The following is a 109749-nucleotide window of genomic DNA, read 5'->3' on the forward strand; positions in this document are numbered from 1 at the left end:
TCGAGGCGTGCCTGCAGGAATTGCCGGACGGCTCCGCTGTCACTGAGGCCGATTGCGGTGCGATATGCGTGGGAGGCGCTTTCCGCATCTCCCGCTTCGGTCAGCAGGTGGGCGCGCACGGCCCAGTAAGGCTGATAGTCGACGATTTCGCGCTCGGCTATCCGGTCAAGGAGAGCCAACCCGGTAGTTGGACCTTCCACTTTGCCCACGACGGCCGCGTGGCTGACGCGCGCGCCGGCCGTCGGCTTCATGATCACGAGCGCTTCATAGAGCTTGGCAAGAGCGGTCCAGTCAGTGATGCCGGAGCGTCGCCGGTCGGCATGCACGGATTGGATCGCAGCCTGGCACTGGAACGCGCCGAAACGCCCGAATGTGCCAGCCTTTCGCAACAGATTGTCGGCTTCCGCGATCATTTCATCGTCCCAAAGTGCCATGTCCTGCTCGTCGAGAGGGACATATCGTCCATTCGCGTCGCGCCGGGCCACCTGACGGGATTGGCTGTAGAGCATCAGCGACAACAAGCCTGCTGCCTCCGGCTCCTCGGGCAGGGTCGCAAGCAGCGTGCGGCCCAGCCAGATAGCCTCATCCGCTAGGGATCTTTGCTTGCCGATCTCTCCGTCGACACCGTCCCAACCGAGGCCATAGGCGGCATATATCGCCGAGAGCACGCTTTCCAATCGTTCCGGCAGTGCGGGCCGCTCCGGAACGATGAAGGGAATATGTGCGTCACGAATCTTGATTTTTGCCCGTACCAGCCGCTGGCTCATGGCTTGCGGAGAAACGAGGAAGGCCTTGGCTATGGTTGCGGCATCGACGGCCAGGACGGATTGTAGCATCAGCGGGGTATGAGCCGAGCGATCCAAAGCCGGATGGGCGCAGACGAAGAGGAGCTTCAGGCGCTCATCCGGAAAGGTGGAATTGTCGGCGTTCATGCGTTCCTCCGCTTCTTCGAAGGCCATCATGATCCTGTCGCGCGCACCGGCCCTGACGTTCTCGTGCCTGACCCGGCGCAGGAGGTTACGCTTGGCCGCAACCAGCAGCCAGGCTTCCGGATTGTCGGGAATGCCGCGTTCCGGCCAAGTACTCAGAGCTGCCGCGATCGCATCGGACAAAGCATCCTCGGCCGCCGGCACGTCGCGGAAGCGTGCGGCGAGAAAAGCAATCAGCTTGCCATAGGACTGACGCGCCGTTTGCTCGGCGGCGCGTCCGGCATCCAATGCCATGATGGCTACATCTGCAATCGGGGCCGTATCTCGACCGAACCCTGCTGGGAGATCGGGACGCGCAGCGCCCATTCCAACGCGGCATCGAGATCCGGCACATCGATCAGGTAGAAGCCGCCAAGCTGCTCCTTACCTTCAGGGAAGGGACCGTCCTTTACCTCATGGTCCTCGCCCTGGCGACGGACCACCGTTGCTGTCTCTGGCGCGGTTAGTCCCGCGCCTCCCGTCATGATGCCGGCCTGGACAAGCGCCTGCGTGTAGGCGATCCAACCGTTCTTATAGGTCGGATCGGCACGACGCCCAAAATCCTCGGCTGATTCACGAATGATCAAAGCATATTGCATGAGATAGATCTCCCATTTGCAGTTTGGCGATGGCCGGGCGGTGTAGCCTGCAAAGCTGAATGCCGGACTATACAACACCGCTGGCAAAACGGCGTCCTGCCGCTTCGATAGAATGAGCCGCTAGCCAGCGTGAATTCGACATTTGCGGAAAGATTTTTTGAAATTCGCCGCAGAAAAATCAAAACGACCGGCATGCCCGAAGGGCAGCCGGCCGTTAATGGTTTTGCAGCGAGTGCGTGACGCGAGAATTATGCGGTGGCGGTGGTCTGGTCGTCGATAACGGCGCCGCCGACGTGAGCCTTGATCGATTCGATGGCATGCAGGGCCGAGGCCTTCGCCTTATAGCCTTCCGAACCGAACATGGTTTCGCCGTTCGAGGCCTTGAAGCGGAAGCGAAATTCGCCGGCCTTGTCCTTGTAGACTTCAAATTTATACATGGTTCTCGTCTCCTAGAATCGCGTCAGCGCGGGATAACGCTGAAAATCTAGCTCAACTTTGAAACTATTTCCACAAGGTTGTATTTGAGACGACTTGCCCGCTATTTCGCGATCAGCATGTAATCCTCGATGCCGGCGTCAAACTGCAGGCGCGCAAGCTTGGCATAGATGCCACCGTGGCGGATCAGGCTCTGGTGCGTGCCTTCCTCGACGATACGGCCCTGATCCAGCACCAGAATGCGGTCGGCCTTCAAGACGGTCGCCAGGCGATGGGCGATGACAAGGGTGGTGCGTGCCTCCATCAATCCCTCCAGGGCCTTCTGAACGAGCGTCTCGCTCTCGGCATCGAGAGCGGAAGTCGCCTCATCGAGCAGCAGGATCGGCGCGTTCTTCAGAATGGCGCGGGCAATGGCGACGCGCTGACGCTGGCCGCCTGAAAGGGTGACACCGCGTTCACCGACCTGTGTCTCATAGCCCATTTCAAGACGCGAAATGAATTCGTCCGCCTGCGCGGCGATGGCGGCGGCGCGCACTTCGTCGCGCGAGGCGCCAGGGCGGCCGAAGGCGATGTTGTCATGAATGGAGGCTGCGAAGATGGTGGTGTCCTGAGGGACAATGGCGATGCGCTCACGCAGGGCATCCGGCAGAACGTCGCGCGCATCGATGCCATCTATGGACACACGACCCTTCTGCGGATCGTAAAAGCGCAGCAGCAGCGAAAAGATCGTGCTCTTGCCGGCACCCGACGCGCCGACGATCGCGACTGTCTCACCCGGCTTCACGGAGAAGGAGAGCCCATGCAGCGCCGATCTGTTCGGTCGTGACGGGTAGGAGAAGTGGACGTCGGAAAATTCCACGCGACCCTGCGGTGGTTGCGGCAAGGGCAGGGGATTGGCGGGGGCGGCGATGGGGGACACTTCGGCAAGCAGTTCGCCCAGGCGATCGGCAGCGCCTGCAGCTTGCGACAGCTCGCCCCAGACTTCCGACAGCGAGCCCAGGGAAGAGCCGGCGATGACGGAATAGAGGAGGAACTGGCCAAGCGTGCCGGCCGACATGGTGCCAGCAAGCACGTTCTGCGCACCGACCCAGAGAACCGCGACGATGCTGCCGAAGACCATGGCAATGGCAAAGCCCGTCAGCAGCGAGCGGGATTTGATCGCGGCGCGCGCCGCCTGATAAGCATCCTCGACGGCGCTGCCATAGCGCTGCGCCGCGGCGTCTTCACCATTATAGGCCTGAATGGTGCGGTTGGCCGCGATGGTCTCGTTGGCATAAGCGGATGCCTGCGCCAGCGTCTCCTGTGCGGCCCGCGAGCGCTTGCGCACGGAACGGCCGAAACTGACAAGCGGCAGGACGATGATCGGGATCGCGATCAGCACGATGCTCGAGAGCTTCGGACTGGTGACGATCATCATGATGACGGCGCCGAGACAGAGGATCAGGTTGCGCAGCGCAACGGAAGCTGTTGCACCGACCGCAGACTTGATCTGCGTCGTATCAGCCGTCAGCCGCGAGACGATCTCGCCGGATTGATTAACGTCGAAGAAGGAGGGCGACAGCCGCGTCACGTGGTCGAAGATCTCGCGGCGCATATCGGAGACGATGCGCTCGCCGATGGAGATGACGAAGTAATAACGCAGCGCGCTTGCAGCCGCGAGCAACAGGGCCATGATCATGATCGCTACGAAGTAGCTGTCGATCAGACCGCGATCGGCCTGATCGAAGCCGTGATCGATCATGCGGCGGACGGCGACCGGCAAGGCGAGCGAGGTAACGGCGGCGATGACGAGCGATATGATCGCGCCTGCCACCATGCCCCGATATCGCCTGAGGTATGGCGCCAGTCGTCCGAGAGGACGGATCGAACGGTTTTTCTTTTCCTCAGCCTGGCCAGTCTCTGACAAGTCGTCTCCAATCACCATATCAGCAAGGGACTCGACGTTTTCGCCCCTTGTTATCGCCGCTGCCTTCATGTATAGGCACGCCATCTTAATTGGAAGCCGTGGCCTTTAACGGACTGCGGCTTCATTTATTCAATCGGTTCGGTTGCCGCAATGCCTTGCGACAAATGGACCCTGGCATGACAGGAAGATTGTTATGAAGGCCAACATCCATCCCGACTACCACACCATCAAGGTGGTTATGACCGACGGCACCGAATATGAAACCCGCTCGACCTGGGGTTCTGAAGGCGCTGTCATGAACCTCGAAATCGACTCCAAGTCCCATCCGGCTTGGACCGGCGGCAACCAGCAGATGATGGACCGTGCCGGCCGCGTTTCGAAGTTCAACAAGCGCTTCGGCGGTCTCGGCATCTAATCGCATTGCGATTTGCCGCTTGAAAAGAGCCCGGTTTTGCCGGGCTTTTTTGCGTTGATGCAGTGCTCGCACCCTCATCGCACACGCCGCAGGTAATCGGCACGGTCGAACGGATTTGCCGCTGTGCGCTCCCGTACACGGTGCGAACCCGATAGGGGCACATAGTGGTCGAAGGCGTGCTCCAGGACGCCGGCTCCGCCCGACAATCCCGGCAATTGCCTTTGGATCATGTGGATCATTGATGATGCCACCGTCCCCTCCAGTCGTGCGATACCATCGTCGATCAGCGATCTTCTCATCGATGCGCCGGATTTCGCGAGCAGGCTGTGGACGCCAGCCAACGCCGTTGCCGGTATCTCGACGTGAAAATGCTCGATAGGCTCGCATAAGATCGTCTGTGCGGAGGAAAGCGCGGATGCGAGCACCAGCGGCGTCAGCTTGCGGAAGTCGACCGCCGTACTCGCCGGCGAACTTTGCCGTGCCGCCGTCATGGCGACGTGGCAGTCGACGATCTGCCAGCCGAAAAAACCTTCCTTCAACGTTTCGAACGTAGCTTCCTCGACCGCCCGATAGAAGCTTGCGGGCATCTGGCCGACATCCACCTCCAGGGCAAAGCTGTTTCCGCTGCCTTCCGGCCGTGGCTCGACGCACAATCCGACGGTTGCGAGAAACGGATTGGGCTCCTTGAATATGTGCTCAACCGCGCTTCCCGATCCAGCCAGCCCTTCGACACAGATGACGGTGCTTTCCTCGAAGGCGATGTCGAGGCCGAACTCGGTCGAAAGCGTTGCCTGAATGACCTCCTTCTGCACTTCGCCATAGAGCGAAATATATATGTCGCCGGTTTCCTCATTGGTACGCAGGTTGATGAGCGGATCCTGCTCAGCGAGTTGCCCCAGAGCCAGCCAGAGCGCTGCGGTTTCAGACGGGCGCATGGCGCGAATGCGGGTTTCCAAGGTCGGCGGCGCGAAGTGGTGAAGCGTGGCTGGCGGGCTTTCGGTGCCGATCCAATCGCCGATACGGGCGTTCGTAAGACCGCCGACCTTGGCGATCTGTCCGGCGCTGATCTGCGCGACTTTCTCCGCCTTGCCATCCCGGAAGAGCTGGAGGCTGCTGATCTTCGCCGGGCCGTTCGCGGTTTCGATATCGTCGCGAAGGCCGACCGTGCCAGACGCCAGATAGAGATAGGCGAGCTTCTCGCCACCCCATCCGCGTTCGAACTTGAAGATCGTCCCGGAAACCGGACCGTCATGGTTCGGCTGACGGCTGGGCAGCAAAGTCTGGACCGCCGAAATCAGGGTAGGGATGCCGAGGCCCCGCGTCGCCGCGCCGGCGAATGCCGGATGAATCAGAGACTTCGCCACTTGATCGACAAGGGCTTGCTCCAGCCTCCGTCGTGTCAGGCGCTCGGGAGCCAGAACATAATCTTCCAGCAAGAACTCGTCGTTGACCGAAAGGGCCTCGCAAAGGCGCGAGAAATGCGGATCGCTTCCGACGTCTGCGGTTTCCACCGTGGCCAGCCTGCTGCCGGCGTCATGGACGATCGACATGGCGATGGGGCGGACCGCCAGTTGGGTTGCGATATCCTCAAGTACCTCATCGTAGCGCGCGCCGAGGCGGTCGACCTTGTTGATGAAGAAGATGAAAGGGATGCCGAGGCGGCGCAATGCTCTGACGAGCACGCGGGTCTGCGATTGCACGCCCTCGACCGCCGATACGACGACCACGGCTGCATCAAGTAGCTGCAGCACCCGTTCGATCTCGGCAATGAAGTCCGGATGGCCTGGCGTATCGATGAGGTTCACCGCTACGTCGCCGATGGTAAACGAGACCACCGCGGCGGCAATGGTGATACCGCGTTGTCTTTCGAGTTCGAGACTATCGGTCTGCGTGTTGCCGGCATCGACGCTACCGAGCTTGTCGATTATGCCGGTGTCGAAAAGGAGGCGTTCCGTAAGGCTAGTCTTGCCCGCGTCTACATGGGCGAGGATGCCCAGATTCAATGTGCGCATGGTTCATCATCTTCTCAGAATTTCGGATTTGATTTTCGTGAGAAGTGAGTCGGCGCATTGGGTCCTCCACGCACATTCGATATCGGCTTGCCCCTCTCTTGAGAGAGACAGGCACCCTTCTTTACAGAGGTTTCGCGGAATCCGTCAAGTTTCGCCCGCTTGCTACTTAGGGCTTAGCTTTGCGCGCGGCTTTTTTATAAGATGGTTGGCTGCTCAAAACAAAACCGGCCGCGCTGCGCGCGACCGGTTCGAATTCATAGCCGATGATTGAGGGCTCAGTTGCCGCCAAATGCGGTCTGAAGCAGGGTCAGCTGTGCCTTGACGCTGTTCTGGTTGTCCGGAACGATGGCTGCTTCCGTCGGACGGTAGATTTCGCGATCGAGGATAGCGACGCGGTTCTGCAGGCGTAGCGAACGCTCCACGAGATCGCGGAAGGATTCCGGCAGGTCATTCCAGCCCGGAGCGGTGCGATCGACGTTGAAGCCGTCGAGGCGAACCTTATTCTTTTCGGCTAGCACCTGATCGCGCGACATTTCGCCATTGTTGACGGCGCGCTGGAGAAGCAGCCAGGAGGCCATCTGCATGAGACGGGTCGTCAGCCGCATGGATTCGGCGGCGTATAGTACGGAGGCCATGCGCGGCAGAACCTTGGAAGCGGCGCGGCCCTGGCCATCGAGATAGCCGGCGGTTTCTTCGACCAGCGACATGCCTTCAGAATACAGTGCCCTGAACTGTGCCGACGATGCGGCATGGCCAGCAAAGCTGATCGTGTTCAACCCAAGTTCCGACATTGAATAAATCCCTGCTTCACGCAACACTTTTGTTCAGGAAAAGCCGGTCAAGTCCCTAAGAGCTTTCGGCATCCGCTTTTATGACTTTAAGATGGTTGTTTTAACTGAAATTCGCAAGGCGATTCTTAAGAAAGGGTTAATCTCCACAGTTTCGGCGAGGTCCGTGATACAGGACAAAAAAGAAGAGCCGCAAAAGCGGCTCTCAAGGTAAAACAGGGAGAAAAATCAGACCAATTCGCCAAGTGGAGGAACTGTCTGAGTCCAGAGCGAATCTGGATGGTCATAGTAATATGTCGTAAAGCTTAATATTGAGTTGACCATGCCTTGATTCTGGACTCAGCCGTATAGATTTCGCACTGCGGCAAGCCACCTTAGGACGATGCCTCAGAAGCGGAAAAGACTATCCGCCGCCTTGCGGCCGGAGGCCTTTGTGGCGATCTCCTCTTCCAGCCGGGCTATCTCGCCCTGGAGCAATGCAATGCGGCTTTTCAGCTCGTCCACCGACAGCAACGACAGGTCGCTGCCGATCTCGTGGGCGGATGGCTGCTTTGGACGATCATCATCGAATAGGCTCATTTCGGCTCCTCCTTCCCTTCAAGAGGGATCAGGTGCCGTAATCTACAGTTATATCGTCCTTTTTTGAAGTCTCGCTGCGCGCCAGCGCCATGCTCTCCGGCGTGATCATCTGTGCGTTGGCCGATGGCATGGTCGTATAGGCGTCGCGATCGCCCGCCGGCTTTGCGGCGCGCATGCGGCTGCGGAAGATCGAATAGGAGGTAATCAGTACATGGGCGATGGCGGTGACGAAAAACAGCGAGTACGGGCCGATGGAGGACATGACCGGGCCGCTCAAGGTCGGGCCAATGATCGTGCCGATACCGTAGAGCAGCAGCAAGCCGCCCGAAACCTTGACGAAATCCTCGGGCGCGGCAAAGTCGTTGGCATGGGCGACGGCGATCGGATAGAGCGTATTGGCGACGGCGCCATAGATGACGACCATGCTGATGAGGAAAGCCGGGCTGCCGGGTCTCAACAGGAAAAGCAGCAGGCCGTCGAGGGCTGCGATCGCCGCCATGCCTGCGAGCACGTAGCGGCGGTCGATGCGATCGGAAAGGCGGCCCGCCGGCAGCTGCATCACGGCGCCGGCGAAAATGGTCGAGCTCATCATCAGCGCGATATCGCTTTGCGAAAGGCCGGCCTTGGCGCCGAAGACGGCGCCGAGCGTGCCGTATGCGCCATTGGCGATGCCGACGAGCAGGATACCGATCGAGGCGACCGGCGAATTGCGGTAGAGCGCCTTCAGATCGAGGCTGACGGCCTTCAGCGGCTGCGGCGAGGCGGCGGTCGACAGCGTAGTCGGCAGCATGGCGATACAGTAGCAGATGCCGCACACCATGAAGAGAATTGGCGTATGGACATCGGCGAAGGGCACCATCATCTGGCCGGCGACGGCGCCGATCAGCGTAATACCGATATAGAGCGAGAAGATTGCACCACGGCTTTCATTGGTGGCGCGTTCGTTGAGCCAGCTCTCGATGATCATCGAAGTGCCGGCTGTGCAGAAGCCGGTCACAGCGCGCAGCGCCACCCACCAGATGGGGTCGACGATGATGCCGGTCAGAAGCGCGATAATGGCGATGACGGAGATGAAGCCCGAAAAGGCACGCACATGGCCGATGCGTCTAACCAGTTTGGGCGCCGTCAGGCAGCCGAGCACAAAGCCCGTCGCCCACGTCGTGCCCAGCAGGCCGAGCGTCGTCGTCGCATAGCCTTCGGCCGTGCCGCGCACGGGCAGCAGCAGGCTGTGCAGGCCATTGCCCGTAAACAGGAACAGCGTACCGAACAGCAGAGCGAGTACCGGCAATATGTTTCTTTTCATGCTCCCCACCTTCATGCGGCTCGTTTTAGGAGCCGAAAGACAGGATCGCGCCCTGCCTGCATTCGCTATTGATTGTGTCCCGGATTGCCGCTATCGGCCTGTAGAAACAGTCTGTTGGCGCGGAAAAATGTCCGTCCTATGACGATTAGAGCATGATCGCGAAAGGCATGCAGCGGTTTTTGGTCGCGGCTGCCCTCACTCTTGCATAAATGGGGAAAAATAGCGTGACAAAAGCCATAGCGGTGCTGCTTCTGCTCGCCATGGCGGTGCATATAATCAAGCCTTTGGGGCTGCCAGGCCTGAGGCGCAGGGCTGATTTCTGGAAGATCGCCCTCTTCGCCTTTGCCATCTGGACGGTGGCGCTCGTTATCAACGAGGTGTTTTAGGGCATTCCGGACCGTTTTCGGGCTTCAGCCGCGGCGTGCGTCGCTTCCTAGACCCGGATCTCTCCGCGCATGACAAAGACGCTGCTGCCGGACAGCAAGACTTCATTTACCGTACCGCCAGATTTTTTGACATCGACGCCGATGATGCTGCGCCTTCCCATTTCCACGCCCTGCTTAATGGTGATTTTTACTTCCGCGTCCTGTGCCGGTAGCAGGGAAGTCAGATAGGCGCCTATCGCAGCGGAGGCGCTACCGGTTGCCGGGTCTTCCGTTACATTATCGAGCGGCGCAAACATGCGGGCGCGGATGGCCCACGGATTTTCGGCGGAGCGTACGTAGAGAAAGAGCGAAAAGCCCGTCTTGTCTTCCTTGTGCTGCGCAGCTGCCTCGGCAAAAACGGCGGCATTCGGCCATGCCTTGCCAAGCGTTTCGAGGCTATCCAGCTCCGCAAAGGCGAAAGGTAGGCCGACAGATGCAAAGGTGGGAGCATGGGTCGTATGGCGGATCGATTGCGGGTCAATCTGCACGCAGCGTGCAATCAGTTCGTCGGCGATCGTCTCGCCGACCGAAAGTTGGCCCGGCGCGCGAATGCTTGCGCCCGACACTCCATCATCGTTGCGTAACAAGGTAACTTCCACAAGGCCAGCGTCCTCTTCGAAGATCAGCCGGTCGTCTGCGGGTTTTCCGAAGATCGTCCGCTGCTGGCCGAGAACGAAGGCGGTGCCGACATTCGGGTGGCCGGCGAAGGGAATTTCAGCCGTCGGGGTGAAGATGCGGACGCGGGCTGTATGCCCCGGATTTTCCGGCGGCAACACGAAGGTCGTTTCCGAATAGCAGAACTCGGCTGCGATCTTCTGCATGGCGCCGCTGCTGAGGCCACGCGCATCAGGAATGACGGCCAGGGGATTGCCGACAAAGCGTTCGGATGTGAAGACATCGACGGTGACATAGGCGACGGTGTTCATGGCGGGCCCCACAGTTTTTATAGATCTGCGAGGATTTAGCCGCTGCTCGGCTGAGGCTGGAAGCGGGAACTTGTGCCGGTGACAACTTCACCAGCGGTCACCGTTGAAGGTCTGCCTTTGCGTATCAGTTTGAAAGCGGCCTCACACAATCACGATCGCTTCAATTGTTCTGAAACTGCTTGAGCACGCTGGACCAGAGCTCGACAAGCTCGGCAGTGCCCGTATCGCCTGGCTTTGCACGTACAGCCGTGTGAACGAGAACCAGATGTGTTGTCGGATCGACGAGGATGCGCTGGCCGGCTCGTCCGTCCAGAAAGAACGTTCTGCGCGGGCCGGGCATCAGCCAGGTCTGATAGCCATAGCCCCAGGGGTTCGTTTCGTGATTGACCGCCAGGAACGAGCCTTGCTTGACCGGCTCCGTGGCATCGAGAAGCCATTGGCGTGGTATGATCTGTCGTCCATTCAGGGCGCCGTCATGGGCGAGCAGCATGCCGAAGCGCGCATAGTCGCGAAGCGTCGCGCTGAAGCAGCAGTAGCCGACTTCCTGGCCTGTTTTGTCGACCTGCCAGTTCGCGCTGGCTTCTGCACCCATCGGTTGCCAGATGCGGGTCTGCAGATAGTCTGCCATGCTCATATGGGTGGCATGGGTCAGGACGAGGCTCAGTCCCTCCGTATCGAGATTGCTGTAGTGCCAGACCGTATCGGGAGGCGCGACCCGCTTGTTGAAGCGGGATATGGCTGTGATGGGGTCGAGCTTTTCCGGGCCAAGCAGTGAATTGCTGAGATGAATATTGTCGTCGGGGTTGCCGAAGTTTTCGGTGAAGGCAATGCCGGAGGCCATGTGCAGCAATGCGCGGATCGGCGTGACACCCATCTCCGTGCCTTTCATCTCCGGCACATAGGTCTCAACTGTATCGTCGATCGAATGGATTGCGCCCTCGGAAATCGCAATCCCGATCATCATGCCGGTCAATGTCTTCGCTAGGGATTGCGAGACGAAGCGATCGTGATCCGTGCGGCCGTATTGATAATGTTCAAACAGGATCGTGTCGTTGCGGGCAATCAGCAATCCCGTGGTGGGATTGGTGTCGAGATATTTCGACAGGGAGGCGGTTTCAGCGCCGAATGTGAATTTCACCGAAATCTCGGACGGGGCGCGTAACAGCTGTAACGGATGTTCGGCGGCGGCGATCGTGTGCGTTGGCGCAAGCTGATCGGCGTGGGTGAAGTTGCCGATCATGTTGCGTTGTTCGCTGAGCGGCATGCCGACGGGATAGCCGAGTTTCTCACCGTAAGCTTCTGCATCCGGTCCGGTCGGAGAAAAGACGGGAACGGCTGCGCGCACCTGTTGGGCGTGAGCAATATCTGTTTGAGCGACCAAGACGACAGCAAGAACGGCAATAAAACTGCGCCAGGCCAGCATATGGCAACCCCTCTATTCGGCCCTTCATTATAATTGGACCTAGTGCCGCTCTTTTGTAACATCCGTTTGACACGGTTTTCTTTCCGATATCACAGCAAAGCTGATCTAGCCATTGTGGCAGATGTAGCTTGCTCTGTTCTGAATGTTCGGGCTTTATTGCCATAAAGAAAAAAGCCTCGGCCGCATCACGGCCGAGGCTTTTCATTCACTTGAGGTGCTGGCCGATTTACTTGCCGGCCTGAAGAACGGCGACGCCGGGAAGAACCTTGCCTTCCATCCATTCGAGGAACGCACCGCCCGCCGTCGAGACATAGGTGAAGTCGTCGGCAACGCCGGCATGGTTCAGCGCCGAAACCGTATCGCCGCCGCCGGCGACGGAGGTCAGCTTGCCGGCCTTGGTGCATTCAGCGGCGTATTTGGCTGCGGCGACTGTTGCTGCATCGAAAGGCGTGATTTCGAAGGCGCCGAGCGGGCCGTTCCAGACGAGCGTGGTGGCGCGGCCGATCCAGTTCTTGACCGCTTCGACCGACTTCGGGCCGACGTCGAGGACCATGGCATCTGCGGGAATCGCTTCGATCGCGACGACTTCGTTTTCTGCGCCAGCCTTGAATTCGCGGGCGACGACACCGTCTTCCGGCAGCACGATCGCGCAGCCGGCCGTGGCGGCCTCGATCATGATCTGCTTTGCGGTATCGGCGAGATCATGCTCGCAGAGCGACTTGCCGACATTGGTGCCGCGCGCGGCGAGGAAGGTGTTGGCCATGCCGCCACCGATGACAAGCGCATCGACCTTTTTCACGAGGTTCATCAGAAGGTCGATCTTGGTGGAGACCTTGGCACCGCCGACAATGGCGACGACTGGACGTACCGGATTGCCGAGGCCCTTTTCCAGGGCTTCAAGCTCTGCCTGCATCGTTCTGCCTGCATAGGCCGGCAGCAGATGGGCGAGACCTTCCGTCGAAGAATGGGCGCGGTGCGCGGCCGAGAAGGCGTCGTTGACGTAGATATCGCCATTTGCGGCAAGCGCCTTGGTAAAGGCTGCGTCGTTCTTTTCCTCTTCCTTGTGGAAGCGGGTGTTTTCAAGCAGCAGGATGTCGCCATCGTTCATCTTCGAAACGGCGTCGGCGGCCGGCGCGCCGATGCAATCGGTGGCGAAGAGAACGGCATGATCCAGAACTTCCTCGACGGCTGGTACGATCAGGCCCAGGGAGAGGTCCGGGGAGGGGCCATCCTTCGGGCGACCGAAATGGGCAAGCAGGATGACCTTGGCGCCCTTTTCGGACAGTTCGAGAATCGTCGGAGCGACACGTTCGATGCGGGTTGCGTCGGTGACCTTGCCATCCTTGACCGGCACGTTGAGGTCGACGCGTACCAATACGCGCTTGCCGGAGATGTCGGTGAGATCGTCGAGAGTTTTGAAGGCTGCCATGGGAGGATCCGATATTGTTGGTGGCGAAAAGCGGGCCGACCATACTACGGATGATCGGAGACGCAAGGCGTTCAGACGTCGTTTTTGCCCGTCGACGAATCGCTTGAAACAGCTTCATGCGCGCGTTCGCGACGCTTCTGCAGGTAGGCGCGGATGCTCTTCAAAATATCATGGAGATTGATGAAGATCGGCATGATGACGGGCGGCTCCACCGCCTCGAGCGACATGCCGACGGACTGAATATGATCGTTCTCGTCGAGATCGCGAACGATGAGAATAATCTCGCCCAGACGAACGCGATCGGCATAGTCGGCCTTGCCTCCGAGGCGATGGCGCATGAGCTCCGCTATGGTGAGCCCCTTCTCCTGTTCGCTCAGCAGTCCCGGTCCATAGGCAGCGTCGAGATCGGCGGCGGGGCGCAGCGGCGATATCGAGAAGGCGCCGAAGAATTCGGCATCCTCGGGATCGACCGGCGCGCGGCTGGCGAAGATCCGGTCGAGAAGGCGCGAATAGTTGGGAGAGACGAAAAGATAGACGATGTCGTTTTCGCGCAACCGGCCGGCATATTGATAGCGCATGGATTTGCCATCGCGGACGATGAGCGATGGCGTCGCCCAGCGCGGAATGCGCTCACCGCGCAGAACCGGGCTGTCCTTCACGACACGATAGGAGAGGAGTTCGTGGTTGACGGTACCCGGCAGGTCGACCTCGACCTTGTCGATCGCGCCCATGCGTGGGGGAACGATGAGGCCAAGCCGGCGCGCCATGGGTTTGATGGTCCAGCCCTGCACGAGCAGCGAGACCAGCACGACGATGAAGGCGACGTTGAAATAGGTCTGACCCGCCTGCAGTCCGCCGAGGATCGGCATGATCGCCAGAAGAATGGAGACGGCGCCGCGCAGGCCGACCCAGGCGACGAAGCCGGTTTCCCGCTGCGTATAATCGAACGGCAGCACGCAGAGCCAGACGGCGATCGGGCGTGCGATGAAGATCAGGAACAGTGCCAGCGCGATGGCAGGGATGGCGATCGCCGGAAATTCCGATGGCGTGGCGAGCAGGCCGAGCACGAGAAACATGATGATCTGGGCCAGCCAGGTCATGCCGTCCTGGAAACGCTTGATCGAGGCGGATGCGGGCAGCTTGCGATTGCCGGCATAGATGCCCGCGACATAGACGGCCAGGAAGCCGCTGCCGCCGACCGCGCCGGTAAACGAAAAGACGAGGAGCGCCAGCGCCAGCACGAAGATAGGCGTCAGGCCGCGATCCGTCTCCAGGCGGCCGACGATAAGGACGATCATCATGCCGCCGAGCAGGCCGAGTATGACACCTAGCCCCATCTGCTGGACAAAGGTGGCGAGCATGGCGAGGTTGATGCCGGCATAGCCTTCGCCGCTTGCGAGCAGCTCGACCAAGGCGAGCGTCAGGAAGATCGCCATCGGATCGTTGGTGCCGGATTCGACTTCCAATGTCGAGCGCACCTTGTCACGGATATTGATGCCGCCGATGCGCAGAAGGAAGAAGACGGCCGCCGCATCCGTCGAGGCGACGATGGAGCCGAGCAGCAGGCCCTGCAACCAGGTAAAGCCGAGCAGCCAGCTGGCGGCAAGGCCGAACAGCGCCGCGGTTACGATGACGCCGACGGAGGCGATGGTCAGCGCGGGCGCCGCCGCAAGCTTGAAGGCCTGGATCGGCGTACCATAGCCGGAATCGAAGAGAATGATCGCAAGCGCCAGGGAGCCGAGGATATAAGCGAGATAATTGTTGGAGAATTCGATGCCGAGTCCATCGGTTCCGGCGGCAAGGCCGATCATCAGGAAGAGCAGCAGCAAAGGCGCGCCGAAACGAAAGGCGAGGAGGCTGGAGAAGGCTGCAATGAGTATGAGAACCGTGCTGATCAGCACGATAATGTAAAATGCCTCCACCTTTTTCCCCTTTCCGTGCGCCGCCACCGGACCAAAAGCCCGGAAATCCCGCCACCTCCCATCATGCCGTCGTATTAGCCGGATTGGCAAATACTGAGATCGCCCGGAGAAGAGCTCAAACTGGAGACCCTTCCGATGTCGGTAACGTCATAGTGTGATGCGCCCGCCAGAACGGCAAAGCGGTTTGGAGTGCCTGGGAGACTTCCTGCCTCAAATTTACTGGTAAATCTGGACGATAGCAGGGCAGGCAGTGAAAAAATCGAAATGTTTTTAAGAAGATGAGTAGGCCCGCTTTCGCGGGAAGTCAGACGGCGGCGCGCCTGAAATAGCGGGGATAGTCGATCACCAGCCCATCCTCGTCGACCGGAAGATCGACTGTGAAATTCCTGTCCTCGGCCGCATAGCGATAAAGTTTCTCCGGCACGATGCAGGTATAGTGCTGACCGTCGCGCACCGGTTCGAAGGTGTCGAACGGGATATAGAGCATCGAAAGCTCTGCCGTCCCGCTTTCGGGCGCCAACTCCAGCCGGCGGATCGGCAGGCTGTTGGTGAAGGGTGAGCCGTAGAGGTCGATATCGATGCAGCCGTCGAATCGCGGCAACGCCACGCCATGCTCGGTGCGCCAATGTCCCTTGCCGTCCGAGATCAGCGCCAGGCGGCGGCCATCGGTGGTTTCGACGGAAAAGGAAAGAACAGCCCAGCCGGCCGAGCAATCGATACGGTAGGAGACGCCATAGGGCGTGCCGCCACGAGCACCAATGATAATGCCGGCGGCACGGATGGCCGCGCCGCCGGCATTGTCGATAGGAGTAATCGTCAGGTGCTCCAGCCCATCTCCCTCCGTCGGACGCCAGCGGACTGTCGTCGGAAGGAGCGGGCGGAACGTCATGATCAGATCAGCTTTGCAAAGGCGACGGCCGTGTCCGACATGCGGCTCGAGAAGCCCCATTCGTTGTCGTACCACGACAGGACGCGCACGAAGTTGCCTTCCATGACCTTGGTCTGGTCGGTTGCGAAGATCGACGAGTGGCTGTCATGGTTGAAGTCGCGAGAAACCAGCGGCTCGTCGGTATAGCCGAGGATGCCCTTCAGCTTGCCGTTTGACGCAGCCTTGATGGCTTCGTTGATTTCGCCGACCGTCGTAGCCTTCTTGGCCACGAACTTGAAATCAACGACCGAGACGTTCGGCGTGGGAACGCGGATCGACGTGCCGTCGAGCTTGCCCTTGAGGTGCGGCAGAACGAGGCCGACAGCCTTTGCGGCGCCCGTCGACGTCGGGATCATGGACAGAGCTGCGGCGCGGGCGCGATACAGGTCCTTGTGCATGGTGTCGAGCGTCGGCTGGTCGCCGGTATAGGAATGGATCGTGGTCATGAAGCCGTGGTCGATGCCGACGGCGTCGTCGAGTACCTTGACCACCGGCACCAGGCAGTTCGTGGTGCATGATGCGTTGGAGATGACCAGGTGTTCTTTGGTGAGCTGGTCATGGTTGACGCCGAAAACGACGGTGAGGTCGGCGCCGTCTGCAGGAGCCGAAACGATGACGCGCTTGGCGCCGGCCGTCAGATGAGCGGCGGCCTTGTCGCGGGCGGTGAAGATGCCCGTGCATTCCATGGCGATGTCGACGCCGAGATCGCGGTGCGGCAGGGTTGCCGGATCCTTGATTGCCGTGACCTTGATCGGTTTGCCGCCGCCCACGATGATCGTGTCGCCTTCGACCTTCACTTCGGCGGGGAACTTGCCGTGGATGGAATCGTAACGCAGCAGGTGGGCGTTGGTCTCGACCGGGCCGAGATCGTTGATGGCAACGATTTCGATGTCGGTGCGGCCGGATTCGACGATTGCGCGCAGGACGTTACGGCCGATGCGGCCAAAGCCATTGATGGCTACTTTTACAGTCATGAATGTCACTCCCTTTCATTCAGGGTGTTTATTTATTGGATTTGAGAGCGCTTGTCAGCGCCCTCAGGAAAGCTTTGCCTCAGCGGCGGCGACAACGGCTTCCGTGGTGATGCCGAAATGCTTGTAGACGTCCTTGTAGGGAGCCGAAGCGCCGAAGCTCTTCATGCCGACGAAGGCGCCTTCCGGTCCGATGAAGGCATCCCAGCCTTCGCGAACGCCGGCTTCGACGGCAACCTTGACCGGCGAGTTGCCGATGACTTCCTTGCGGTAGGCGTCCGGCTGCTCGAAGAAGAGTTCGGTGCAGGGAACCGAAACGACGCGCGTGGAGACGCCCTTGCCTTCGAGAGCCGTACGGGCTGCTACAGCGAGTTCGACTTCGGAGCCCGAAGCGAAGATCGTCACCTTGGCGTCGGCATTGCCAGCCAGCGTATAGGCGCCGAGTTCGCAGAGGTTCTTCTCGCTATATTCCGTACGAGCGGCCAGCAGGTTCTGACGGGTCAGGGCAAGGCCGGACGGGCGGTTGGTCGTCTTGATGGCGATCTGCCAGCATTCGGCCGTTTCCGTTGCGTCCGCCGGGCGGAAGAGCTGGAAGTTCGGGATGGCGCGCAGGCTGGCGACCTGCTCGACCGGCTGGTGGGTCGGGCCGTCTTCGCCGACGCCGATGGAATCATGCGTCAGGACGTGGATGGCACGGATGCCCATCAGGGCAGCGAGGCGGAGCGGCGGGCGGCAATAATCCGAGAAGATCAGGAAGCCGCCGCTATAGGGGATGAGACCGCCGTGGAGCGCGATGCCGTTCATGGCAGCAGCCATGCCGTGTTCGCGAATACCCCAGTGCATGTAACGGCCGGAGAAGTCGGTCGGGGTGATCGACTTCATCTGGCTGGTCTTGGTGTTGTTCGACGGCGTCAAGTCGGCGGAGCCGCCGAGCGTTTCCGGAATGAAGCCGTTGATGACTTCGAGCGCATCTTCCGAAGCCTTACGGGTTGCGACTGTCGGCTTGGTTTCCGCAAGCTTCTTCTTGTAGTCGCTGATGGCGGCGTCGAAGCCGGCAGGCAGCTTGTGATCGAAGCGGCGGGTGAACTCGGCCTTCTTGGCCGGGTCGGCAGCAGCAAGGCGGCCTTCCCATGCTTCGCGGATACCGACGGAGCGTTCGCCAGCGGCGCGCCATTCACCGAGGATGTCGTTCGGAATGACGAAGGGTTCGTAGGGCCAGTTGAGGGCAACGCGGGTCGCGGCGATTTCCTCGGCGCCGAGCGGAGAGCCATGGACCTTATGGGTGCCCTGCTTGTTCGGCGCGCCGAAGCCGATGATCGTCTTGCAGGCGATCAGCGTCGGGCGGTCGGACTTCTGCGCGGCCTCGATAGCAGCGCTGATCGCGGCCTGGTCATGACCGTCGACCTCGATCGTGTTCCAATGAACGGCCTTGAAGCGAGCGACCTGGTCGGTCGAGTCCGAAAGCGAAACAGCGCCGTCGATGGTGATGGAATTGTTGTCCCAGAACAGGATCAGCTTGTTGAGCTTGAGGTGGCCGGCAAGCGCGATGGCTTCATGGCTGATGCCTTCCATCAGGCAGCCGTCGCCGCACATCACGTAGGTGTAGTGATCCTGAAGCTCGGAGCCGAATTCCTCGCGCAACTTACGCTCGGCGATCGCCATGCCGACGGCGTTGGCAATGCCCTGGCCCAGCGGGCCGGTGGTGGTTTCGATGCCAGTGGCGTGGCCATATTCCGGATGGCCGGCGGTCTTGGAGCCGAGCTGGCGGAAACGCGTGAGTTCATCGACCGTCATGTCCGGATAGCCGGTAAGGTAGAGAACCGAATAAAGCAGCATCGAGCCGTGACCGGCCGACAGGACGAAACGATCGCGATCCGGCCAAAGCGGGTTCTTCGGATCGAAGCGCAGATATTTGCTAAAGAGAACGGTGGCGACATCAGCCATCCCCATTGGCAAACCGGGGTGACCGGAATTGGCCTTCTCGACAGCATCCATGGCAAGGAAACGGATCGCATTTGCCATCCGGTCGTGTTGTTCGCGAGAGTTCATGGGTTTTTCCGCAATGTTCCGGGTTCGGGGGATGGCCGCACGCTTTGGAGGGAGGCCATCGGTTAAAGGCGGGGTGAAGGGACGCTCTTCCGAACGCCATTTCCAACGTCGCCTCAGGCGGTCGAGACATAGCAGTTAGGGCGAGCAAGTCAACAAATCGAGGGCTCAATCCGACCCACCTGCGGCAATTTTTTGACATTTGCCCGTTCACTTTTACAAAAGACGACAATCATGCGACAAGGCCCGCGCAGGCGGCAAAGGCAGCGTTCATCCACAGAATAGGAGTCCCGCCACAGGGCGGCCTTTATTGACGTGCTGTTGCCGAGTTGAATATTGTTGCGAAATCAGACAAGTGGCCGGATGTTTTGATTCGGGCCTTGCGCGGAGATGCGAAGGGTATGACACCTTCAGGCAAAACGGTGGACGCGGCGCTCGCCCAATTGCGCCAGGCGCTTTCGACTTTGGAGAGCGCCGTCGACGGACGGTTCGAGCGCGAACGGGCGCAGAGCGATATAGAAGGCGAGGTCCGCAGGGTTCACGCCGACCGGTCGCGTCTTGCCCAGGAATTGGATCAGGCCGAGTTCCGGGCGAACCGGCTCGAGGAAGTCAATCGTGAAGTGTCGCGCCGGCTCGTGACGGCGATGGAAACCATAAGAGCCGTGCTGGACCGCTGATCCCTCGGGAAGCAGCCGTCCAGAGCGGCAGTGATCGGAAAGTCGAATGGCACAAGTAACGGTAACGATCGACGGCAAAGCCTATCGGATGGCCTGCGAAGAGGGGCAGGAAGACCATCTGACGGATCTTGCCAATCGCTTCGACCGTTATGTCCTGCATTTGAAGAGCCAGTTCGGTGAAATCGGCGATCTCAGGCTGACCGTCATGGCCGGCATCATGATTATGGACGAGGTATCGGAATTGACGCGCCGGGTCTCCGCGCTAGAAGCCGAACTGGAGTCCCTGACCAGTAACCGTGATACGGCGCTCGCCGCCAATGCCCGCGCCGAGGAGACGCTCGCTAGTGTAATCGACGAGGTGACGACACGCATCCATGGCATTACCGAGAAGCTCCTGGAGCGGCCGGGGATCGAGCAGGTCTAAAGCGCATCGCGAGCTTTCAGCCTCCTTTCTCTCGCTTTAGATTCGATTTTGCGCATGTCGTATCGCAAAACCGCCGCTCACTTTTGCGCGACATGCTTTGAGTTATTTCTGCGGATGCCCGATGCGGCCCTCTGGTGCGGCGAGACAATCCGCTCTATATAGTTGAGGCGGTCTGCGCTTCCCGACAGGAACCACAATCCCTGGGGCCATACTCGATCCAAAGGGAGCTGTCCCTGACCAGGCTCGTGGGCCTGGACACACGGTGCCCACCTACGTTTGTAGGCACCCAGGATCGTAAACATCCATCGGTCGTCGTGGATCGCTCTTCAATTTTCCGGCAAATGGCCAAGGAAGGCGTCGCAAAGTTCTTCTGTCACGCCGACGTCACTCCTCCTCCCGCTTGACTGTTCGATCGCAGAATGCCGCCGGGCTCGATCTCGGCGCGGCTGACTGAGATTCTGAAGCATTTACCGGGCGTCAAAACAGCTGAGGACGCCATCGCGTCGCCAGCCGCGATGGCTTTTTCGCGATCGGAAGACGGCGCAGAGGCTCTGGAAATCATTGACCGAGGCGGACGCCGCCATCACAAATCAGCGTGTGGCCGCTGGTAAAGCCGTTGCCGATCAGGAAGACGATAGCTTCGGCTATTTCCCTGGGCTGGCCGACACGGCCGACGGGCGTACGTGCTGCAAAGCCGGCAAATGTCGGCTCTTTCTGATCTGCGCTCAGGAAGTCCCACCAGGGGGTATCGACGACACCCGGAGAAACGCAGTTCACCCGGATCGGCTTGAGCTCGACGGCGAGAATGGGTGCTAGCGCAGCAATGGCGGCATTGATGGCTCCAAGTCCGGCGGTTCCGGGCATGGCGGCCTGTGCCGATACGGCGGAGACGAAGGTGATGCTGCCCTGTTTCGACAGATAGGGCAGGCAGGCCTGGGCGCAGGCGAAATGCGCCATCGTCTTCTGCTCGAAACCTTTCCTGAGATCGGCAAGATCGACCGTGGCGAAAGGGCCGGCGCCATTACCGCCGCCCAATGCCAGGACGAGATGATCGATCGGGCCGATTGCCTGGAAGGCTGCTGCAAGGCCCGTAAAGTCGGCTGCATCCATGGCGATTGCCGTGAGATCGCCATTCAGACTTTGTGCGGCAGCCTGGAGTTTCGCCTTATCGCGGCCAGTGATCGTGACGCGATAACCTTTTTCGAGAAGATAGGCGGCGGTTGCAAGACCGATGCCGGAGGAGCCGCCGATAATAGCGACGTGTTGAGACGACATGGGTGTCTCCTTTCTAGAGGCTGGGGAGGGCAAGGAATAAGGTCTTAGGCCAGGCCGATAAGGCTTTGGCTGAGCGTTCGCAGGTCACGACGTGCAGTCGCGTCATAGGCCTGAGTATTGGCGCGCGAGGGACGCAGCCCGTCGAAATAGAGACCGGTGCGTGCGTCCAGGGCATCGCTGGTTGCCAGATTGAGAATGGCGTCGGCGCCTTGCTCGACCGTGCTAAGCGGCGCAACGCCAGCCTGACGCACCATCGTTGTATCCATATAGGTCGCCGGGTGCAGGCAGTTGGCGGTGATGCCGGAGCCGGCAAGCTCCTCGGCGAGATCGAAGGTGAACATGATCTGCGCCAGCTTGCTCTGGCAATAGGCGCGCACCCCGCTATAGCCGCGCGTCAGCAAGACATCGGAGAAGTCGATCGCCTGCTGGCCAGCAGAGGATACATTGACGATGCGGGCGGGAGTGCTTGCCTTCAATAGAGGCAGCAGCCGGCGCGTCAGCAGGAAGCCGGCGAGATAATTCACCGCGAAGCGCAGCTCGTATCCGTCTTGGCTTACCTGGCGCCCAGTGCTGGCGCTACCGGTGCCGATGCCGGCATTGTTGATCAGAACATCGAGGCGATCGTAGTCGCGCTCGATTGCGTCGGCCAGGGTGCGGACCTCTTTCAGCGAGGAAAGGTCGGCGAGATAATAGGCCGCTTTGCCGCCCTTGTCCCGGATGCGGGAGATCAGTTCTTCCGCGCGGGTCTTGTCACGGCCGTGAACGATCATCGTCGCACCTGCCGCTGCCAGTCGTTCCGCAACTCGGCGCCCGACACCATCCGTCGAGCCTGTAATCAGGACCGTTTTGCCGCTCATATCCATAGCAACCGCCTTCATGTTGTCCGCATGATGATAATTGGCAGCTTGTGGAAGCGGCAAACAGTTCTGACTTTATCCTAGTATTGATCCTGCTATGATAGGCAATGACCATCAATCCGAGCCAGACCATCCTAGAAGCCAGGCGTCGCGAGTTCGGCGCCTTCCTGCGCTCCCGCCGCGAAAAGCTGACGCCCGCCGGCGTCGGGCTTCCGGAAGGATTTCGACGCCGGACGCCTGGGCTCAGGCGCGAGGAAGTGGCGCTGCTCGCCGGGGTCGGAACGACCTGGTACACATGGCTTGAGCAGGGTAGGGACGTGCGCGCCTCCGCGGAGGTGTTGGCGGCGCTGGCGGATGCCCTACGGCTTGATCCGGCCGAGCGGCGCCACCTCTTTACCCTCAGCGATCGACCTTCCGCGGATCTGCCGTCGCGCGGACCGGAGGATGTGCCGGACGCGCTGGTGCGCATGCTTGCGAGCCTCGCCGGCCAGCCGGCCTATGTTCTCGGCCGGCGCTGGGATGTGCTGGCCTGGAATGCAGCGGCTGTCGCAATTTTCGGCGATTACAGCCTGTTGCAGGGCGATGCGCGCAACAGCATCCATCGTGTGTTTACCGATCTGGCTCATCGGCAGCTTCTCGTCGATTGGGAGAGCGTAGCGGCGAATTCGCTGGCGATGTTTCGCGCCGACAGTGCCCGTTACGCCGGCGATCCTGATTTCGAACGGCTGATCGCCACCTTGACGCAAGCGAGCCCCGAATTTCGCGCCTGGTGGCCGAGACAGGATGTGCTGCGACCGCTGACAGGTCACAAGCGCCTACGCCATCCGCAGGGCGGCCTGATGACATTCGAATATACCGCACTCGCGGTCATGGACCGTGCCGACATGAAGCTGGTGGTCTACACGCCGCTCGACGAGGACGGGACGAGCGGCAAGCTGAAGGAACTGCTGCGCCAGAACAGCATCGCCTAGCTTTCCGTTTCCACCTATTACGCCTCGCTCCACCATCTCGGGCGGTTCTGCTGCTCTTACCAGCGGGTGCCGGTTGGTGTGTGATGTAGATATCTATCTCACGTTGTAGTAGGCTCCCCGTAATCGGAAACAAGACTGCGCTTAGCGGTCGAAATACCTGCCGAGCTTGTCTGACGAATAGGGATTCACGCGGGCGGATCGGCGGCGAAGATGCGCTCGCAAGAAGAGGGAGTGCACAGATGACCGGATCGCGAATTCCTGATAGAGGCCGGGAGGGTGGGAATCACTTTCGTGTCTGGAGAGGCTCAGAAGCCGGATGAATGGCAAAATCCTTTGACTAACGGCAGATTCATCGCTGCCGGCACCGGCCTGCGCCAAAATTGCCTAATTTTAGAATAATGGGAGCACGCGTCATAACGGACCTGTGAAAGAAGTGTATACGGCCACACCAAACATATTGCCGGTGTTACCGGATACCCGAACAATCAGGACCGCAAGGTCAATATAAACAGGTAGAGCATGTCGAGCCCAATCGATCTGGAAAATGCCGACGAGGAATTGGAAGAGCGTGGCGGTATCGTCGGTCTGTTGAACCGCTACCGCGCGCTGATTGTCGCCGTTCTCACCGTCGCCGTCTTCTGCATCGCCGCCTATGCGATCTATGACCTGACCACCGAGGTCCGCTATGACGATGTCGTCCATGCCTTGACGACGACGAAGATCTCCTCGGTGCTGCTTGCGCTGCTTTTTACCGGCCTCAGCTTCGCTTCACTGATCTTCTATGACCAGAATGCGCTCGAATATATCGGCAAGCGGTTGCCGTTTCCGCATGTCGCGCTGACCTCCTTCAGCGCCTACGCGGTCGGCAACACGGCCGGCTTCGGCGCGCTCAGCGCCGGCGCAATCCGCTACCGCGCCTATACCCGGCTCGGCCTGTCGCCCGACGACATCACCCGTATCATCGCTTTCGTCACGCTCGCCTTCGGTCTTGGCCTTGCTGCCGTCGGTGCTATTGCGCTTCTGGTCATTGCCGATGAGATCGGCCCGTTGATCAGCGTCGATGGCTTGTGGCTGCGACTGATCGCCATCGCCATTCTCGCGGCGCTTGCTTTCGTGGTCTATGCCGGCCGCAACGGCCGCGAGGTGCGCATCGGGCCGGTCGAAGTTCGGCTGCCGGATTCGCGCACCTGGTCGCGGCAGTTCCTGGTCACCGCGTTCGATATCGCAGCCTCGGCCTCCGTACTCTACGTGCTGTTGCCGGAAACCTCTATCGGATGGCCGGGCTTCTTCGCAATTTACGCGATCGCCGTCGGGCTTGGCGTGCTCAGCCACGTCCCGGCCGGCTTCGGGGTATTCGAGACGATCATCATCGCCTGGCTCGGCAGTTCCGTGAATGAGGACGCTGTTCTGAGCTCCCTGGTTCTTTATCGCGTCATCTACAATGTCATTCCGCTCGTTATCGCGATTGCCGCAATTTCGGTTGCGGAGTTGCGCCGTTTTGTCGATCATCCGGTAGCTTCGAGCATGCGCCGCGTTGGCGCGCGCCTGATGCCGCAGCTATTGTCGGCCTTTGCGCTGCTGCTCGGCATGATGCTGGTCTTTTCGAGCGTGACGCCGACGCCGGATCATAATCTGATCGTGCTATCGGACTATCTGCCGCTGTCCCTTGTCGAAAGTGCGCATTTCCTGTCGAGCCTTCTCGGTCTGGCGATCATCGTTGCGGCGCGCGGCCTCAGCCAGCGTCTCGACGGTGCCTGGTGGGTTTCGACTTTCTCTGCTCTGTTTGCCCTGTTCTTCTCGCTATTGAAGGCCATCGCCATCGTCGAAGCCGGTCTGCTGGCCTTCTTTGTCTTCAGCCTCGTCGTCAGCCGTCGCCTGTTCAAGCGGCCGGCTTCGCTGCTTAATCAGACGCTGACCGCCGGCTGGCTCACCGCGATCGCTGTCGTGTGCATCGGTGCCATCGTCGTGCTGTTCTTCGTCTATCGCGATGTCGGATACAGCAACGAGCTTTGGTGGCAGTTCGAATTCGCAGATGAGGCGCCGCGCGGGCTTCGCGCAGCGCTCGGCATTTCCATCCTGTCCTCGGCGATCGCGATCTTCAGCCTCTTGCGCCCGGCGACGAAGCGGCCGGAGCCGGTCAACGAAGATGCGCTTGCGCGCGCCGTGGAGATCGTGCGCAAGCAAGGTATTGCCGACGCCAATCTGGTGCGCATGGGCGACAAGAGCATCATGTTCTCGGAAAAAGGCGATGCCTTCATCATGTACGGCAAGCAGGGCCGCTCGTGGATCGCCTTGTTCGATCCGGTCGGCCCGCGCCAGGCGGTGCCCGATCTGATTTGGCGCTTTGTCGAGACGGCGCGCGCTGCCGGCTGCCGCTCGGTCTTCTACCAGATCTCGCCGGCGCTTCTCTCCTACTGCGCCGATGCGGGCTTGCGGGCGTTCAAGCTCGGCGAACTTGCCGTGGTCAATCTTGCGAATTTTGAGCTTAAGGGCGGCAAATGGGCCAATCTCAGGCAGACGGCGAGCCGTGCGGTGCGCGATGGACTAGAATTTGCCGTTATCGAACCCCAAGATATACCCGATGTGCTGGATCAGCTCGCCCATGTCTCCGATACATGGCTTGCCGATCACAATGCCAAAGAAAAGAGCTTCTCGCTCGGCGCGTTCGATCCGGATTATGTGTGCTCGCAGCCGGTCGGCGTGTTGAAAAAGGATGGTAAGATCGTCGCTTTTGCGAATATTCTGATGACGGAGACCAAGGAGGAGGGATCCGTCGACCTGATGCGTTTTTCCCCTGATGCCCCCAAGGGTTCGATGGATTTTCTGTTCGTGCAGATTCTCGAATATCTCAAGGGTCAGGGGTTTCAGCGTTTCAACCTCGGCATGGCACCGCTGTCGGGCATGTCGAGACGGGAATCAGCGCCGGTTTGGGACAGGGTCGGGGGAACTGTGTTTGAACACGGCGAGCGCTTCTATAACTTCAAAGGGCTTCGTGCCTTCAAATCCAAGTTCCATCCCGAATGGCAGCCGCGCTACTTGGCTGTTTCGGGAGGGGTCAGTCCAATGATCGCGTTGATGGATGCCACATTCCTCATCGGGGGCGGACTTAAGGGGGTCGTGAGGAAATGATCTTGAAATACGCAATGTCATTGGCTTTCGCATGCGTGCTGTCGACGAGCCTGCTGATATCGGGCCAAGCACGGGCTGAGGCCGACGATACGAAATATGATTTGGGCATGATCCCGGCGCCGCACATCATGCGACCGCACGGCAAGGTTTCGAACGAAGTCGTGCTGATTTCCGATCTCGCCGGCTGGGGCGACAAGGAGAAGGCTGTTGCCGACAAGCTCGTCGCCAATGGCTCGCTCGTCATCGGCATCGACTATCCGTCCTTTCTGGCGTCGCTCAACAGCTATGACGTCAGCAAGAACGACGGCTGCATCTATATCGTCTCGGATCTGGAATCGCTCAGCCAGCAGGTGCAGCGCTCCTTTGCCGACAGTACCTATCAATTGCCCATCATTGCCGGTGTCGGCGCTGGTGGCGCCATGGCACTGACGATCGCGGCCCAGACGCCGGATGCGACCGTTGCCGGTACGCTGGCCGTCGACCCGACCGCCGGCATCGGCCTGAAGCAGGAACTCTGCACGCCGGCCGAAAAGAAGACCGATGGCGATATGGTGTCCTTCGGTCTGCAGGAAGGCGCGCTACCCAATCCTATTCTCGTGACTTTCACGGCGAATGCGCCGAAGGATGGCCGCGACCACGTTGCAGACATCCAGAAGGACCACCCGGAAGTTCAGACCACGGATTCGGACAATGCCGACACTTATGCGACGCTGGAGGCTTCGCTCGCCGATCTGATGAAGACGATCGACAGCTCGAAATCGCCGCTTGGATTGCCCCTTGATATCATGGAGACGACGCCGACCGAGGACACGCTCGCCGTTGTCTATTCGGGCGATGGTGGCTGGCGCGACATCGACAAGGAAGTCGGCAGCTATCTTCAGGACCAGGGCATCCCGGTCGTGGGCGTCGATACACTGCATTATTTCTGGACCGAGAAGGATCCACAGCAAACGGCCAACGACCTCGGCCGGATCATCGACTTCTACACCAAGCGCTTCAAGGTCAAGCATGTGGTCTTGGTCGGCTATTCCTTTGGCGCCGATGTGCTGCCGGCGAGCTACAATCGCTTGCCTCAGGCCGAAAAGGATAAGATCGTCCAGATGTCACTGCTGTCCTTGTCGCAGAAGGTCGACTATGTGATTTCGGTCATGGGCTGGCTCGGGGCTTCGAGTGCCGGCAAGGGCGGCGATCCCGTCAACGACCTCAAGTCGATCAATCCGAAGATGGTGCAATGCGTCTACGGCAAGGATGATGACGAGGATGTCGCCTGCCCGCTGCTGAAGGGCACCGGCGCGGAAGTCATCGCCATGGACGGCGGCCACCATTTTGATGACGATTACGAAGCTCTGGCGAACCATATCATCAATGGCCTGAAGAGCCGCCTCGGCGAATAATGCTCATGGCGCGCGGCATCTCCTGCTGCCGCGCGTCCTTTCTCGTTTTTCCCGATCATGGTCTCCAGCCGACTGACTTTTCCCAAGCGTCCGGCGCAGCATTCATTTGCTTCTTTCGAAGGCTGCGTTTAGTCGGGAAGGGCTCATATTATGAGCGCCGTGTTTGCTGCAGTCGCTCGCCGTCTCATCCAGAAAGGTCCGCCCTTGTCCGCCGCAACGAATTCCGCTTTCACCAAGACCTATTCCGGCTTCCTGTTCGACATGGACGGTACGATCATCAATTCGATTGCTGCTGCAGAACGTGTCTGGGGCAATTGGGCACGCGCCCAGGGTCTTGATGTTGAGAAGTTCATGCCGACCATGCATGGCAAGCGCGGTGTCGATACGATCGGCCAGCTGAATCTGGCTGGCGTCGATCCGATCGCGGAGGCGCTGAAGATCACCGAAGCCGAGATTGCCGATGTCGAGGGCGTCATCGCGCTGCCCGGCGCCGTCGATTTCCTTGCATCGCTGCCACCGGAGCGCTGGGCGATCGTTACCTCGTCGCCCTATCGGCTGGCGCTGGCGCGGCTGGACGCGGCCGGGATCCCGGTTCCGCGCTTCATGGTCACCGCCGAAGACGTGAAGGTCGGCAAGCCTGATCCGCAGGGCTATATACTCGGCGCACAACGCCTCGGCCTAAGCCCGTCGGAATGCCTGGTGTTTGAAGATGTCTTGGCCGGCGTCAAGGCGGGCGAGGCGGCTGGTGCGGATGTCGTGGTCATCACCGCCACGCATTCGCATCCGATCGAGACCAGTCATACGACACTGCAGAATTATGAAAACGTTCGCGCGCATGCGGATGGCGACGGGAAATTGTCGATCGTCCGCAAAGGCTGATGGAACCCACTCCTTTCCGCGGCCACGGCATGTCGTTTTCGCGCTTTGCAATGGGCCGCCGGCTCATTATGTTTTCGCGATATCATAGATATTTGCGAAGATCACATGAGCAAAGAGCTGAAAGCCCAATACCGCAAGGAGCGCCTGGCCGCGCGCGATGCCATTCCGGCAGAAGATCGTATTGAAAAGGGCCTGGCCATGGTGGTCCATGGCGGCGAGGCCATCGACATCAGGCCGGGAGATATCGTCTCCGGCTTCCTGCCGATCCGTTCGGAAGTGGATATACGGCCATTGATGGCGCGTCTGCGGGAGCGCGGGGCGCGGCTCTGTGTGCCCGTGATCCTCGACCGCAGCACGATCGTCTTTCGGGAACTCGTGGCCGGCGCACCGCTGGTTCCGGTTGGATTCGGGACCTCCGGTCCGGGGCCCGAGGCAGCAGTGCTGGACCCCGATGTCATGCTCGTGCCGCTTTCGGCTTTCGACAGAAGCGGCCATCGCATAGGCTATGGTGCGGGTCATTATGACCGCGCGATCGAGCGCTTGCATCAAAAAGGATTGAATCCGCGGCTGATCGGCATTGCATTCGATTGCCAAGAAGTGCCATCAGTACCCGCTGAGCCGCATGATGTCCGTCTTGACGCGATTTTGACCGAGAGCGGACTCAATTTCGTTTCGGAAGTGATTGGATAGCGAATGCGGCTGCTTTTTCTGGGTGATATGGTCGGCAAGACAGGACGGACCGCGGTATGGGACCGTCTGCCGGGCCTCGTATCCGACCTGACGCTCGATTTCGTCATCGTCAATGGCGAGAACGCCGCCGGCGGCTTCGGTATCACTGAGGATATTTTCCTCGAGACGATCAATGCCGGCGCCGATGTTGTGACGACGGGCAACCATGTCTGGGACCAGAAGGAAGCTGTCGTTTTCTGCGAGCGGCACGATCAATTCCTGCGCCCCGCCAACTATCCGGCCGGCACGCCCGGCCGAGGCTCCGGCCTCTATTATGCCCGCAACGGTGCGCGGGTGCTCGTTGCCAACATCATGGGTCGCGTCTTCATGCATCCGGAGCTAGACGATCCCTTCAAATCGGCAGAGGCCATACTGGATGCCTGCCCGCTGAAAGAGCAGGCGGATGCCATCGTCTTTGATTTTCATGCGGAAGCGACGAGCGAAAAGCAGTGCTTCGGCCATTTCGTCGATGGCCGCGCTAGTTTCGTCGTCGGCACGCACACACATGTGCCGACCGCGGACGCGCAGATCCTGAATGGCGGCACCGCCTATATATCGGATGCCGGCATGTGCGGTGATTACGATTCCTCGCTCGGCATGGAGAAGGAGGAGCCGCTGAACCGCTTCATCTCCAAGATGCCGAAGGGACGTTTCGAGGCGGCTTCGGGGCCAGCTACGATCTGCGGCGTCGGCGTCGAGATCTCCGATGCCACGGGATTGGCGGAAAAGATCGCACCACTCCGGCTTGGCCCAAGGCTTGCGGAGACCATTCCGGACTTCTGGCGCTGATCGCTGCACGATCATTCATTATCGTCCGATGATGACGCGATTGTGAGCAATCGTGCCTGAATGTTGCTGGACCCGTTTCGGGTCGTGCCGCATCCTTCGGCCACTATCTGGCTTGAGGGGATGGCATGTTAAAGCGATTTCCTGTCTTTGCCGTGTTTTTCCTGGCGATCATCCTCAACTGGAACGTCGCGGACGCCCAGCAGAATCCGGTTCGTCCGCAACCCAGTCAATGCCAGGCGATCGCACAATCCCTGCCCAAGGCGGCATTCGTCAGTTTTTCTCCTCCCGGTCCGACGCTCGCCAATGATCCGGTTAATGGTGATGTGAAGATCACCTTCCTCGGCCATGCCACGCTTTTCATCGAAACGCCGGGCGGCGTTTCCATCGCCACGGATTATAGCGGCGCCTATCCGCCGCCCTATACGCCTGAGGTCGTGACGATGAACAAGGCGCATCCGAGCCACTACACGCTGACGCCGGATCCCGCGATCAAATATGTGCTGCATGGATGGAGCGATGTGCCCGGCGAGCCGGCAAAGATCCGCATGACCGTCGGTGATACATTGATCCGCAATGTCGTTACCGATATTCGCTCCTGGGGTGGCGGCATCGAAGCCAATGGCAATTCGATCTTCATCTTCGAGGTGGCGGGCCTCTGTATCGGCCACCTCGGGCATCTGCATTTCGAACTCACCGACCAGCAATATGCCGAAATCGGTCGGCTCGATGTCGTGATGGTGCCGGTCGACGGCGGCTTGACCATGGGGGCCGACAGCATGAGCCGCGTGGTGAAACGGTTGCGGTCGTCGCTGATCCTGCCCATGCATCGCTGGGGTCCGCCGGTCGATCAGTTTCTCGCCCTGTTCGGTCCCGATTTCGACGTCGCCTATGCGCCGACCCCGAGCGTCACGGTGTCGGTCAAGACCTTGCCGCGCAAGCCGCTGATCTATGTGCTCAAGGGGCTCTGAGGATTTTCGTTGAGATAGGTATCCTACTCATCTATGCAACTTCCGCTGGCCGTGATTGATTGCGCCATGCCATTGGGGGAAGCGCATGAATCGGGTTCTTTTGACTACAATAATAGCTGCAGCGCTATCGGGCTGCGTCTCATCAAACCCGGTCAACACGACGCCCGATGGCTATCGCCTCCAAAAATTCAGTCAGGGAACGGTTTCTGTCGGCAAAAGCGCAAATCTGTTAGCCGCTGGCAGTTGGAGCGTGTCATGCCCAACCGATGCAATGACTGACAAACGCAATTGCAGCATTACGTCCCTGTCGGGGGCTTTGTTCATCGACTACGGAAGTTCACCAACACCGCAACGCGTCTGCCTCTTGTCGCATGATGCGCCTGGTATGACTGCCTTGATCAGAGTTGATAGCCATCCGGCGGTTGCTACGGATGCACAGGGCTGCGTTCCGGCAAGCCGGATCATTCACCAGATGAGAGGCGGCAGCACTTTCCTGGCGCGCGTTGCCGCCATCAATGACTGGTCGCCCGATCTACGACCCGTAATCAAGGACGAACGCGCGTCGCTCGAGGGATTGAACAACGCCATGGAAACCGTCGGCGATATTCGGGCAGGCAAGCTTGCGGTCAAGCCATAGGAATGTGGCGGAAGGCCTCGACCGCCGCCATTATCCGGCTTTTCACTTGAATGAAGGCCGCTTCGCTCTTATAAGGCGGCCATTCCCAACAAAAGACGTGAACAGGGGTGCCATGGCTGGCCATTCACAGTTTAAAAACATCATGCACCGCAAGGGCCGTCAGGACGCGGTGCGCTCGAAAATGTTCTCTAAGCTGGCGCGCGAAATTACGGTCGCTGCCAAGACGGGTCTGCCCGACCCGGCCATGAACGCGAGCCTGCGTCTGGCGATCCAGAACGCCAAGGCGCAGTCGATGCCGAAGGACAATATCGATCGTGCAATCAAGAAGGCTTCCGGTGCCGACACCGAGAATTACGATGCGATCCGTTACGAGGGCTATGGTCCGGGCGGCACGGCGATCATCGTCGAAGCGCTGACCGACAACCGCAACCGCACGGCGTCCAACGTCCGCTCGATCTTCACGAAGGCCGGCGGTGCGCTTGGCGAAACCGGTTCGGTGTCCTTCTCCTTCGATCACGTCGGCGAAATCACCTACAAGGCTTCCGCCGGCGATGCCGACAAGGTTATGGAAGCGGCGATCGAAGCCGGTGCCGATGACGTCGAAAGCGACGAAGAAGGCCATGTGATCATCTGTGCGTTCGAATCCCTCGGCGAAGTCGCCAAGGCGCTCGAAGCGACGCTCGGCGAAGCCGAAACCGTCAAGGCGATCTGGCGCGCGCAGAACAACGTGCCGGTCGACGAAGAAAAGGCCCAGTCGCTGATGAAGCTCATCGAAAATCTTGAAGACGATGACGACGTCCAGAACGTCTATTCGAACTTCGAAGTTTCGGACGAAGTGCTGGCCAAGCTTTCGGCTTGATCAACAACCATCAATTGCAAAGCCGGCTGCAGCAATGCAGCCGGCTTTTTGCGTTATGGAGCTGTCGCGCGGATAAAAGCGTCGCGGAAGGTGAAGAGATCCGGTGCGGCGACATCGGAGACGGCCCAGAAGACCAGGCCATCCGCATGCCATTCGACGAAATTATAGCCCTCCTTCTCAGCATTGGTTTTGGCTCCCGCAGCGCCCGGCCAGATGAAGAGATTGATGACATGGCCATGCCGGCGGTAGATCAGTGCCGCCACCACCCGGCCGCCGAGATAATCCACCCGACCGCCGACCAAGGGGAAGCCCTGTGCCGCCAGATCGACCACGGGCGGGGAGAAGTCGATCTTGCCGTTGAACCATGGTTTGACCGTGTGCTTGTCTGAGGTCAGCACGTCGGTGAGGTGATCGGCGAGCATCGAGCGGACGTGGCTTGCGAGAAGCTGATCCTCGATCGTCTGACTCTGCTGCACGTTCAGCACCAGCAAGAGGCTGGCGGCGAGAACGGCAAGCGAGGGCACGAAGCTCCATTGGCGCACGAGCCGCCACACACGCTGCCACTGGCTCTGCGTGTGGCTCGCAGCTGCTCGCCTCATCATGGATTGCTCTAGCGTGAGTGCCGCCTGCACGCGGGCATGGACGGTATCAGGCGCCTGCCATTTGACGCCCTCGCGTGCGGAAAGATGCTTGACCATCAGGGCATTCTCCATCTCGCCGGCGCAGTCCCGGCAAGTGGCCAGATGTGCCTCGAAGCGCGCGGCATTGGCTGCATCCAGTTCGCCGTCGATGAAGCCGTGCAGCAGGTCTTTCCATTCGCCGTGGTCATGGTGCTCTCCGCCGTTCATCGTGCCGCCTCTTTTCCTTCGAGGCTGCGCCAGACTTCGCCGAAATCGCGGCGGGCACGGGCGAGGCGCGACATGACGGTGCCGATCGGCGCATCGATGATCTCGGCGATTTCCTTGTAGGAGAGATCCTCGAGTTCGCGCAGGACCAGAACCTCGCGCATGGCATCAGGCAACCGGTTGATGACCTCGCGCACCCGCTGCGCTTCCGATTTACGCACGAAGGCCGCCTCCGGCGTATCCTCCTCGGAGGCAGGATCAGGGGAGGGCGAGCCTTCATCCGAATCTCGTTCGTCCGTCATCGGCTGCTCATAGCGGGTCTTGCGCCGACCCTCCTGCAGCCAGGCGTGATAGCAGTTGCGGACGATGGTGAAGGTCCAGGCGCGGGCATCGCCATCGCGAAAGCCACTGAAGCCGCGATAGGCGCGAAGATAGGCTTCCTGCACGATATCCTGCGCGGCATCGGCATCGCGGCTCAGGAACCGCGCGAAATTATAGGCGGCGTCCAGATGCGGGATGATCGTTTGCTGAAAGCGGCGCATGCTCTCGTCTGGTGGAGCGATCGCGCGCTTCAATGGCTCCGCGCCGGCAGCGGATTGAGCGACCGCCATCTGGACGGCGTGATTGCCGAGCTGTGCCGCCGCAATGAAACGACGCAGGCGAGCCAGAAATCGCGCAAACCTGCTGATCGCGGTGTTTTGCGGCGAGTGCCATGTCCATGGGTGGAGCTGGCCGCCGAGTGTCATCGAACTCACAAGTCGGGCGTCTGTCATCATGATCCCCGCAAAACGCCGATGCCGACTGTAAGCTTCGGATAAGGCGCTTGCAATGTTGCCTGAGAGGCTAGATCGCGCTTGCGCGGGTTTTATTCCCGGGCTGATGAAAAAATCAAAGGCGAGGGAGTGCGGAATGTCCGCCATTCCATCCGTCAATCTCCCGCCGCTAAAATAGTCCAATGAATTTCAATGGTTTGCAAGAAATCTTCGGTCGAGGGGGAATAAGCGCTCATCACCATCGATCTTCTTCCTCAGTGGATGGTTGCAATCGTTTGCGACTTCCGCCTGGCCCGAAAAGCCATAACCCTGAGGAGAATTGCGATGTTTGATATGACCCGCCGCGCCGTGCTCGGCACGGCTGCAGCTGCGGCAGCCTTCGGGCTGTCGTCGAAGCTCGAATTCATTCCGCAAGCTTTTGCCGCAGCCCCGCTCGAGCCGGCAGTCGGTTTCTACAAATACAAGGTCGGTTCGATCGAGGTCACGGCCATCTATGACGGCATCTGGCGCAAGCCGCACGATCCGGCTTTCATCAAGAACGCCTCCGTCGAAGACACCAAGGAAGCGCTTTCCAAGGCCGGTCTGACCACCGACTTCATGCCCATTCCGCTGACCGTCGTCGTCCTCGATATTGGCGGTCGCAAGATCATGATGGATGCCGGCTCCGGTGTCGGACAGTGGCAGACCAATGCCACGCATCTGCCGGCCAACATGGCCGCCGCCGGCATCGACTATAAGAAGATCGATACGATCATGATCTCGCATTTCCATCCGGATCACGTCTGGGGCCTGATGGAAAAGGGAACGAACGCGGCCGTCTTCCCGAATGCTGAGCTGATCGTCAACGCGGCCGAATACAACTGGTGGACCGATCCCGGCCGTGTTGACAAGCTGGCGGAGGGCCGCAAGGAAGCCGGCCGGCGCATCGCCTCCGTCTTTCCGACATGGAAGAACTGGAAGCTGGTCGACGACAATGCCGAAGTGGTGCCGGGCGTGCATATGCTGGCCGCTTACGGCCACACGCCAGGCCATTCGGTCTTCCTCATTGATGGCGGCAGCGAACAGCTGATGGTCTCGGCCGACATCATGTATGTGCCGGCGCTGCTTGCACCTCATCCGGAATGGGAAGGTGCCTACGACCAGGACGGCCCTATGGCCGTCGCCACCCGCCGCAGGCTGATCGACCGCGTCATTGCCGACAAGATCAGGATTTGCGGCTCGCATTTCCCATTCCCGGGCTCCGGCACCTTCGTCAAGGACGGCAATGCCTACGGATTTACCCCCACCATCCAGGCCTGAGTGGCCAGAAAGAGGAGCAACTACCATGTTCAGACATGCTATTTTCGGGATCGCCGGCTTGTGCGCTGTCGCCATACTTCCGGCCGCAACGGCAGGCGTTGCCTTTGCCGTCGATAATATGGAATCGACCGATGCGCCGGACCTGACCTCCGTGCGCGCCAAGATCGACGCGAAGGACTATGCCGGCGCACTCGCCGAGCTTCGCGATATCGCCGAAGAGCACCAGCAGGCTGATGTCTACAACCTGATGGGCTTTACCCTGCGCAAGACCGGCGACTTCAAGACGTCTCTGACCTACTACACCAAGGCTCTCGAGCTGCAGCCGGATCACAAGGGCGCGCATGAATATCTCGGCGAACTCTATGTCGAAACCGGCGACATGCCCAAGGCCCGCGAGCAACTTGCAACGCTGACCAAGCTTTGCCCAGCGGGATGCGAGGAGCTTGAGGATTTGACCAAGGCGATATCAGCCAAGGCCAGCAACTGAGGCCCGATCTCCATCGTTCCGGCGGCATCTCTCATTGACCCATGTCTTGAAGATACCGCCGGGCGTGATCGGAGCTTCAACGAACCTATGATGGGAAGGAGAAAGGCCATGGAATTCGAAGAGGAGAGTACGATTCTTGTGAATATGGCCGACATGGCATTGCTGTTCGGCCGCCTGCTGCTATCGCTGCTCTTCCTGGAAGAGGGCATCGAACTTGCCAGCAATTTGGACAATGCCTTAGATGCCATGGCCAGGCTTGGCGTCACGGCCCCGATCGCGGTTGCCACCATCGTGCTGCAGCTTGGCGCGGGTCTTGCCATTGCGTTCGGGCTGATGACCCGGTTGGCCGCGTTCGGCCTCGGCCTGTTCTGCCTGCTGACGGCGATGCTCTTTCACACGAACTTCGGCAGCCACAACGAGTTGCTGCATTTCGAAAAGGATCTGGCGATTGCAGGCGGCATGTTCGCGCTGATCGTCGCCGGCGCTGGCAAGCTGTCGCTCGATATGCTCATCCGGCGTCATTGGAAGACGAGGCTGGTGGCCTGAGCATCGAGCGCCCGGTGAGCCGCACAAGAGATGCGGCTCACCGGTTGAACTGTTTTCCCAGAGAATCAGGAGACTTTCTTGAAGCTCGGAAGCGTTGCGAAGAGTTCCACCGACTTCAGCCGCGAGTCGATGTCATGGATCGGCATCGAAATGATCACTTCATCAGCCTCCGTATCCTGAATGAACTGCGAAATCTTCTTTTCGGCGGTCTCAGGCGAACCGACGACGGCATAGCGTAGCGTATTTTCCACATTCAGCTTTTCCATCGGCGTCCAGAAATCGTCCATGTCACGGCGCGGGCGCGGGAAGGGGCCGCGCACATTCCGACGGAGATTGACGAATTGCTGCTGTGCGGAGGTGAAGTGATATTGCGCCTCTTCATCCGTCTCCGCCGCCGCTCCCATGACGCCAACCATCACATAGGGTTTGTCGAGCGTCGCCGATGGGGTGAAGCGTTCGCGGTAGATGGCGATGGCATCCATCAGGGCTTCTGGGGCGAAATGCGAGGCGAAGGCGTAGGGCAGGCCGAGCATGGCGGCGAGGTGGGCGCTGTAGAGGCTGGAGCCGAGCAGCCAGATAGGGATATTGGCACCATGGCCGGGAACGGCAAGGATGATCTGATTGTCGTCCGCAGGGCTGAAGAGGTGCTGCAGTTCGACGATATCCTGCGGAAAACTCTGCGCGCCGGCGTCGATATTGCGCCTCAGTGCCTGTGCAGTGCGCATGTCCGTGCCCGGTGCGCGCCCAAGGCCGAGATCGACGCGACCGGGGAACAATGCTTCCAGCGTGCCGAATTGCTCGGCGATGACCAGCGGCGAATGGTTCGGCAGCATGACGCCGCCCGAACCGACGCGAATGCGCGAGGTTGCCGCGCCGACATGGCCGATGACAACCGATGTAGCGGCGCTGGCGACGCCCGGCATACCGTGATGCTCGGCGAGCCAGAACCTGTTGTAGCCCAGCTCTTCCGCCTTCTGCGCCATGCGCTTCGAGCTTTCGAAGGACTGGCTGATGGTGCTGCCTTCGGCAACGGGCGAAAGATCGAGGATGGAAAAGGGGACCATGGCAAGAAACCTGCGTGGTGGAAAGGAGGGTTGCTTGCACATGTAGGAGCGCTGCGCACCTATTCCAAACCCGTCGCCGCAATTTCGTCACGATGTTTTCAGCGCGGCTCCGGCAACCCGATCCGGCCTTGTTTTTGTTTTGTTCACATTTTGCTGGCACATGTCGGGCCTGAAAGATAGGTTGGCTTATGCAGAATACGATTCGCATCATCGGCATCGATCCGGGCCTGCGCCGCACCGGCTGGGGTATCATCGATACGCTTGGCAATTCCCTGCGCTTCGTGGCGTCGGGAACCGTGATGTCGGATGGCGACATGGATCTCGCATCCCGCCTTTGCCAACTGCATGACGGGCTTGCAGATGTCGTCCACAGCTATAAACCGGACGAGGCCGCCGTCGAACAGACCTTCGTCAACAAGGATGCTGTAGCGACGCTGAAGCTTGGCCAGGCGCGTGGCGTCGTCATGCTGGTGCCGGCCCGCGCTGGCCTGCCGGTGTCGGAATATGCGCCGAATGCGGTCAAGAAGGCCGTCATTGGCGTCGGCCACGGCGAAAAGCAGCAGATCCACATGATGCTGAAGATCCTGATGCCTAAGGTCGAGTTCAAAGGCAATGACGCGGCCGATGCACTCGCGATTGCCGTCTGTCATGCCCATAATCGCGGTGCCAGCCGGCTGCGACAGGCGGCCTTGGCTGGATAGTTTGTTCTTGACTTGTTCCCGGTCGAGCGCTAGGTATTACTGAAGAGGTATTACTATGCGCGTGACGGAAAAAGGTCAGGTGACCATCCCGAAGGAAATTCGAGACAGGCTGGGCATCAACCCAGGTTCGGAGGTTGATTTCATCGCTTCCGGCAGCGGCGCGATGCTCGTCAAGATCGGAGAAGCGTCGGACCCAGCCATTCGCGATTTCGACGATTGGCTCGAGCGGGTCAGGGGCACGATTGACCTTGGCGGCATGACAACGGACGAATTTATGGAGTTTCTGAGAGGGCCGCGTGACGACATCGACCCTCATTGATACCAACATTTTCATCGATATCCTCGGCCCGGCTTCAGTCCAGCGACAATGGTCGGCCAAACTCTTGAAGCGATGTGTCGGCGAAGGCGATCTCGTCATCAGTCCGGTGGTGTGGTCGGAACTCGCTGCCTCGCCTTTGAGCGAAGAGGAGTTGACGATTGCCTTGTCCTGGCTCGATATGAAGCGCGAGGCCATACCTTTCGAAGCGGCGTTTCGAGCCGGAAAAGCGCATCGCCTCTATCGGCTTGCCGGAGGACAACGGGAAAGAACACTTCCGGATTTCCTGATCGGCGCACATGCCGAATGGCGAAGGCATAGGCTGCTGACGCGTGATGCCTCGCGCTATCGCTCCTACTTTCCCTCGCTCGACCTCATCTCTCCCGAAACCCATCCTTGACGGACCTCATTCATGATCGGCAAGCTGAAAGGCACAATCGAAGAGATCGGCGAAGACTATGTGCTCGTGGATGTGCACGGCGTCTGCTACGTCGCCTATTGCTCGGCCCGGACGCTGTCAAAGCTTGGCTCCGTCGGTAAGGCCTGCATTCTCTTCATCGAGACATATGTGCGCGAAGACCAAATCCGGCTTTTCGGCTTCATGACAGCGCTGGAGCGCGAATGGTTCAACATCGTGCAGACTGTTCAGGGTGTGGGCGCGAAGGTGGCGCTGGCGCTGCTGTCGACCCTGACACCGGCCGAGCTTGCCAATGCGATCGCCTTGCAGGATCGTGCCGCCGTCTCGCGGGCGCCGGGTGTCGGTCCGAAGGTTGCGATGCGTATCGTGACGGAACTGAAGAACAAGGCGCCCGCCTTTGCTGGCGATGCCGTCAATATCGGGCTCAAGCAGGAGCTTGGGGAGGGCGTTGCCGCAGCGCCCGTTGCCGACGCCGTTTCGGCGCTGACCAACCTCGGCTATTCCCGCGATCAGGCCGCCAACGCCATCGCCGCGGCAATGAAGGCAGCTGGCGAGGGTGCCGACAGCGCCAAGCTGATCCGGCTCGGGCTTAAGGAACTATCGCGGTGAGGCTTTGCACCTTCCGCAATCCTGACTATTGTCGCAAAGCTGAGAGATCGGGTTTTGGCACTCCTTCGTCAAAGAGTGTCTTTGATGCGGCGGATGTGATAACGCCTTCGGCGTGGGAGCCGCAAAACGCATACCGGGAATGGAACCTCTGACATGAGTGAAGCCGCACGTCTGATATCGCCGGAAAAGCGGGGCGAAGACATCGATGCGACGCTCAGGCCGCAATCGCTGGACGAGTTTACGGGCCAGGCGGAAGCGCGCGCCAATCTGAAGGTCTTCATCGAGGCGGCCAAGGGTCGCGGCGAGGCGCTGGACCACGTGCTGTTCGTCGGCCCGCCCGGCCTCGGCAAGACGACGCTGGCGCAGATCATGGCAAAGGAACTCGGCGTCAATTTCCGCTCGACATCCGGCCCCGTCATCGCCAAGGCGGGCGATCTGGCGGCACTCCTGACCAATCTCGAGGAGCGCGACGTGCTCTTCATCGACGAGATCCATCGCCTCAACCCGGCCGTCGAGGAAATTCTTTATCCGGCGATGGAGGATTTCCAGCTCGATCTGATTATCGGCGAGGGCCCGGCGGCGCGTTCGGTGAAGATCGATCTTGCCAAGTTCACGCTGGTTGCGGCCACGACCCGCCTCGGCCTCCTGACGACGCCGCTGCGCGACCGTTTCGGTATTCCGGTGCGTCTGAGTTTCTATACAGTCGAGGAACTGGAGCTGATCGTTCGGCGCGGTGCCAGGCTGATGGGTCTTGGCATGACCGACGAGGGTGCGCGCGAGATTGCAAGACGCGCTCGCGGCACGCCGCGCATTGCCGGCCGATTGCTGCGACGCGTGCGCGACTTCGCTGAGGTCGCCAAGGTCGAAGCGGTGACGCGCGAGATCGCCGATGAGGCGTTGACGCGGCTTCTCGTTGATAATGTCGGCTTCGACCAGCTCGACAAGCGCTACCTCAATATGATCGCGGTGAATTTCGGCGGCGGCCCTGTCGGCATCGAAACCATAGCCGCCGGGCTTTCCGAGCCGCGGGATGCGATCGAGGATATTATCGAGCCCTATATGATCCAGCAGGGCTTCATTCAGCGCACGCCGCGCGGCCGTGTCTTGACCGCGATTGCCTGGAAACATCTCGGCATGCAGCCGCCCAAGGACCTTGAGGCCGCGCAGTTCGGACTGTTCCGGGAGGAAGATTGAATGCTCGGCCGTCGTGCCTTCCTGAAGCTTTTCGGCGGCAGCATATTTGGTTTGATGGCACTCGGGGGATATGCCCTCGGATACGAGCCGGTCGTTCGTCTGAATGTCACCCGCTATGCGCTGACCCCGCCAGGATGGACGCCTGGGCTGAAGCTTAGGATCATCGCTCTTGCCGATTTCCATGCCTGTGAGCCGTGGATGAATGCCGAGCGCATCGCATCGATCTGTGCTCGCGCCAATGAGCTTGATGGCGACATCATCTTGCTCCTCGGCGATTACACATCGGGAACTGATCTCATTACCAACCGCGTCGATCATCGCATCTGGGCGGCGGAACTGGCGAGGCTGAAAGCGCCGCTTGGCGTCCACGCCATCGTCGGCAACCACGACTGGTGGCATGATTCTACGGCACAGAGAACCGGCCATGGGCCGACCTTCAGCCATCGGGCATTGGAAGCTGCCGGCATCGAAGTCTACTCCAATCGGGCAGCACGCGTTGAAAAGGGCGGGCAGGGGTTCTGGCTTGCCGGCGTTGAGGATCAGCTCGCCTTGCGCCGAAGCATGCGATGGAAGAGGCCGGTTACCAAGGGGCTCGACGATCTCGGCGGTACGCTGGCACAGGTCGGTGACGATGCACCGGTTATCCTTATGGCCCATGAGCCTGATATCTTTCCTGCAGTCCCCCAACGTGTCTCGCTTACTTTGTCGGGGCATACGCATGGCGGGCAGGTGAGGATTTTTGGCTGGTCGCCCTATTCGCCCTCGCGCTATGGCGACCGGTATGTCTATGGCCATATCGTCGAGGAAGAGCGCCATATCATCGTTTCCGGCGGCCTCGGCTGCTCCATCGCGCCGGTACGTTTCGGCGTTCCGCCGGAGATCCTCGTAATCGACCTGGGATAGAGGATCATGTCAAAGCGCAAACACATCAGATTGAATGCCGGCCGAACACGCTTCCAGATGCGCGTCGCAGGCCTTGGCTTTCGCGATGGCCATGTCCTGGTGCATCGAGCTGTGCATGAGCACTTCTGGACTTTTCCCGGCGGTCGGGCTGAGATCGGTGAAACCTCGGAAGAGACGTTGCGGCGGGAAATGATTGAGGAACTTGGCGTCAAGGTTACGGTCGGGCGCCTGCTCTGGTCGGTCGAGAATTTCTTCCATTACGAGGAGATGGACTGGCATGAGCTCGGCCTCTATTACCTTATGGATATTCCGGCCGGCTTTCCTTTCGATCCGAAGGAGATCGTGCATTGCATTCAGGATGGCGACAACGATCTGGAGTTCAAATGGGTGCGGGCGACGCGCGATGCGCTGGTTGCGCTCGATATCCCGCCCTATTTCATCGCCGAGGAAATCGAGGCCTTGCCGTTGACGTCTCGCCATCTCGTCTGGCGGGATGGTGATCTCGACAAGGCTTGAGGAGGAGGCTTATGTCCGCTTTCGATCCGGTTCGGAGCTTTCGCAAGCTTGCCTATAACAACGCATTGGCGAATGTCCGGCTGCATCGAGCTTGTGCGGCTCTGCTGCCGGGCGAGTTCGAAGCCAAACGCGTCAGCTTCTTTCCGTCGATCAAGGCGACCCTCAATCACATTCTGACGGTGGATTGGTTCTATGTCGATGCGCTGGAAGGCGGCACGCTCGGCCTCAAAGCCTTTGATATCGAGGAGCCGTATGACCAACTGGAGGAGTTGAGCCGGGAGCAGGCCGACGTTGATCGCAGGCTGGTCGCGTTCTGCGAGGCGCTGACGCCGGAGACCGCAATGCGGATCATCGATATCCAACGCGACGGCCGCGTTCAGCGGGAGAGAGCGGATGATGTGCTGAACCATCTGTTCCAGCATCAGACGCATCATCGCGGGCAGGTGCATGCCATGCTGGCCGGAACCAGTGTCGCGCCGCCGCAGCTCGACGAATTTATTGTTTCCGACGATGCGCGTTTCAGAGGCGAGGAATTGGCGGTACTCGGTTGGGACGAGGCGAAGCTGATGCGCTGAAACGGGCTTGGCGCGGCGCCGGTTTTGCCAGTGTCTGTATTGTTTGCTTGAGTAGAGCCTTTCCGCCGCCTTGCCATCCAAGCGCACGGATTTTCGCCGTATCCATTGTAGAGATCGCGCTGCGCTCCGCTGGCGCCGGCAGCGCGTGTGGACAGCCTGTCGCGCTCTGGAGGTGGCCGAGGATCTCGCGCGTGTCGGTCAGAATATCCGACAGATTGAAGGCTTCACCGTCTATGCGGCCGGTTTCCGTTTCCAGCAGAAGACGAACCGCGCGGCCGAGGTCGCGGCCGTGAACTTCGGTGCCTGCCCGGGAAGGAACTGGCTTGCCGCTCAGATAGTCGTCGAACAACGCGTCCCATTTGTTCGGTGGTAGGTCGCCATAGACGCCTGTCGCTCTTAGGCTCGTGGTCGCAAAGCCAGGCGTGGATAGGGAGAAGAGTGCGTGTTCGGCGTCGCGCTTCACCTCACCGTAGAGCGTATTTGGCATCGGCTTGGTCCCCTCGGTCAGCTCCTCTCCGGAAATCCCGTCTCCATAGACTGCGCGGGAGGAGAGAAAGATGCATCGACGAATGCCCGCCTTCCGCGCTGTCTCGAAAAGCCTGACCGAGGCATCGAGATTGAGCCGGCGAAAGCCTTCCGGATCGTCCCCTTCGCCACCGCGATATTTGCCGGCGACATGGCTGAAGGCGGCGTGCACGAAGAAATAGGCATCGTCGAAAGCGCCGCTCTGATTTCCCGTTGGATCAAGGCTCAACGGGACGAAAGAGACGGGCTGCGAAAAGAGGCCCGATGGAGGCGTATTGCGCCCGCCGATCGCAACCTTGTATCCGGCTGATAGCAGCTCTTCGGCGATATATCTGCCGACGAGGCCCGTTCCGCCTGAGAGGAGGACTTTCATGCTACAGCTCTCGGGTTTGCGAGCGCGGCGATATCGGGCATGTTCCGGCCGGAATGGAAGCTATGCCATAGCTCGATCAGCGGTTTCAGCTGTTCCGCCTTGGGATGGTTCTCCTCCCACGGCTTCTCATACTGGTAATGCAGGATCGAGATGCTGTTCCAATCCCAGAGCGCGGGCATGCTGAACCAGACATATTGCAGCATGTTCATGAAGACGGGCAGTCCGTGCCAATCCGGGAAGAAGGCCTCGAGAAAGGTCTGGTCGGTGCGCCGCCAGAAGACGTCGGGGAGATCGAGCCGTTCCAGCATGTGCCGAAAGGTGGCAAGCGACGGCTTGGCGACGAAGACGCCGGAATTCAGCCGATGGAAATCGGCAAGACTTTCATAGACATTCGGCGCGGCCGAAAATTCCGGATAGTCGAAGAGCCTATCGACATTTCGCAGCACCAGCGCGTCGGCGTCGATGAAGACGCAGGTATGATATTCGATCAACTGCCAAAGCCGCAGCTTGCAGAAATTATCCAGTGGCGTGTGGAAGGAGGGCTTGCGGCCCTTTGTGAATGGGGCGGCGGCGTGAAGGTTGCCGCGGGCATGCCGCTCATTGAAGGCATCCGATAAGGGAAGGTGCTCGACTTCGATCAGCCGGCAGTCGAGTGCTGCCAATGGGGAGAGGTGGTTTTCGCCGACCCCTTCCGTATGCAGCACGACGATATCGGCTTTCGTGCCGCTGTGGGCGATCGAGCGTGCCAGTGCGAGGGCGCCCATGGCGTAATCGGCATTCGTGACGAGGGTTACGAACGCCTGCCCGGCACGCGGCCGCGTTTGTGCACGCAGGCCCTGCAGAATTTCGCTTCCCGGCATCATGACACGGACTTCAGCCTCTTGCCCTCGGGATCATGGTTGATCGTCGCGGCGAGATCCTTGGTCCAGGCGGAGACGGCTGGAACGCGCGAACGGTCGACGCGATAGGCATATTTCCTGGCGACATCGACGATTTCGCCAAGAAGGCCGGTTTCGAGCGTAATCGGCGCAAGGCCGAGATCGAGGAACTTGTCGTTCTTGACGATCAGCTCATTCTCCGGAGCCTCCTTGCGCGGGTTCGGCAGGCGCACGACTTCCGCGCCGCTCATCTTGGCGATCATCTCGGCGAGATCGCGCACGCGATGCGTTTCCGTCATCTGGTTGAAGATTTCGACGCGGGCGCCGCGTGCCGGCGGGTTCTTCAACGCCAGCTCGATGCAGCGCACAGAATCCTGGATATGGATAAAGGCTCGGGTTTGGCCGCCGGTGCCGTGGACGGTCAGGGGATAGCCGATCGCCGCCTGGATGAGGAAGCGGTTGAGCACCGTGCCATAGTCGCCGTCATAGTCGAAGCGGTTGATCAATTGTTCGTGACGGCGCGTCTGTTCCGTGTGCGTGCCCCAGACGATGCCCTGATGCAGATCGGTGATCCTCAGCCCGTCGTTCTTGGCATAGAACTGAAAAAGCAGCTGATCGAGGCATTTCGTCATGTGATAGATCGAGCCGGGATTGGCAGGATAGAGGATCTCCTGGCTTGCTGTGCGGCCATCGGTCGTCTCGATGCCGACGGGCAGGTAGCCTTCGGGGATCGCAGCGCCGATCGTGGAATAGCCATAGACACCCATCGTGCCGAGATGCACGAGATGAGAGTCGAGGTTGAGCTCGACGAGTGCGTTCAGAAGATTGTGGGTGGCGTTGACGTTGTTGTTGACCGTGTAGTTCTTGTGCCGGTCGCTCTTCATCGAATAGGGGGCGGCGCGCTGCTCGGCGAAATGGACGATGGCATCAGGGCGATGCTCGGCCAGCCATTTCTTCAGGAGCTCATAGTCTTTGGCCAGATCGATCAGGTGGAAATGGATGCGGCGACCGGTTTCAGCGTGCCATATACGAGTGCGTTCCTGAATCGAATCCATAGGCGTCAGCGACTGAACACCCAGCTCGGTATCGATCCAGCGGCGAGAGAGATTGTCGAGAATGTGGATCTCATGACCGGCGTCGGAGAGGTGAAGCGAGGTTGGCCAACCGATGAATCCGTCACCGCCCATAACCGCAATTTTCATAGGATCTTCCTTCCATGCCGATCCGCTAGCCGGTGCGAATCCGGATAGTCGGAGTTTATGACAATTGTTCAAAGCTTGCTTGATGGCAGAACTTCGGCCAAAGAGATGCCGGACATTCAAGGAGATGCGGCAACGATGAACAGCCCCTTTCTGATAGCTGGGGAACTGGAAGCCGGAAGCCACCGGCTGATTCAGCGAGTCTACTATGAGGATACGGATTTTTCCGGCCTCGTCTATCACGCGCGCTACCTCCACTTCCTAGAACGGGGACGTACGGACTATCTGCGTTGTCTCGGCGTGGAACAGCGCGAACTCCTGAATGCCGATGAAGAGGGGCTGGTGTTCGTCGTCCATCGTATGGAGATCGATTTCAAGGGACCGGCTCGCATGGATGACGTGCTGACGATCCGCACGGTTACCGAAAAGGCCGGTGGTGCCAAGATGGTGCTGTCCCAGGAGATCCGGCGGGACGAGACGCTGCTGATTGCCGCGAAGGTCATCATTGCCGTGATCAATGCGAAGGGGCGTCCGCGCCGCCTGCCGGAGAAGCTCGCCGCACAGATGCTCACGGCGTCGGAAAGTGCCGGGTAATCAGTAACCTGGCATGCTCTTGGGATTAGGCGCCGCCCGCATAGGGATAGCATGGTCAACAAGAGGTAGCTTGCAATAACTTGAGTTTTATGTGAAGGAATTCACCGCGCAAGCTTTGTTTGCGTTGTCGCCGGTTTCGTCCGGTCAGTTCTTCCCTGGAGCACGAATAATCTTCGCCGCCGTCAAATCCTTCATGTTTCGACGCTAACATTCTTTTAACCATAATAGTGTCTTACTGGTTTCGTCGGAGTTTGTGCGGTGCACGCCTTCCTTTGACCAAATTTGACGGCAAGAAGGCAGTTATAAGCTTGGAAGGCTTAACCAGGGCGTTCAGCGGCGGCTGCCAAACAATTCTTGTGAGATCACTTTTAGCCGCCCGGTCTAGCGCCGGGCGTTTGGATTCGGGGATTTTGGATCAATGGAACAAGTAGCATTGGCAGCGGCCACCACACCGGACATCACCCTCTGGTCGCTCTTCATGCAGGCAGGCCTGGTGGTCAAGCTCGTTATGATCGGCCTGCTGGCAGCGTCCGTATGGACCTGGGCGATCGTCATCGACAAATATCTGAGCTACGCGCGGGCACGCCGGCAGTTTGACCATTTCGAGCAGGTCTTCTGGTCTGGCCAGTCGCTCGAAGAGCTGTATCGGACGCTTTCGGAACGCAACAATACAGGCCTCAGCGCCATCTTCGTCGCAGCGATGCGCGAATGGAAGAAATCCTTTGAGCGCGGCGCCCGTTCGCCGATCGGTCTGCAGATGCGTATCGACCGCGCGATGGACGTGACGCTGGCGCGTGAATCGGAACATCTGACGGCCCGTCTCGGCTCGCTCGCAACCATCGGCTCCGCCGGTCCGTTCATTGGTCTCTTCGGTACGGTCGTCGGTATCATGACCTCGTTCCAGGCGATTGCCGGTTCGAAGTCGACCAACCTTGCGGTTGTCGCGCCGGGTATTGCCGAGGCGCTGCTGGCAACGGCGATCGGCCTGGTCGCCGCTATCCCGGCCGTTATCGCCTACAACAAGTTCTCCGGCGATGCCGGCAAGCTTTCGGGCCGCATGGAAGGCTTCGCGGATGAATTCTCCGCTATCCTTTCGCGCCAGATCGATGAAAAGCTGCAGCCGCGCCAGGCTGCGCAGTAAGTCGCGGACAGAACCGGAGTATTCATATGGGAATGTCTGTTGGAGGTAGTGGTGGCGGCGGTGGCCGCCGTGGCGGTCGTCGTGGTGGAGGCCGTGGCGGCCCGATTTCCGAGATTAACGTGACGCCGCTGGTCGACGTCATGCTCGTGCTGCTGATCATCTTCATGGTAGCGGCGCCGATGATGACATCTGGCGTGCCGATCGACCTGCCGCAAACGCAGGCCGGCGCGCTGAACGCCCAGACCCAGCCCATCACCATTTCGATCAAGGCCGACGGTCAGGTCTTCCTGCAGGAGACGCAGATTAACGTGGCCGAGATCGCCGACAAGCTGAAGGCGATCGCGACGACTGGCTATAACGAGCGCATTTTCGTGCGTGGTGACGGCAAGGCGCCTTACGGCGTCATCGCCGATGTCATGTCGCGCATTCAGGAGGCCGGTTACAAGAATATCGGTCTGGTCACGCAGCAGATAACGGATCACTGACGAACCGACATGAAGCGCAGTCTTGCCACATCTGCTGTCATTCACATCCTGGTGCTGATCGGCGCCATGGTGACGCTGAGTGCGCCGGCGCCGTTGGAGACGCCGGAAAGCACGGCAATGGATGTCGATATCGTGCAGGCTGACCAGCTTCAGCAGGGCGAGAAGAAGGCACCGGTCACAGATCACGCTGCGCGCAAGCCGACGACCAAGCAGGATCAGGTCGCCAACGCCCAGAATACAGGCGAGAACAAGGTGGATATCAAGAACCCGGTCGTGCCGACGCAACGGCCGGAGAGCGAGACTGCGGCCTTGGCGCCGAAGAAGGTGGATACGCCTGTACCGCAGGACGATCCGAGGCCGAACGACGTCAAGACGATCGAGCAGAAGGAAACGGAGGCCGCCCCGAAGGAAGTGGCCGCCATTCCCCAGCAGAAGCCGGACGTGACGCCGACCCCGAAGCCGGATCCCACACCGCCGACCCCGAAGGCCGATGCAACGCCGACCCCGCCGACGCCGCAGCCGACGGAACAGGCCGAAATTCAACTGCCAAACAACGTCCCCGTGCCGGATGTGAAGCCGCAGCCGACGCCGCCGAAGGCTGCCGAGCAGAAGCCGGAGGTCAAGCCGACGCCGAAGCCGGATGTGAAGGTTGCCGACGCAAAGCCGACGGACAAGACGACGACGCAAAGCACGAGCAAGAATACCTCGGCCGATGACGGCAAGAAGGACGCTGACAAGAAGCGTCAGACCCCGAAGGCCTCCAGCAAGGGCCTTGACGATGGTCTCGCCGATCAGATCAACGACCTTCTAAACAACACTTCGTCGAAAGGTGGCGCGAAACGCTCGTCGCAGCAAGCCTCAGCCGGCGCCGATACCCAGGTCGCTTCGCTTGGCGGCAAGAAATCGCTTGGCGCCGGCAAGCTCAGCCAGAGCCAACAGGACGGTCTGCGTGATCTGATCCAGAAATACTGGAACCTCCCACCTGGTCTTGAAGGCGGTGGCGACGTGCGAATCAAGGTGCACTTCAAGCTCGACAAATCCGGGCAGATCGTCGGTCAGCCGGAAGCGACGACGAACGGTGGACCGGCTTCGACACAAAGTGCCATGCAGTCCGCCGCTGTACGAGCGGTCCTTCGCGCGCAATCGGAGTTCATGACGATTCTTCCGGCGGACAAATATGAGGACTGGCAGGAAGTCGTCGTCAATTTCAGTGCAGCGGATCTGGGGATGTGATGCGGGGAGCGCGGCTTTCGACAAATCACTGTCTCCGTCTCGGCATGAGCTTGCTTATGGCACTGGGGATGATGTTGGCTGGTTCCGTGTTGGTGCAGGCTGCAAGCGCTAAGCAGCAGCCTGGCAACTGGGCTGGGGACCACATCCGCGACGACGTCACGAAGAATTGGAATATCCCTCCCGGCTTGGAGGGAGCGAAACGTGTCCGCGTCCGGGTGCATCTCAAGCTCAGCCGAAGCGGAGAAATCGTGGGCGAGCCGAAGGTTACCGTGACCGGTGGCCCCAAGGCGACGCAGCAAGCCATGGCGGCAGCCGCAATGCGAGCTGTGCTTCGGGCTGCCCCATTCAAGAACCTGCCAATAGATCAATATGACACCTGGAAAGAAGTTAGCCTTAACTTCGCACCGGCTCTGTGACGAATTAATGCTGAAAGGCTTGGCACATATGATCAGAAAATCCTTCGTCCGCCTCCTGGTGGTGCTAGCAGGCCTGATGGCTGTGGCATCCACCCCGGCCTATGCCGTGGTCGAGCTCAATATCAACAAGGGCAACGTTCAGCCCATGCCGATCGCTATCACCGATCTTCTGTCGAATGATACGCTCGGCCCGCAGATCTCGAGCGTCATCGCCGCCGATCTACAGCGCTCCGGACTGTTCGCTCCGATCAACAAGCAGGCCTTCATCGAGAAGATCACCAATCCGGATTCGACCCCGCGCTTCCAGGACTGGACCTCGATCAACGCGCAGGCGCTGGTGACTGGCCGCGTGACGCAGGAAGGCGGCCGTCTTCGTGCCGAATTCCGCCTCTGGGATACGTTCGGCAACAGCCAGATGATCGGCCAGCAGTTCTTCGCCCAGCCGGATAACTGGCGCCGTGTCGCGCACATCATCGCCGATGCGATCTATCAGAAGATTACCGGCGAAAAGGGCTATTTCGATACGCGCGTCGTTTTCGTCGCCGAAAGCGGCCCGAAGACGGCCCGCAAGACGCAGCTCGGCATCATGGACCAGGACGGCGCCAATGTGCGCATGCTGACCGACGGCAGCGACCTGGTATTGACGCCACGTTTCTCGCCGAACCGGCAGGAAGTGACCTACATGTCCTTCGCCAACCAGCAGCCGCGCGTCTATCTGCTGCAGCTGCAGACGGGTCAGCGCGAACTGGTTGGCAACTTCCCGGGCATGACCTTCTCGCCGCGTTTCTCGCCGGACGGGCAGCGCGTCATCATGAGCCTGCAGCAGGAAGGCAATGCCAATATCTACACGATGGATCTGCGCTCGCGCACCACGACGCGTCTGACGTCTACTGCCGCGATCGATACCTCGCCATCCTATTCGCCCGATGGCACGCAGATCGCCTTCGAAAGCGACCGCGGTGGTAAACCGCAGATCTACGTAATGAATGCCGACGGTTCCAACCAGCGCCGTATTTCCTTTGGCGACGGCTCCTATTCGACGCCTGTCTGGTCGCCGCGCGGCGATCTCATTGCCTTCACCAAACAGTCCGGCGGCAGCTTCTCCATCGGCGTCATGAAGACGGATGGTTCCGGCGAGCGCCTGCTGACGACGGGCTTCCACAACGAAGGCCCGACCTGGGCCCCGAACGGCCGGGTCATCATGTTCTTCCGCCAGCCGGCAGGCTCCGGTGGCCCGCAGCTCTATTCGATCGACCTGACGGGCTATAACGAACAGAAGATCCCGACCCCGGGCTTTGCTTCCGACCCGGCATGGTCGCCGCTTCTCGAGTAGTGGAAGGACCTGCCACGTTATCGCCGCAAAGTCCTGTGAGTGGACCGTTTGGCGACAATTTTAGGACATCATTAACCATACTTGTTGAAATCCGATTAACCGAACCCGGTTACAGTCTGGCAACCCTGATAGAGACTTTAAGGAGAGACCGGCCATGAGCCGCACCGCAACCCAGGCCGTTGGCCATATGCAGAACCTCGCCCGCAACCCGATCATGATCGCGCTTTTCGTTGGCCTTTCTCTGGCCGGCTGCGCCTCCAAGAAGGGTCTGCCGAACGATGCCAACGGTCTTGGCCTGAACGGTGCCGGCAATGCAACTCCTGGCTCGCCGCAGGATTTCACGGTCAATGTCGGCGACCGCATCTTCTTCGACACCGACAGCACCTCCATCCGTACCGATGCTGCGCAGACGCTGGATCGTCAGGCCCAGTGGCTGGCTCGCTATCCGAACTATGCCATCACGGTGGAAGGCCATGCCGACGAGCGCGGCACGCGCGAATACAACCTGGCCCTCGGTGCCCGTCGTGCGGCTGCCACCCGTGACTATCTCGCTTCGCGCGGCGTTCCGGCCAAGCGCATGAAGACGATCTCTTACGGCAAGGAACGTCCGGTCGCGACCTGTGACGATATTTCCTGCTGGTCGCAGAACCGCCGTGCCGTCACCGTGCTGAACGGCGCCGGTTCCTGATAGGTCAAACGACCGGTCGAAACGTATAAAGGCGGCCCCACGGTCGCCTTTACTTTTTTGACCACACTTTGGCCGAACTCCGTTGCTTTTTGAGAGCAATTGTAAAAATCTCCTGTTCGAGCCTTCTGGCCCGAAGAATCAATGAGACAGGACGATCCATATGAGAAAACTTGTCGTGGCGAGCATGCTTTGTCTCGCTGCCTTTGCAGGTAGTGAGCGCGATGCTTCTGCCTTGTCGCTGTTTGGAATTCACCTTGGGAGCCGCGATGCCCCTACGCAGGTAGCTCCGGACAATGCGGATCAAAGACAAGCACAATACGGCCAGGCACCGATCGTGAGGGTTCAAAGCAGCAGCGCCGAGGTTCGCGTGCAGCAGCTCGAAGACCAGATGCGCCAACTGAACGGCCGTATCGAGGAAATGAGCTATCAGCTTCTTCAGATGCAGGAGCAGATCCGCAAAGCGCAGGAAGACAACGAATTCCGCTTCCAGCAGCTTGAAAAGCGCGGCGGTGGCGGCAGTGCGCCTGCATCGAGTGGCACCATGAAGAAGAGCGAGGCCGATGTGCCCGCGCAGGGCGGTGGTGGCCAGCAGGACGATATCGCCGGTGTTATCAGCAACTCGCAGAACGCCGGCGGCAAGCCGCCGAGCGAGCTTGGCTCGATTCAGTTCGACCAGAGTGGCGACCAGATCGGCTCCTCGATGTCGGGAGCCAATAATGGTTCGGGTGCGCCGCCAAGCGCAGGCTCCGGCTCGCAGACTGCATCGCTCGGCAGCGAGAACGATCAATACAAGGCGGCCTACGGCCATGTCCTGTCCGGCGACTACAGCGTCGCCGAACAGGAGTTCCGCCAGTATCTCGGCAGCTACCCGAGCAGTTCAAAGGCTGCGGATGCGAATTTCTGGCTCGGAGAGGCACTGTATTCGCAGGGCAAGTACAACGAAGCCGCAAAGACCTTCCTGAATGCGCATCAGAAATATAGTACCTCGGAAAAAGCGCCGGAAATGCTGCTGAAGCTTGGCATGTCTCTGGCTGCTCTCGACAACAAGGATACGGCCTGTGCCACGCTTCGGGAGGTGACCAAGCGTTATCCGAAGGCCTCCAAGGCTGTGACCAGTAAGGTCGCCAGCGAACAGAAGCGGCTTGCCTGCTGATCGCCATGCCCATTGACGCTGTGACCGGCGATGCCACAGCCATTACACCTGAAGCCGCAACCAGCGAATTTCTGCATTCTCTCTCGAAGCCTGCTCATATTCTCGTCGCCGTTTCGGGCGGCAGCGATTCCACCGGGCTTCTGATTGCCCTTGCCGAGCGGCTGAAATCCAATCCTCACAACGATATTACCCTTACCGCGGCAACGATCGACCATGGATTGCGTGCCGCATCAGCGGAGGAAGCGCGAGAAGTTGCGGCACTCTGCGCCTCGCGCGGGATTTCCCATTTTATCCGTCGCTGGGAAGGGGAAAAGCCTGGAACCGGCATCATGGCCGCAGCACGCGAAGCGCGTTACGTACTGCTTGCGGAGCTCGCCTCCGAGATTTCGGCCGACGTGATCGTAACGGCCCATACGCTTGACGATCAGCGCGAGACGATGGCCATGCGCGGCGCGCGGCGCGGGCAGGGCGGTTACGGCACGGGCATTGCCGATGCGGTTCTCTTCGATCGGCGTATCTGGATTGTCAGGCCGTTTCTCGCCTGCCGGCGGGCTGAAATCAGGACCGATCTCAAGACGCATGGCGTATCCTGGCTCGACGACCCAAGTAACGAGGATGACAGATACGAGCGCGTGCGCACCCGTATGGATCTTGCAAGGGAACCGGTGCAGATGCCGATTGATGGTGGCGCCGATCGTGCCGCGCTTTCCAGGCGGGCAGCAGCGTGGCTGGATGAGCATGTCGCAATCCATGCGAATGCGCTCTGCGTCGTTGATCGGTCCGGACTTTCCGCTGATGCAGCGGTCGTTACCTATGCCCTGTCCTATCTTGCTGCCGTCTTCGGTGGCAGTTCCTATCCGCCGGGGCGTGCGCAAATGGAGCGCGTTCTCGAATTTGTGAACGGTGCGAATTTCGGCCGGCGCACGGCGGGAGGGGTGATCTTCGACCTGCGTCGCGATGCGCTTTATCTTATGAGGGAAAGCCGCAATATCGCTCCGCTTTCGGTGCTGCCTGGCGAAAAAGTCAATTGGGATGGTCGTTTTGAGGTAGAGAATTTCGGCTCAACTGCAGTCCGCATCAGTGCTCCCGGAGCGGTAAATATGACGACTTTTCCGGCGAATTTGCCAGGAGGCGTGGTGAAACGCGCGGAGGCGACGATGCCGTCGATCGTGACGGAAGAAGGGGATGAGGCTCCGCGTGTGGCGCTCCTACCCCGTCTCGCGCCCTTCGACCGCTTTTTGACACGATTTGACCTCACATTCGCTGACCGTCTATCCGCTGCTTTCGGGCGTGAAGCCTATAGGCGGCTGCCGCTTTCCGCCCTATAGACGGAAAAAACATGCGGCGATGCGGTTTGCCTTGGCAAGGGCTTGGCGCAACCCTATGTTAGGGATCAAGTAATACCGCCGCTTAACGGCGGGAGTTTCAGTGCTGGGGAGTTCGATGAACCCTAATTTTCGTAATTTCGCTCTGTGGGCAATCATAGCCTTGCTGTTGATTGCCCTGTTCAGCATGTTTCAGAACGCGCCGGCACAAACAGGCTCCAGGGAAATACCGTATTCGCAGTTCCTCCGGGAAGTTGATTCCGGCCGCGTTCGTGACGTGACCGTCACCGGCAACCGCGTCGTCGGCAGCTATGTCGAAAACGGCACTCCCTTCCAGACCTATGCTCCGGTCGTGGATGACAGCCTGCTTGAACGCCTGCAGAGCAAGAACGTCAACATCGTCGGTCGTCCGGAATCGGATGGCTCCTCGAGCTTCCTGAGCTATCTCGGCACGCTGCTGCCGATGCTCCTGATCCTCGGCGTCTGGCTGTTCTTCATGCGACAGATGCAGGGCGGCTCGCGGGGCGCCATGGGCTTCGGCAAGTCGAAGGCCAAGCTTCTGACGGAAGCACATGGTCGCGTTACCTTCGATGACGTCGCCGGTGTCGATGAAGCCAAGCAGGATCTGGAAGAGATCGTCGAATTCCTGCGTGATCCACAGAAGTTCCAGCGCCTCGGCGGTCGTATCCCGCGCGGCGTGCTGCTTGTCGGCCCTCCCGGTACCGGTAAGACGCTTCTGGCGCGCGCCATTGCCGGCGAAGCCAACGTGCCGTTCTTCACCATTTCCGGTTCCGACTTCGTCGAAATGTTTGTCGGTGTCGGTGCCAGCCGTGTCCGCGACATGTTCGAGCAGGCGAAGAAGAATGCGCCATGCATTATCTTCATCGACGAAATCGACGCCGTCGGCCGCCATCGTGGTGCCGGTCTTGGCGGCGGTAACGACGAGCGCGAACAGACGCTCAACCAGCTGCTGGTCGAGATGGACGGTTTCGAGGCCAATGAAGGCATCATCCTGATCGCGGCGACCAATCGTCCCGACGTTCTCGATCCCGCGCTGTTGCGTCCGGGCCGTTTCGACCGTCAAGTCGTGGTTCCGAACCCGGATATCGTCGGGCGCGAGCGCATTCTCAAGGTTCATGCTCGCAACGTGCCGCTGGCTCCGAATGTCGATCTGAAGACGCTCGCTCGCGGTACGCCCGGCTTTTCCGGTGCCGATCTCATGAACCTCGTTAACGAAGCCGCCCTCATGGCTGCCCGCCGCAACAAGCGCCTGGTGACGATGCAGGAATTCGAAGACGCCAAGGACAAGATCATGATGGGCGCCGAGCGCCGCTCCTCGGCCATGACCGAAGCGGAAAAGAAGCTCACCGCCTATCACGAAGCCGGTCACGCCATTACGGCGCTCAACGTCGCCGTCGCCGATCCGCTGCATAAGGCGACCATCATTCCGCGCGGCCGTGCCCTTGGCATGGTCATGCAGCTCCCCGAGGGCGATCGCTACTCGATGAGCTACAAGTGGATGGTTTCGCGCCTCTGCATCATGATGGGCGGCCGTGTCGCGGAAGAGCTGACCTTCGGCAAGGAAAACATCACCTCCGGTGCATCCTCCGACATCGAGCAGGCAACCAAGCTTGCCCGTGCGATGGTCACCCAGTGGGGCTTCTCCGACGAGCTCGGTCAGGTCGCCTATGGCGAGAACCAGCAGGAAGTCTTCCTCGGCCATTCCGTATCGCAGTCCAAGAACGTCTCGGAAGCAACGGCTCAGAAGATCGACAATGAAGTTCGCCGTCTGATCGACGAAGCCTATCGTCAGGCCAAGCACATTCTCACCGAGAAGCACGACGAGTTCGTGGCGCTTGCGGAAGGTCTGCTCGAATACGAGACTCTGACGGGTGAGGAAATCAAGGCCCTGATCCGCGGCGAGAAGCCCGCGCGCGATCTCGGTGACGATACGCCGCCGAGCCGTGGCTCGGCCGTGCCGAAGACCGGCGCGAAGAAGGATGGTTCGCTCGGTGCCAAGGGTGATGAGCCCGAAGGTGGCTTCGAACCGCAGCCGCGCTGAGGCGCGATGGGCTCAATCTCGAGGTTGAGGGCCAGTCATCTGAAAAGGTGGCTGGCCTTTTGCTTTGAGAGCGAAGAGAGATGAGGCTTGGGAATGGCGGCTAGCCCTATGGCAAGCCCGACCCCAAGGGAAAGTAATGCCGACGCGGTAGGCTGTGAATTGGACTATGTCCATCACGATCTGATGCATTTTTAGTGCTTATTAATGGTAACGCGGTGTAATAGGCGTTCTCGGTAATTTAAGTGCCGAGTTTTATAATCTATGGCATGAGCCAGAAGCATCGATGTTTGCAGTGCCGCTGGTTTCTCAGTGGCGATATCGATGTCGCCGCATTTCTCGCGAGAATGCGGCAACGACAGGAGTGCATATGAAACGCCGTTATTTCGGAACTGACGGAATTCGCGGTCAATCCAATATCTATCCGATGACGCCGGATCTTGCCATGCGCGTGGGTATCGCTGCCGGCACTATCTTCCATCGAGGCAGCCATCGCCATCGGGTCGTTATCGGCAAGGACACGCGCCTTTCCGGCTATATGCTCGAAAATGCCATAGTGGCAGGCTTCACCGCGGCTGGTGTCGATGCCTTCGTTCTCGGTCCTATCCCGACGCCGGCAGTCGCGATGCTGACGCGCTCGTTGCGCGCTGATATCGGCGTCATGATCTCGGCCTCGCACAATCCGTATCAGGACAATGGCATCAAGCTTTTCGGCCCGGATGGATACAAGCTCTCCGACGATCTAGAAATGAAGATCGAAGACATGCTCGACAAGGACATGTCGGAGCATCTGGCCAAGTCGGAGAATATCGGCCGTGCCAAGCGTATCGACGGTGTCCATGACCGCTATATCGAACACGTCAAGCGTACGCTGCCGCGAGATGTAACGCTGCAGGGGCTGCGGATCGCGATCGATTGCGCCAATGGCGCTGCCTATAAGGTCGCCCCGGCCGCTCTTTGGGAGCTTGGCGCCGACGTGGTGACCATCGGTAACGAGCCGAACGGCACGAATATCAATCTGAATTGCGGCTCTACCAGCCCCGTTGCCCTGCAGAAGAAGGTGGACGAGGTGCGCGCCGACATCGGCATTGCGCTTGATGGTGATGCCGATCGCGTCATCATTGTCGATGAAACCGGCACGATTATCGATGGCGACCAGCTGATGGCCGTCATTGCCGAAAGCTGGGCCGAGAGCCAGACGTTGCGCGGCAATGGCATTGTCGCAACCGTCATGTCCAATCTCGGACTGGAGCGCTTCCTCGACGATCGCGGCATGTCGCTTGCGCGCACTGCCGTCGGCGACCGCTATGTCGTCGAGCATATGCGACAGCACCATTACAATGTGGGGGGCGAGCAGTCCGGTCATATTGTGCTCTCCGACTACGGCACGACAGGCGACGGCCTTGTGGCTGCGCTGCAGATCCTGGCTGCGGTGAAGCGCACGGGCAAGCCCGTCAGCGAAGTCTGCCGCCGGTTCGAGCCGGTGCCGCAGCTGCTTCGCAATGTCCGTATTTCCGGCGGCAAGCCGCTGGAGGATATTCATGTGCGCCAGGCAATCGCCGATGCGGAAAGCGAGCTGTCCCGCAGCGGTCGGCTGGTGATCCGCCCCTCCGGCACCGAGCCCTTGATCCGCGTCATGGCGGAAGGCGACGATCGCGGCCAGATCGAGCGTATCGTGGGCGGATTGATCGACGTGATCTCGAACGTGCGTTCGGCTGCCTGAGCAGGCAAAAGAAGTAATTACGGATAAGATACCGTGGCCGCCCTATGGGGCGGCCATTACGTTTCCAGTTTCAGGATAGCGGGCCGCTTACTGGAACATTTCTCCGGGATAAGCGCCCCAGAGCTTGTCTTGCCTGATATAACCTCTGGCGGAGTGCTCGCGGACGGAGACGCGACACCAGGTTCCGGTGCAGGATTGTAGTGACACCAACACACGCGGCTGCAGCTCGGCGATCGTCCTTGCGGCAGGATTCGGATCGGCGCGCAGCATGGCATTCTTCGCCAGCCAGGGGGCGATCAAAGCCGTACGTGTTCCGGAGAGCAGGGCGCTGTGCATCCAGCCGGTAACGCCGGTATCGTCACGGACCTGCCGCCAATGGCCGTATTCGTCGATGATCTCCAAGGGAAGACCCGGCTTCATATAGATCCATTTCGTGGCATAGATCGTCGACGGGCCGACGCGCATGCGCGCCTTTTGGGCGCGAAGCGAAACATAGCGCGGGATCGGCAGGCCGGTCTCACGCCCCTTGTTCCATGTGGTGGCTGTAACCGCTATCGGCTTTACCGGCATCGCGCCTGCCAGGGCGGCAGAGTTCAGAAAGATGAAAGCAAGGCCTAGGCCGGCCGATATTGCGCGATGGTAAGTCAATGACTCCCTCCTGAATTATCTCCCCGGCGGCAGCACTGTAATGGTTCGATTCTTGCCAAACGGTTTAGGAGCTGCCACCTCTGGTTCATCCACAGATCCGGTGTTTGAGTTGAAAGTGAGATGGCGCGACGTCTTATCTCGTTCACTTCATTAAAGTATCAATTTCTTCTAATATATAAAACAAAGTATAATCTCTGAATAAACACGGTAAATATTCGTAGTTAATCAGGTTTTAACTCCTTTTCATCATTATCCCCGTTAGGTCTTTTCAATTGGCAAGCATTTGCTGTGCCAAGGGCAAGAAATTTGGAGCCAAAGCCATGATGAAAACCCTGATTGGGGCACTTGCCACTTTGCTTGTCGGCACGTCGGCCTTTTCCGCTGATCTTTATACGCCCGAACCGGTACAGCCGGCGCCGGAAGTGACGGTCGCTCAATCCAGCGGCTGGTATCTGCGCGGTGATGTCGGCTATGCCTTCACGAACCTGCGCGGCGCGAACTACTTCCAGGGCTCCAATGCCAGCCTTGTCGATTTCGATCGCGCCAAGCTCGATGGCAATGTCACGCTTGGCGGCGGTGTCGGTTACCAGATCAACAACTACCTGCGCACGGACTTGACGCTTGACTATCTCTTCAAGTCCGATTTTAAGGGCTCCACGAAGGGCGATTGCGGTGCCTGCGGCCCGGGCTTTACTCCGACTGCGGCGACCTCGCGCGATCTTGCTTCCTTGACAGCCTATAGCTTGCTTGCCAATGCCTATGTCGATCTCGGCACCTACGGCATCTTCACTCCCTATGTCGGCGGCGGCCTCGGCGGCACCTACGTCAAGTGGAGCAATCTGAAGAACACGTCCTGCTCCGACGCCAATCCGGATTCCTGCGACGGAACTGTCTCGCATAATGGTCGCGGCAGCTGGCGCTTTACCTATGCGCTGATGGCCGGTACTTCCATCGATCTGAGCTGCAATCTCAAGGCGGATGTCGGCTATCGTTACCGCCACGTTCAGGGTGGCGACATGTTCGGCTACAATGAGAATGGCGGTCCTGGCTACGATAAGGGCCTGAACCTGCACGAAGCCCGGATCGGTGCCCGCTATACGTTCGGCGGCTGCCAGACAGCGAGCTACATGCCGCCGGCCGACATTCCGGTTCAGGCACCGGTCTATAAGTAAGCCGTATCCATCCAAGCTATTGAAAAGCCGTCCGGTTTCTTGCCGGGCGGCTTTTGTTTTTGCTCTCTCCCGTTAAGCAATTCGCCATCGCTTTAAAGCTTCATTAACCATGAATTCCTTATGGTTAATGAAATGAGAACGGCAGCCTTCCCGCTCAAGCCCAGACAGATGAGATATCAAGGGGAGGGAGGGCCAGCCGGTTCGACATGCGGGCGCGAGCCCGAGGATGGAAGGCGAGGGGTAATGATCCGTTTTGACGCTTTGGCGCTGGCCGCGGCGATGGCAGGCGCATCGGCGAGTATTGCCCTTGCTGCCGATGCAACACCGCCGGAAATCAAGATGTCGGAAGTGAGCGTCAAGGATGCCAAGGGATGGTATGTGCGCGGCGATTTCGGCTATGCCGCCAATGCCAGCCGCACCGACACGAAATTTCGCGCCTACGATCCTACCGGCGGCGATTACAGCTCGAGCAGCTTTGATTCGACCCGTTTCGGCGGCGATTTTTCCGGCGGCCTCGGTGTTGGCTATCAGTTCAACGATCTTTTCCGCGCCGACGTATCAGGCGATTTCTTCACCGGTGATTTCAATGGCCGCGTTTCGAGCGATTCACCGTGCTCTGGCGGTGGCGGCGGCACCGGATGCTCCACGAGAGCTCACTCTTCCTTCAGGGCCGGTAGCCTGATGGTCAATGGCTATGTCGATCTCGGGACGCTCGCCGGCTTCACACCCTATGTCGGTGCCGGCCTCGGTGCCACGCGGGTTTCCTGGAGCAGCGTCAACGCTATCGGCTCCTGTGTGGATGCCACGGCGGGTTGTGGTGGCGCTGCCTCAGTCAGCGCCCGCTATCCTGGTGATAGCGACTGGCGCTTGACCTATGCCTTGATGGCGGGTGTCGCTTATGAGGTTGCGCCGAATATCAAGGTCGATCTTGGTTACCGCTTCTCGCATATCGCCGGCGGCGACATGTTCGGCTATTCAGCCGCAGATTCGGCTGCAGGCGCCGGCGGCACGGCAGGCCGGGATGGTGCGTTGTCGCGCCATGAGATTCGCGTCGGTTTGCGAATCACCACCTGGTAGCGTCTGAGTCTTACGATGTCGTCAGCACGTAGGCGATGCGCCGAAAGAAATCCACGGTACGGAAGATGTGAGCCGGTATGCGCCGTAAGGCAGGCGCCTTGGCCGCGCGGTAGTCGCGACGCCAACCGATCATCGTCGTCCGCTGCAGCCGGCTGAAACCGGCGATGTTCGCGCGGGTGCTGACGATGGATACATTCATGTCCCAGCCCCGCTCCACGGCCACATCCCAGGGCAGCGACATGATGGCCAGCGATTTCACGATCTTTTCGGCGCCTTTGCGCGTGACGAGATAGCAGGCCGTCGAGCCCTGTGGACCAAAGAGGCAGCGTCCGACGATATCCCCCTTGCTGCTCCGGCCCATGGCACGAAAGCCGTTCCAGCGGTGATTGACGAGCTTGATCAGGTCGGCGTTGGGTGCAGCATTCTTTGCCGCCACAGCGCGTGCGAGGAAATCGATATCCAGCGCGACATCGTCCTCGATGATGACAGCCATCGCGTCGTCGCTCGCCAAAAACCGGTGCAGCGCCAGCAGATGGCTGCGATAGCAGCCGTATTCACCGGGCAGTATGGTGCGGCCGTGCCGCCGCTGGAAACGATCGTGATCTACGTCGACCCATTCGTCGCGTGGGACGAGGGCGCCGTCGACACCGTGGATACGTTCGAATCGAAAACCTAACTCGTCGCTCTGCCGCTGAATCTCCGCCAGTCGTTCGGCAGCCCGATCGATATTGATAAGATAGACCGGCATGGTTTGTGACGGTGTAAAAGAAGTTTCGGCGAGCGCAGTTACGGACATCGAGCACACTTGATTATTTCCATCGACGCAAACGGCCAGCGCCAAGCCATATATGATTGCGCATCAGCATAGAAACCAGCTTTGTGGCATTAAATTTGGCTTATTTCCATTGCGCGTGACTTGCGCACCATCAACATCTCACACGAAATCGTGACGGAGCGCCCTGAGCAATTTTTATTGTTGCGCTACCGGGCTGCTTCCAATATATCCGGCCGCGGGACACCCTTCCCCAACGAAGGGCTTTCTATCTGAGAGGATAGCATTATGACTAAGCTCGCCAAGCCGGACATCCGTCCGAATAATACCCATTTCTCTTCTGGTCCATGCTCGAAGCGCCCCGGTTGGACGCTTAACGCTCTATCCGACGCGGCTCTTGGCCGTTCGCACCGCGCGAAGGTCGGTAAGGCAAAGCTGAAGCAGGCCATCGATCTCACCCGCGAAATTCTTGAGGTGCCCACGGATTACCGCATCGGCATCGTTCCCGCTTCCGATACCGGCGCCGTCGAAATGGCGCTCTGGTCGCTGCTCGGCGAACGCGGTGTCGACATGCTCGCCTGGGAAAGCTTCGGCGCTGGCTGGGTGACCGATGTCGTCAAGCAGCTGAAGCTCAAGGACGTCCGCAAGCTCGAAGCCGGTTACGGCGAGCTGCCCGATCTTTCCGCTGTCGATTTCGACCGCGACGTGGTCTTCACCTGGAATGGTACCACCTCCGGTGTGCGCGTTCCGAACGCCGATTTCATCCCGGCCGACCGCAAGGGTCTGACGATCTGCGACGCCACTTCGGCGGCCTTCGCTCAGAACCTCGATTTTGCCAAGCTCGACGTCGTCACCTTCTCCTGGCAGAAGGCTTTGGGCGGCGAGGGCGCGCATGGCGTCATCATCCTGTCGCCGCGTGCCGTCGAGCGCCTGACGACTTATCAGCCGGCCTGGCCGCTGCCGAAGATCTTCCGCCTGACCAGCGGCGGCAAGCTCATCGAAGGCATCTTTGTTGGCGAAACGATCAATACGCCCTCGATGCTCTGCGTCGAAGACTATATCGACGCTCTGCTCTGGGCCAAGGATCTCGGCGGCCTGAAGGCGTTGATCGCTCGCGCCGATGCCAACGCCAAGGTCATCCACGACTTCGTTGCCGCTAACGACTGGATCGCCAATCTCGCCGTCAAGGCCGAGACGGCATCCAACACGTCAGTCTGCTTGAAGATCGTCGACAAGGATGTTGTCGCTCTCGATGCCGATGGTCAGGCGAATTTTGCCAAGGGCCTGGTTGCGCTCCTCGAAAAGGAAGGCGTTGCCTATGACGTCGGCCATTACCGCGACGCGCCCTCGGGCCTGCGCATCTGGGCCGGTGCAACGATCGAAGCTTCCGACATGCAGAAGCTGATGCCCTGGCTCGCCTGGGCTTTCGAAACGCAGAAGGCGACGCTCTCCCAGGCAGCTGCCTGAGGTTTGAAGCGTCTATGGCTCCGCCGGTAAAGCGGAGCCCAGCATTCCGAAATTCTCGTTGTTTTCATGCAATTCCGACCGGAAGGCCGTTTCGCATTTCGTGGAATTGCTCGTCTTAGCTGACCTTTTCAGGAGGCCTCCATGGCACCTCGCGTTCTCGTATCCGATGAATTGTCGGAAACCGCAGTCCAGATCTTCCGCGATCGCGGCGTCGAAGTCGATTTTCAGCCGCAGCTTGGCAAAGACAAGGACAAGCTGTTCGAAATCATCGGCAATTACGATGGTCTTGCCATCCGTTCCGCCACCAAGGTGACGGAGAAGATCATCGAAGCGGCCAAGAACCTCAAGGTCGTCGGCCGCGCAGGCATCGGCGTCGACAATGTCGATATTCCGGCCGCCTCGCGCCGCGGTATCATCGTCATGAACACGCCTTTCGGCAATTCGATCACGACCGCCGAACACGCGATTGCGCTGATGTTTGCCGTTGCCCGCCAGCTTCCGGCTGCAGATGCCTCGACGCAGGCCGGCAAGTGGGAAAAGTCGAAGTTCATGGGTGTCGAAATCACCGGCAAGACGCTCGGCATCATCGGCGCCGGCAATATCGGCTCCATTGTCATTGCCCGCGCCCTCGGCCTGAAGATGCATGTCCTTGCCTATGACCCGTTCCTGTCCAAGGAGCGCGCCGAGGAAATGGGCGTTACCAAAGTCGAGCTCGACGAGCTCTTCGCCGGCGCCGACTTCATCACGCTGCATGTGCCGCTGACCGACAAGACCCGCAACATCATCGACGCCTCCGCGATCGCCAAGATGAAGCAGGGTGTGCGCATCATCAACTGCGCCCGCGGCGGTCTCGTCGATGAGGCAGCCCTTGCCGCCGCGATCAAATCAGGTCATGTCGCCGGTGCCGCTTTCGACGTCTTCGAGGTCGAGCCGGCCAAGGAAAGCCCGCTCTTCGGCCTGCCGAATGTCGTCTGCACGCCGCATCTCGGCGCTTCCACGACCGAAGCGCAGGAAAACGTCGCTTTGCAGGTCGCCGAGCAGATGTCGGATTACCTGATGAAGGGTGCCGTCTCCAACGCCATTAACATGCCTTCGATCACGGCTGAAGAAGCACCGATCCTGAAGCCGTTCATCAAGCTTGCCGATGTTCTCGGTGCCTTCGTCGGTCAGGTTACGGACGATCCGATCAAGGAAATCGAAATCCTCTATGACGGCGTCACCGCCAACATGAACACTAAGGCTTTGACGAGCGCGCTACTCGCCGGCTTGATCCGCAATCAGGTTGCCGACGTGAACATGGTTTCGGCGCCGATCATGATCAAGGAAAAGGGTATCGTGCTGGCCGAAGTCAAGCGCGACAAGACCGGCGTCTATGACGGCTATATCAAGCTGACCGTCACGACAGACAGCATGACGCGTTCCGTCGCCGGTACTGTCTTCTCGGACGGCAAGCCGCGCTTCATTCAGATCAAGGGCATCAATCTCGACGCCGATGTCGGCAACCACATGGTCTATATCGCCAATACCGACGTTCCCGGCATGATCGGCTTCATCGGCACGACGCTCGGCTCCGCCGGTGTCAATATCGCCAACTTCCAGCTCGGCCGTGACAAGCAGGGCGGCGATGCCATCGCGCTTCTCTATGTCGACGGCCCGATCAGCGATGACGTTCTTGCCAAGCTGACGGCACATCAGGCGATCCGCCAGGCAAAGCCGCTGGTGTTCAACGTCGACTGAGCCTGTTCGCCCTGAAGAAGGGTGGCAGCTACAGAATTCGCTCCTCCCAAGAGCCAGTCCGAAAGCCCGGCGCGACACGAGTTGCGCCGGGCTTTCTTTATGGTTGTGAGGGTTGTGGATAAGCCCGGTGCGCGGACTATCGGGGGCGAGGAAACGCGCCTATCTCTATGTCATGGAGGCTTTGCGAAAGAACATTCTCGGGGAAGGAGCAGGCACGCCGATCGAGTGGCTGGCGAAGCCGACCTCGGTGGCGATCGTGCTCTTTGCGCGCGCCATCACCGCCGTCCGGGCGATCTGGCCTGAAAGCGGTACGCAAACCCGCCGCTGCGTCTATTTCGCCAATCACTCCAGCCATGGCGATTTCATCCTGATCTGGACTGTCCTGCCGCCACGATTGCGCCGGCGCGTGCGGCCGGTGGCCGGCGCGGATTATTGGTTGAAATCGCCGCTGAACAGGTTCATCGGCCGCGATGTTTTCAATGCCGTGCTGATCGAGCGGGATCGCGAGGCGCGCAAGGAAGATCCGGTCACGCAGATGACGCAGGCGCTCGATGCCGGTTCCTCGCTTATCCTCTTTCCGGAAGGCACCCGCAATCTGACTGATCAGCCGCTGCAGCCTTTCAAGAGCGGGCTTTTCCATCTTGCCCAGGCCCGTCCCGATATCGATCTGGTGCCCGTCTGGATCGACAACCTCAATCGCGTCATGCCCAAGGGCGAGTTCGTACCCATTCCGCTGATCTGCACCGTCAGCTTCGGCGAGGCGCTGCATATCGTCGAGACCGAGGAGAAGGCGGAGTTCCTGGCGCGAGCCGAAGCGGCGCTTCTGGCGTTGGCGCCCAAGCGGGCGGGAGAGTGAGCATGGGCGCGGCAAGTGCCGATCTGATCCACCTCGTCCTTGGCATTTTCGGCGTTCTGATCGTCGCCTCGGTCATTGGCTACGTGCTGGAACGGCGCCTCTCGCCCGACGGATCGAATGCGGCGATCGAAAACCTGAATGCGCGCATCAAGGCCTGGTGGGTGATGGTGGTGCTGATCGGCATTGCCTTCATTGCCGGGCGTGCCGGCGTCATCCTGCTTTTTGCCTTCTGCTCCTTTGCGGCACTGCGCGAATTCGTGACACTGATCAACACGAAGCGGGCGGATCATTGGGCGCTTGCCGCCGCCTTCTTCGTCGCTTTGCCGGTGCAATATTACCTGCTATGGGCCGAGCAATACGGCATCTATTCGATCTTCATTCCTGTCTACGCCTTCCTCTTCATGCCGATTATCGCGGTGCTGCGCGGAGATACCGAGCGGTTTCTGGTGCGCATCGCCGAAGTGCAATGGGCGCTGATGATCTGCGTCTTCTGCGCCTCGCATGTGCCGGCGCTGCTGACGCTGCATATTCCCGGCTACGAGGGCCGCAACGTGCTGCTGATCGCCTTCCTGGTGATCGTCGTTCAGCTCAGCGACGTCCTGCAATATGTCTGGGGCAAGTTGTTCGGGAAAACGAAGATCGCGCCACGGCTGTCGCCATCGAAGACGGTCGAGGGCTTCGTCGGCGGCGTTATCAGCGCTTCGCTGATCGGCGCGGCACTCTGGTGGGTGACGCCGTTCACCCCGCTACAGGCTGGACTTCTCGCCTTCGTCATCACAATCATGGGTTTCTTCGGCGGGCTTGTCATGTCCGCGATCAAGCGGGATCGCGGCGTTAAGGATTGGGGCCACCTCATCGAGGGGCATGGCGGGCTGATCGACCGGCTGGACTCGGTCGTCTTCTCCGCGCCGATCTTCTTCCATCTCGTGCGCTACTGGTGGTCGCTGACATGACAGGAAGGCTAAAAGCGCTTGCCGGCAGCAGCATCGTGCACGTGCTTTTCGCCTTTCTTGCCATGGGCGGCTGGGCGGTCTTTGCCAATCGCATGCACCCGATGCCGCGGCCACTGATTGCGGGCGTCGTGCAGGGCGTGCTTTCCGGCTGCCTGACGCTGTTCCTGAAGTCGGTCGTCGAGGCCTTATCGCGGCGATTCAGTGGCCTTCTGCGTCTTTGGGCGCCGCCGCTGATTGCCTGCCTGGGCTCGGCGACCATCCTGGTTGCCATCCATGCGCTGAGCGGCACGCCGGAGATCCTGAAGACCATCGCCGTGCCGCTGCTGGTCTCCTCCAGCTATGCGGCGATCTATAATTACTCGATCTCGGGCTGAAGGCTGCGAAGTCATGAAAGGTGAGGGGCGATGACGGGCGAGGGGATGGGCGACAGACGACCGCTGGCGAGCCGAAATACGCGGTGGGCTCAGATGCTGGCGCGGCGCATGACGGCGCTTTCGGTAACGCCCAACCAGATCTCGCAGGCGAGCATGCTCATGGCAATGCTGGCAGGGGCTTCGTTCTGGCTCTCCGGCGCCGCCGATAGTCTCGGTATGCGAGTGGTTCTGCTGATCCTAGCCGCGTTGTTCTGCCAGCTGCGTCTGCTCTGCAATCTACTCGATGGCATGGTGGCAGTCGAAGGCGGAAAGGGTGAAGCCGACGGGCCGTTTTGGAACGAATTTCCGGATCGGATCGCCGACATCCTCATCTTCACCGGTATCGGCTATGGCATTGCCATACCAGGCCTCGGTTGGGCCGCCGCCGCCTTTGCTGTGCTGACGGCCTATGTCCGCGAGCTTGGCCGCGCCACCGGCAATCCCAGCGATTTCAGCGGCCCGATGGCAAAACAGCATCGCATGGCGGTCATTACGGCTGCGGCTTTGCTTTCGATTATCGAGGCTCTGTGGACCGGCGGCAGCTGGGTTTTGACGATCGCGCTCTGGATCATTGCCATCGCTTCGGCGGTCACGGTATGGAGGCGCAGCCGCAATCTGATCCGGCATTTGAAGGCAAAGGGTTGATCCGCACTTTTGCCGCCCCCTTGCGCCGGATAGCGATCCTTTCTATATCCCTCCAGAATTAGGTGGGTTGCGAATGGTGCAGCCCATTGCCCGCATGAAAATTCGCCGCTTTTGCATGGCATCCGGCGGCAGGAAGCATGATCCCGAAAAGTGTGCAGCGGTTTTGGATCAGATCGTGCGAAATGAAATCGTGAGAGCGTGACGACGTTTCGAAGGAAGGTCATCCCGCTACGGACAGCATCGAAGATCGTTCAAGACTGGCGGCAACGACCGTGAATACACTGGATTTTGACAAGAGGCCGGAAGATACCCGCGTCGTCGTCGCCATGTCGGGCGGTGTCGACAGCTCCGTCGTTGCCGGCATTTTGAAGCGGCAGGGCTATGATGTGCTCGGCATCACGCTGCAGCTCTATGACCATGGCGCGGCGGTGCATCGCGCCGGCTCCTGTTGCGCCGGCCAGGATATCGACGATGCGCGCCGCGTTTGCGAAACGCTCGGCATCCCGCACTACGTGCTCGACTATGAAAAGCGCTTCCGCGAGACGGTGATCAATCCTTTCGCAGAAAGCTATGTCGCCGGCGAAACGCCGATCCCCTGCGTTGCCTGCAACCAGACCGTCAAGTTCGCCGATCTCTTGGCGACGGCCAAGGAACTCGGCGCCGATGCGCTGGCGACCGGCCATTACATCCGCTCGCGCCCGAACCCATCGCCGGAGCATCCGCATCGCCGCGCGCTCTATCGCCCGGCCGATGCCGATCGCGATCAGAGCTATTTCCTCTTTGCGACGACGCAGGAGCAGATCGATTATCTGCGCTTTCCGCTCGGCGGCATGCCGAAGGCCGAGACTCGTGCCCTTGCCGAAGAGATGGGCCTTGTCGTCGCGAAAAAGGCCGACAGCCAGGACATCTGTTTCGTACCGCAGGGCAAATATTCCGACGTCATCGCCAAGCTGAAGCCGAATGCGGCGCTTGCCGGCGAGATCGTGCATCTCGACGGCCGCGTGCTCGGCCAGCACGAAGGCATCCTGCATTACACGATCGGCCAGCGCCGCGGTATCGGTGTTGCCACGGGCGAGCCGCTCTACGTCGTCTATCTCGACGCCCGCTCGCGCCGCGTCATCGTCGGCCCGAAGGAGGCGCTCGAAACGCATCGCGTCTACCTGCGCGATGTCAACTGGCTGGGTGACGAACCGCTCTCGCAGGCCGCTTCCGGTGAAGGCTTTGCCTGTTTCGCCAAGGTCCGCTCCACCAGCGCGCCGTCCCCGGCTGTACTGCATGCCGATGCCAGCGGCATCTATGTCGATCTTACCGTCGGCGAGGCCGGCGTGGCTCCGGGTCAGGCCTGCGCTCTCTATTCGGCACCTGGTGATGACGCCCGCGTCTACGGCGGCGGCTTCATCGAACGCTCGGAACGCGAGCCGATGGCGGAGGCGTCGTTGAAGGCGCTGCTGACAGGTCCCGTCGCCGCCTGAGAGCAGGCGGCGTCGGCATCAAGAGAAAGCACTGATTTTTCCAAATCATCCGCTTGACACCAAGCCGAACCGCACCTTATAAGCCGCTCAACCGACGAGCTAGCGCTTTCGAGCGACGGTTCGTTTGACCTTTGTGCTTGGTGTTCGACATCAAGTGCAGCGTGGCGGAGTAGCTCAGTAGGTCAGAGCAGAGGAATCATAATCCTTGTGTCGGGGGTTCAAATCCCTCCTCCGCTACCAACTTTGTCACCGTGCAACGCTTGAGAATCTCGGTGTATCGCTAGCGCTTAACGAGCTGCAGAAGCGCTCGTTGCGATGCGCGCGAAAGCTCTTGGAATGGCCGCGTTCAGGAGCCGGCTGCTCCGATCCCCTTGGGGCCGTCAAGCCGGGCCATGTCGTCGTCCAAGGTTCGCACCGCTGCGGCCAAAGTCGCCAGTGCCGACATCATGAGGGCGTGGTCTTGGCCTTCTTGGGATTGAGATTGGGACAGAGCAAGAGCTCGATCGTGAAGCTGTTGGCCGATTGTATCAAGCCGGTCGATGGTGTCCTGGTTCATAGCCGTCTCCTTCACAGGCCAATTCGGCAAATTGCCATATGTTTGGGAATGCCTGTTGCGGCTTATTTGTTCCGGGCAAACCTGATCGGCGGGCGGTAACTGCAGCCAGGTATATCGCCCAGCTTGGACGGGTAGTTCTTTCAGATATCCAAGCGCTCCCCTTACGCGTCTTGGGCGAGAGTCCCCTTACACAAACTCGACCCCCATGCTGTTGATTTTGCGCCAGCGCACTGCGCACGCCAACAATCGCTCACCCGAAAGTTGTAGGTCGAAGGTATTGGGTGCTGCGAGAGGATTTTCGATCTGGATCATGGCGCCGGTATCGGACAGATTTCGCACGAGGCAATCGAAAACCGAGTGGCCGTCGTTAAATATGATTTTCGCGCCGAGAAGCGTTCGCTTTCGGGTGGCTACCCGGCCTTCGGGTGAGAATGCCGCCATGGGATTGGCTCCTTAATTTTTATTTTTACTAATATGGCATGTTCCAATATCCAAGATATTAATGAGAAGCCGCAAATTGAGCGCTCTCCAATTGTTGGGGTGGGGGAGAGGCTAATCTAAGTGTCGGATGAATGCCGGACAGACGGAGCTTGGCGCGGCCGGAATGCATCGGCGCCGCCCTGTCCCGGGAGGTCGTCCTCCGCCATGATTTCCGTCGAAATATCTCGGCAGAGCCTGATTGACGAAGGCGCCGGCGAACAAGCTGCCGTCGTTCGCGTTGTATTTTCAAATGGCCCATGAAAATCCACGCGACATATCTTGCAAGACGAAACCTGCTCTGGCACCGTGCTGCCATAGGGGATCGGGGTTTTCAATGAAACTGTTTTTGGCGGCGGCCACCATGCTGGTGGGCGCCAGTTCCGCAATGGCGGCAGACGATGCCGTGAACAATGCGTTCCGCGTCTGCAAGATGATCGACAATACCGGCTTGTTTACGGCGCCTTGCCAGGTATCCAGCCGAAGGAATGCCGTCATGGCGACGATAGACCTGCCGATTGCCGATGCCAGAAAGGCCTGTGCGCAGATTACCGGCGTGGTCTCGTCTAAGGGGTTCCACTTCCCCGGAGGAGAGTGGACCGTGCAGATCAAGTCACCGACAAGCGGCGACAAGTCCATCGCATTTTGCAGATTGCCGAAATAAAGCAATCCGAGGAAAGGTGCGCGTGGCGGCTTTCCGTTCGGAGTTGCGTAAAAGCAGAGGGGGACGTTTTCGCGATTCGAAGGAAGGCGAAAGGGTTCAACGCCTCAGGCCGAAGCGTTTAGTTCCTCTTCGGCAAAGGCGAGCTGCAGTTCCACCTGCACCGCATGCATGAAGAGGCCGGCTTGCCGCGAGATTTCGTCGTCTTCCATTCCTTGTCCACGCAGGGAGGCGGCAAAGCTTGCCATTTCCGAACGCCAGAAGCGGTTTGCCGCTTCGCCATGTAGCTGCTGAAGGGCTGCGGCACACCGCCTGACATCACTGGTACGCCTGTCGGCCGGGAATGGTAGAAGCGACATATTCTCTCCGTCATTGGCAGGGCGAATCGCCTGCCTCTGTTGGCAAGATCGCCGGCAGTCGTTCATAAAAAGTGAATAATGTCAGAGAGATCCAGCATGCTGCAGGAGAGACGGGGCGATTTCACTGCATGACGGATATGCCAGCTTCCTGAGCAGCCTTGATCAAGGCTTCCCTTACGGCTTCGGCGGAGACGGCACCCAGCATCGCTTCGAGGCAGATCCGCACTGCCGCGACATATTCCTCGCCATTGTCCACAGGCCAATATTCCAGCAGCAATTCCGCCGCCTGATGCACTGAATTGATACGACGTGTTTCGCCGCTCTCTCCCATGACAAGCGTGAGGGCTGGAAATGGGCGTAAAGTGTTTCGTTTCAAAACGTATTACCTCCGAAACATTCATGCTTCGGTAAGACTGCAAGAAGCGTACCGGGCCAAGGGTCTTGCCTGATACCCTCGCATATGGGGTGCTATCAAAGCCCGGCAGTGGATTCGATGTGGCGAGAACTCTAAAGCGTGTCGCGATCTTTCAGATTCGCGTCCCACGCTTTAGGTCTTTGATTTTGCGCATGTCGTTGGCGCAAAACCGCTGCACACTTTTGCGCGACATGCTCTAGTCCAATACGCTCGCTTCGACGCACGCCTCTATGAACACTTTCCTGGCTTTATCGCTCAACAGGGGATTGATATCGGCTTGAAGGCAGAGTCTTCGGGCAGCATTGTATTTTTCGCCTCTGATGGCCGGCCAGCGGAAAAGAAGATGATTATGGGCTTCCTTGGGGCTGCGGACTGCCTCAGGCATTCCATAGCCAATGCGCAGATAAACGGGTTCTTGCCAGCGACCATCGCCGGCACCCAAAATACTGTTCATTTCGATGATGCTCCGACATTGCCTCCCCAAACTCCTGCAAGGGCAAAAAGTTTCGCAATGTCCGGAAAATTGATCCCCATATTGCAAGCGGGAGATCGACCCCATCGCCGGTTCTCCCGATCGGCTGAATGAACTATTCGGCTACGACAGGCCACGTGTCCTTCCACGAATGGATGAGGAAGGGCGATAGCTTTATTGAACGACCGGCATCTCGAGAGGGACGCCAGCCTCGGAGGCGGCGGCGACAAAGCTGTTGCGGGCCTCCAGTGGCTGTCCCTGGCCTCTTTCGACATCGGCACAGACTTGCAGCGCCATCATGAATGCCTTGCCCTCCGCGACAGGCCATGCGTTCAACAGCATGTCCAGCGCTTCTTTCGTGTTCGCGACCGTATAAACTTTTCCGGTGCGCTTGCAGATGACCATGATGGGATTAATCCAGTCTTTGTTGTTCATGGCAGAAGGCTCCGATGCGACGCGGCCGAATTAACGCTACGGTGCGTGAAATCTCAAGTTAATTTCAAGACAATATCTGGAGCAGTCCGGAATTGTTTCAATCGCCGGGAAGGTCAATTCGCGTGCCGGTGTGATCAACTGTCGCAGCGTAACTTTCGACAGCGCGTCTTTCACGGAAAATCATCACACGGAGATTACATGCGCGAGGAATGAGGTCATAAAAGACTTGGTACGCGGCACGACCGGGAGAGAATGATGGGAAGCTTTGCGGAAATCAGGGAGCGCGCCGAGAAGCGCAAGGGTGGCGCGGAAGGATTGATGGCGCTGATGCCCAGAATGCCGAGCCACGACGTGCTGCGTACGCTGCCCGACGATCGGATATTGTCGGAAATGACGCGCTACATCTTCTATGCGGGCTTCGTCCGCAACGTCATCGATTCGAAATGGACGGGCTTCGAAGCTGCTTTTTCCGGCTTCGATCCGGCCTTCCTCAATCTCGCGCCGGATGATTATTGGCATGACCTGACCTCCGACACGCGAGTCATCCGCAACGGTGCCAAAATCATGTCGGTTAGGGCCAATGCGCAGTTCGTCCGCCGGCTTGCCGACGAGCATGGCAGCGCCGGCCGCTTCTTTGCCGATTGGCCGCTGGAAGATCAGATCGGACTGCTGGCTGTCCTGGACAAACAGGCCAACCGGCTCGGCGGCATGACTGGACAATATCTATTGCGCGCAATCGGCCGCGACAGCTTCGTCATGAGCCATGACGTTCTCGTCTGCCTCCGGCTTGCGGGCGTGCCCATTTCGGAAGGTAAGCCCACCAAAAAGGATCTGCGGCTGATCCAGGATCAGTTCAATGCCTGGCATGAGGAGACGGGTCTGCCCCTCACCTATCTCTCGCGCATCTGCGCCTTCTCCGTCGGAATGCCAGGGGAGGAGGACGAGATCTGATTGATCTCATCCATCGAATGATATTGGATCGTGTCACTAGACCGGAGGAGCAGAATGACGACCGACAGCAGGCCCTTGGCCATCAGCGCGCCGGAGCCGCGCTCGCTCGAGCTTATCTTCACCAGGGATGCACTGGCGCTCCTTCATTCGAAATACCGCATCGTAGAAGCGGATCCTGGCGATATTGCAGGACTAGGGAACGATGTGATCGGAGAGGCGCGCTATATCATCGGCCAGCCACCCTTGTCGAAGGAGACGCTTGACCGCATGCCGCAGCTGCGCTGCATCCTGAATGTCGAGAGCAATCTCATCAACAACATGCCCTATGAGGTGCTTTTCGAGCGCGGCATCCACGTCGTCACCACGGGTCTCGTCTTTGCCGAGCCGGTCGCCGAAATCGGCTTGGGGTTTGCGCTGAGCCTGGCGCGCGGAATCGTCGATGCTGATCTCGATTTCCGGGAGGGCAGGGAACTTTGGGGCGGCGATGGCAATGCCAGTGCCCGGCTGATTTCCGGCAGCGATATCGGTATCGTCGGCTTCGGCGATCTCGGCAAGGCGCTGAACCGGGTTCTCTCCGGCTTCCGCGCCAATATTAGGGTGTTCGATCCCTGGATGCCGCCTTCGATCCTGAGAGAACATGGTGTGCAGCCCGCCGGTCTGGACGAAGTGCTGTCCACCAGCGATTTCGTCTTCGTTGTTGCTTCCGTCACCAGCGAGAACAAGGGTTTTCTCGGCGCTGAGGCTTTTGCGAGGATGCGCAAGGGCGCGGCCTTCATCCTGCTCAGCCGGGCCGATGTCGTCGATTTCGAGGCACTGATGGCGGCGGTCGCATCCGGCCATATCGTCGCGGCGAGCGACGTCTATCCTGAGGAGCCGCTTAGCCTTGATCATCCGGTTCGCAAGCTCAAAGGTTTCCTCCGTTCCGCTCACCGCGCGGGTGCGCTCGACAGCGCCTTTAAAAAGATGGGCGAGATGGTGCTGGAAGACATGGATCTAATGGATCGCGGCCTGCCGCCGATGCGCTGCAAGCGTGCCGAACGGGAAACGGTGTCGCGCATGCGCTCGAAGCCGGTGACTCGCAACTGAAGGTCGTTGCGGCGAGATATGAAACTGCAGGTGCATTTTCGAACCGACTCATCTATGTCTCGCCCATTGCATGCAGGTGAGGATATCGATGGCAAACCGGGAAATCGACATAGCATCCGTGGCGAACAAAGGTCGCGTGACGGCATTCATCGGCATCATCGCCTTGATAGCTGTCCTGATGCTCGTCTTCAGTTCGTGGTACACGATCGATCAGGGCGAACGCGGCGTCATCCTACGCACGGGCGCCATGGTCGGCACGGCTGAACCAGGCTTGCACTTCAAATTGCCTTGGGTCGAGACCGTGGTCAAAATTCCTGTGACGCAGCAGGTCACCTATTGGACCTGCCAGAGCGGTACGAGCTGCCAGGACAATGAGCATCAGCAGATGCAGGCCTACTCGCAGGATCAGCAACCGGCCGACATGCGCGTGACCATCTCCTGGCACGTGCCGGCGGATGCGGTCGAGCATGTCTATTCGGAATTCGGTTCGCTCGGCAATCTGGAATCGCGGCTGATTGCGCGGCGTGCTCCCCAGGATGTTAAGACGGTGTTCGGCAAATTCACCGCCGCCTCCGTCATACAGAACCGCGCGCAGTTCAACACCGACGTTCAGGCAGCGATCGAGACAGGTATTCAAGGGCCGGTGCAGATCGACAGCGTTCAGGTCGAAAATATCAATTTTTCGGAAGCCTATGAGAACAGCATAGAGCAGCGCATGCTGGCGGAGGTCGAAGTGCAGAAGCTGCGGCAGAATGCGGAGCGCGAGAAAGTGCAGGCGCAGATCACAGTGACGCAGGCCCAGGCCGCCGCCGACGCCCGTCGTGCTGATGCACAGGCCCAAGCGGATGCCGTGAAGCTGCAGGCAGAAGCTGAGGCCGAAGCGATCCAGCTCCGCGGCGATGCAGAAGCAAAGGCAATCAAGGCCCGAGGCGATGCATTGCGCGACAATCCGAACCTGATCTTCCTGACGCAGGCGGAAAAGTGGAATGGTCAATTGCCAACCACCATGTTGCCGAACGCGACGGTGCCGATGCTCAATTTCGACCCACGTCAAAGCCCGGCCACGGCGGCGCGTGAATAGCGCGCAGTGCAACCGGCCGCCCATATGCGTGAAAGCGGTTCAGCCTTGTTCAGACGGCTGAACCGCCCTTTAGAGGTATGCTAGCGGCGGTCGAGCCGGTTGGCGAGGCGATCGCCCAGCCACTGCATGCCGCAGACCAGAATGATCAGCACGATGACGACGGCGATCATGACGCCGGTTTCGAAGCGCTGGTAGCCGTAGCGGATCGCAAGGTCGCCGAGGCCACCGCCGCCGATGGTGCCCGCCATCGCTGAAGCACCGATCAGCGTGACCAGCGTCACCGTGAAGCCCGCGACGATGCCGGGCATGGCCTCGGGCACCAGTACTTCGCGGATGATCGTCCAGCGATTGCCGCCCATGGCGCGGACCGCATCGATCAGGCCTCGATCGACTTCACGCAGCGAGACCTCGGCGATACGGGCATAATAGGGGATCGCGGCAATGGTCAGCGGCACAATCGCCGCCGTTGTCCCGAGCGCGGTGCCGACGATCAGTCGCGTCAGCGGAATAAGGGCAATCAGCAGGATCACGAAAGGCACGGCGCGGAAGCCGTTGACCAGCGCGGCAAGGATGCTGTTGATCGCAGGCTGCTCGGCAATGCCGCCGCGACCGGTGACGACGAGGGCGAGGCCGAGCGGCAGGCCGATGACCAGGGAGAGGAGGCCGGACGCAGCCGTCATCCAAATCGTCTCCCAGAAGGAGCGCCAAAGTAGGCCGAGTATCACATCAGTTGTCATAGCCTAAAACCTCCACCCGGGCGGAGCGGGCTTTCAGAAAATCGCTGACCTGCGCCGGCAGGTCCGGATCGCGCGTCGGGACGGCGACGAAGAAACGGGCAACGGGTTGGTTCTGGATGTGGTCGATGCCGCCGTGAACCAGGCGGAAAGAGCGCGGCAGGGCAGCGGAAAGCTCCGCAAAGAGCGCGCCCTGCGCGGCCGGGCCGGCAAGATCGACACTGAGAATGGCCTCGATGCCGGAAGTCGGAGAGAGGCGCGTGGCGATATGTTCCGGCAATTGCGGCCGGATGCCGCCAAGCAGGCTTGCAGTGATCTCCGTTTGTGGGTTGGCGAAGACCGACCAGACGGAACCCTCCTCGACGATCCGGCCTGCATCGATGACGGCGACGCGATCGGCGATGGAGCGCACCACTTCCATCTCGTGCGTGATGAGTAGGATGGTTAGGCCGAGTTTGCGGTTGATATCCTTCAGCAGCGCCAGGATCGATCGGGTGGTTTCCGGATCTAGCGCCGACGTCGCCTCGTCCGACAGGAGCAATGCAGGCCGGGCGGCAAGGGCGCGGGCGATGCCGACGCGCTGCTTCTGGCCGCCGGAAAGGGCGGCTGGATAGGCTTTGGCCTTGTCGGCGAGACCGACGAGTTCGAGCAGTTCGCGTGCGCGCCGCAGCCGTTCGGTCTTGGCCACTCCCTCGATTTTCAGGGGCAGGGCGATGTTCTCTTCGACCGTTTTCGCGGACAGCAGGTTGAAATGCTGGAAGACCATGCCGATGCGGCGGCGCAGCGGCTGCAGTTCCTGTTCCGAAAGGCGCGCAATGTCGCGGCCTTCGATATGAATCTCGCCGCTATCGGCGCGCTCCAGCCCGTTCAGGCAACGGATCAACGTCGATTTACCGGCGCCACTGCGACCGATGATGCCGACGATCTCGCCACGGCGCGCGGTCAGCGAGATACCGTCCAGCGCCGGCGTGCCGCCGAACCGGCGTCGGACATCAACCAGGCGGACGATCTCGTCGTCCGCCGTTCGTTCGGGCGACGCCTGCCCGTCGATTGATGTGGCTGGGATGAAGGAATTCATGTCTGCTTCCCAATCTTCTTTTTTGCGTTCGGCGCGGGTTGAGCATGGGCTTTAAACATCGAAGGCGGCCCGGGCAAGATACCCCGGCCGCCTTGCCGCTTAGCGCTGTCCCCCGCGCCGTGCTGATATCAATAGGCGCTCTGGCCGGTACCCTTATAGACCTTGTCGAATTCGGCCTTGACGGTGTCGTTCTGATAAGCCGCAACCAGCGTCTTAACCCAGGCTTCGTTCTCGTTGCCCTTCTTGACGGCAATGAAGTTGCGGTACGGATTGCCGTCGATCGGCTCCTGCGCAATGCGATCCTTCGGGGTCAAGCCGCTCTTCAGCGCCCAGTCGGTGTTGACGACGGCTGCGTCCAGGTCGTCGATCGAGCGGCCGACGATGCCGGCGTCCAGTTCCTTGATCTCGACATTCTTGGGGTTTTCAGAAATGTCGGCCGTGGTAGCGAGGATGCCGGTGCCGTCCTTGAGCTTGATCACGCCTTCATGCTGCAGAACACGCAGGGCGCGGCCTTCATTGGACGGATCGTTCGGCACGCCGATGGTGGCACCCTTCGGAAGGTCGGCGACAGCCTTGTACTTCTTGGTGTAGAGCCCGATCGGCCAGACGCCAGTATAGCCGACGTTGACAATGTGATAGCCGTGCTGCTTGATCTGGTTGTCCAGATAGGGCTGATGCTGGAAGGCATTGGCCTGGACTTCGCCACGCTCCAGAGCTTCGTTGGGCTGGGTATAGTCGTTGAAGACGACCGTTTCGATCTTAAGGCCCTTTTTGGCGGCCTCGGCTGTTACCACGCGCCAGACATCCTCGTCTTCTCCGCTCATGATGCCGACCTTGATCGTTTTGTCTGCGGCGAAAGAGGGCGTGGCGGTTGCCGTCAAGCCGAAGACGGCGACAGCGGAGGCGACAATGGCGGCAAGGCCGGCACGGCGGGAAAGGCGCAGCGCGTCGAAACCTTTAGAAAGCTTTTCAGTCATGGGAAATCCTGTTCCAGATGAGCGAGATCGTTTTTCTCGGTGACATCAGGATCATCTCAGACGTGCGCTTCCTCCGCGAAGCAGGATCATGCGTTGTGCAGCGCGGTTCTGAAAACTCTTTTCAGTGCAGCGCAAAAGCGCAAACTAATTTTCTATAAATGCAGTAGACTATTTATGCGGCAATTGGGCATTTGCTTAAATTTTAATCATTTCAGCGGTGGATTGGATCTTTCCAGAGGACCTCCTCCGGCTTTTCCACCGGTTCGATATCGAGATTGACGACCACCGGCTCTTGGCCGGAGCGGACCAACACACATTCCAGCGTCTCATCGCGGCTGGCGTTGATCTCCTGGTGCGGTACATAGGGCGGAACGAAGATGAAATCGCCGGGGCCGGCTTCGGCAACGAATTCGAGATTTTCGCCCCAGCGCATCCGTGCCTTGCCTTTGACGACATAGATGATGCTTTCGAGATCGCCGTGATGATGGGCGCCCGTCTTGGCATTGGCGTGGATCGTCACGGTTCCCGCCCAGATCTTTTCAGCACCTACACGCGCATGATTGATCGCGGTCGCGCGGTTCATGCCGGGGGTTTGTGCGGTATTAGGATCGAGTGCATTGCCGGGAATGATCTTGATGCCGTGTTCGCGCCAGTCGATAGGCTGATGGTCGTGATCATGCCCGTCGTGATGCTGATGTTCATGATCGCCGCCCATGGCGTTCCCTTTGCCCTTGGAAGAGAGATTCGCGCGCCTTCCTCCGACGCGCGGCAATTCCATACTACGCGAAGCCATTCAAAAATAAAGGGAATTTCAGAAAATTCTTAAAGAGGCTTTTCAAGTCGAGATTAATCTATAGACTTGATCAAGTTAAATGACCGGTGGGAACATTTTGTGTGTGTCCCGCGTTGCGCCGGTCACGAGATGGTTTGCCGCGCCGCGCCCCCGTTTTCCGGCGCGCCAAACTGAAGAAGCAGCGCTTGTGTCTCGGAGGAGAGACCATCCATTTTCATACATGCGCCGGACTTCCAATTGAAAGGAGACAGACATGTCGAATGCCTTGCCGCCCCTTCATGAGGGTCATGCTCCCATCACCCTTCAACAGCTCTTCCGCGAAGCGCTCTATGCCTTCGAGGAATGGGACAGGGAAGTAACTGAACCGATCGTGACGTTCGAAGGACGCATCCACCCCATCAGCGTCGTGTTCGAAGCCATGCGCGAATGCACTGATATCGTGCCCAACAACATCGTCTCGGCCGTGACCGAGCGGCTGACCAAGCCCTGGGAGGGTGAAGGCCCGCTTGACACGATGACCTTTTCGACGGCCGCCCGCGTGATGGGCGTTCTGGTTCGCAAAAGGTTGCTCGCCGTGAACAACGGCCTCAACGTTGCCGCCCTTGCGGCGGAGGCCCAGGCGACGGAAAAATCCGATCGCTGAAAAGCGAAGATCGATTATGGAAGGCCCGCCGGCATGCCCGCGGGCCTTCTGCGTTTTTAACGGCTGCTGACATCGAACTCCGGATCGACCGGGATCTGCATCGCCGTGACCAGATGGTTCGTTTGTCCGGCAAGCCCGATGACAGCAAGCAGTTCCGCATGTTGGGCGTCGGTCATCCCCTTCGCCTTGGCAGCGGCGGTGTGGGAATGGATGCAATAGCTGCAGCCGTTGGCGGTGGAGACGGCAATGTAGATCATCTCACGCACGAGCGGATCAAGCGCGCCCTCCGCCATCATGACAGTTTTCAAGCCTTCCCATGTCCGCTTCAGCAGCGCCGGATCATTTGCTAGCCCCCGCCAGAAATTATTGACGAAATCGGATTTTCTCACTGCACGAATGTCATCAAACACCGCCTTCACGGCCGGGATTGCCTCAACTTCCGCATCATCGAGCAATTTAACCGTTGCCATTTCCAACATCTCCTTCAGCTAATCCGCTGGCGTCGGACAATAGCGCATTTTCCGGCGGTGTCGGCAGCATGGAGCTCGAATTCCCTTGCCTTTTCGATTGCAAAGATCATGCATATGTGAAAATAGTATTCACATAAGAAAATTCGGCGTCGATGTGGAAACCGATGACGAGGTGAGGAGAGAGGCGTTTTGAGTGTCGCTCACCTACCCGCATCGGCGGGCAGCGGCCGAAATTCGGGGCGTGGCGGCCCCGCGTATGGGCGAGCATAATGTGGCGCTCTGGGAGGAGTTCGACCTTGGCTGAAGGGGGTCGAGAGGCCGCGATGGATAGAGAAGGAGTTTTCCAATGACGCGCATCACCAATCTTCGCGTTTTCGATTTGCGTTTCCCGACATCGCAGAGCCTTGACGGTTCGGATGCGATGAATCCGGATCCGGACTATTCGGCAGCCTACGTCATCCTCGAGACCGACAGACCGGGCCTCGCCGGCCATGGCCTGACCTTCACCATCGGCCGCGGCAATGACATCTGCTGCATGGCGATCGAGGCGATGCGGCATCTGGTCGTCGGCACGGAGCTTGCGACGGTTCTGGAAAACCCCGGCAAATACTGGCGGCATCTGACGAGCGACAGCCAACTGCGCTGGATTGGGCCGGAAAAAGGCGCGATGCATCTGGCGACGGGCGCGGTCGTCAATGCCGTCTGGGATCTGCTCGCCAAGGAAGCCGGCAAGCCGGTCTGGCGGCTGGTTTCGGAGATGGATGCCGAGCGGATCGCCGATATCGTCGATTATCGTTACCTGACCGATGTGCTGACCCGCGATGAGGCCGTCGCTATCCTGAAGAAGGCGGAAGCCGGGAAGGCCGACCGTATCGCCACGCTCCAGCGCGAGGGCTATGCCTGCTACACGACATCAGCCGGCTGGCTCGGCTATGACGATGCCAAGCTGCGCCGCCTGTGCCAGGAGGCGATCGACGCTGGTTTCAACCATGTGAAGATGAAGGTCGGGCGCGACCTGGAAGACGATATTCGCCGCCTGACCATCGCCCGCGAAGTGATCGGTCCAGACCGCTATCTGATGATCGACGCCAACCAGGTTTGGGAGGTCAATCAGGCGATCGACTGGGTGAAGAAGCTCGCTTTCGCCAAGCCCTTCTTCATCGAAGAACCCACAAGCCCGGATGATGTTGCCGGACACCGCAAGATCCGCCAGGCCATCGGCCCGGTGAAGGTCGCGACGGGCGAGATGTGCCAGAACCGCATCATGTTCAAGCAGTTCATCGCCGAGGGCGCGATCGACATCGTGCAGATCGATTCCTGCCGGATGGGCGGTCTCAACGAAGTGTTGGCGGTGCTGCTGATCGCCGCCAAGTATGGATTGCCGGTCTGGCCGCATGCCGGCGGCGTCGGTCTTTGCGAATATGTGCAGCACCTGTCGATGATCGATTATATCGCCGTGTCGGGCACCAAGGACGGCCGCGTGATCGAGTATGTCGATCATCTGCACGAGCATTTTATCGACCCCTGTATCATCCGCGACGCAGCCTATATGCCGCCGAGCTTGCCGGGCTTCTCGATCGAGATGAAGCCGGAATCGATCGCGGAATATACGTTCAAGGGTTGAAACCTGCCGGATTGCCCAAAACAAAAGCTCGCCATCCGGCGGGCTTTTGTCGTTTATATTCGGAAGATCCGCCTCAGACGGGCTTGTTCAACCAAGCCTGAATGACGGGCACGTCCGCATCGTCAAACTCGTGACCGCCTGGAACTGTTGCAAGCTCAACTACGGCGCCGCCATTCCGCAGACGTTTGGCCAGCGGTTGAGTATAGGGACCATACAAATCCTTCTCGCCGGCGACCACCAGCACCTGGGCATCCGACATGTCCGCTTCAGGCGGATTTTCGAGGGCCGCCATGGAGCGGAGCAGCACCGCGCGGTGGATCAGATGCGGGTGCAGCGACAGCATGGCATTCAGCAGGTTGGCGCCGTTCGAATAGCCGATATAGACGATGCGGTCCGGATCAAGCCCGTAGGCATGGATCGCGCCGTCGATGAAGGCTGCGAAGGCTTCGGCCTCGCTGGCGATGTCGGCCTGATCGAAGCTCATCGGCCCGTTGCGACGGAACCAGCGTGGCGCACCTTCTTCAAGCGCCCGGCCGCGTACGCTGAGCAAGGTCGCATTGGGATCGATCTCGTGACCAAGCGGCAGCATTGTCGTTTCGTTGGCGCCGGAACCGTGCAGCAGAATGAAGACATTGCCGTTCGGCTCATCGGGTGTGAAGAAGCGATGGATGAAGGGCAGGTCGCGATAGATGACGCGCGGCTCTCCGGGCATGGAGAACTGCGGCAGGATCACGTTCAACTCGGCCAGAAGCTTCGGACTGTCACCGGGAGCGAAGAGGCGTGTGCCGAGTGTCGCTTCGTCCTCGTCGATCAACATGCCAGGCGCATCCGTGGCGAGTTCGAACAGGATCTGGCCAGGTTCACGGACATAGAGCGAGCGGAAATATTTGCGGTCATGCATCGTCGTCGGCCCGGAATCGATCGCCTGCAGGGCGGTGTGGACCGACTGCAATTCCGCATCGTCGGCGGCGCGAAAGGCGACGTGATCGACCGTACCCGTCCCCGGGGCGCTTGCCCAGAAGCCGCGGGCATCGCGGATGTCGAGGATATCGCCGGGTTCCGAGACGAGCCGGCTGATCGCCCCGGTGGCAACGAGCGGCCGGTAGTCGAAATGGTCAACCAGCATGGCTTGCGTTTCCTCGGGCGTTTCGCTGAATAGCGTCGCACCGCGGATGCGGGCAATCGCGTGTTCCTGTGGAATAGTGTCGCTCGCCCACGGAGCCGCCGCCTGCAGGGCATTGGTTCCCACCAGTTTGACGATGACGCCATCCGGATCCTTCAGCCGAAGCACAGGCTCACCGAATTCCTCTGAGGGACCCTCCGGCTTCAGACCGGCGCTCAGGGCGCGTGTCAGCCAGAAGCCGATGCTGGCGGGATCGATGGCGAGAGAGATTTCACCGATCTGGCCGACGCCGGCGCGGCCGGGCGAACCATCTTCCCAAACCAGAAAGGTAATCAACGAGCCGGGCGAGCCCTTGGCGTCGCCATAGAGGAGATGAAGCTGCGTGGCGTCCTCGAAGCCGCCGGTGCGCTTGACGAGGCGCAGGCCGAGGAAGCCGACGTAGAAATCGACATTCGCCTGGACCTTGCGGGTGATCAGCGTGATGTGATGGATGCCGGCGACCATGGGATGCTCCAGACAGTTATTTCGTTCTGGTGCTATTTAGGCCGGCGTCATTGTTCAATGCAATGCGCTGCCCGTGGAGGCACTGTTCACAAAAGACGCTATTGCCTGGATCGGCAGGCGGCGAGCAATCAATGCTCGCCGAGGCTGTCTTCAGGCGATCTGCGGCGGTGGCCGCTGATTTCCGAGCCGGCGGTCCGCGAGAAGCTGGCGTTCCAGATCACAGCAAGCAGTGCAATGGCTGTGACGACGATGAAGGCGACGGAGAAATCGATCATCTCGGCCTTTGTCTCTCCGCGGAACTGCATCGAGCCATGGAGAGCAAGGGCGGCGACGCAGATGCCGAGGGAGAGCATCAGCTGCTGGAAGGTCGAGTAAAAGCTCGTCGCAATGCTCATGCGGTCGCGCTCGATCTCGTCATAGGCAATCGTGTTGTAGGCCGTGAACTGGAACGACATGAAGAAGCCGCAGAAGAACAGGATCACGAAGATGACGGGCAGCGGCCAATCCGGCTTGAAGATGGCGCACATGCCATAGCCGAGCGTGCCGATCAGGCCGAAGATGATGAGGGCGGTGCGGAAGCCGAGCGTGCGCAGGATGCGGACCTGCAGCGGCTTCATGGCCATCGAGCCGAGCGCGGTCGCAATGGCGATCTGGCCGGCGGCAGCGGCCGAAAGACCAAAGCCGAGCTGCAGCATCAGCGGGATCAGGAAGGGATGGGCACCCTGGCTGATGCGCGTCAGCGAGCCGGCGATGACCGAAGTGCGGAAGGTCGGCACCTTCATCAAGGAGAAATCCATGATCGGCGAGGGGTGCTTGCGGGCGTGACGGAGATAGGCGATGCCAAACAAGAGACCGATGGAGATCAGGAAGACAGCGAGATAGCCTTCGCCCTCGCGGCTCGACATTTCGAAGCCGAAGAGCAGCGATCCCAGCGAAATGCCGGAGAGGATAAAGCCTGAGAGATCGAAACGGCCGGTGCGCGGGCCCTTCACCTCCTCGATGAACATGGTCACCAGGATGAAGCCGATGATGCCGATCGGCACGTTGATATAGAAGATCCAGCGCCAGTCGAGGTAGGTCACGAACAAGCCGCCGACCGGCGGGCCGAGAATGGGGCCGACCAGCGCCGGGATCAACAGCCAGGACATGGCGTTGACCATATCCTTGCGGGCGACGCTGCGCATCAGCACCAGACGGCCGATCGGCAGCATCATAGCGCCGCCGAGGCCTTGCAAAAGCCGCGCAAGGACAAGGAAGAACAGGTTTGGCGCCTGGGCACACAAAAGTGAACCGAGAACGAAGACCGCGATAGCGGAGCGGAAGACGGTGCGCGATCCGAAGCGATCGGCGATGGCGCCGCTGGCGGGAATGAAGATCGCCAGGCTGAGAAGGTATGAAGTCAGCGAGATACTCATGGCCGGCGCGCTGACGCCGAAGTCTCTCGCCATGGTCGGAAGGGCTGTTGCGAGCACGGTCGCGTCAAGCTGTTCCATGAACATCGCGCTTGCTACGATAAGCGCTACTACACGAAAATTCGGTGCGGCCCGCCTGACATGGGCGGCCTGGAATATCTGATCCGACATTGTCGGGGATCGCTCTCGATGGTGCGGTGGGGTCCTAAGACAGAACCGCAAGTCTGGTCATGGCGCGAAGGCCTATTTGAACGGCGGTTTGTATACTCCTGCTTGCACGCGATTGCTATATCAGAAATCGCAAATCCCATTCATGGGATGAAAAAAATCACGCACATGCAGGGGCAAACGGCATCAAATGAACGTGAGGTGAATGAAAAGGGCGATATCGCGCCGAAATGCTCACGCTTGGTTTTCTCGCGCAAGATAATGTGCTCGTTTGGCCGGATGCCATAGGCAAAAAGACCGGTGCCAGTTGTTGGCGGCACCGATCCAAATCGTCGTTTTCAGCAGGCACCGCGGCGATCAGTAGCCTTCGGCAAGTCCCGAGCCGGCGCGACTGTCCATGGCGCCGTTGTAGCGGGCGCCACCGCCCTTGGCGATGTCGCCGAGGCTCTTGCCGCCCACGAGAATGCCGGCGGCCTGGCCCCAGATCGGCCAGCTATTGTCGACCTGAACCGTATAGCCCATGCCGGTCAGAAGCTTGATCGTATCGGGCGAAAGTGCCCGCGGCTCCATGTAGACCTTATCCGGCAGCCATTGGTGATGGATGCGCGGAGCATCGATCGCTTCCTGAATGTTCATGCCGAAATCGATGACGTTGATGATCGCTTCCAGCGTGATGGTGATGATGCGCGAGCCGCCGGGGCTGCCGATCACCATGAAGGGCTTGCCGTCCTTGGTGACGATCGTCGGGCTCATGGAGGAGAGCGGCGTCTTCTTCGGCTGGATGGCGTTGGCCTCGCCTTGCACGAGGCCGTAAAGGTTTGGCACACCGGGCTTGGAAGTGAAGTCGTCCATCTCGTTATTCAAGAGGATGCCCGTGCCGGGCGCAACGACGCCGGCGCCGAAGGAGCCGTTCAGCGTATAGGTGACGGCAACGGCGTTGCCGTCATTGTCGATGATCGAATAATGCGTGGTTTCGTGGCTTTCGCCGAGGCCTTTCGGCATGAGATCCTTGGAGACGCCGGCCTTATAGGGGGAGATGCCATCGCGGATCTTCTGGGCATAGGCCTTGTCCAGCAGCTTGCTGACGGGATTGTCGACGAAGTCAGGATCGCCGAGCGCCGAGTTGCGGTCGACATAGGCGTAGCGCATGGCTTCGACCATGTAATGGACCGTGTCGGCCGAGGCGTAGCCGGTATAGGAGAGCGGATAGCCTTCGAGCACATTGAGGATTTCGCAGATGATGACGCCGCCGGAGGAGGGCGGCGGCGAGGAGACGATCTCATAGCCGCGATAATTGCACTTCACGGGTTCGAGTTCGCGGACCTTGTATTGTTCGAAATCCTGGTTTGCGAGAATGCCGCCCTTATCCTGGCTTGCCTTGACGATGGCGTTGGCGACTGGCCCCTTGTAGAAGCCATCTAGGCCCTGATCGGAAATGCCTGATAAGGAATTGGCGAGGTCCGGCTGCACCAGCTTGTCGCCCGTCGCGAAGGGCTTTCCATCAGACTTGGTGAAGATTGCGGCAGTGGCCGGATCGCGCGAGAGCCACTTCTTGCCCTCGTTCAGTTCGGCGGCATCGGCCTGGTTCAGCGTGAAGCCTTCCTTGGCATAGCGTATGGCCGGCGCGATCAGATCCTGGCGGGACTTGGTGCCGTATTTCTCGCGGGCCGTCTCAAAGCCCATGACCGAACCTGGTACGCCGACGGCGAGATAACCATCCGTGCTGGCGCCTTTGACGATATTGCCCTTGTCGTCGAGATACATGCCTTTGGTCGCCGCGAGGGGTGCGCGCTCGCGGAAATCGAGGAAGGTCGTCTTGCCGTCGCGCATGCGGATGGTCATGAAGCCGCCGCCGCCGATATTTCCGGCGGTCGGGTAAACCACGGCGAGCGCATAGCCGACCGCAACGGCGGCATCGACGGCATTGCCGCCGTTCTTCAGCACCTCGACGCCGACATCGGTGGCGAGATGTTGAGCGGTGACCACCATGCCATGCTCCGCCTCGACCGGTGGCGGCGCGGCAGCTCTGGCGGTGACGGAGAAGAGAGCAAATGTGACCAGGGTTACCGACGAAATCGCCCGCTGGCGGAAGTGGCGCATGATGAGTATGCCTCCCATTATTATCTTGATGGAAAATCGCCAACGAATGACATGGCGCCGCTCATGAAAATTGCGATATCCGCTGTCACAATTTTTAATGGAGCGGATCCCGCCATGGGCCGGATTTCGATCGGCTATGTCTTCCTTGCACTACTACGGATAATTTTGGTCCTCCTGCGCGCAGAAAAATGCTTCGCACTTGCAATATTATTTTATTAGTTGAATCTATTTTAGATTGTTGCTTTTCGAGGTGAGTGTTGCGTGGAGGGTAATCATGGCCGTGACGAAGCTCGAGCAATGGAAGAGCGAGCGTAGGATCAAGAGCAGGCCATTCATCGTCGGCGAAAGGACGCATGTCGTGGAAATCGAATGCGAGCATTGCAGACGACATTTCCTTCGATGGGCATCGACGGCAGCCGCCTATTGGCGCTGCGACGATTGCACCGCGATTATCTAACCCACACGTTCCGGTGGTTACGCGATCAATATAGCGCGGAAGTCGTTGACGTTCGTTCCGGTCGGGCCGGGGACGAAGAGATCGCCGATGGCATTGAAAGCAGTCCACGCATCATTGTTTGCCAGCATCTCGGCCGGCACCATTCCAGACTTGCGCAACCGCGCCACAGTGCTTGCATCGGCAAACGCGCCGGCATTGTCCTCGCTGCCGTCAATGCCGTCCGTATCGGCCGCGATTGCGTGAATGCCGGCATGGCCGTCGATATCGATGGCGAGCGACAGCAGGAATTCCGAGTTTCGTCCGCCCTTGCCCTTGCCTTTCAAAGTCACCGTGGTTTCGCCGCCGGAAAGCAGCACGATCGGCTTGGTGAAGGGCCTGTTGCGATGAAGCACCTCACGCGCGATGGCGGCATGGGCATGGGCCGCTTCACGGGCCTCACCCTCGATGGCGTCCGAGAGGATGGTGGCTTCGATGCCGGCGGCACGCGCCACCTCGGCAGCGGCTTCCAATGAGACGCTGGCGGAGGCGATGACATGGACTTCATTGCCGGCAAAACGAGGATCGTCCGGGCGCGGCGCATCGGCTTCCGCTTTCTCGATATGGGCGAGAGCGGCTGGCGGCAGTTCGATCTGGTAGAGGCGGATGAGGTCGAGCGCGTCCGCGCGTGTGCCGGCGCCGGGCACGGTGGGGCCGGAAGCCACCAGGGCAGGGTCGTCGCCGGGAATGTCCGAGACGACGAGCGAGACGACTTTGGCCGGATGGGCAGCGGCAGCCAGCCGGCCGCCCTTGATGGTCGACAGATGCTTGCGGATGACATTCATCGCAGAGATTGGTGCACCGGAGGCGAGCAGCGACTTGTTGACGGCGATTTCGTCCGCAAGGCGCAGGCCGTTCGCTGGCGAGGGAAGCAGCGCCGAGCCGCCGCCTGATATCAGAGCGATCACGAGATCGTCCGCCGTCAGGCTATCGACGAGTTTCAGCAATCGGCGTGAGGCGACGAGACCCGCCTCATCCGGCACGGGGTGGGCTGCTTCGATGATTTCGATCCGGCGGCAGGGGGCCGAGAAGCCATATCGCGTCACGACAAGACCTTCCAGCGGCCCCTCCCAGCATTGCTCCAGCGCGGCTGCCATCTGGGCAGATCCCTTGCCGGCGCCGATGACGATCGTGCGGCCCTTAGGTTTAGCCGGCAGATGCGCGCGAATGCCCGTCAACGGATCGGCTGCACGAACGGCGGCATCGAACAGTGAGGTCAGGAAAGCGCGGGGATCGGTAACGGTCATGTCGAACTGCCTGTCTGCTAGAGCGTTTATACGCAATTCCGGACGGAAAACCGCTACGCATTTTTCCTGAATTGCTTCTCAGAGCCTGTAACCATTTGGTGGCTTAACTGGTTGGAAGACGCAAGGGCCAGGAACTGCAATTGTGTCCTGTGCGACGAATCCCTATGTAGAAGGAAGGAATTTCATGCTTTTATTCAGGGGTTTTTCGATATGGCCGAATTGAAAGTGAAGACGAGGCAGACGGGCGCAACCGCTACGGTCGGCCGCACCGGCTTTCCGCATGTGACGTCTGTGACAGGTGGTGAGATCGACATCGTGACCTCGCCGTCGCAGCCTGGCTTCAATCCGCTCGATCTGCTCTATTCGTCGCTCTCGGCCTGTCTGGTCTTGAGCGCTCGCATGGCGGCAAGCAGCCTCGGCGTGCTCGACAAGCTCACCGAAGTCACCGCCGTCGTCACGGGTGAGAAGGCGACCGAAGGCCTTTCCCGCGTGGAGAAGTTCAATATCGCCTTCACCATCAAGGGTGATTTCAGCGATGAAATCCGCAACGCGATCGCGCATGCCGCCGAGGATGAGATCTGCACGGTGAGCAACACGATCCGCGGCAATCCGCAGTTCGAGACGACGATTTCGGGGTGAGATTTGGTCTATCCCGCCCCCGTGTGGGCGGGAACGCAAAATCAGCATTTAGCCGCAAGGCTAAATGCTAGATTTTGCAAGGGCGGGGGTAGGCAGGGACGCACCGGCTTTCCCAATGCTATAGCGACAAGTGACGGACCTCCGCTCTTGCAATTTCAATGGGTTAGAAATTGCGCTAGCATTCTGAATATGCGTGACCTTCGGTGTCGCAATTCCTAAACCAATGAAATTGCTTTTTCGCCCGCCAAGGGCGAGATGGCTCGGCATCTGCTGTTGCCCCTCACTTCGCCGGAAACTCAAAACCTTCAAGGTAAGGCCCAAGCTCCGGATCGATATCCACCTTCACGGCATTGTTGTAGATCGCCGTCGCGATCATGATGCCGGCGAAGGCGACGAGGTTGGCGAGCGTTGGCTCGTCGTAGCGGGCCTTCAATCGATCCCAAATCCCCTCCGGTATGGCATTGGAATCCTTGACGATCGCCTTGCCGAATTCGATCAGCAGCGCCTCGTCTTCGCTCGGCACGACCGTTTCCGGCGTCAGGCCGGCATTGATCAGCGCGCGCCGGAAGAAGCCGACCGGAATGATCGAGCGGCATTCGAGCGCGATGGTATGGCAAAGCAGCCAGACTGCACGATCGTCCAGAGCCGGACGCAGCTCCTCGCGCAAAGGAAACCATTCCGCATAGATGCGATGCGCGACCGGCGAGTGCAGCAGCGTGCGCTTCATATTCGTCATACGGCCGCGCAGCTGCACTTCGCGATCATGCTCGGCGCGCACGGCCTCGGAAGCGGTCTCGTAATCGATCGGCGTGATATGGCTCATGTTATTCTCTTGTGATGGGTTCTCTTACTGCGCGGCTTCGGCAGCAGCTTTGAAGAAGCGGTTTTCCGGGCGCGGCAGGCCGAGGTGTTCGCGCAATGTCGTACCTTCGTAATCGCGACGGAAGATGCCGCGGCGTTGCAGCTCTGGAACGACGCGGGTGGTCACGTCAAGCAGGCCTTGCGGCAGGAAGGGGAAGACGACGTTGAAACCGTCCGAGCCTTCCTCGTGCAGCCACTGCTCCATCTCGTCGGCGATGCTCTCAGGCGTGCCGACAAAGGCAAGGCCGGCATAGCCGCCGAGGCGCTGAGCAAGCTGGCGCACGGTGAGCCTTTCGGCTTCAGCAAGGGCGATGACACGCTCGCGGCCGCTCTTGCTGGCATTGGTCTCCGGAATTTCCGGCAGCGGGCCATCCGGATCGAACTTGGAGGCATCGTGTCCCAACGCGATCGACAGGGATGCGATGGCGCTATCGTAATGCACGAGACTATCGAGCTTTGCCCGCTTGGTCTTTGCCTCCTCGACCGTATCGCCGACGACAATGAAGGCGGCGGGCAGGATCTTCAGATGATCCGGATTGCGGCCGATCGCCTTCATCCGTCCCTTGATATCGGCGAAGATCGACTTGCCGTCGGCAAGGTTTCGAGGTGCTGCGAAGACGGCTTCAGCCGTTTCGGCGGCAAGCTGTCGGCCGGCATCCGATTGCCCGGCCTGAACGATGACCGGCCAGCCCTGCGGCGGGCGGGCGATGTTGAGCGGGCCGCGCACGCTCAATTCCTCGCCCTTGTGCCCGAGGACATGCATTCGCTCGGGATCGAAGAAGATGCCGCTTTCGGGATCGCGGATGAAGGCATCGTCGGCGAAGCTGTCCCAGAGGCCGGTGACCACATCATAGAATTCGCGGGCGCGATGGTAGCGCTCGCCATGTTCCATATGTTCTTCGAGGCCGAAGTTCAGTGCGGCATCGGGATTGGATGTGGTGACGATATTCCAGCCGGCGCGGCCGCCGCTGATATGGTCGAGCGAGGCGAAGCGGCGGGCGATATGATAGGGCAAGTCGAAAGTTGTGGAGGCGGTAGCGACGAGGCCGATCCTGTCGGTGACGGCGGCGAGCGCCGAAAGGAGGGTGAAGGGCTCGAAGGAGGTGACGGTCTGGCTGCGCTTCAGGGCCTCGATCGGCATGTTGAGGACCGCGAGGTGATCGGCCATGAAGAAGGCGTCGAATTTCGCCTTTTCCAGCTCCTGCGCGAAGCTTTTGATGTGCTGGAAATTGAAGTTGGCGTCCGGATAGGCGCCGGGATAGCGCCAGGCACCGGTATGCAGGCTGACGGGACGCATGAAGGCGCCCAGCTTCAATTGCTTCTGTTCGGTCATGGGCTCTCTCCAAAATCGTCAGCCGCTATGGCGTCATAACGGCTCCGCCAGCGGAATGATGCCTTAGGACGTAGGCGTGCTTCTTGCCTATTCAAAGAGCCGATTTCATTTATTTGATCGCTTTCGCGGAATATTCATCCGCCCTCGACTTCGGTGCTGTTCTGTCCGGCAAAAACCTTCACGAGCCAGTCTATGAAGACGCGAACCCGCGGTGAAAGCTGGCGGCTGCGCGGATAGAGCATCGAGACGGGCGTCCGTGTCGGCGGATAGTCCGGCAGGACATGCAGCAGTTCGTGCGATCGTAGGGCTTCCTCGGCGTGATAGCGCGGAACCTGGATCAGGCCGAGGCCGAGTTTGGCGGCGGCAAAATAGCTCTCGGCCGCATTGACGGAGATGGTGGCTGGCAGGGTGATTTCGCGCACGGCGCCATCGAGCTGGAATTCTAGCGGCAGGAGCCCGCCCGTTGCGGAAGAGCGGAAGCCGACCATGCGGTGGCCGTCGAGCTTCTCCGGATGGGCGGGCATGCCGAAACGTTCGACATAGGCGGGTGCCGCAAGCGTCACTTCTTCCAGCATCGCGACGCGGCGGCCGATCATGTCGCTATCTTGCAGCGTGCCGACGCGCAGCACGCAATCGATCCCCTCGCGGATCAGATCGACAAACCGGTCGCCTTCGGTGATCTGCAATTCGATGTCGGGATAGGTTTCGAGGAAGGAGGGCAGGTTCGGCAGGACGAAGTGCCGCGCAAGCGTTCCATGTACGTCGACGCGCAGGACGCCCTTCGGCTTCGCCCCGGCAAAGGCGCCTTCCGCATCCTCGATATCGGAAAGGATGCGCAGGCAGCGCTGATAATAGGCCTCGCCATCGAGCGTCGGGCTGACATGCCGCGTCGTGCGCTGTAGCAGGCGCACGCCAAGACGCCCCTCGACCTGTTTGATCGCATCCGTCACCGTCGAGCGGGGTAGGCCGGTATCTTCGGCCGCCAGCGTGAAGCTGCGGCGTTCCACGACCCGGCAAAACACCCGCATGGCATCGAATCTGTCCATATTATTTGTTCGAAAATTTCGGATAGTGATGCCGATTAATGGCCGATTATCCGCCTCAAGAAAAGGGGCATCTTCTCCTCATCGAAATGCGCTACGGCGCAAAGCAACGAAGGATGAGAAAATGAGCAGCAATTCCAACAAGGTAGCGATCGTCACCGGAGCATCCCGCGGCATCGGCGCCGCCATTGCCGAGCGTCTGGCCGAAGACGGTTTCACGGTCGTCATCAACTATTCCGGCAGCGAAGCCGCCGCCGAGAGGCTCGCCCGCAAGATCGAGGAAAAGGGCGGCAAGGCGCTGACCGCGAAAGCCGATGTCTCCGATGTCGAAGCCGTGCGCCGCATGTTCGACGCAGCCGAAGCTGCCTTCGGCGGTGTCGATGTCCTCGTCAACAATGCCGGCATTATGCAACTGGCCAAGATCGCCGATGCGGAAGACGCCCATTTCGACCGTCATATCGCCATCAACCTCAAGGGCACGTTCAATACGCTGCGAGAAGCCGGCAAGCGCCTGCGTGACGGCGGCCGCATCGTCAATTTCTCGACCAGCATTGTCGGCCTCAAGCTTGAAACCTACGGCGTCTATGCCGCTACCAAGGCCGGCGTCGAGCTTTTGACCGGCATTATGGCAAAGGAACTGCGTGGCCGCTCGATCACGGTGAATGCGGTCGCGCCCGGCCCGACGGCCACCGATCTCTTCCTGAATGGCAAGAGCGACGAACTCATCGACCGCATGGCCAAGATGAACCCGCTGGAGCGCCTGGGAACGCCACAGGATATCGCCGCTGCCGTTTCCTTCCTCGTCGGCCCGGATGGCGGCTGGATCAACGGTCAGACGCTGCGCGCCAATGGCGGAATGATCTGAGCCAACTAGGCGGCAGGGAAATGCCTGCCCGGCCTCCCGCTCTCAGTCAATCGTCAACTACAGCCAATTCAGCAAAGGAACAGGATCATGAGCAAGCAAGTCATCGTAATCACTGGTGCATCGAGCGGCTTCGGCGCCCTGACGGCACGCGCGCTCGCCAAGGCAGGCCATATTGTCTATGCCGGCATTCGCGAAACCCAAGGACGCAATGCGGCGCAGGTCGCAGCGGCGGCGGCATTCGCCACGGAGAACGCTGTCGATCTCAGGATCGTCGAACTCGATGTCGCCTCGGATGCTTCCGTCGAAGCCGGTATTGCCGCCGTTATCGCCGGGCAGGGCCGCATCGACACCATCATCCACAATGCCGGCCACATGTCCTTCGGTCCGGCGGAGGCATTCACGCCCGAACAGTTCGCCGAACTCTACGATATCAACGTGCTTAGCACCCAGCGCGTCAATCGTGCCGTGCTGCCTTACATGCGCAAGGAAGGGAAAGGGCTGGTCGTCTGGGTCTCCTCATCCAGCACACGCGGCGGCACGCCGCCGTACCTCTCGCCTTACTTCGCTGCCAAGGCCGCCATGGATTCGCTCGCCGTCTCCTATGCGTCGGAGCTGTCACGCTGGGGCATCGAAACCGCCATCATCGTGCCCGGTGCCTTCACGAAGGGCACCAATCATTTTGCCCATTCCGGCTCGCCGGCCGATAAGGCCCGCGCCGCCGAATATGATGACGGCCCCTATGCCGGCGTTCCCGATCAGGCACTGAAGGGACTTGCCTCATTGGAACCTGCGAATGCCGATGCCGCTTCGGTGGCGACGGCGATTGTAGATATTGTCGACATGCCGTTTGGAACGCGGCCGTTCCGTACCCATATTGATCCTTCAGAGGATGGTGCTGAGATCGTCAACGGTGTTGCCGACCGGGTTCGGGCAGAGCTTTTCCGGCGCATCGGTCTGGAAGACCTGCTGAAGCCGCATGCAAAGGCCTAAGGCCCTCAATCATCCTTAGAAGGTGTCAAATCGCCGCTTCTGTGCCACAGAAGCGGCGATCTGTTGCGTGCATCAGGGCTATTTTGCGTTGTACAGCATTCCAAGCCTTGGAGTTTCGTACTAAAGCGATTCCTTCAGAGGGTCGGGAGATATCCATGGACGCGAAGGACATTGGCGAAATTGCCAGCTGGCTCATGCAGGCCGGTCTCAAGGGGATGACGGAAGTCGATATCCTCTCGGGTTTCTGCGAGCAGTGCCGTCAGCATGGTCTCAACATCGATCGGGCCATGGCGCTGATGGATACGCTGCATCCAGTCTATGAGGGCCGCGCCTTCCGCTGGGACGGCAATCAGATCATCGAGCGCGAGTTCGAATATGGCCCGACGCAACAGGGGATCGCCTCTGAAAACTGGCAGCGCTCCGCCTTCTACCACATGCTGACAACAGGCGGAGACGAAGTGCGCCGTCGTATCGGCTTCGGCGAGCCAGCCGATTTCTACGGGCTCGATACGTTGCTGGCAGATGGTCATACCGATTACATCGCCATGATCCACCGTTTCGAAGAGGGCGGCACGATCGGCGAGATGGATTGCTTCTATTCCAACTTCGCCACCGCCGCCGAAATGGGATTCCCGGAAGAGGATTTGCGCGTGCTGCGCAAGTTGACGCCGGCACTTGCTCTCGCCATCAAATGCACCGGCATGAGCCGCATCGCCCGCACCATTGCCGAAGTCTATCTTGGGGAAGATGCCGCCCGGCATGTGCTTGAGGGCAAGATTACCCGAGGCAAAACGGAGCGGATTTCAGCGGCGCTCTGGTTTTCCGATCTCGCCAACTATACGCGCATATCGGATACGGCCGAGCCGGATGAAATCATCCCTATGCTGAATGCCTATGCCGATGCGGTCATCTCCTCGATCCATGAGGCGGGCGGCAACGTGCTGAAGCTGATCGGCGATGGCACGCTGGCGATCTTCAAGGCTCGCAATTCCGCCGATGCTTGCGCTGCCGCCCTGATGGCGGAATCGCTGCTGCGCCAGCGGCTGCGCGACCTTAACTCGCAGCGGCAGATCGAAGGCCGGCCCGTCACCGACGTCTATCTCGGTCTGCATATCGGCGATGTCTTCTACGGCAATATCGGCAGCATGGACCGGCTGGACTTCACAGTCATCGGCCCTGCCGTCAATGAAGTCAGCCGCATCGCCTCGATGTGCCGGTCGGCCGACCGAAACGTCCTGATGTCGTCGAATTTCGTCGAGGCGCTGTCGGGCCAGCAGAGCAACGATCTCGTTTCCGTCGGCCGCTATGCGCTGCGTGGCGTCAACCGGCCGCAGGAACTGTTCACGCTGCTCTCTTCGGCGGCCTGAACCGTCCATGTAACACTTTCAGCGGCGGCCGGCCGCAAACATCGGGCCGCCCTTGCTGGCCGGAAAGCCATAGCCATTGATCATGACGAGATCGATATCGCTGGCGCGGGCGGCGATGCCTTCCGCAAGCAGCGCCTCGCCTTCGGTGGCCATGGCTTTCAGCAGGCGGCTCACGATCTCTTCCGCAGTGAAGCTCCTTGGTACAATGCCTTTTTCAGCGCGGGCGGCTTCGATCATGGCCGTTGCCTCGGGATCAACAGTCCGTTTGCCGTCGGGGTAGGCGTACCAGCCGCGGCCGGTCTTCTGGCCGAAGCGGCCGGCTTCGCAGAGCCGGTCGGCGATGACGACGTAGCGTTCCGAGGGATCGCGTGTCGCGGCCTGACGCTTGCGGCGTGCCCAGGCGATTTCCAGACCCGCCATGTCGAATACGGCAAAAGGCCCCATCGGAAAGCCGTAGGCCTCCAGGGCCGCGTCGATCTCCTGCGGCGAGGCGCCGTCCTCGACCATGTATTCGGTTTCGCGGCGATAGGCGGAAAAGATGCGGTTGCCGATGAAGCCTTCGGTGACGCCCGATACGACAGGCAGTTTGCCGAGCCGCTTTGCCAGGGCAAGAGCTGTCGCCAGCACATCCGGCACCGTCTTCTTGCACTTCACCACTTCCAGGAGCCGCATGATATTGGCGGGCGAGAAGAAGTGCAGGCCGACGACACGCTCTGGCAGTTTGGTGGCCGCAGCAATGACATCGGGGTCGAGATAGCTCGTATTGGTCGCAAGGATCGCATCGGCTCGAACGATCGCGTCGAGGCGCTGGAAGAGCTCGGTCTTGACGGTGAGATCGTCGAAGACGGCTTCGATGACGATATCGGCTTTTGCGAGCTCTTGAATCTCCGCCGTCACGGTCAGCCGGCTGAGGCGATCTTCGCGGCCGGCTGCATCGAGGCGACCGGATTGCACAGCCTTGTCGAGGAGGCCAGCGATCCGTTCGCGGCCCTTATCTGAAGCATCGATGGTCTGCTCGACGCCGATCACGCGAAAGCCGCCGTTGAGGGCGGAAACGGCAATGCCTGATCCCATAAGACCGGTGCCGACAATGCCGATGGTTTCGATCTTGCGTGCGGCAAAGGCCTCCAGTCCCTCGACCTTGCCGGCGGCGCGTTCCGCGAAGAAGACATGGCGCAACGCTGCGGCCTCTTCGCTGTCGCGAAGCGCAATAAAAGTGCGGCGTTCCTCGGCAAGCCCTGCCGATAAAGGGACGGTCGCCGCCAGGCGCACGAGGCGGACGGCCTCGGCAGGCGCATGCTGGCCGCGCGCCTTGCGCAATGCGTCCGATGCCGCCTTGTCGATCACATCTGTAGCTTCCGGAGGAACGGTCAGCGATCCCGTGCGGCGTAACGATGCGGCGTTGGCCGTCTTGGCGTCGGTAATAGCTTCGGCGATCAATTCACCTTTAGCTACGCCTTCCACGATACCGCGCTTGAGCGCTTCGGCGGCAGAGACGATGCGTGCATTGGCGATCATATCGATAGCGGCGGTGATGCCAGTGAGCCGCGGCAGGCGCTGCGTGCCACCGGCGCCGGGTACGATGCCGAGCTTGACTTCGGGAAGGCCGAGTTTGGCGGTCGGCGCGGCGAGGCGACGATGGCAGGCGAGCGCTACTTCCAGACCGCCGCCGAGGGCCACACCATTGATCGCGGCGACAACGGGTTTGGCAAAGGCTTCGATGCGGGCGATGACATCAGGCAGCTGCGGCTCGACCGGCGGCTTGCCGAATTCCTTGATATCGGCGCCGCCGATGAAGCTGTTGCCCGCACCAGTGAGCACGATGCCCGTGGTCGTCCCGTCTTTTTCGACGTGATCAAGCGCCGCCATCAGGCCGGCCCGGACATCGGCAGAGAGCGCGTTGACCGGCGCATTGTCGATAGTAACGACAAGGATCTCGTCGGTCAGCGCCGCCGAGATGGTGTCCGAAAAGCGCAATGCCGACATGATCTTGACCGCCTATATTATTCCGGAATGACTGCCGTTGCCTGGATCTCGATCTTGGCACGATCTTCGACGAGGGCGACAACCTGCACGGCGGCCATGGCCGGGAAGTGCCGGCCGATGATCTCGCGATAGGCCTGACCGATTCCCTTCAGATTGCCGAGATATTCCTGCTTGTCGGTGAAATACCAGGTCATCGAGGTGATGTGCTTGGGCTCCGCGCCGCCTTCGGCAAGAATGGCGACGACATTCTTCAGCGTCTGGCGCACCTGCTCGACGAAATCGTCGCTTTCGAATTCGCAGGCGGCATTCCAGCCGACCTGGCCGCCGACGAACACCATGCGGCCCGTCGCCGCCATGCCGTTGGCATAGCCGATCGGCTTGGCCCAGCCTTCAGGTTGCAGGATGGTGTGCATCGGTCGTCTCCAGATGAGAGGTCAGTGCGGCGCGGATATCCTCCGGCCATTCAAGGGATTTATGCGTATCGAGCGAAGTGGCGACGACGCGGTGCTTGGCCGTCCACAGCACATGGCCGTTTGCCGAAACCTGGTGTTCGAGATCGAGCGAGGAGCGGCCGACACCATGGACCGAAAGCAGAAATTCGAGATTGTCGCCTTGCAGGCCCGGCTTGATGAAGGTCAGATCGAGCCGCACGGTGGGAACGCCGATGCGGCGGTCGTCGATCAGTTTTCGCCAGGAGAAGCCGATCGAAGCGAAATAGTCTTCCAGCACCCCGACAAGAATGTTCAGATAGGATGGGAAATAGGCGATCCCGGAAGGATCGCAATCTCCGAAGCGCAGAGGTCTGGTGGTCTTGAATGCCAAAGCGGGCCTCAGTTCGAAAAGGCGGCGATGCCGGTGATGGCGCGGCCGAGGATGAGGGCGTGGATGTCGTGCGTGCCCTCATAGGTGTTGACCACTTCGAGGTTGACGAGATGGCGGGCGATGCCGAACTCATCGGAAATGCCGTTACCACCCAGCATGTCGCGGGCAGCGCGGGCGATATCAAGCGCCTTGCCGCAGCTGTTGCGCTTGAGGATGGAGGTGAGCTCGACAGGCGGATGGCCTTCTTCCTTCATGCGGCCGAGACGCAGGCAGCCTTGCAGGCCGAGTGTGATCTCGGTCACCATGTCGGCAAGCTTTTTCTGGATGAGCTGGTTGGCAGCAAGGGGACGGCCGAACTGTTTGCGGTCGAGCACATATTGCCGTGCCCTGGCATAGCAATCCTCCGCTGCGCCGAGCGCACCCCAGGCAATGCCGAAGCGGGCGGAGTTGAGGCAGGTGAAGGGACCCTTGAGGCCGGATACGTTCGGCATCAGATTTTCTTCGGGCACGAAGACATTATCCATGACGACTTCGCCCGTTATGGAGGCGCGCAGGCCCACCTTGCCGTGAATGGCGGGTGCGGACAGGCCCTTCCAGCCCTTTTCGAGGATGAAGCCGCGGATAAGACCGTCCTCGGTCTTCGCCCAGACGACGAAGATATCGGCGATCGGCGCGTTGGAGATCCAGGTCTTGGCGCCGGTCAGGCTATATCCGCCATCAACCTTCTTTGCGCGGGTGACCATCGAGCCGGGATCGGAGCCATGGTTCGGTTCGGTGAGGCCGAAGCAGCCGATCCATTCGCCGGTCGCGAGCTTCGGCAGGTACTTCTGCTTCTGCGCTTCCGAACCGAAGGTCTCGATCGGCACCATGACGAGCGAGGACTGCACGCTCATCATCGAGCGGTAGCCGCTGTCGACACGCTCGACTTCACGGGCGATCAGGCCATAGGCGACATAGCCGAGGCTGGCGCCACCATATTCCGGGGAGATCGTCGGACCGAGCAGGCCGAGTTCACCCATTTCGCGGAAGATCGCCGGATCGGTCTTTTCATGCCGGAAGGCTTCGAGGACGCGCGGCGCGAGCTTTTCCTGCGCGTAGGAATGCGCGGTATCCAGCACCATCCTTTCGTCGTCGCTCAGCTGTTCCGTCAGCCGGAACGGGTCGGCCCAGTCGAAAATCTCGCGGCTCATGCTGGTATCTCCCATTAATTGGTCTTCAAAAGTTCGCGCGCGACGATGAGTTTCTGAACTTCCGTCGCACCTTCATAGATGCGAAGCGCGCGGATCTCCCGATAGAGTTTTTCCGTTATCTCGCCCGATTTCACGCCACGTCCGCCAAAGAGCTGGACAGCGCGGTCGATGACGTTTTGCGCGGTTTCCGTCGCCGTCATCTTGGCCATGGCGGCTTCGCGCGTCGTCGGCAAGCGCTGCACGTCGCGGCGCCAGGCCGCCCGGTAAGTGAGCAATGCCGCCGCATCGATGCCGGTCGCCATATCGCCGAGGGCGGCCTGCGTCAACTGAAGGTCGGCAAGGGCTGCGCCGAACATCGGACGTGACCGCGCATGGGCAAGCGATTCATCGAGCGCGCGGCGGGCAAAGCCGAGGCCGGCAGCGGCGACCGATGCGCGGAAGATATCGAGCGTGCGCATGGCGATCTTGAAGCCTTCGCCTGACGCGCCGAGGCGACGGGAAGCGGGAATGCGGCAATTGTCGAAGCGGATCGTCGCCAGCGGATGCGGCGCAATGACCTCGATGCGCTCGGCAATGGAGAAACCGGGATCGTCGGCAAAGACCACGAAGGCCGAGATGCCACGGGTTCCCGGCGCTTCGCCGGTGCGCGCGAAGACGGTGTAGACGTCGGCAATGCCGCCATTGGAAATCCAGGTCTTCTCGCCGTCGAGGACATAGTGATCGCCATCAAAGCGGGCAGCGCAGCTCATTGCGGCGACATCGGAGCCGGCGTCCTTTTCCGACAGCGCAAAGGCGGCAAGCCAGTCACCCGAGCGCACCTTGGGCAGGACGGTCGAGCGCAATTCGGGCGAACCGGAAAGGCCGATGGCGCCCGTGCCGAGCCCCTGCATGGCAAAGGCGAAATCGGCCAGGCCGTCATGCCAGGCGAGCGTTTCGCGGGCGAGGCAGACCATGCGGGAATCGATCAGCGGTTCGCTGTCGGAAGACCCAGTGGCGGCGGTGAGAAGCCCGGCTTCGCCCAGCGCCTTGACCAGCTTGCGGCATGCGGCATCGACATCGGCATGATCGATCGAAGCCATGATGCCGGATTTGGCGAAGGCGTCGACTTCAGCCGTGAAACGGTGGTGGCGTTCTTCGAAGAAAGGCCACTCCAGATGATCGCGCGTCGGGCCGGGGAGGCTAGTTGTCGCGGACATCTCCTCAATCCCCCTGGAATTCCGGCCGGCGCTTGGCGGCGAAAGCCTCGAAAGCGCGGCGGAAATCCTGCGTCGCCATGCAGATCGCCTGCGCCTGCGCTTCGGATTCGATCATTTCGTCAATGCCCATCGCCCATTCCTGATTCAGCATGGTTTTGGTCATGCCGTGCGCGAACCATGGGCCGTCGGCGAGCGAACGGGCGAGCTTGACTGCTTCGCTTTCGACGTCAGCGCCGGTGTACAGGCCGTTATAGAAGCCCCAGGCCTGTCCTTCCGCCGCCGTCATCGATCGGCCGGTGAAGAGAAGCTCGGCGGCGCGGCCCTGGCCGATGATGCGAGGCAGGATGCCGCAAGCGCCCATATCGGCACCCGCCAGGCCGACGCGGGTGAAGAGGAAGGCGGTTTTCGCTTCGGGCGTCGCGAGCCTCAGATCAGAGGCCATGGCAAGGATGGCGCCGGCGCCGGCGCAGATGCCGTCCACTGCCGAGATGATCGGCTGCGGGCATTTGCGCATCGCCTTGACGAGATCGCCGGTCATGCGTGTAAAGGCCAGAAGCTCGGGCATCGCCATACGGGTCAATGGCTCGATAATCTCGAAGACGTCACCGCCCGAGGAAAAGTTGCCGCCGGCGCCGGTCAGTACGATGGCACGGATATCGGATGCGTAAACGAGATCGCGAAAGAGATCGCGTAGCTCGGCATAGCTATCGAAGGTCAGCGGGTTCTTACGTTCCGGGCGATTGAGGCGGATGGTGGCGACGCGGCCGTCTTCGCTGACATCCCATAGGAAGTGCTCAGGCTTCAAATCCTTGAAGGGCTTCAGATGCCCCCTCATCGTCATGTCCCGATCGCTCATCGCGCTCAAATCTCCCCACCGGCAACCGCAATTGCCTGTCCATTGATCGATGCCGCGCCCGGCGAGACTAGCCAGAGTACGGTATCGGCGACCTCTTCTGGCTTCACGAGCCGCCCTTGCGGATTGGATTTCATGAACTCGGCCAGCGCCTGTTCGGCCGTGCGCCCGGTCTTGGCGACGATGGTTTCGATCGAGCGCCGGATAATCGGTGTATCGGTGAAGCCGGGGCAGACGGCATTGACCGTGATACCGGTTTTCGCCAGCTCCAGCGCCAACGAGCGGGTCAGGCCGACGACACCATGCTTGGCCGCGACGTAAGCCGAGACGTAACCATAGCCCTTCAGGCCGGCCGTCGAGGCGATATTAATGATCCGCGCGCCGGCACCATGGGCTTTCAGGTCGGGAAGGGCAGCCTGCGTCACCACGAAAACGCCTGTGAGGTCGACCGAGAGAACGTGGTTCCAGGCCTCCAAGGTCGTCTTCTCGAAGGCTGCGCTCGGTGCCTCGCCGGCATTGTTGACAAGGATATCGACTGGGCCGAATTTTTCGCGTGCCTTGGCAAGGCCCTGGGCAACAGCATCGGTGCTGGTGACATCGAAGCCATTGACCACAAAAGCCTGGGCGCCGATTTCGGTGGCGACCGCTTCCAGCGGCTCGCGGCGGCGGCCTGCGAGGCTGACGTGTGCACCTTCAGCGGCAAGCGCCTTGGCGATCGCGGCACCGATGCCGCTGCCGGCTCCGGTGACGAGGGCGTGACGGCCGGCGAGTTTACCCGAAGTCGTCATCTCATCCTCATTTCGCCGGTGATGCGGTGGCCGCACGGGCGAGGTTGGTTTCATACTGCGTCTTGCCGGAAAGATATTGCTTCGGCCAGGGAATGGAAGTCAGCCCGATCTTTGCGGCTTCATGCAGCGCCCATGCCGGGTCTGCCAGATGCGGGCGAGCGATGGCGCAGAGGTCGGCACGGCCGGCGGCGATGATCGAATTGGCGTGATCGGCCTCGGAGATCGCACCGACGGCAATCGTCGGGATGCCGATCTCGTTGCGGATCTTGTCGGAGAAGGGTGTCTGGAATAGGCGGCCGTAGACCGGCTTTTCCTGTTTCGAAACCTGGCCCGAGGAGCAGTCGATCAGGTCGGCACCAGCCTCCTTGAACATGCGGGCGAAGATTGCCGCATCTTCCGGCGTGTTGCCGCCATCGGTCCAATCATGGCAGGAGAGGCGGATCGAGATCGGCTTGCCCGCCGGCCAGATGGCGCGCATCGCCTTGAAAACTTCGAGGGGATAGCGGGCGCGGTTTTCGTGGCTGCCGCCATACTCGTCATCGCGCAGATTGGTAAGCGGCGACAGGAAGCTCGACAGCAGATAGCCGTGGGCGCAATGCAGTTCCAACCAACCGGCGCCGGTCTCGATCGCCAGTTCGGTCGAGCGAATGAAATCGGCCTTGACGCGCTCCATATCGGCGCGATCCATGGCCTTCGGCACCTGACTGCTCTTGAGATAGGGAATTGCCGATGCCGAGATCAGCGGCCATTCGCCTTCTGGGAGCGGCTGGTCGATGCCTTCCCAGGCAAGCTTCGTCGCACCCTTGCGGCCGGCATGGCCGAGCTGGATGCCGACCTTGGCCGCACTGTTCGTGTGAACGAAATCGACCAGGCGCTTCCATTGCGCGACCTGTTCCTCGTTCCAAAGGCCAAGACAGCCGGGGGTGATGCGGGCGTCTGGGGTAACGCAGGTCATTTCCGCGAAGATTAAACCTGCGCCTCCAAGCGCGCGAGAGCCGAGATGGACGATATGGAAATCGTTCATCACGCCATCTACAGCCGAGTACATCGCCATCGGAGACATGACGATGCGGTTGACGAGCTGGATATCGCGCAGTCGGTAGGGCGTGAACATCGGCGGAAGGCAGCGATCGTTGCCGACATCGAGGCCGGATTTTTCGGCGAACCAGCGCTCATAGCCTTCGAGCCAGGTCTTGTCGCGCAGCCGCAGATTTTCGTGGCTGATGCGCTGAGAGCGGGTCAGCATCGAATACATGAATTGCGGCGCTTCGAGCGTATCGGCATAGCGGCGGCCGACGACTTCGAACCATTCCATCGCATTGCGGGCGGCATTCTGGATGCGGGCGACATCGACGCGGCGGATTTCCTCGTAGCTTTCGAGGACGGCCGGTATCTTGTCCTTCTCATGCCCGTGGATCTGGAATTGCCGGGTCAGCTCGATGGCATCATCGATGGCGAGCTTGGTGCCGGAGCCGATGGCGAAATGCGCGGTGTGGGCGGCATCGCCCATCAGCACGACATGGGAATTGCCGTTGAAATGGCTCCACTTGCCGCAGATCAGGCGGTTGAAGTTCAGCCAGGCCGAGCCGCGGATGTGGCGAGCATTGGTCATTAGCGAAGCGCCTTCGAGCACTTCGGAGAACAGATTTTCGCAGAAGGCGATGGAGCCGTCCTGATCCATCTTGTCGAGGCCGTGAGCGAGATACGCCTCTTCCGTCGTCTCGACGATGAAGGTCGAGGTCTTGTCGTCAAACCTGTAGATATGCGCCTGGAACCAGCCGTGATCGGTACGACGGAAATCGAAGGTGAAGGCGTCGAAAAGCTTGTTGGTGCCGAGCCAGATATAGCGGTTCGGCCGGGTGATCATGTCAGGCTGGAAGACTTCCGGATAATGATTGCGGATCTTGGAATTCAGGCCGTCCGAGCCGATGATCAGATCGGCGTCGGGATAGTCGAGATCGGAATTGACCTCGGTCTCGAAGACCAACTCGACGCCGAGTGCTTCGCAGCGGCGCTGCAGGATGTTCAACAGCTTCTTGCGGCCGATACCGACAAAGCCGTGGCCAGATGTGCGCTGGCGCGTGCCCTTGAAAAGGACTTCGATATCGTCCCAATGGTTGAAGGCATCCTCGATTTCGGCAGCGCTTTCGGGATCCCATTCCCGCATCGACACCATGGTCGCGTCAGAGAAGACGACGCCCCAGCCGAAGGTGTCATAGGGGCGGTTGCGCTCGACGACGCGGATGGAGTGCTCGGGATGGAGCTTCTTCATCAGAAGCGCGAAGTAAAGCCCTGCGGGGCCGCCGCCGATACAGACGATGCGCATCGCTTTCCTCCTCATTCGGCTGGAGCCGATCTCAAAATAATTTAAGTTTAAAATATCTTGTTGGAGCCATTCGTCAAGGCTTTTCCTGCTCCAATATGCGGCCTGTAGGCACCCGTAATAGCAGGAAAATCGAAAATAGCGCTTTTGAATCAATCAGAAATCAAAAATAGTTTAGGCTTAAAATTTCTTGCTTGAACAATGCGGGCTTCGGTGCGATCTTTTTTAGCAATGCCACAAGCGCCGCGGGGAAACGGCTGTCGTGGCGATTGATCGAAAGAATGTGGGAGCAATGTAATGCTGGGACCGACCGGTCATACCGATACATTCACGCGAGACAATCTGCCGCCCTTCGATGAATGGCCCGAACTGCGGATGGAGGGTTTCGACTATCCGGAATGGCTGAATGCCGGCTTCGAACTCAGCGACCGGATGGTCGAGAAGGGTTTCGCCGATCACGTGGCCCTGATCGGCAACGGCCGCCGCCGCACCTACAAGGAGCTGGCGGATTGGACCAACCGCATCGCGCACGCGCTCATCGAGAATTTCGGCGTGAAGCCGGGCAATCGCGTTCTTATCCGCTCCGGCAACAATCCTGCCATGATCGCCTGCTGGCTGGCGGTGACGAAGGTCGGCGCCGTTGCCGTCAATACCATGCCGATGCTGCGGGCGGGCGAGCTTTCCAAGATTATCGACAAGGCGGAGATTTCGTTTGCGCTTTGCGATACCAGGCTGTTGGAGGAGCTCGTCACCGCAGCCAAGGACAGCCGCTTCCTGAAGCAGGTCGTCGGCTTCGATGGTACCGCCAATCATGACGCCGAACTCGACCGCATCGCGCTCAACAAGCCCGTTCGTTTCGAACCGGTCAAGACCGGGCGGGATGATGTGGCGTTGCTCGGCTTCACCTCGGGCTCGACGGGTGTGCCGAAGGCGACGATGCATTTCCATCGCGATCTCCTGATCATCGCCGACGCCTATGCCAAGGAAGTGCTGCAGGTGACGCCGGATGATGTCTTCATCGGCTCGCCGCCGATCGCCTTCACCTTCGGCCTCGGGGGGCTGGTCATCTTTCCCCTGCGCTTCGGCGCATCGACGGCGCTGCTCGAAAATGCCTCGCCGAAGAACATGGTCGAGATCATCCAGGAGTACGGCGCGACCATCAGCTTCACCGCACCGACCGCCTATCGCGCCATGCTGGCGGCGATGGAAGAGGGGGCGGATCTATCATCTCTCCGGGTCGCGGTTTCCGCCGGCGAAACGCTACCGGGGCCGATCTTCGAGGAATGGACGCGAAAGACTGGCAAGCCGATCCTCGACGGCATCGGCTCGACCGAGATGCTGCACATCTTCATTTCCAATCATCTCTCCGATGCCAGGCCGAACTGCACCGGCAAGCCGCTGAGGGGTTATGAGGCTCGCGTCGTCGACGACAAGATGAACGAGGTTCCGCGCGGCACGATCGGCAAACTCGTCGTTCGCGGGCCGATCGGCTGCCGCTACCTCGCCGACCATAGGCAGGCAGACTACGTGCGCGACGGCTGGAATGTGACCGGTGATAGCTTCATTCAGGATGAGGAAGGCTATTTCCATTTTGCCGCGCGTTCCGACGACATTATTCTTTCGGCCGGTTACAATATTGCCGGACCGGAAGTGGAGGCGGCCCTGCTTTCGCATGCCGACGTGCTTGAATGCGCTGTCATCGGCAAGCCGGACGAGGAACGGGGCCATATCGTGCAGGCCCACGTCGTGCTGGCGCCCGGTGTCACCGGCTCGGATCTGCTGGTCAAGGCGCTGCAGGATCACGTCAAGGCCGTCATCGCGCCGTACAAATATCCGCGCTCTATCGTCTTCGTCGAAGCCTTGCCGAAGACGGAATCCGGCAAGATACAGCGCTTCCGCCTGCGAAACTGAGGATACCGGTCAGGCGTCTCGCTTCACCTACTTGGATCCTTCGGGCTCCACAGCACGGTTTCGGCATCTTTTTCATAAGCCATGCCCTTGGGATAGCTGATAGCCTCGAACTGCAGGCCCCATGGTGCCTGGAAATAAAGGATCGACTGGCCAGCTGCCGGACCCTCTGTGATTGAGAGCGGCCCCAGCCGCGTCCCAACGTTCCTGCTATCCAGATAAGCCTTTGCTGCGTCAATGTCGTCCACATAGAGCGAGATATGAAACGCGCCGATATCGCTGTTCTTCTGCCTGAGGTTGCGCTGATCGGGCGCTGAATATTCAAACAGTTCAATGTTCGATCCGAAACCGCACCGCACCTGAGTGATCTGCTTGATTTGAGCCTTGGGATCGACACCGAGCAGATCGCTCATGAATGTGCCCTTATCGTCGGCAAACGGGCCGAACGACATGATGACCTCGCAGCCAAGCACGTTTTCGAAGAAATCGACTGCCTGCTTCATATCCGGCACCGTCAATCCCGTATGATCGTGGCCGCGAAGACCGGGCAGTCCCACGGTCTTCGTTGCTGCAGAAACAGGATCCTTCATAGGGTCTTCCCTTTCCATATGTCGATGTTGTTGCAGTCTCGTTCGTACTTGTGGCTCAAGCACAAACTTTGCACTATGATCGAGTGACCTTCATGCAGCGGGCGCTTCTTCCATCAGACTTTCGCGGCCGAGCCAGTGCGGGTCGACTTCCGGCAAGGGAATGGCGTCCAGCAGCATGCGGGTATAGGCGGAGGCGGGGGCGGTGAAGACGCGCTCGCAATCGCCTTCCTCTTCAATACGACCGTTACGCATGACGTAGACGCGGTCGCAGACCGCGCGGATGACGGAGAGATCGTGGCTGATGAACGCCATCGAGAGGCCAAGATCGCGCGAAAGCTCCTTCAGCAGATTGAGAACCTGTGCCTGGGTCGACACGTCGAGGCCGGAGACGATCTCGTCGGCGAGCACGAAATCCGGCTTCAGCAGTGCAGCACGGGCGATGCCGATGCGCTGGCGCTGGCCGCCCGAGAGTTCATGCGGATTGCGGTCGAGGCATGCCTGAGGCAGCGTCACCCGTTCGAGAATTGCGCCAACCTGCCGCTCAGCTTCTTTCCGATCCGAAGCCAGCCGATGCAGCAGTAGCGGCTCGACGAGGATGCGGCGGATCGTGTGGCGCGGATTGAGCGAGGCCATCGGATCTTGAAAGATCATCTGCATGCGGCGGCGTAGCGGTCGCATATCGGCATCAGGCAGATGCGTGATGTCTCGGCCATCGAAATGGATGCTGCCCGCATTTATGTCAATCAGCCGTAACAGGGTGCGGCCGAGGGTCGTCTTGCCTGAGCCGCTTTCGCCAACGATGCCCGCGGTTTCGCCGCGGTTGATATCGATGTCGACGCCGTGCAGCACCTTGATGCCCGAGCCCGGCGGCCCGAAAAGGTGCCGCTTGGCGCCATAGGTGACCTCGATGCCTCTGGCCGAAAGGAGAGTATCGGAAACGCTCATCGGCTTCCCTCCGGAATGCCGATCTCGCGGCGCAATTGTTCGAAAACGGCTTGCGGCACCGGCGTCAGCCCGGCATCCGGCCGGTCATAGCGCGGCCCGGCCGATATCAAGGATTTCGTGTAGATGTGCTTGGGATGCGCCAGCACGTCGCTCGTGCGTCCGTCCTCGATCACCTTGCCAGCGTAAAGCAGGGTCACACTGTCGCAGATCTGGGCGACGACGCCGAGATCGTGGGTGACGAAGATCACGGCGGTGCCGTGCGCTTCCTGCAGGCCGCGGATCAGCCGCAGGATCTGCTTTTGCACGGTAACGTCGAGCGCGGTGGTCGGCTCGTCGGCGACCACCAACTTCGGCTGCAGCGCGAAGGCGGCGGCGATTAGGATGCGTTGGCGCATGCCGCCGGACAATTCATGGGGATAGGCGCGCAATACACGCTCGGGATCGCGGATATGTACTTCTTCCAGCAGCTTCAGTGCCCGCCGGTGGGCGTCGCCTGATGACATGCCCCGTTTCAACCGCAAGCCATCGGTCAGTTGCGCTTCGATGCGCCGGCCGGGATTGAGGGCCGTTTGCGGGTCCTGAGGAATCAGCGAGATTTCGCTGCCCATGATATCTCGCAATTCCCTGGCGGAGAGCGTGAGCAGGTCGCGGCTTTCGAACAGGATCGATCCATTCGTGATGCGGACGCTGCGCGGCAGGATGCCGAGCAGCGCCTTGGCGATGGTCGATTTTCCGGCGCCGCTTTCGCCGACCAGCCCGCGCACTTCGCCGCGCGCGAGCGTCAGAGAAACGTCGCGCAGAATCGGGGCGCCGCTGTCGCGGTCGGACACGGCGCTGAGGCCGGCAATGGAGAGAAGCGGAGGCATCATCGGCGCATCACCGGATCGAGGGCGCGGCGCAGGCCGTCACCGAGTTGATTGAAGGCAAGCACCGTCGCAAACAGCG

General features: G+C 60.0%; 111 protein-coding genes, 1 tRNA gene and 1 other RNA gene (1 of these 113 only partly in view). 58 read left to right on the top strand and 55 right to left on the bottom strand.

Annotated elements, in window-relative coordinates; translation table 11 throughout:
* From ACYJRZ_RS00005 to ACYJRZ_RS00020, 4 genes are all read right to left on the bottom strand, one after another.
* A partial coding sequence (locus ACYJRZ_RS00005; protein ID WP_459455004.1) for an RNA polymerase sigma factor occupies positions 1 to 1223 on the bottom strand: 1223 nt, incomplete at its 3' end.
* Between the two features lie 5 nt (positions 1224 to 1228).
* On the bottom strand, positions 1229 to 1567 hold the full coding sequence (locus ACYJRZ_RS00010; protein ID WP_112335089.1) for a YciI family protein: 339 nt from the start codon (positions 1565 to 1567) through the stop codon (positions 1229 to 1231).
* A 248-nt stretch (positions 1568 to 1815) separates the two neighbouring features.
* Positions 1816 to 2004, bottom strand: a complete 189-nt coding sequence (locus ACYJRZ_RS00015; protein WP_015341032.1) for a YegP family protein — start codon at positions 2002 to 2004, stop codon at positions 1816 to 1818.
* 101 nt (positions 2005 to 2105) lie between these two features.
* Positions 2106 to 3926, bottom strand: coding sequence for an ABC transporter transmembrane domain-containing protein (locus ACYJRZ_RS00020; protein ID WP_459456874.1), 1821 nt, complete (start codon positions 3924 to 3926; stop codon positions 2106 to 2108).
* Positions 3927 to 4101: 175 nt separating this feature from the next.
* Between ACYJRZ_RS00020 and rpmE the strand changes: the two genes are divergently transcribed.
* Complete coding sequence (gene rpmE, locus ACYJRZ_RS00025) at positions 4102 to 4323, top strand: 50S ribosomal protein L31 (RefSeq protein WP_034503571.1); 222 nt, start codon at positions 4102 to 4104, stop codon at positions 4321 to 4323.
* Between the two features lie 74 nt (positions 4324 to 4397).
* On the opposite strand, the gene ACYJRZ_RS00030 is transcribed toward rpmE, so the two are convergent.
* The 4 genes from ACYJRZ_RS00030 to ACYJRZ_RS00045 form a co-directional block, all read right to left on the bottom strand.
* On the bottom strand, positions 4398 to 6335 hold the full coding sequence (locus tag ACYJRZ_RS00030) for a GTP-binding protein (RefSeq protein WP_459455005.1): 1938 nt from the start codon (positions 6333 to 6335) through the stop codon (positions 4398 to 4400).
* 275 nt (positions 6336 to 6610) lie between these two features.
* On the bottom strand, positions 6611 to 7126 hold the full coding sequence (gene rcdA, locus ACYJRZ_RS00035; protein WP_069611865.1) for a protease adaptor protein RcdA: 516 nt from the start codon (positions 7124 to 7126) through the stop codon (positions 6611 to 6613).
* Between the two features lie 384 nt (positions 7127 to 7510).
* On the bottom strand, positions 7511 to 7702 hold the full coding sequence (locus tag ACYJRZ_RS00040; RefSeq protein WP_459455006.1) for a DUF1192 domain-containing protein: 192 nt from the start codon (positions 7700 to 7702) through the stop codon (positions 7511 to 7513).
* 28 nt (positions 7703 to 7730) lie between these two features.
* Entirely contained in the window at positions 7731 to 9005 is a 1275-nt protein-coding gene (locus ACYJRZ_RS00045; protein WP_459455007.1) for an MFS transporter, read from the bottom strand.
* A gap of 224 nt (positions 9006 to 9229) precedes the next feature.
* On the opposite strand from ACYJRZ_RS00045, the gene ACYJRZ_RS00050 reads away from it, so the two are divergent.
* Positions 9230 to 9391 (top strand): hypothetical protein, encoded by a 162-nt coding sequence (locus tag ACYJRZ_RS00050; RefSeq protein ID WP_015341025.1) that lies wholly within the window; start codon positions 9230 to 9232, stop codon positions 9389 to 9391.
* Positions 9392 to 9438: 47 nt separating this feature from the next.
* On the opposite strand, the gene ACYJRZ_RS00055 is transcribed toward ACYJRZ_RS00050, so the two are convergent.
* The 7 genes from ACYJRZ_RS00055 to tkt form a co-directional block, all read right to left on the bottom strand.
* Positions 9439 to 10356, bottom strand: a complete 918-nt coding sequence (locus ACYJRZ_RS00055; RefSeq protein WP_459455008.1) for a PhzF family phenazine biosynthesis protein — start codon at positions 10354 to 10356, stop codon at positions 9439 to 9441.
* A 160-nt stretch (positions 10357 to 10516) separates the two neighbouring features.
* A complete protein-coding gene (locus ACYJRZ_RS00060) occupies positions 10517 to 11779 on the bottom strand; it encodes a serine hydrolase domain-containing protein (protein WP_459455009.1) in 1263 nt (420 codons plus the stop codon).
* A gap of 226 nt (positions 11780 to 12005) precedes the next feature.
* Positions 12006 to 13208 (bottom strand): phosphoglycerate kinase, encoded by a 1203-nt coding sequence (locus tag ACYJRZ_RS00065; RefSeq protein ID WP_459455010.1) that lies wholly within the window; start codon positions 13206 to 13208, stop codon positions 12006 to 12008.
* A gap of 71 nt (positions 13209 to 13279) precedes the next feature.
* Entirely contained in the window at positions 13280 to 15130 is a 1851-nt protein-coding gene (locus tag ACYJRZ_RS00070) for a potassium/proton antiporter (RefSeq protein ID WP_459455011.1), read from the bottom strand.
* A gap of 304 nt (positions 15131 to 15434) precedes the next feature.
* The gene (locus ACYJRZ_RS00075; protein WP_459455012.1) at positions 15435 to 16019 is read right to left on the bottom strand and encodes a putative glycolipid-binding domain-containing protein; all 585 of its coding nucleotides are present in this window, start codon (positions 16017 to 16019) and stop codon (positions 15435 to 15437) included.
* Positions 16020 to 16021: 2 nt separating this feature from the next.
* On the bottom strand, positions 16022 to 17032 hold the full coding sequence (gap, locus tag ACYJRZ_RS00080; protein ID WP_106998830.1) for a type I glyceraldehyde-3-phosphate dehydrogenase: 1011 nt from the start codon (positions 17030 to 17032) through the stop codon (positions 16022 to 16024).
* Positions 17033 to 17095: 63 nt separating this feature from the next.
* A complete protein-coding gene (gene tkt, locus ACYJRZ_RS00085) occupies positions 17096 to 19078 on the bottom strand; it encodes a transketolase (protein WP_459455013.1) in 1983 nt (660 codons plus the stop codon).
* Positions 19079 to 19476: 398 nt separating this feature from the next.
* On the opposite strand from tkt, the gene ACYJRZ_RS00090 reads away from it, so the two are divergent.
* The 3 genes from ACYJRZ_RS00090 (at position 19477) to ssrS (ending at position 20501) form a co-directional block, all read left to right on the top strand.
* Positions 19477 to 19752, top strand: coding sequence for a DUF4164 domain-containing protein (locus ACYJRZ_RS00090; protein ID WP_015341018.1), 276 nt, complete (start codon positions 19477 to 19479; stop codon positions 19750 to 19752).
* 46 nt (positions 19753 to 19798) lie between these two features.
* Entirely contained in the window at positions 19799 to 20176 is a 378-nt protein-coding gene (locus ACYJRZ_RS00095) for a cell division protein ZapA (protein WP_459455014.1), read from the top strand.
* Positions 20177 to 20342: 166 nt separating this feature from the next.
* Positions 20343 to 20501: non-coding RNA, 6S RNA (ssrS, locus tag ACYJRZ_RS00100), on the top strand.
* Positions 20502 to 20734: 233 nt separating this feature from the next.
* On the opposite strand, the gene ACYJRZ_RS00105 is transcribed toward ssrS, so the two are convergent.
* Entirely contained in the window at positions 20735 to 21451 is a 717-nt protein-coding gene (locus ACYJRZ_RS00105) for an SDR family oxidoreductase (RefSeq protein WP_459455015.1), read from the bottom strand.
* A gap of 44 nt (positions 21452 to 21495) precedes the next feature.
* Positions 21496 to 22314, bottom strand: a complete 819-nt coding sequence (locus ACYJRZ_RS00110) for an SDR family NAD(P)-dependent oxidoreductase (protein ID WP_459456876.1) — start codon at positions 22312 to 22314, stop codon at positions 21496 to 21498.
* A 101-nt stretch (positions 22315 to 22415) separates the two neighbouring features.
* Between ACYJRZ_RS00110 and ACYJRZ_RS00115 the strand changes: the two genes are divergently transcribed.
* From ACYJRZ_RS00115 to ACYJRZ_RS00155, 9 genes are all read left to right on the top strand, one after another.
* The gene (locus ACYJRZ_RS00115) at positions 22416 to 23279 is read left to right on the top strand and encodes a helix-turn-helix transcriptional regulator (protein WP_459455016.1); all 864 of its coding nucleotides are present in this window, start codon (positions 22416 to 22418) and stop codon (positions 23277 to 23279) included.
* Positions 23280 to 23798: 519 nt separating this feature from the next.
* A complete protein-coding gene (mprF, locus tag ACYJRZ_RS00120) occupies positions 23799 to 26408 on the top strand; it encodes a bifunctional lysylphosphatidylglycerol flippase/synthetase MprF (protein WP_459455017.1) in 2610 nt (869 codons plus the stop codon).
* A complete protein-coding gene (locus ACYJRZ_RS00125; RefSeq protein ID WP_459455018.1) occupies positions 26405 to 27802 on the top strand; it encodes a virulence factor in 1398 nt (465 codons plus the stop codon). The genes mprF and ACYJRZ_RS00125 overlap by 4 nt, the downstream gene beginning before the upstream one ends.
* Before the next feature lie 150 nt (positions 27803 to 27952).
* Entirely contained in the window at positions 27953 to 28681 is a 729-nt protein-coding gene (locus ACYJRZ_RS00130; protein WP_459455019.1) for an HAD family hydrolase, read from the top strand.
* Between the two features lie 105 nt (positions 28682 to 28786).
* Positions 28787 to 29371: a 5-formyltetrahydrofolate cyclo-ligase gene (locus tag ACYJRZ_RS00135; protein ID WP_459455020.1), complete on the top strand. Its 585-nt coding sequence runs from the start codon at positions 28787 to 28789 to the stop codon at positions 29369 to 29371.
* Between the two features lie 3 nt (positions 29372 to 29374).
* Positions 29375 to 30199: a TIGR00282 family metallophosphoesterase gene (locus ACYJRZ_RS00140; RefSeq protein ID WP_459455021.1), complete on the top strand. Its 825-nt coding sequence runs from the start codon at positions 29375 to 29377 to the stop codon at positions 30197 to 30199.
* A gap of 125 nt (positions 30200 to 30324) precedes the next feature.
* On the top strand, positions 30325 to 31167 hold the full coding sequence (locus ACYJRZ_RS00145) for an MBL fold metallo-hydrolase (RefSeq protein ID WP_459455022.1): 843 nt from the start codon (positions 30325 to 30327) through the stop codon (positions 31165 to 31167).
* Positions 31168 to 31438: 271 nt separating this feature from the next.
* Positions 31439 to 31804 (top strand): hypothetical protein, encoded by a 366-nt coding sequence (locus ACYJRZ_RS00150; protein ID WP_459455023.1) that lies wholly within the window; start codon positions 31439 to 31441, stop codon positions 31802 to 31804.
* 112 nt (positions 31805 to 31916) lie between these two features.
* The gene (locus tag ACYJRZ_RS00155) at positions 31917 to 32663 is read left to right on the top strand and encodes a YebC/PmpR family DNA-binding transcriptional regulator (RefSeq protein ID WP_459455024.1); all 747 of its coding nucleotides are present in this window, start codon (positions 31917 to 31919) and stop codon (positions 32661 to 32663) included.
* Positions 32664 to 32716: 53 nt separating this feature from the next.
* Here ACYJRZ_RS00155 and ACYJRZ_RS00160 read toward each other — a convergent pair whose 3' ends face one another.
* Complete coding sequence (locus ACYJRZ_RS00160) at positions 32717 to 33511, bottom strand: anti-sigma factor family protein (protein WP_459455025.1); 795 nt, start codon at positions 33509 to 33511, stop codon at positions 32717 to 32719.
* On the bottom strand, positions 33508 to 34281 hold the full coding sequence (locus ACYJRZ_RS00165; RefSeq protein WP_459456878.1) for a sigma-70 family RNA polymerase sigma factor: 774 nt from the start codon (positions 34279 to 34281) through the stop codon (positions 33508 to 33510). Before ACYJRZ_RS00165 ends, ACYJRZ_RS00160 begins: the two co-directional genes overlap by 4 nt.
* A 324-nt stretch (positions 34282 to 34605) precedes the next feature.
* On the opposite strand from ACYJRZ_RS00165, the gene ACYJRZ_RS00170 reads away from it, so the two are divergent.
* From ACYJRZ_RS00170 to ACYJRZ_RS00180, 3 genes are all read left to right on the top strand, one after another.
* The gene (locus ACYJRZ_RS00170; protein WP_459455026.1) at positions 34606 to 35580 is read left to right on the top strand and encodes an MBL fold metallo-hydrolase; all 975 of its coding nucleotides are present in this window, start codon (positions 34606 to 34608) and stop codon (positions 35578 to 35580) included.
* 25 nt (positions 35581 to 35605) lie between these two features.
* Positions 35606 to 36067, top strand: a complete 462-nt coding sequence (locus tag ACYJRZ_RS00175) for a tetratricopeptide repeat protein (RefSeq protein ID WP_459455027.1) — start codon at positions 35606 to 35608, stop codon at positions 36065 to 36067.
* A 108-nt stretch (positions 36068 to 36175) separates the two neighbouring features.
* Positions 36176 to 36613, top strand: coding sequence for a DoxX family protein (locus tag ACYJRZ_RS00180; protein ID WP_459455028.1), 438 nt, complete (start codon positions 36176 to 36178; stop codon positions 36611 to 36613).
* A 65-nt stretch (positions 36614 to 36678) separates the two neighbouring features.
* On the opposite strand, the gene ACYJRZ_RS00185 is transcribed toward ACYJRZ_RS00180, so the two are convergent.
* Positions 36679 to 37677 (bottom strand): LLM class flavin-dependent oxidoreductase, encoded by a 999-nt coding sequence (locus ACYJRZ_RS00185; RefSeq protein WP_459455029.1) that lies wholly within the window; start codon positions 37675 to 37677, stop codon positions 36679 to 36681.
* Between the two features lie 188 nt (positions 37678 to 37865).
* Here ACYJRZ_RS00185 and ruvC point away from each other — a divergent pair, with 188 nt between their 5' ends.
* The 8 genes from ruvC (at position 37866) to ACYJRZ_RS00225 (ending at position 42909) form a co-directional block, all read left to right on the top strand.
* Positions 37866 to 38378 carry a crossover junction endodeoxyribonuclease RuvC gene (gene ruvC / locus ACYJRZ_RS00190; RefSeq protein WP_459455030.1) on the top strand — a complete coding sequence of 171 codons (513 nt, stop codon included), beginning with the start codon at positions 37866 to 37868 and terminating at the stop codon, positions 38376 to 38378.
* A 55-nt stretch (positions 38379 to 38433) separates the two neighbouring features.
* A complete protein-coding gene (locus ACYJRZ_RS00195; RefSeq protein ID WP_459455031.1) occupies positions 38434 to 38697 on the top strand; it encodes an AbrB/MazE/SpoVT family DNA-binding domain-containing protein in 264 nt (87 codons plus the stop codon).
* Entirely contained in the window at positions 38675 to 39094 is a 420-nt protein-coding gene (locus tag ACYJRZ_RS00200) for a type II toxin-antitoxin system VapC family toxin (protein ID WP_459455032.1), read from the top strand. The genes ACYJRZ_RS00195 and ACYJRZ_RS00200 overlap by 23 nt, the downstream gene beginning before the upstream one ends.
* A gap of 12 nt (positions 39095 to 39106) precedes the next feature.
* Positions 39107 to 39721: a Holliday junction branch migration protein RuvA gene (gene ruvA / locus ACYJRZ_RS00205; RefSeq protein WP_459455033.1), complete on the top strand. Its 615-nt coding sequence runs from the start codon at positions 39107 to 39109 to the stop codon at positions 39719 to 39721.
* Between the two features lie 153 nt (positions 39722 to 39874).
* A complete protein-coding gene (gene ruvB, locus ACYJRZ_RS00210; protein WP_113250509.1) occupies positions 39875 to 40915 on the top strand; it encodes a Holliday junction branch migration DNA helicase RuvB in 1041 nt (346 codons plus the stop codon).
* Positions 40916 to 41818, top strand: coding sequence for a metallophosphoesterase (locus ACYJRZ_RS00215; RefSeq protein WP_459455034.1), 903 nt, complete (start codon positions 40916 to 40918; stop codon positions 41816 to 41818). It abuts the gene before it with no gap.
* A 6-nt stretch (positions 41819 to 41824) separates the two neighbouring features.
* Positions 41825 to 42334 carry an NUDIX hydrolase gene (locus tag ACYJRZ_RS00220; RefSeq protein WP_459455035.1) on the top strand — a complete coding sequence of 170 codons (510 nt, stop codon included), beginning with the start codon at positions 41825 to 41827 and terminating at the stop codon, positions 42332 to 42334.
* 11 nt (positions 42335 to 42345) lie between these two features.
* Positions 42346 to 42909: a DinB family protein gene (locus ACYJRZ_RS00225; protein ID WP_459455036.1), complete on the top strand. Its 564-nt coding sequence runs from the start codon at positions 42346 to 42348 to the stop codon at positions 42907 to 42909.
* Here ACYJRZ_RS00225 and ACYJRZ_RS00230 read toward each other — a convergent pair.
* The 3 genes from ACYJRZ_RS00230 to ACYJRZ_RS00240 are packed head-to-tail and all read right to left on the bottom strand — an operon-like array spanning position 42854 to position 45887.
* Positions 42854 to 43807, bottom strand: coding sequence for an NAD-dependent epimerase/dehydratase family protein (locus ACYJRZ_RS00230; RefSeq protein WP_459455037.1), 954 nt, complete (start codon positions 43805 to 43807; stop codon positions 42854 to 42856). The two genes, ACYJRZ_RS00225 and ACYJRZ_RS00230, sit on opposite strands and share 56 nt — an antisense overlap.
* Complete coding sequence (locus tag ACYJRZ_RS00235) at positions 43804 to 44667, bottom strand: glycosyltransferase (RefSeq protein WP_459456880.1); 864 nt, start codon at positions 44665 to 44667, stop codon at positions 43804 to 43806. The genes ACYJRZ_RS00230 and ACYJRZ_RS00235 overlap by 4 nt, the downstream gene beginning before the upstream one ends.
* Positions 44667 to 45887 carry an NAD-dependent epimerase/dehydratase family protein gene (locus tag ACYJRZ_RS00240; RefSeq protein ID WP_459455038.1) on the bottom strand — a complete coding sequence of 407 codons (1221 nt, stop codon included), beginning with the start codon at positions 45885 to 45887 and terminating at the stop codon, positions 44667 to 44669. The genes ACYJRZ_RS00235 and ACYJRZ_RS00240 overlap by 1 nt, the downstream gene beginning before the upstream one ends.
* 135 nt (positions 45888 to 46022) lie before the next feature.
* Here ACYJRZ_RS00240 and ybgC point away from each other — a divergent pair, with 135 nt between their 5' ends.
* The 11 genes from ybgC to glmM all read left to right on the top strand — a co-directional run bounded on the left by ybgC (position 46023) and on the right by glmM (position 58034).
* Positions 46023 to 46478 carry a tol-pal system-associated acyl-CoA thioesterase gene (ybgC, locus tag ACYJRZ_RS00245; RefSeq protein WP_459455039.1) on the top strand — a complete coding sequence of 152 codons (456 nt, stop codon included), beginning with the start codon at positions 46023 to 46025 and terminating at the stop codon, positions 46476 to 46478.
* Between the two features lie 418 nt (positions 46479 to 46896).
* The gene (gene tolQ / locus ACYJRZ_RS00250) at positions 46897 to 47619 is read left to right on the top strand and encodes a protein TolQ (protein WP_112343405.1); all 723 of its coding nucleotides are present in this window, start codon (positions 46897 to 46899) and stop codon (positions 47617 to 47619) included.
* A gap of 26 nt (positions 47620 to 47645) precedes the next feature.
* Entirely contained in the window at positions 47646 to 48104 is a 459-nt protein-coding gene (tolR, locus tag ACYJRZ_RS00255) for a protein TolR (protein ID WP_459455040.1), read from the top strand.
* 9 nt (positions 48105 to 48113) lie between these two features.
* A complete protein-coding gene (locus tag ACYJRZ_RS00260) occupies positions 48114 to 49337 on the top strand; it encodes a hypothetical protein (protein WP_459455041.1) in 1224 nt (407 codons plus the stop codon).
* Positions 49338 to 49393: 56 nt separating this feature from the next.
* Positions 49394 to 49753 carry a hypothetical protein gene (locus ACYJRZ_RS00265; protein WP_459455042.1) on the top strand — a complete coding sequence of 120 codons (360 nt, stop codon included), beginning with the start codon at positions 49394 to 49396 and terminating at the stop codon, positions 49751 to 49753.
* A 7-nt stretch (positions 49754 to 49760) separates the two neighbouring features.
* The gene (tolB, locus tag ACYJRZ_RS00270) at positions 49761 to 51086 is read left to right on the top strand and encodes a Tol-Pal system beta propeller repeat protein TolB (RefSeq protein ID WP_459455043.1); all 1326 of its coding nucleotides are present in this window, start codon (positions 49761 to 49763) and stop codon (positions 51084 to 51086) included.
* Between the two features lie 154 nt (positions 51087 to 51240).
* Positions 51241 to 51774: a peptidoglycan-associated lipoprotein Pal gene (gene pal, locus ACYJRZ_RS00275; RefSeq protein WP_459455044.1), complete on the top strand. Its 534-nt coding sequence runs from the start codon at positions 51241 to 51243 to the stop codon at positions 51772 to 51774.
* A gap of 160 nt (positions 51775 to 51934) precedes the next feature.
* Entirely contained in the window at positions 51935 to 52927 is a 993-nt protein-coding gene (ybgF, locus tag ACYJRZ_RS00280) for a tol-pal system protein YbgF (RefSeq protein WP_459455045.1), read from the top strand.
* Positions 52928 to 52932: 5 nt separating this feature from the next.
* Positions 52933 to 54255, top strand: a complete 1323-nt coding sequence (gene tilS, locus ACYJRZ_RS00285) for a tRNA lysidine(34) synthetase TilS (protein WP_459455046.1) — start codon at positions 52933 to 52935, stop codon at positions 54253 to 54255.
* A 115-nt stretch (positions 54256 to 54370) separates the two neighbouring features.
* Entirely contained in the window at positions 54371 to 56314 is a 1944-nt protein-coding gene (gene ftsH / locus ACYJRZ_RS00290) for an ATP-dependent zinc metalloprotease FtsH (RefSeq protein WP_459455047.1), read from the top strand.
* 367 nt (positions 56315 to 56681) lie between these two features.
* The gene (gene glmM / locus ACYJRZ_RS00295; RefSeq protein WP_459455048.1) at positions 56682 to 58034 is read left to right on the top strand and encodes a phosphoglucosamine mutase; all 1353 of its coding nucleotides are present in this window, start codon (positions 56682 to 56684) and stop codon (positions 58032 to 58034) included.
* 87 nt (positions 58035 to 58121) lie between these two features.
* Here the strand turns inward: glmM and ACYJRZ_RS00300 are convergent, their stop codons facing one another.
* Complete coding sequence (locus ACYJRZ_RS00300) at positions 58122 to 58682, bottom strand: SH3 domain-containing protein (RefSeq protein ID WP_459455049.1); 561 nt, start codon at positions 58680 to 58682, stop codon at positions 58122 to 58124.
* Positions 58683 to 59002: 320 nt separating this feature from the next.
* On the opposite strand from ACYJRZ_RS00300, the gene ACYJRZ_RS00305 reads away from it, so the two are divergent.
* Both ACYJRZ_RS00305 and ACYJRZ_RS00310 read left to right on the top strand, forming a co-directional pair.
* On the top strand, positions 59003 to 59854 hold the full coding sequence (locus tag ACYJRZ_RS00305) for an outer membrane protein (RefSeq protein ID WP_459455050.1): 852 nt from the start codon (positions 59003 to 59005) through the stop codon (positions 59852 to 59854).
* A gap of 243 nt (positions 59855 to 60097) precedes the next feature.
* On the top strand, positions 60098 to 60931 hold the full coding sequence (locus tag ACYJRZ_RS00310) for an outer membrane protein (protein ID WP_459455051.1): 834 nt from the start codon (positions 60098 to 60100) through the stop codon (positions 60929 to 60931).
* 10 nt (positions 60932 to 60941) lie between these two features.
* Here the strand turns inward: ACYJRZ_RS00310 and ACYJRZ_RS00315 are convergent, their stop codons facing one another.
* Positions 60942 to 61772, bottom strand: a complete 831-nt coding sequence (locus ACYJRZ_RS00315) for a glycosyltransferase family 25 protein (protein ID WP_459455052.1) — start codon at positions 61770 to 61772, stop codon at positions 60942 to 60944.
* Between the two features lie 219 nt (positions 61773 to 61991).
* Here ACYJRZ_RS00315 and ACYJRZ_RS00320 point away from each other — a divergent pair, with 219 nt between their 5' ends.
* The 8 genes from ACYJRZ_RS00320 (at position 61992) to ACYJRZ_RS00355 (ending at position 69486) form a co-directional block, all read left to right on the top strand.
* The gene (locus ACYJRZ_RS00320; protein ID WP_459455053.1) at positions 61992 to 63170 is read left to right on the top strand and encodes a phosphoserine transaminase; all 1179 of its coding nucleotides are present in this window, start codon (positions 61992 to 61994) and stop codon (positions 63168 to 63170) included.
* A gap of 141 nt (positions 63171 to 63311) precedes the next feature.
* A complete protein-coding gene (gene serA / locus ACYJRZ_RS00325; RefSeq protein WP_459455054.1) occupies positions 63312 to 64907 on the top strand; it encodes a phosphoglycerate dehydrogenase in 1596 nt (531 codons plus the stop codon).
* Positions 64908 to 65079: 172 nt separating this feature from the next.
* A complete protein-coding gene (locus tag ACYJRZ_RS00330; protein ID WP_459456882.1) occupies positions 65080 to 65763 on the top strand; it encodes a lysophospholipid acyltransferase family protein in 684 nt (227 codons plus the stop codon).
* Between the two features lie 2 nt (positions 65764 to 65765).
* The gene (locus tag ACYJRZ_RS00335; protein WP_459455055.1) at positions 65766 to 66716 is read left to right on the top strand and encodes a phosphatidate cytidylyltransferase; all 951 of its coding nucleotides are present in this window, start codon (positions 65766 to 65768) and stop codon (positions 66714 to 66716) included.
* Complete coding sequence (locus ACYJRZ_RS00340; RefSeq protein WP_459455056.1) at positions 66713 to 67090, top strand: hypothetical protein; 378 nt, start codon at positions 66713 to 66715, stop codon at positions 67088 to 67090. The genes ACYJRZ_RS00335 and ACYJRZ_RS00340 overlap by 4 nt, the downstream gene beginning before the upstream one ends.
* A gap of 30 nt (positions 67091 to 67120) precedes the next feature.
* Complete coding sequence (locus ACYJRZ_RS00345; protein WP_459455057.1) at positions 67121 to 67774, top strand: CDP-alcohol phosphatidyltransferase family protein; 654 nt, start codon at positions 67121 to 67123, stop codon at positions 67772 to 67774.
* 272 nt (positions 67775 to 68046) lie between these two features.
* On the top strand, positions 68047 to 69246 hold the full coding sequence (gene mnmA, locus ACYJRZ_RS00350; protein WP_459455058.1) for a tRNA 2-thiouridine(34) synthase MnmA: 1200 nt from the start codon (positions 68047 to 68049) through the stop codon (positions 69244 to 69246).
* A 163-nt stretch (positions 69247 to 69409) separates the two neighbouring features.
* Positions 69410 to 69486 (top strand) — tRNA-Met (locus ACYJRZ_RS00355).
* Positions 69487 to 69592: 106 nt separating this feature from the next.
* Here ACYJRZ_RS00355 and ACYJRZ_RS00360 read toward each other — a convergent pair.
* A complete protein-coding gene (locus ACYJRZ_RS00360) occupies positions 69593 to 69802 on the bottom strand; it encodes a hypothetical protein (protein WP_095435696.1) in 210 nt (69 codons plus the stop codon).
* 186 nt (positions 69803 to 69988) lie between these two features.
* Complete coding sequence (locus ACYJRZ_RS00365; protein ID WP_459455059.1) at positions 69989 to 70243, bottom strand: PilZ domain-containing protein; 255 nt, start codon at positions 70241 to 70243, stop codon at positions 69989 to 69991.
* 238 nt (positions 70244 to 70481) lie between these two features.
* Here ACYJRZ_RS00365 and ACYJRZ_RS00370 point away from each other — a divergent pair, with 238 nt between their 5' ends.
* A complete protein-coding gene (locus tag ACYJRZ_RS00370) occupies positions 70482 to 70943 on the top strand; it encodes a hypothetical protein (protein WP_459455060.1) in 462 nt (153 codons plus the stop codon).
* 104 nt (positions 70944 to 71047) lie between these two features.
* Here the strand turns inward: ACYJRZ_RS00370 and ACYJRZ_RS00375 are convergent, their stop codons facing one another.
* The 4 genes from ACYJRZ_RS00375 to ACYJRZ_RS00390 form a co-directional block, all read right to left on the bottom strand.
* Complete coding sequence (locus tag ACYJRZ_RS00375; protein ID WP_459455061.1) at positions 71048 to 71299, bottom strand: DUF6074 family protein; 252 nt, start codon at positions 71297 to 71299, stop codon at positions 71048 to 71050.
* Positions 71300 to 71420: 121 nt separating this feature from the next.
* Positions 71421 to 71675, bottom strand: coding sequence for a DUF982 domain-containing protein (locus tag ACYJRZ_RS00380; RefSeq protein ID WP_459455062.1), 255 nt, complete (start codon positions 71673 to 71675; stop codon positions 71421 to 71423).
* 235 nt (positions 71676 to 71910) lie between these two features.
* On the bottom strand, positions 71911 to 72168 hold the full coding sequence (locus ACYJRZ_RS00385; protein ID WP_459455063.1) for a DUF982 domain-containing protein: 258 nt from the start codon (positions 72166 to 72168) through the stop codon (positions 71911 to 71913).
* A 192-nt stretch (positions 72169 to 72360) separates the two neighbouring features.
* Complete coding sequence (locus ACYJRZ_RS00390; RefSeq protein ID WP_459455064.1) at positions 72361 to 72621, bottom strand: DUF982 domain-containing protein; 261 nt, start codon at positions 72619 to 72621, stop codon at positions 72361 to 72363.
* Positions 72622 to 72876: 255 nt separating this feature from the next.
* On the opposite strand from ACYJRZ_RS00390, the gene ACYJRZ_RS00395 reads away from it, so the two are divergent.
* The 3 genes from ACYJRZ_RS00395 (at position 72877) to ACYJRZ_RS00405 (ending at position 75739) form a co-directional block, all read left to right on the top strand.
* Complete coding sequence (locus tag ACYJRZ_RS00395; RefSeq protein WP_459456884.1) at positions 72877 to 73572, top strand: DNA-3-methyladenine glycosylase I; 696 nt, start codon at positions 72877 to 72879, stop codon at positions 73570 to 73572.
* 54 nt (positions 73573 to 73626) lie between these two features.
* Complete coding sequence (locus tag ACYJRZ_RS00400; RefSeq protein ID WP_459455065.1) at positions 73627 to 74658, top strand: hydroxyacid dehydrogenase; 1032 nt, start codon at positions 73627 to 73629, stop codon at positions 74656 to 74658.
* Positions 74659 to 74746: 88 nt separating this feature from the next.
* On the top strand, positions 74747 to 75739 hold the full coding sequence (locus ACYJRZ_RS00405; protein WP_459455066.1) for an SPFH domain-containing protein: 993 nt from the start codon (positions 74747 to 74749) through the stop codon (positions 75737 to 75739).
* Positions 75740 to 75819: 80 nt separating this feature from the next.
* Here the strand turns inward: ACYJRZ_RS00405 and ACYJRZ_RS00410 are convergent, their stop codons facing one another.
* The 4 genes from ACYJRZ_RS00410 to ACYJRZ_RS00425 all read right to left on the bottom strand — a co-directional run bounded on the left by ACYJRZ_RS00410 (position 75820) and on the right by ACYJRZ_RS00425 (position 79243).
* Positions 75820 to 76476: a methionine ABC transporter permease gene (locus tag ACYJRZ_RS00410; protein ID WP_459455067.1), complete on the bottom strand. Its 657-nt coding sequence runs from the start codon at positions 76474 to 76476 to the stop codon at positions 75820 to 75822.
* Entirely contained in the window at positions 76466 to 77551 is a 1086-nt protein-coding gene (locus ACYJRZ_RS00415; protein WP_459455068.1) for a methionine ABC transporter ATP-binding protein, read from the bottom strand. Before ACYJRZ_RS00415 ends, ACYJRZ_RS00410 begins: the two co-directional genes overlap by 11 nt.
* A 128-nt stretch (positions 77552 to 77679) precedes the next feature.
* On the bottom strand, positions 77680 to 78528 hold the full coding sequence (locus tag ACYJRZ_RS00420) for a MetQ/NlpA family lipoprotein (protein WP_459455069.1): 849 nt from the start codon (positions 78526 to 78528) through the stop codon (positions 77680 to 77682).
* 211 nt (positions 78529 to 78739) lie between these two features.
* Positions 78740 to 79243, bottom strand: a complete 504-nt coding sequence (locus ACYJRZ_RS00425) for a cupin domain-containing protein (RefSeq protein WP_459455070.1) — start codon at positions 79241 to 79243, stop codon at positions 78740 to 78742.
* Positions 79244 to 79574: 331 nt separating this feature from the next.
* Here ACYJRZ_RS00425 and ACYJRZ_RS00430 point away from each other — a divergent pair, with 331 nt between their 5' ends.
* Positions 79575 to 79964, top strand: coding sequence for a BRA0787 family protein (locus tag ACYJRZ_RS00430; protein WP_459455071.1), 390 nt, complete (start codon positions 79575 to 79577; stop codon positions 79962 to 79964).
* A gap of 56 nt (positions 79965 to 80020) precedes the next feature.
* On the opposite strand, the gene ACYJRZ_RS00435 is transcribed toward ACYJRZ_RS00430, so the two are convergent.
* Positions 80021 to 80434, bottom strand: coding sequence for a carboxymuconolactone decarboxylase family protein (locus ACYJRZ_RS00435; protein ID WP_459455072.1), 414 nt, complete (start codon positions 80432 to 80434; stop codon positions 80021 to 80023).
* Between the two features lie 346 nt (positions 80435 to 80780).
* On the opposite strand from ACYJRZ_RS00435, the gene ACYJRZ_RS00440 reads away from it, so the two are divergent.
* Positions 80781 to 82058: an L-fuconate dehydratase gene (locus tag ACYJRZ_RS00440; protein WP_459455073.1), complete on the top strand. Its 1278-nt coding sequence runs from the start codon at positions 80781 to 80783 to the stop codon at positions 82056 to 82058.
* 73 nt (positions 82059 to 82131) lie between these two features.
* Here ACYJRZ_RS00440 and ACYJRZ_RS00445 read toward each other — a convergent pair whose 3' ends face one another.
* The 3 genes from ACYJRZ_RS00445 to ggt all read right to left on the bottom strand — a co-directional run bounded on the left by ACYJRZ_RS00445 (position 82132) and on the right by ggt (position 87365).
* Entirely contained in the window at positions 82132 to 83685 is a 1554-nt protein-coding gene (locus tag ACYJRZ_RS00445) for a VOC family protein (protein WP_459455074.1), read from the bottom strand.
* Positions 83686 to 83813: 128 nt separating this feature from the next.
* Complete coding sequence (locus tag ACYJRZ_RS00450) at positions 83814 to 85268, bottom strand: MFS transporter (protein WP_459455075.1); 1455 nt, start codon at positions 85266 to 85268, stop codon at positions 83814 to 83816.
* Between the two features lie 354 nt (positions 85269 to 85622).
* On the bottom strand, positions 85623 to 87365 hold the full coding sequence (gene ggt, locus ACYJRZ_RS00455) for a gamma-glutamyltransferase (protein ID WP_459455076.1): 1743 nt from the start codon (positions 87363 to 87365) through the stop codon (positions 85623 to 85625).
* Between the two features lie 274 nt (positions 87366 to 87639).
* On the opposite strand from ggt, the gene ACYJRZ_RS00460 reads away from it, so the two are divergent.
* On the top strand, positions 87640 to 87822 hold the full coding sequence (locus tag ACYJRZ_RS00460) for a hypothetical protein (RefSeq protein WP_459455077.1): 183 nt from the start codon (positions 87640 to 87642) through the stop codon (positions 87820 to 87822).
* A gap of 17 nt (positions 87823 to 87839) precedes the next feature.
* On the opposite strand, the gene ACYJRZ_RS00465 is transcribed toward ACYJRZ_RS00460, so the two are convergent.
* Entirely contained in the window at positions 87840 to 89105 is a 1266-nt protein-coding gene (locus ACYJRZ_RS00465; protein WP_459455078.1) for a glycerate kinase type-2 family protein, read from the bottom strand.
* 210 nt (positions 89106 to 89315) lie between these two features.
* Between ACYJRZ_RS00465 and ACYJRZ_RS00470 the strand changes: the two genes are divergently transcribed.
* Positions 89316 to 89744 (top strand): OsmC family protein, encoded by a 429-nt coding sequence (locus ACYJRZ_RS00470; RefSeq protein ID WP_095435678.1) that lies wholly within the window; start codon positions 89316 to 89318, stop codon positions 89742 to 89744.
* A gap of 280 nt (positions 89745 to 90024) precedes the next feature.
* On the opposite strand, the gene ACYJRZ_RS00475 is transcribed toward ACYJRZ_RS00470, so the two are convergent.
* From ACYJRZ_RS00475 to ACYJRZ_RS00485, 3 genes are all read right to left on the bottom strand, one after another.
* Positions 90025 to 90567: a carboxymuconolactone decarboxylase family protein gene (locus tag ACYJRZ_RS00475; RefSeq protein ID WP_459455079.1), complete on the bottom strand. Its 543-nt coding sequence runs from the start codon at positions 90565 to 90567 to the stop codon at positions 90025 to 90027.
* 24 nt (positions 90568 to 90591) lie between these two features.
* Positions 90592 to 91938 carry an LLM class flavin-dependent oxidoreductase gene (locus ACYJRZ_RS00480; protein WP_459455080.1) on the bottom strand — a complete coding sequence of 449 codons (1347 nt, stop codon included), beginning with the start codon at positions 91936 to 91938 and terminating at the stop codon, positions 90592 to 90594.
* Positions 91939 to 92072: 134 nt separating this feature from the next.
* Positions 92073 to 92984 (bottom strand): LysR family transcriptional regulator, encoded by a 912-nt coding sequence (locus ACYJRZ_RS00485; protein WP_459455081.1) that lies wholly within the window; start codon positions 92982 to 92984, stop codon positions 92073 to 92075.
* A 121-nt stretch (positions 92985 to 93105) separates the two neighbouring features.
* On the opposite strand from ACYJRZ_RS00485, the gene ACYJRZ_RS00490 reads away from it, so the two are divergent.
* The 3 genes from ACYJRZ_RS00490 (at position 93106) to ACYJRZ_RS00500 (ending at position 96203) form a co-directional block, all read left to right on the top strand.
* Positions 93106 to 93846 carry an SDR family oxidoreductase gene (locus ACYJRZ_RS00490; protein ID WP_459455082.1) on the top strand — a complete coding sequence of 247 codons (741 nt, stop codon included), beginning with the start codon at positions 93106 to 93108 and terminating at the stop codon, positions 93844 to 93846.
* A gap of 87 nt (positions 93847 to 93933) precedes the next feature.
* A complete protein-coding gene (locus tag ACYJRZ_RS00495) occupies positions 93934 to 94836 on the top strand; it encodes an SDR family oxidoreductase (protein WP_459455083.1) in 903 nt (300 codons plus the stop codon).
* A gap of 155 nt (positions 94837 to 94991) precedes the next feature.
* Complete coding sequence (locus tag ACYJRZ_RS00500) at positions 94992 to 96203, top strand: adenylate/guanylate cyclase domain-containing protein (protein ID WP_459455084.1); 1212 nt, start codon at positions 94992 to 94994, stop codon at positions 96201 to 96203.
* Between the two features lie 18 nt (positions 96204 to 96221).
* Here ACYJRZ_RS00500 and ACYJRZ_RS00505 read toward each other — a convergent pair whose 3' ends face one another.
* Genes ACYJRZ_RS00505 through ACYJRZ_RS00540 form a run of 8 tightly spaced genes read right to left on the bottom strand, consistent with a single transcriptional unit; the run spans position 96222 to position 105364 of the window.
* Positions 96222 to 98189, bottom strand: coding sequence for a 3-hydroxyacyl-CoA dehydrogenase NAD-binding domain-containing protein (locus tag ACYJRZ_RS00505; protein ID WP_459455085.1), 1968 nt, complete (start codon positions 98187 to 98189; stop codon positions 96222 to 96224).
* Positions 98190 to 98206: 17 nt separating this feature from the next.
* Positions 98207 to 98602, bottom strand: coding sequence for a RidA family protein (locus ACYJRZ_RS00510; protein WP_069611780.1), 396 nt, complete (start codon positions 98600 to 98602; stop codon positions 98207 to 98209).
* Positions 98580 to 99011: an acyl-CoA thioesterase gene (locus ACYJRZ_RS00515; RefSeq protein WP_459455086.1), complete on the bottom strand. Its 432-nt coding sequence runs from the start codon at positions 99009 to 99011 to the stop codon at positions 98580 to 98582. The genes ACYJRZ_RS00510 and ACYJRZ_RS00515 overlap by 23 nt, the downstream gene beginning before the upstream one ends.
* Before the next feature lie 8 nt (positions 99012 to 99019).
* Positions 99020 to 100201, bottom strand: coding sequence for an acyl-CoA dehydrogenase (locus ACYJRZ_RS00520; RefSeq protein WP_459455087.1), 1182 nt, complete (start codon positions 100199 to 100201; stop codon positions 99020 to 99022).
* Between the two features lie 14 nt (positions 100202 to 100215).
* Positions 100216 to 101397, bottom strand: a complete 1182-nt coding sequence (locus tag ACYJRZ_RS00525; protein WP_459455088.1) for an acyl-CoA dehydrogenase family protein — start codon at positions 101395 to 101397, stop codon at positions 100216 to 100218.
* 4 nt (positions 101398 to 101401) lie between these two features.
* Positions 101402 to 102253 (bottom strand): enoyl-CoA hydratase family protein, encoded by an 852-nt coding sequence (locus tag ACYJRZ_RS00530; protein ID WP_459455089.1) that lies wholly within the window; start codon positions 102251 to 102253, stop codon positions 101402 to 101404.
* 5 nt (positions 102254 to 102258) lie between these two features.
* A complete protein-coding gene (locus ACYJRZ_RS00535) occupies positions 102259 to 103038 on the bottom strand; it encodes an SDR family NAD(P)-dependent oxidoreductase (protein ID WP_459455090.1) in 780 nt (259 codons plus the stop codon).
* A 7-nt stretch (positions 103039 to 103045) separates the two neighbouring features.
* Positions 103046 to 105364: a bifunctional salicylyl-CoA 5-hydroxylase/oxidoreductase gene (locus ACYJRZ_RS00540; RefSeq protein ID WP_459455091.1), complete on the bottom strand. Its 2319-nt coding sequence runs from the start codon at positions 105362 to 105364 to the stop codon at positions 103046 to 103048.
* A gap of 294 nt (positions 105365 to 105658) precedes the next feature.
* Between ACYJRZ_RS00540 and ACYJRZ_RS00545 the strand changes: the two genes are divergently transcribed.
* Positions 105659 to 107272, top strand: a complete 1614-nt coding sequence (locus ACYJRZ_RS00545) for an AMP-binding protein (protein WP_459455092.1) — start codon at positions 105659 to 105661, stop codon at positions 107270 to 107272.
* A gap of 23 nt (positions 107273 to 107295) precedes the next feature.
* On the opposite strand, the gene ACYJRZ_RS00550 is transcribed toward ACYJRZ_RS00545, so the two are convergent.
* The 4 genes from ACYJRZ_RS00550 to ACYJRZ_RS00565 all read right to left on the bottom strand — a co-directional run.
* On the bottom strand, positions 107296 to 107859 hold the full coding sequence (locus ACYJRZ_RS00550) for a VOC family protein (protein ID WP_459455093.1): 564 nt from the start codon (positions 107857 to 107859) through the stop codon (positions 107296 to 107298).
* 90 nt (positions 107860 to 107949) lie between these two features.
* Positions 107950 to 108804: an ATP-binding cassette domain-containing protein gene (locus ACYJRZ_RS00555; RefSeq protein ID WP_459455094.1), complete on the bottom strand. Its 855-nt coding sequence runs from the start codon at positions 108802 to 108804 to the stop codon at positions 107950 to 107952.
* Positions 108801 to 109673 carry an ABC transporter ATP-binding protein gene (locus ACYJRZ_RS00560; RefSeq protein ID WP_459455095.1) on the bottom strand — a complete coding sequence of 291 codons (873 nt, stop codon included), beginning with the start codon at positions 109671 to 109673 and terminating at the stop codon, positions 108801 to 108803. Before ACYJRZ_RS00560 ends, ACYJRZ_RS00555 begins: the two co-directional genes overlap by 4 nt.
* Positions 109670 to 109749 carry the 3' end of an ABC transporter permease gene (locus ACYJRZ_RS00565; RefSeq protein WP_459455096.1) on the bottom strand. It continues 814 nt past the right edge of the window, so 80 of the gene's 894 nt are visible here — the last part of the coding sequence; the start codon falls outside the window, past its right edge; it ends in the stop codon at positions 109670 to 109672. The genes ACYJRZ_RS00560 and ACYJRZ_RS00565 overlap by 4 nt, the downstream gene beginning before the upstream one ends.

The organism is Rhizobium sp. No.120, from assembly GCF_054558365.1.

What these genes read in the sequence shown, in the direction of transcription:
- ACYJRZ_RS00010 (WP_112335089.1), bottom strand. Translation starts at nt 1,567, where the DNA reads ATGCAATATGCTTTGATCATTCGTGAATCAGCCGAGGATTTTGGGCGT.
- ACYJRZ_RS00015 (WP_015341032.1), bottom strand. Translation starts at nt 2,004, where the DNA reads ATGTATAAATTTGAAGTCTACAAGGACAAGGCCGGCGAATTTCGCTTC.
- ACYJRZ_RS00020 (WP_459456874.1), bottom strand. Translation starts at nt 3,926, where the DNA reads ATGGTGATTGGAGACGACTTGTCAGAGACTGGCCAGGCTGAGGAAAAG.
- rpmE (WP_034503571.1), top strand. Translation starts at nt 4,102, where the DNA reads ATGAAGGCCAACATCCATCCCGACTACCACACCATCAAGGTGGTTATG.
- ACYJRZ_RS00030 (WP_459455005.1), bottom strand. Translation starts at nt 6,335, where the DNA reads ATGCGCACATTGAATCTGGGCATCCTCGCCCATGTAGACGCGGGCAAG.
- rcdA (WP_069611865.1), bottom strand. Translation starts at nt 7,126, where the DNA reads ATGTCGGAACTTGGGTTGAACACGATCAGCTTTGCTGGCCATGCCGCA.
- ACYJRZ_RS00040 (WP_459455006.1), bottom strand. Translation starts at nt 7,702, where the DNA reads ATGAGCCTATTCGATGATGATCGTCCAAAGCAGCCATCCGCCCACGAG.
- ACYJRZ_RS00045 (WP_459455007.1), bottom strand. Translation starts at nt 9,005, where the DNA reads ATGAAAAGAAACATATTGCCGGTACTCGCTCTGCTGTTCGGTACGCTG.
- ACYJRZ_RS00055 (WP_459455008.1), bottom strand. Translation starts at nt 10,356, where the DNA reads ATGAACACCGTCGCCTATGTCACCGTCGATGTCTTCACATCCGAACGC.
- ACYJRZ_RS00060 (WP_459455009.1), bottom strand. Translation starts at nt 11,779, where the DNA reads ATGCTGGCCTGGCGCAGTTTTATTGCCGTTCTTGCTGTCGTCTTGGTC.
- ACYJRZ_RS00065 (WP_459455010.1), bottom strand. Translation starts at nt 13,208, where the DNA reads ATGGCAGCCTTCAAAACTCTCGACGATCTCACCGACATCTCCGGCAAG.
- ACYJRZ_RS00075 (WP_459455012.1), bottom strand. Translation starts at nt 16,019, where the DNA reads ATGACGTTCCGCCCGCTCCTTCCGACGACAGTCCGCTGGCGTCCGACG.
- gap (WP_106998830.1), bottom strand. Translation starts at nt 17,032, where the DNA reads ATGACTGTAAAAGTAGCCATCAATGGCTTTGGCCGCATCGGCCGTAAC.
- tkt (WP_459455013.1), bottom strand. Translation starts at nt 19,078, where the DNA reads ATGAACTCTCGCGAACAACACGACCGGATGGCAAATGCGATCCGTTTC.
- ACYJRZ_RS00090 (WP_015341018.1), top strand. Translation starts at nt 19,477, where the DNA reads ATGACACCTTCAGGCAAAACGGTGGACGCGGCGCTCGCCCAATTGCGC.
- ACYJRZ_RS00095 (WP_459455014.1), top strand. Translation starts at nt 19,799, where the DNA reads ATGGCACAAGTAACGGTAACGATCGACGGCAAAGCCTATCGGATGGCC.
- ACYJRZ_RS00105 (WP_459455015.1), bottom strand. Translation starts at nt 21,451, where the DNA reads ATGTCGTCTCAACACGTCGCTATTATCGGCGGCTCCTCCGGCATCGGT.
- ACYJRZ_RS00110 (WP_459456876.1), bottom strand. Translation starts at nt 22,314, where the DNA reads ATGGATATGAGCGGCAAAACGGTCCTGATTACAGGCTCGACGGATGGT.
- ACYJRZ_RS00115 (WP_459455016.1), top strand. Translation starts at nt 22,416, where the DNA reads ATGACCATCAATCCGAGCCAGACCATCCTAGAAGCCAGGCGTCGCGAG.
- mprF (WP_459455017.1), top strand. Translation starts at nt 23,799, where the DNA reads ATGTCGAGCCCAATCGATCTGGAAAATGCCGACGAGGAATTGGAAGAG.
- ACYJRZ_RS00125 (WP_459455018.1), top strand. Translation starts at nt 26,405, where the DNA reads ATGATCTTGAAATACGCAATGTCATTGGCTTTCGCATGCGTGCTGTCG.
- ACYJRZ_RS00130 (WP_459455019.1), top strand. Translation starts at nt 27,953, where the DNA reads ATGAGCGCCGTGTTTGCTGCAGTCGCTCGCCGTCTCATCCAGAAAGGT.
- ACYJRZ_RS00135 (WP_459455020.1), top strand. Translation starts at nt 28,787, where the DNA reads ATGAGCAAAGAGCTGAAAGCCCAATACCGCAAGGAGCGCCTGGCCGCG.
- ACYJRZ_RS00140 (WP_459455021.1), top strand. Translation starts at nt 29,375, where the DNA reads ATGCGGCTGCTTTTTCTGGGTGATATGGTCGGCAAGACAGGACGGACC.
- ACYJRZ_RS00145 (WP_459455022.1), top strand. Translation starts at nt 30,325, where the DNA reads ATGTTAAAGCGATTTCCTGTCTTTGCCGTGTTTTTCCTGGCGATCATC.
- ACYJRZ_RS00150 (WP_459455023.1), top strand. Translation starts at nt 31,439, where the DNA reads ATGACTGACAAACGCAATTGCAGCATTACGTCCCTGTCGGGGGCTTTG.
- ACYJRZ_RS00155 (WP_459455024.1), top strand. Translation starts at nt 31,917, where the DNA reads ATGGCTGGCCATTCACAGTTTAAAAACATCATGCACCGCAAGGGCCGT.
- ACYJRZ_RS00160 (WP_459455025.1), bottom strand. Translation starts at nt 33,511, where the DNA reads ATGAACGGCGGAGAGCACCATGACCACGGCGAATGGAAAGACCTGCTG.
- ACYJRZ_RS00165 (WP_459456878.1), bottom strand. Translation starts at nt 34,281, where the DNA reads ATGACAGACGCCCGACTTGTGAGTTCGATGACACTCGGCGGCCAGCTC.
- ACYJRZ_RS00170 (WP_459455026.1), top strand. Translation starts at nt 34,606, where the DNA reads ATGTTTGATATGACCCGCCGCGCCGTGCTCGGCACGGCTGCAGCTGCG.
- ACYJRZ_RS00175 (WP_459455027.1), top strand. Translation starts at nt 35,606, where the DNA reads ATGTTCAGACATGCTATTTTCGGGATCGCCGGCTTGTGCGCTGTCGCC.
- ACYJRZ_RS00180 (WP_459455028.1), top strand. Translation starts at nt 36,176, where the DNA reads ATGGAATTCGAAGAGGAGAGTACGATTCTTGTGAATATGGCCGACATG.
- ACYJRZ_RS00185 (WP_459455029.1), bottom strand. Translation starts at nt 37,677, where the DNA reads ATGGTCCCCTTTTCCATCCTCGATCTTTCGCCCGTTGCCGAAGGCAGC.
- ruvC (WP_459455030.1), top strand. Translation starts at nt 37,866, where the DNA reads ATGCAGAATACGATTCGCATCATCGGCATCGATCCGGGCCTGCGCCGC.
- ACYJRZ_RS00195 (WP_459455031.1), top strand. Translation starts at nt 38,434, where the DNA reads ATGCGCGTGACGGAAAAAGGTCAGGTGACCATCCCGAAGGAAATTCGA.
- ruvA (WP_459455033.1), top strand. Translation starts at nt 39,107, where the DNA reads ATGATCGGCAAGCTGAAAGGCACAATCGAAGAGATCGGCGAAGACTAT.
- ruvB (WP_113250509.1), top strand. Translation starts at nt 39,875, where the DNA reads ATGAGTGAAGCCGCACGTCTGATATCGCCGGAAAAGCGGGGCGAAGAC.
- ACYJRZ_RS00215 (WP_459455034.1), top strand. Translation starts at nt 40,916, where the DNA reads ATGCTCGGCCGTCGTGCCTTCCTGAAGCTTTTCGGCGGCAGCATATTT.
- ACYJRZ_RS00220 (WP_459455035.1), top strand. Translation starts at nt 41,825, where the DNA reads ATGTCAAAGCGCAAACACATCAGATTGAATGCCGGCCGAACACGCTTC.
- ACYJRZ_RS00225 (WP_459455036.1), top strand. Translation starts at nt 42,346, where the DNA reads ATGTCCGCTTTCGATCCGGTTCGGAGCTTTCGCAAGCTTGCCTATAAC.
- ACYJRZ_RS00230 (WP_459455037.1), bottom strand. Translation starts at nt 43,807, where the DNA reads ATGAAAGTCCTCCTCTCAGGCGGAACGGGCCTCGTCGGCAGATATATC.
- ACYJRZ_RS00235 (WP_459456880.1), bottom strand. Translation starts at nt 44,667, where the DNA reads ATGCCGGGAAGCGAAATTCTGCAGGGCCTGCGTGCACAAACGCGGCCG.
- ACYJRZ_RS00240 (WP_459455038.1), bottom strand. Translation starts at nt 45,887, where the DNA reads ATGAAAATTGCGGTTATGGGCGGTGACGGATTCATCGGTTGGCCAACC.
- ybgC (WP_459455039.1), top strand. Translation starts at nt 46,023, where the DNA reads ATGAACAGCCCCTTTCTGATAGCTGGGGAACTGGAAGCCGGAAGCCAC.
- tolQ (WP_112343405.1), top strand. Translation starts at nt 46,897, where the DNA reads ATGGAACAAGTAGCATTGGCAGCGGCCACCACACCGGACATCACCCTC.
- tolR (WP_459455040.1), top strand. Translation starts at nt 47,646, where the DNA reads ATGGGAATGTCTGTTGGAGGTAGTGGTGGCGGCGGTGGCCGCCGTGGC.
- ACYJRZ_RS00260 (WP_459455041.1), top strand. Translation starts at nt 48,114, where the DNA reads ATGAAGCGCAGTCTTGCCACATCTGCTGTCATTCACATCCTGGTGCTG.
- ACYJRZ_RS00265 (WP_459455042.1), top strand. Translation starts at nt 49,394, where the DNA reads ATGGCACTGGGGATGATGTTGGCTGGTTCCGTGTTGGTGCAGGCTGCA.
- tolB (WP_459455043.1), top strand. Translation starts at nt 49,761, where the DNA reads ATGCTGAAAGGCTTGGCACATATGATCAGAAAATCCTTCGTCCGCCTC.
- pal (WP_459455044.1), top strand. Translation starts at nt 51,241, where the DNA reads ATGAGCCGCACCGCAACCCAGGCCGTTGGCCATATGCAGAACCTCGCC.
- ybgF (WP_459455045.1), top strand. Translation starts at nt 51,935, where the DNA reads ATGAGAAAACTTGTCGTGGCGAGCATGCTTTGTCTCGCTGCCTTTGCA.
- tilS (WP_459455046.1), top strand. Translation starts at nt 52,933, where the DNA reads ATGCCCATTGACGCTGTGACCGGCGATGCCACAGCCATTACACCTGAA.
- ftsH (WP_459455047.1), top strand. Translation starts at nt 54,371, where the DNA reads ATGAACCCTAATTTTCGTAATTTCGCTCTGTGGGCAATCATAGCCTTG.
- glmM (WP_459455048.1), top strand. Translation starts at nt 56,682, where the DNA reads ATGAAACGCCGTTATTTCGGAACTGACGGAATTCGCGGTCAATCCAAT.
- ACYJRZ_RS00305 (WP_459455050.1), top strand. Translation starts at nt 59,003, where the DNA reads ATGATGAAAACCCTGATTGGGGCACTTGCCACTTTGCTTGTCGGCACG.
- ACYJRZ_RS00310 (WP_459455051.1), top strand. Translation starts at nt 60,098, where the DNA reads ATGATCCGTTTTGACGCTTTGGCGCTGGCCGCGGCGATGGCAGGCGCA.
- ACYJRZ_RS00320 (WP_459455053.1), top strand. Translation starts at nt 61,992, where the DNA reads ATGACTAAGCTCGCCAAGCCGGACATCCGTCCGAATAATACCCATTTC.
- serA (WP_459455054.1), top strand. Translation starts at nt 63,312, where the DNA reads ATGGCACCTCGCGTTCTCGTATCCGATGAATTGTCGGAAACCGCAGTC.
- ACYJRZ_RS00330 (WP_459456882.1), top strand. Translation starts at nt 65,080, where the DNA reads ATGGAGGCTTTGCGAAAGAACATTCTCGGGGAAGGAGCAGGCACGCCG.
- ACYJRZ_RS00335 (WP_459455055.1), top strand. Translation starts at nt 65,766, where the DNA reads ATGGGCGCGGCAAGTGCCGATCTGATCCACCTCGTCCTTGGCATTTTC.
- ACYJRZ_RS00340 (WP_459455056.1), top strand. Translation starts at nt 66,713, where the DNA reads ATGACAGGAAGGCTAAAAGCGCTTGCCGGCAGCAGCATCGTGCACGTG.
- ACYJRZ_RS00345 (WP_459455057.1), top strand. Translation starts at nt 67,121, where the DNA reads ATGACGGGCGAGGGGATGGGCGACAGACGACCGCTGGCGAGCCGAAAT.
- ACYJRZ_RS00360 (WP_095435696.1), bottom strand. Translation starts at nt 69,802, where the DNA reads ATGAACCAGGACACCATCGACCGGCTTGATACAATCGGCCAACAGCTT.
- ACYJRZ_RS00365 (WP_459455059.1), bottom strand. Translation starts at nt 70,243, where the DNA reads ATGGCGGCATTCTCACCCGAAGGCCGGGTAGCCACCCGAAAGCGAACG.
- ACYJRZ_RS00375 (WP_459455061.1), bottom strand. Translation starts at nt 71,299, where the DNA reads ATGTCGCTTCTACCATTCCCGGCCGACAGGCGTACCAGTGATGTCAGG.
- ACYJRZ_RS00385 (WP_459455063.1), bottom strand. Translation starts at nt 72,168, where the DNA reads ATGAACAGTATTTTGGGTGCCGGCGATGGTCGCTGGCAAGAACCCGTT.
- ACYJRZ_RS00390 (WP_459455064.1), bottom strand. Translation starts at nt 72,621, where the DNA reads ATGAACAACAAAGACTGGATTAATCCCATCATGGTCATCTGCAAGCGC.
- ACYJRZ_RS00395 (WP_459456884.1), top strand. Translation starts at nt 72,877, where the DNA reads ATGGGAAGCTTTGCGGAAATCAGGGAGCGCGCCGAGAAGCGCAAGGGT.
- ACYJRZ_RS00400 (WP_459455065.1), top strand. Translation starts at nt 73,627, where the DNA reads ATGACGACCGACAGCAGGCCCTTGGCCATCAGCGCGCCGGAGCCGCGC.
- ACYJRZ_RS00405 (WP_459455066.1), top strand. Translation starts at nt 74,747, where the DNA reads ATGGCAAACCGGGAAATCGACATAGCATCCGTGGCGAACAAAGGTCGC.
- ACYJRZ_RS00410 (WP_459455067.1), bottom strand. Translation starts at nt 76,476, where the DNA reads ATGACAACTGATGTGATACTCGGCCTACTTTGGCGCTCCTTCTGGGAG.
- ACYJRZ_RS00415 (WP_459455068.1), bottom strand. Translation starts at nt 77,551, where the DNA reads ATGAATTCCTTCATCCCAGCCACATCAATCGACGGGCAGGCGTCGCCC.
- ACYJRZ_RS00420 (WP_459455069.1), bottom strand. Translation starts at nt 78,528, where the DNA reads ATGACTGAAAAGCTTTCTAAAGGTTTCGACGCGCTGCGCCTTTCCCGC.
- ACYJRZ_RS00425 (WP_459455070.1), bottom strand. Translation starts at nt 79,243, where the DNA reads ATGGGCGGCGATCATGAACATCAGCATCACGACGGGCATGATCACGAC.
- ACYJRZ_RS00430 (WP_459455071.1), top strand. Translation starts at nt 79,575, where the DNA reads ATGTCGAATGCCTTGCCGCCCCTTCATGAGGGTCATGCTCCCATCACC.
- ACYJRZ_RS00435 (WP_459455072.1), bottom strand. Translation starts at nt 80,434, where the DNA reads ATGGCAACGGTTAAATTGCTCGATGATGCGGAAGTTGAGGCAATCCCG.
- ACYJRZ_RS00440 (WP_459455073.1), top strand. Translation starts at nt 80,781, where the DNA reads ATGACGCGCATCACCAATCTTCGCGTTTTCGATTTGCGTTTCCCGACA.
- ACYJRZ_RS00445 (WP_459455074.1), bottom strand. Translation starts at nt 83,685, where the DNA reads ATGGTCGCCGGCATCCATCACATCACGCTGATCACCCGCAAGGTCCAG.
- ACYJRZ_RS00450 (WP_459455075.1), bottom strand. Translation starts at nt 85,268, where the DNA reads ATGTCGGATCAGATATTCCAGGCCGCCCATGTCAGGCGGGCCGCACCG.
- ggt (WP_459455076.1), bottom strand. Translation starts at nt 87,365, where the DNA reads ATGCGCCACTTCCGCCAGCGGGCGATTTCGTCGGTAACCCTGGTCACA.
- ACYJRZ_RS00460 (WP_459455077.1), top strand. Translation starts at nt 87,640, where the DNA reads ATGGCCGTGACGAAGCTCGAGCAATGGAAGAGCGAGCGTAGGATCAAG.
- ACYJRZ_RS00465 (WP_459455078.1), bottom strand. Translation starts at nt 89,105, where the DNA reads ATGACCGTTACCGATCCCCGCGCTTTCCTGACCTCACTGTTCGATGCC.
- ACYJRZ_RS00470 (WP_095435678.1), top strand. Translation starts at nt 89,316, where the DNA reads ATGGCCGAATTGAAAGTGAAGACGAGGCAGACGGGCGCAACCGCTACG.
- ACYJRZ_RS00475 (WP_459455079.1), bottom strand. Translation starts at nt 90,567, where the DNA reads ATGAGCCATATCACGCCGATCGATTACGAGACCGCTTCCGAGGCCGTG.
- ACYJRZ_RS00480 (WP_459455080.1), bottom strand. Translation starts at nt 91,938, where the DNA reads ATGACCGAACAGAAGCAATTGAAGCTGGGCGCCTTCATGCGTCCCGTC.
- ACYJRZ_RS00485 (WP_459455081.1), bottom strand. Translation starts at nt 92,984, where the DNA reads ATGGACAGATTCGATGCCATGCGGGTGTTTTGCCGGGTCGTGGAACGC.
- ACYJRZ_RS00490 (WP_459455082.1), top strand. Translation starts at nt 93,106, where the DNA reads ATGAGCAGCAATTCCAACAAGGTAGCGATCGTCACCGGAGCATCCCGC.
- ACYJRZ_RS00495 (WP_459455083.1), top strand. Translation starts at nt 93,934, where the DNA reads ATGAGCAAGCAAGTCATCGTAATCACTGGTGCATCGAGCGGCTTCGGC.
- ACYJRZ_RS00500 (WP_459455084.1), top strand. Translation starts at nt 94,992, where the DNA reads ATGGACGCGAAGGACATTGGCGAAATTGCCAGCTGGCTCATGCAGGCC.
- ACYJRZ_RS00505 (WP_459455085.1), bottom strand. Translation starts at nt 98,189, where the DNA reads ATGTCGGCATTGCGCTTTTCGGACACCATCTCGGCGGCGCTGACCGAC.
- ACYJRZ_RS00510 (WP_069611780.1), bottom strand. Translation starts at nt 98,602, where the DNA reads ATGCACACCATCCTGCAACCTGAAGGCTGGGCCAAGCCGATCGGCTAT.
- ACYJRZ_RS00520 (WP_459455087.1), bottom strand. Translation starts at nt 100,201, where the DNA reads ATGAGCCGCGAGATTTTCGACTGGGCCGACCCGTTCCGGCTGACGGAA.
- ACYJRZ_RS00525 (WP_459455088.1), bottom strand. Translation starts at nt 101,397, where the DNA reads ATGTCCGCGACAACTAGCCTCCCCGGCCCGACGCGCGATCATCTGGAG.
- ACYJRZ_RS00530 (WP_459455089.1), bottom strand. Translation starts at nt 102,253, where the DNA reads ATGAGCGATCGGGACATGACGATGAGGGGGCATCTGAAGCCCTTCAAG.
- ACYJRZ_RS00535 (WP_459455090.1), bottom strand. Translation starts at nt 103,038, where the DNA reads ATGACGACTTCGGGTAAACTCGCCGGCCGTCACGCCCTCGTCACCGGA.
- ACYJRZ_RS00540 (WP_459455091.1), bottom strand. Translation starts at nt 105,364, where the DNA reads ATGCGCATCGTCTGTATCGGCGGCGGCCCCGCAGGGCTTTACTTCGCG.
- ACYJRZ_RS00545 (WP_459455092.1), top strand. Translation starts at nt 105,659, where the DNA reads ATGCTGGGACCGACCGGTCATACCGATACATTCACGCGAGACAATCTG.
- ACYJRZ_RS00550 (WP_459455093.1), bottom strand. Translation starts at nt 107,859, where the DNA reads ATGAAGGATCCTGTTTCTGCAGCAACGAAGACCGTGGGACTGCCCGGT.
- ACYJRZ_RS00555 (WP_459455094.1), bottom strand. Translation starts at nt 108,804, where the DNA reads ATGAGCGTTTCCGATACTCTCCTTTCGGCCAGAGGCATCGAGGTCACC.
- ACYJRZ_RS00560 (WP_459455095.1), bottom strand. Translation starts at nt 109,673, where the DNA reads ATGATGCCTCCGCTTCTCTCCATTGCCGGCCTCAGCGCCGTGTCCGAC.